Below are 115,343 nucleotides of genomic sequence, written 5' to 3' on the forward strand. Positions count from 1 at the left end.
AATACTTAACACTCATAACTCTTGTGACCCCCCATTTAGCGAACACATTAGGAGAAGCGAATGAACACTTGTATTTTGATGGCAGAAATTGTGCAAGCGCCACAACTGCGTTATACGTCTGACAACATGGCGTTAGCAGAAATGCTGGTTCAGTTTCCTGGTTTACGGGCAGAAGATTCCCCTGCAACACTAAAAGCTGTTGGGTGGGGTAACTTGGCGCAAGAGATTGAACAAAATTATCAGCAAGGCGATCGCGTCATTATTGAAGGTCGCTTGAGTATGAATACTTTTGAGCGTTCTGAGGGATTCAAAGAAAAACGTGCCGAGTTGACAGTACAGCGCATTCACGCGGTTGATAAAACTGTAGATACAACAGCTACAAAAGCCAACCCCAAAACTGCACCAGATTCTGTCAGTTCGCGTTCTGAAAAAGCCCCCAAAGCTAATTTAGACACGAGCACTTCAACTGCAACAACTTCTACAGCTACAGCTAGTAGAACGGACGTAATTGCTGACTTTGCGACTTACGAACCACCTGTAAGAACATCAGCGCCGTTACCACCCAGCGAAGACCAGGATATCGACGATATTCCGTTTTAAGAGGGTAAGGAGCGAGAGGGCTATTGGGAGAGTAGGAGCGTTGTAGAGTGGGAGTGTGGGAGGTGTGGGGAGTGTGGGAGCGATTTGATGATTATTGCTCTTTAATACTCAATAACACCAACTACCCAACTACTCTAGAACCCTACTACCCGCCTACCCTCTGAACCGTAGGTCTGCGCAAGCGCCCTCTAACCTCTTCCATCCCACTCAGCAGCAGCGTCGGTAACAGCTTGATCTACAGTTTTCTCGCCCAACATTGCGGCTTGAAGATTATCGTAAATTGTTCTTTGTAAGACGTTGAGATTTTCCATTGCTGGAACCAACACTTCAGCTTGCTGCAATTGACTTGCACTCACAACGCGTGCTTTTTCGACAGTTGGTGCATCTGCTGGTATTGCCTGAAAGTAGTCGTCTGAGAGCGCTGCTACAGTTGAGGGTAAGACATTTGCTGCTTTGGCAAAGGCAAGTTGATTTTGGTTGTTAGTGACGTATAAGGCAAATTTTAAAGCCGCATCAGGTTGGTCTGTGTTGTTAGGAATCACTAAGTTCATCACTGCAACGTTTTTCTTGCCTGTCGGACCTGTAATTTGTGGTGCAGTTGCCGAAACTTGGGCGATCGCTGGCGCATTTTTGGCGATCGTTCTTAAAAACTCTGGACCTGATGCTAATAAAGCCGTTTGTCCAGCTTGATACTGCTCTATACCATATCTGTGTCCTTGAGTCAACGCTTCTGGTGGAATCAGTTCATTGCGATACAAGTCCACCCAATATTGAAATACAGCTCTACCTTCAGGAGTATTAAACGCGGCTTTGCCTTGCGCGTCTACCAAATTAACTCCCATTTGCACAAAAGATTCTAAAACTTCAGCAGAATCTTCGGGAACAAAAGTGGTAAAAAAGGCGTACTTCCCAGTTTTTTCTTTAACTTGTCGAGCCACTGTTGCTAGTTCTGCATAGGTTGTTGGTGGTTGACTGACACCTGCTTGATTTAACAAATCAGTGTTATAAATTGTCAAGCGTGTTGTGAGATACCAAGGTAAACCAAAGCTTTTACCATTAATTGTGCTTGCTTTCCAAATATTGGGTAAATAAGTTTGGCGAACATCCGCACTCACCTTAGAATCTAAATCTAACCAAGCATTTCGAGTTGCTAGCTGAGAAGCAAAACTGGGGTTTAAATTCACCACATCTGGTGCTGTGCGTGCAGACATTGCAGTTAGGATTTTGCTCTCCATGGCTGACCAGGGCACATCTACCCAGTTCACTTTAATGTCAGGGTTTTCTGTTTCAAAAGTACCGATCAGATCTGTAAAGAACTCTGTAAATTGTGGCTGGAGTTGCATCGTCCAGAATTCTACATTGCTGTTACCTGATGCCGATTGCTGGGTACTATTATTGACGTTACCAGTACCACAACTAACAACCCAACTCAAGGTCAAACCTAACAAGGCAAAAATTCCGAGGCGTTTCCAACCTCTAATTTTGCTAAAAAATACTGGGGTTATTGACATTTTTCAAACGTAACTTGCTGACTTATACGAGCAAAGCAATTCTAAGCTAAAGTAGCAGACATTCACTTTTCAGTATCTCACTCTCAGTTTCTTTTTACCCTCTAAACAACCAGCAAAACTGTGTTTAACCGCTTCCAAATACCACCTAACCGCTTCCAGATACTACCTAAACGTAGCAAGGGAGTTGGCATTGAACTTGCTCCTGAACGAATTAATATAGCTCAGTTACGTAAACAAGGTCAGGGCATAAGACTGGTAGCGTTTTCTTCAGTTCCCGTACCTGAAGGAATTTTTCAAGATGGTCAGATTATTGATCCGCCAGCACTTGCAGAAATTATTCAATCAGCCTTAGCCCAGAGCAAAATTAAAGCCAAGCGAGTTGCTACCGCTGTTCCTGGAAGAGACTCACTAGTGCGTTTAATTCCCTTACCGGCTGAGTTAGATGACCAAGAATTACGTGAAATGGTCTTAAATCACGAAGCAGGTTTGTATTTGCCCTATCCTCGTGAAGAAGCGGATGTTGATTATCAAAAATTAGGGTACTTTGTTGATGAGGACGGCATTGAAAAAGTACAAGTCTTGCTCGTTGCTACCCGTAAAGAAGTCACAGACCTCTATATAGATACATTTCAACAAGCTGGGCTACAAGTTGATGTTTTAGAAATCAATAGTTTTGCCTTGTTGCGTACAATTCGTGAGAAATTACGCGAGTTTCCTTCACAGGAAGCTGTGGTTTTAGTTGATATTGAATTTGACAACACAGAAATTGCAATTATTGTAGATGGAATACCGCAGTTTTCGCGAACTGTCCCGATTGGTACATTTCATTTGCAAGGTGCGCTATTGCGGGCACTGCATTTACCAATGTCTAGAGACACGCAAGTCATGCTACAGTCTGTCGTTCTTCCCAGCGCAACAACAGATGAGATGGGAGCAGCGATCGGTACGAGTGTCGATCCTGGTACTGCAGCAATGCTGCGAGTGATGGGAGAGTTAATTGATGAATTACGGCGATCGCTCGACTTTTATCTTAGCCAAAGTGAAAATCTAGAAGTTGCACAAATACTCTTGGCAGGACCTGGTGGTGGATTAGTAAACTTAGATGAGTTTTTTCAACAACGAGTAAATATTCCCACCATACAAATCGATCCTGTGGCAGCTTTGTCTTTAGAAGTTGATGAGAAAAAAATCTCGCCTGGACAACGACCAGGACTAGGAATCGTTTTAGGTTTAGGAATGCGTGAAATTTAATTTAACCGAAGTCAGCGCTGGTATCTTGCCCACACATTACTTTCAATCATGATGAGTCCTTAAATTTTATGTACAGCTTAGACATTAACTTTATTCAGGATGCCCAGATTATCTACTAAAGACAGGAACAAGTGCTAGAAAACTAAAAATGCTGGGCGGTGAGACTGCACCACTTTATTTAGGAATCGCGATTGGAGTGATTTTACCAGCGATGATCGGCGGCGCATGGTTAGTTCTGCAAACTCGTAATGGACAACTAGAGAACGAAAATGCTCAACTTGATGCTGAATTAAGCCGCTTGGGACTTCAAGAACAAGAAATTCAAACAACACAAGCGCAAATCAATCAAGTCCGTACTGAAACTCAAGCTTTAGCGACAGTATTTAATCAAATTCGTCCTTGGTCAGCGATGTTACAGGATATGCGCGATCGCATTCCTCGTGCCGTACAAATTGAAACCCTCCGGCAAACTGCCGCTGCAACTCCCCAACAAGATCCGCAGGCTGCAAATAATACTAACAATCAACAGCAAGGTCAACAAAATACTGAACAAGATCAACAAAATGCTGAACAACAAAACCAGCAACCTACTCAAATTCCCGTAGGTAGTATCGAAATTACTGGAGTTGCTCGCTCTTTTAATGATGTCAACGATTTCTTGCTAACACTGCAACAATCTGCCTTTCTCAAGTCTACAGATACTAGAATTGTTACTGCTGAGTTAGTAAATATTGGTGAACCTGGTACCGTGGCTGTACCGCAAGCGAATGCTTCTGCCGTTGCGACTCCTCAAGCGGTCAGGTACACAATTCAATCAACATTGAGCGATGTTCCTGCCTCTGAGTTGTTAAGAGAACTAGAGCGCAAGGGTACATTAGGATTGGTAACTCGCATTCGCACACTGCAACAAAAAGGTGTGATTCAACAATGACGATCACTGAAGACTTTATTCCCGAAGAAACTATCGAGTTTCAACCTGTCGCACCAAGTTATCCTAAGGCATTTGGTGTCACTCTCACTCCTGGCGTAAGTGGCGTGCTGATTGCGCTGTTGGGGCTAGCAGGTGGTGTTTACTTGGTTGTTAATTTGTTGATGCCAACTTGGCAAAGACACCAAGAATTGCAAGCCAGTCGAGATGAGAAAAATGCCCTCGTAGCACAAAAACAACTCACAATCCAGCAAGCTGAACAAGTACGAGCCGAGTTAGCTCAAGTAAGACAGCAAAATGCTCAAGTTCTCACTTTATTTGCTGACGAGCGAACACTAGATACTTTGTTGTTAGATCTTAATCGTGTTGTTGAATCGGGTAATGCCCAACTACCACAGAATGCACCTAGAGCTAGACTCAAGCGTTTTGTCCCTATCAATCAGTCACCCGAAATTGTCTCTGATGGCAGTTTAGGGTCTGCCGTCAATGGTAAACTGAAACGTCAAGCTGTCAATATTGAGCTAGAAGGAACTTTTGAGCAAACTCAAGCAATCATCCGCAACATTGAGCGGTTACAGCCTTTATTAATTGTTAAAGATTATCAATCATCCTTGGCACAAAGTGGCGACCAGCAAGCTGGTGTTATCCAGCCAGGAGGACCAGTCATTACAACATCTTTTCAGTTAGAGGCATTAATGCCAGCTAGCCCTGCTGAAGCAGCATCAGCAGCAAGTAATCCAGAGCAACAGTAAACAGTAACTCGAAGACAGAAACAACACTTATTTTTATTTACGTTGTTGCGTAATTTTTGCACAACTGTTTGTTATAAAATTATCTACCGTATTTTTACGGAAATCCGAAATTTGAATGCATAAAATTGTTATTTACTGTCGGTAAAATTGCTCTTGGAGCTAAAGTACAAGTAGCGTTAATTTTTTTATATTTTGTGATATAAAATTAGCTGAAAATGATTAATACATTGGCAATTATTGATACTAGTTTAGCTATTGAAAGCTGCGTGAGAGAACTTTCAAAGTAATCTATCTATCACAATGATTAATCAGTTTAATATGATTTCTGTTTTTTCCAAGAAAGAATACATTACATTTTCTACACAAAATTGAAGTGCAAATAGTTGAGCCGCAAATGCTACAGTTTCAAAGGCTGAGGAGAGAACAGTGAAACAGCTTCCAGGTAGTGGAATGATATTAGCTGGAGCAACCATCACGTTGCTAGCAGCGCAACCAGTGTGGGCAGCAGCAACACAAGTCACAGCAGTACGCCTGAATCCGACAAATCAGGGGTTGAATGTCATTTTAGAAACTGCTGCAGGCGATCGCCCGCAAATATTCACCAGTAGCCGAGGTAACGCCTTGGTTGCGGATATCATCAATACGCAGTTACGCACGCCACAAGGTAACAATTTTCGGCAAGATAACCCAGCACCAGGAATTAGCTCAGTCAGCGTCACTCAGCTTGATCAAAATAGCGTCCGGCTAGTTGTTACAGGAACTACTAACGCTCCTAGTAGCCAGCCTGCGGCTAAAACTGCTCAAGGAATTACCTTCAACATCAGTCCTGTATCAGGTGCACCTGTCGCCCAGCAACCTCCTACAAATCAAACTCCCGCACCACAGCAACCACAACAAACACCTGCAAATCAAACTCCTGGAGTTCTTGTTCCTAATCCTGATGTCCAAATTCAAGGCGCACCTACACCACAGCCAGGAACACAAACGCCACCGCCTTTCTTACCACGAGCCGTTGCTCCACCTGTAGGCGATATTGCTGTTTCTAATGTAGATTCTTCTGCATCAACAATTGATTTAGAAACTACCGAACGCGTACCGCGCCTAGTACTGCGCGAAGCCCCTGTCAGAGAAGTCTTAGCCCTTCTTGCTCGTGCCGCTGGGCTTAACCTCGCGTTTAGTGCAGCCCCCGCACCTGGAACACAACAAGCACAAGCTGAGCCTACCCCTGGTGGTGAAGATGGACCAAGAATTTCTTTGGATATTGAAAACGAGTCAGTACAAGACGTTTTTAATTACGTCCTGCGCATCAGTGGACTACAAGCTAACCGCACTGGAAGGACAATTTTTGTTGCTCCCAGACTGACAAATGAAGCCCGTAACGTCATTGTTCGCAGCTTGCGCCTCAATCAAATCAATGTGAGCAGTGCTTTAAACTTTTTAGTTGCAATGGGCGCAGAAAGTGCTGTCAGCCGCGAAAGAGTTGTCACTAGCGTGAATGCTGTTCCTGTAGGTGGTTCGGCAACACCTGTCACCCAGACACAAACGAGTACAGAAACCAGAGTCGAAACTCAGCGGATTGACTTTCAAGATTCGATACCACTTTTACGCGGTTTACAGGTAGTAGGAGATGAACGCACAAACTCTGTGAGCTTAATCGGTACTCCTCGCCAAGTTGAAATTGCTACTGAACAGTTAGTTCAAGTTGATTCGCGTCGCCGTCAAGTGGCTGTCAACGTCAAGATTGTTGATGTCAACCTGTTAGACACTAATCAGTTCAATACTAGTTTTTCTTTTGGGCTTGGTGACAACTTCTTTCAATTCAATAATGCAGGAAACGCCATTATTAATTTTGGCAGAAATACTTCGCCAGCAGGCTTTAGTGGCAACCAGCTACGAAATTTCACTAGCAGATTTCTAGCTCAGCTGGAAACCTCTATCGAAAATGGTTACGCCAAAATCTTGACCGATCCAACTCTTACTGTACAGGAAGGACAAACAGCACAAGTAAACTTGACAACAGAAGTACCTGGAGGTATCCAAGTACAGTTTATTTCTCCTTCTGAAGGCGCTAATGCCATTCCTGTACGAACAGTAGATATCCGAGAGGCTGGTTTATCTCTTGCAATTCAAATTACTCGGATTGATGACAATGGTTTTGTGAACTTGTCTGTAGCACCTAGTGTATCTGCACCTACTCAGACATTAGACACCGGAGATGGTGGACTTGTTACTTTCTTGAGTACAAGAAGCTTTTCTTCAGGTCAAATTCGGCTACGCGATCGCCAAACTCTCGTTATTTCCGGCATCATTCAGGAATCTGATCGAGCCGAAGTTCGCAAAGTTCCTATTTTGGGTGATATTCCGCTGCTAGGGGCACTCTTTAGAAGAACCAATAAGGTGAATCAACGTCAAGAGGTGATTGTATTACTCACGCCTCAAGTTTTGGATGACTCACAGAATGCCACGGCAGGTTACAACTATACTCCAAGCCCAGAGGTACGACAGATGCTAGAACGTCAAGGGTTTCAGTCTCGATGAAATGGGATTTCAAGCAGAGGTCAGAGGACGCTTCGCAAACTTATGCTTCAACTGCTATACACCCAGAAAAAAATGCAGAAATTTCTGCTTGATGAGTCTAGTCAACTGGAGATTTTAAGAACGTAAAAATCACAAAAATGCGATCGCATTTTTGTGATTACTGGTTAATTTTTCCACTTTTTATGGGGAAAAATACCTAAAAAATGTTGAAATCTATATAACTTAAAGGTTTCACCGATCCAGATTGAGCTAGCACGCCTTAGAATAGGGCATTGAAATATCGAGCCTAGGAGGTTTCAGCGATTGTCTTTAAATGAAACCTCCTAGGCTACGAGCTGAGTATCCCAAAACCTGATACTTGGCAGTTTCGTTAAATCTCATATGTACTCTAAGGAGATCCACATGAACAAAGGTGAATTAGTAGATGCGATCGCAGACAAGGCGAGTGTCACCAAAAAGCAAGCCGATGCAGTCTTAACCGCAGCTTTAGAAACAATCATCGAAGCTGTTTCTTCTGGCGATAAAGTGACTCTGGTAGGTTTCGGTTCATTTGAGCCACGCGAGCGTAAAGCCCGTGAAGGTCGTAACCCAAAAACGGGTGATAAAATGGATATCCCAGCAACAAAAGTGCCTGCATTTTCGGCTGGGAAGCTTTTCAGAGAAAAAGTTTCACCGGACAAAGACTAGTAAGGCTACAACACACATATTTGATGCGACCTACTCACGGGGGAAATTTAGTCTGGGCAGCAGCCGTTGCTGGCTGTTCCCCTAGCGAGATTCTGGATTTTTCTGCAAGTATTAACCCTTTGGGACCACCAAAGAGTGCGATCGCTGCTATTCAAGCGCATCTAGGCGAACTAGGCGCTTATCCAGACCCCAATTATTGGGAACTCCGCACTGCGTTAGGTCAATGGCATCAATTACCACCCGAATGGATTCTGCCGGGGAATGGCTCGGCAGAATTGCTTACCTGGGCGGGCTGGGATTTGGCACAACTTACCAAAACTTTCTTATCTACCCCAGCCTTTGCTGATTACTACCGCGCTTTGAAGGCTTTTGGTGCGAAAGTACAGGAATGTCCTTTGGAGTTGGAGAAACTAGAGGACAGGCAAGATGCCTGCCCCACTTTTTCTAATTCTTTAGAGTGCGGTTTACTTTTGAATAATCCTCACAATCCTACGGGGCAGATGTTTTTACGAGAAAAAATTCTGCCTTATCTTGAGCAATTTGCTTTAGTTGTCGTGGATGAAGCATTTATGGATTTTCTGCCACCAGAACAAGAACAAAGCTTGATTTGTGTGGTACAAGAATATCCAAATTTGGTAATTTTGCGATCGCTGACTAAATTTTATAGTTTACCTGGGCTGCGGCTAGGATATGCGATCGCTCACCCAGATCGCTTACAAAGCTGGCAACAACGGCGCGATCCGTGGTCGATTAATACGCTTGCTGCGGCGGCGGCTGTTGCGGTAATTCAAGACCGCGAGTTTCAACAGCGAACCTGGAAATGGCTGCCATCTGCAAGAATAGAACTGTTTGAGGGTTTATCTCAAATATCAGGTTTGCGACCATATCAAAGTAGTGCTAATTTCTTACTCGTGCAGACTGAACACTTAAGTTCTACCTTGCAAGAAAAGTTACTACAGCATGACCAAATTTTAATTCGCGATTGTCTGAGTTTTCCCACATTAGGCGATCGCTTTTTCCGCGTAGCAGTACGTTCAGAGGTAGAGAATAAACGTTTATTACAGGCATTGAAGGAGAGGTCAGAGGACGCTGGCGCAGACCTTCGGTTCAGAGGTCAGAGGTCAGGGGGAGTTTAGCTTTGCTTTGAGTGTTCTTTGCAAACCGCGAAGCATTCTACCTGCTTCCTCCATTTTGAGTAGAAGCAGTTGCGAGTCATGACTACTTATATATTTAAATTTTTGTGCTAGGAGTAATTGTGTTTCCAATTCTGCTAGTGAACCTAACGCTATAGATAATAAAGTGTAAAAATTCCTTTGTAGAATCTCTTGTATGCCCTTCTGCTATGTTGGAAGGAATTGAAACAGCAGCTTTTTGTAATTGATTTGTTAAACCGTAAGTTTCTTGCTTAGGAAAACTTTGTGTCAAAAGATAAACTTGTTCAGCAATATCCATACTGTTCTGCCAAACCTTCAAATCTTTATAACTAAAACTACCCATAAAATAAGAATATTCATTTTTATTGTTATATATTATACCATACATTTCAGCATTAACCCTGACCTTTGACCCCCGACACCCGACCTCTTTTCCAATGACAATTGACTACGATGTCGTAATTATTGGCGGTAGCCTTGCAGGACGCTACGCAGCGATTCTCGCAACTCAATTTGAAGCTAAAGTGGCGCTAGTAGAATCTCCGCAGCAAGAGATTTTTGCTCATCTTTTGACACCGTATGCTTTAACCTGTTTAGGAAAATTGCGGCAGCAGTGTAGTGATATAGCATTGGGTGCAGTTAACACAAGTACTGTACAGTGGGCAGAAATAATGCAAGGAGTTAAGGGCGTTGTCGCTAATACCGAAGAACAATATTCCCCTGCTGTTTTAGCCGCATTGGGAGTTGATTTGATTTCTGGTATTGGGCAGTTTGAACACACTTCTACACTGACTTTTAATGTAAATCGGCGTCAATTGCGATCGCGTAATTTTTTACTTGCAACTAATTCTCGTCCTGTCATTCCCCATATTGAAGGATTAGAAGCAACAGGTTACTATACAACTTCAGATATTTTACCTGTTCTAAATTCTGCTAACCTGCCGACTCGATGGGTGATTATGGGCGGCGATCCATCTGGAATTCAAATGGCGCAAATCTTCACGCGCTTTGGTTTAGATGTGACTTTAATCGTCAGACATTCGCGCATTCTTCCTCAAGAAGATCCAGAAATTACGCAATTAATTCAAGCTGCATTGGAAGCTGAAGGTGTCCGCATCCTGACAGCAACACCTGTGAGTCAAATCAAGCAGATTCAAGGTAAAAAATGGGTGCAAGCCGGAAATCAAGCAATTGAAACTGATGAGATTTTATTGTGTGCTGGACAACAGCCAGATCTAGTGCATCTTAACTTGGAAGCAGTGGGCGTGCGCTCGCACCGTAATCGTCTGGTGTTAAACGCGAAACTGCAAACAACACACCCTCGAATCTATGCTTGTGGTGATGCAATTGGCGGTTATTCGTTTCCGAACATTGCTAATTATGAAGCGGCCATCGCCCTCAAAAATAGTTTGTTTTTCCCAAGACATCGAGTAGACTATAGCAGCATTCCTTGGGCAGTTTTTTGCGATCCTCAGTTAGCAAGAGTAGGATTGACAGAAAGACAAGCCCGACGTGGTTATGGTGATGTAGTGGTGTTGCGACAGTATTTCAAAAGCGTAACGGCGGCTCAATTGGAAATGGTAACAACTGGAGTCTGTCAAGTCGTACTTTTACCAACTGGAGAAATCGTCGGTGCTACTATTGTAGGTTCCTATGCCGCAGAATTGATTCACGTTTTTGGCTTGGCGATCGCCCAACGAATGAAAATTGATAAAATTGCTCAGCTTGCTCCGGTTTATCCGAGTTTTGCGGAAATTTTTGAGCAAGTCGCTATTTTGGCGTATCAATCACACCTAATTCGTCCTTCGATTTTGGATCGGTTTTTATCTTTGTGGCGTCGTTAAAATTTCTTTTTTCTGCCTACTGAAGCTGAACTCCCAATTCCTTGCAGAATACCACGACCAACTAAACCTATTGCACGACCAATAACTTGTGTGAGTACATAAACAACACCACTTCCTAAAAACGCAATGACTGCGCGGAATCGTGGTGCGATCGCATCGCGTAGTTCTAAGGCTAATGTTACTAATTGAGGAATACCAGAAAGTTGCTGCAATTCTTGACCTCGTGGTGCATAAACTGAAGTTTTGACAATTCCTCTATCAATGAAAAGAAATAATTCGTAACGACTTTCAAAGATTGCTTTAGGTTCTACATAATATTTTTGCCAGCGATATTTCCACGAAAGATTATTTCTGAAACGTTCGATTTCTCGTGTAGAAATTAATCGACTATCATAAAAATTTTGTTTAATGATTTCTACATCAGCAAGTCTATTTAATAGAGGTTGTGCTACGGCATTGGCGACATGAATTAAAAGGTTATGTAAGATAATTTCTGCTCTTGCTTTAGCTTCTGGTGTATCGGCTTTATAGGGAAAATTATCAATGACTAAAGGTGTTTGAAATAATAAATAAGAAAATAGCTCACTGACTAGAGGAATTTTATTCAAAATCTCAATTTGAACAGTTTCTACATCTTGTAGCAAAAGATTAACAATCTCTAAGTTACGATTTTCTACTTGTAAGACAGCGTATCTACCAAAAAAATCGACAGTTGTTCCTTGCCACAAGTCTCGGAGAATTAAATACTGCATTTCTCCTAATTGATGCGGTTGTATTTGAGCAAAACGTAAATCTTCTAAAACTTCTACTACTTTTTGGAGAATAATCTTAAATAGTTCTCGCTTTTTACCTTCCCGCAAAATATCAGTTTCTAAAGTTAAAGTTGTTAGGTTTTGCAAGCTCGACTCAAGTTTTGCTGCAACGATCTCTAAGATTTCGTACACTTCTACTTGGCGACTCAAGCTAGCATCTAATCGCACAAGCGCTCCAGAAGAGACATTGGTTTGAGATGACAACTCAGCCTCTTCTCTAGGTTGCGTCTCGGACAATTGAATGACATTCTCAACACCATTTCTAAGCCTTGATGTATCCTCTTTACCTGTAGGGCTTTTGCCTTTTGGTAGCGGTAACAAGTGAGTCACGAGCCAACGTGATGCGAGAAGTTCTCTACGCTGTCCGGCTAAAAATGCCCGATCTAGTAACGGTAAGCCAGGAACTTGTAATCGAGCATTTACTGCGGCTAAAGTTGTATCAATTTGCTGTAATCCTGTCCATCGCAGGTGATTTCGGACTAAGGCAAGAATACTAGGTGCAGCCAATGGATTTTGTAGTGATTCTGCTTCAATCCAGTAATTTCTTCCTAAAGCTACTTGGCGGATTGCTGCTACGACATTCAAAATAGAAGTCCCTTTGGGACAGTAGCCTTCGATTCCTACCACTTTTGCTGAGGCTAGTAGGGCTGGTTCCTGCAATGAACTGAGAATGAGTATCGGTAGGTCAGGATAATGAGATTTAAGCTGCTGGCAAAGCTCTAGCCCTAGCTGTAGCTCTAAAACAACTAAATTGACTGTATCTGATGGTAAACCACTTGAAAACGCTGTCGCATTTTCTCTAGCGAAGTCTGCCAAGATCTTCCTTGCAGATGCACCAGATTCAGCTTCTGCAACAATTTGGATGTCGGGATACGATTCATTGATGAGCCGTGAAAATCCTATCCGAAAAATCGGGTCAGGCTCAATTAACAATAGCTTGGTTGTGCGATCGCTCATTATGCTTGATCGTGCCTTCACATTCAGCGTACGCGCACATCTTACACTTCTGCCCGTCGATATCCGTAAAAGTTAATACTATAGTCAGTAATTTTGACTCCGGTTCTTCTTTCTACTTCCTCCAATAAATCTTTGGGGAGTTCTACCTCGACATCCAAAATTTGGTTTGTATCTAAGCAATTCACATGACTGTGTGAATCGCTGATATTTCCGTAGAGGCGTCCATCCGAGCGTTCAACGCACTCAATGATACCTTGAGTAGAAAGTGCTTCTAAGTTTTGATACACCGATGTATGTCCGATCTCTTTTCCTTGTTGATTAAGGCGATCGTAAATTTCTCTGGCTGATAGGTGTTCTTGAGCTTGCCAAAGTAGCTCTAAGATGAAGCGACGCTGGCGACTCAAGCGCATACCCAGTGCTTGACACTGAGCAACAGCATCTTCAAGTGAGCGAATTGGTTTTGTAGCTGCCGCTTCTTTTTGCATGGCTGAAACTTCTTTTGTGATTAGGTAGTCAATCTACCTCTTGTTTATTATTTTACCGAACTAACTATGACATTTGAGTTAATGAGAGTTGCACTATAGCTAGCACATTCAGTGATGCTTGCAAACCTCCTGGTGCTTTTTTGCTAGTTCAAGCAATTTAATGGGCACACCAGATTCTTTGGTAGATAAACTCATTACCACTTTAGCTTAAAACTGTACAGAATGTCTACAAGACTATACTGCGCAAGCTTCTAGTTGATTTTTGCTTGTAGCGATCGCGTTGTATGCACAACATTTCTCTAACATACTCGTTCATCTTAGATGGACTTTCAATCGATCTATTTTCCCAAAAATCATTCTTTTATCTATTAGTTATTAGCACATTTGAGTTAACACATTTTAGTTAACATGATTATGCGAATTGACACATAGTTAAAGAAACAATTAGATATAAATATAAAGCTTTTGTGATAGCTTAAGTAGCTTAAAACATAAAAAAACTAATTTTTTTAGGGAGATAGTATGAAAAAGATTGTGAGAACTACAAAGATTTTGTTGTGGTCAACTCCTATTTTAGGATTAGCCTCATTAAACCCAGCCTGGGCAGGACCAGCAGTTTTTGATAGTAGTAACACTTGTACAACTCTCAATTGTTCTGCTTCTATTATCAATGGGACTTACGTAACAAGTTCAAACAATAATGTAGATCCTTTTATCTTACAAGTTTTTAGTACTGGTAGTGAATGCGTGCGTTTAGCTGTAACTTCCCAAGGAACCGACCTAGAAGCAGTTTTAGTGTCACCCAGCGGTGCGGTTTGGAAAGATGATGATGGTGGTGGTAGTTTGCGTCCTTTGATCAAGGCTAATACAGATGTGCGTGGTTGGTACACGCTTCAAATTGCTCGTTATAATGGCACTGCTGCTAATGCCGATTTTACGTTGAATTATGGACGTTATCCTTCCGGTAATGTCAACTGCTCCGCACCTACGACACCTTTGACGGCATTTAGCCAACAATCAATCATCAAGCCTAGTACTGAATCGATCGGAACACCACCGAGAGAAGGTCCTAACAGTAGATAGCATCTTTAAAATTAGGTTGACTTTGGGTTAATTATTTGTGTTTGCTAACACATTAAAAAAATTACCTAATTGAAAGCTGAGTTGTCACTATAAATGGCAATTCGGTTTTTTATTAAACTTAGTAACAACCATTTTTTGAAAAATGAAGTTACTCAAAAAAAATGGCTATATTTTCCCCAAAAGCTTAAGTAAGGTATAAGTAAAGAAGAAGCACTATTACGTAATCTGGTAACTTCAATAAGAAGTTAATTATATAAGGCTGGTTCAAACTTATTAATTCTGATTAATTATGCAATCTGTACCCTCCTCTGCTTGGCAAAGACTCAAAAATCAAGAAATCAGCTGTACCCAAGCCCTGAAGCTGCTTGTAGACGAGCAAGGAAGAGTTAATACTGAACTACTCGATCGCGATGTGAACTCCAGATTTTTACGTCACTTTCCTGATAAGAGCAGTGTTCCTCCTGTGATTCCGTTATTATTGTGGCGTGGTTGTTACTATTTAGGAAGTCCAGTCAATGTTGATTCTGAAGCGATCGCTTTTTTAACTGAACGCACTGGTAGCAGCATCAAGATAATTCCCATATCCGACAACAGTTACCGTACCTGGTTTCATACACAAAATCTCAACACAAATCGGATCACTGCTACACCATTCGTCAATCCTATCACTGGTGAGCAAGAAGCCGAAAACATTACAGAAACAACCCAAATTTATTTATCACGCTCTGCTGACCAAATTGAACGCATTAAAACCCTGCTTTCTGGAGCGTTGCGAAATCGGGCGAGTGACATTCACCTCGAACCTACGACTGAAGGTTTGCGCGTGCGCTATCGCATTGATGGAGTGCTGCGTGATATCACAATGCTACCCCAAGAGTTAAGCCGTCGCGTGATTGTGGCAATCAAAGTTATGTCTAAAATGGACATCTCTGAAAGCCGCCGCCCCCAAGATGGAAGGATCGAAGAGAAATACACAACTGGTGAACATGCGGAAATGGGAATGGATATGCGTGTGAGTACCCTTCCTTGCGTTAACGGAGAGAAGGCAGTTATCCGCTTACTACCACGTGAAAATCCATTCTCACAACTTGAAAATTTGGGCTTTACGCAACAAACACTTCAAGTGTATAGATCTTGGCTGCAACAACCGCAGGGGATGATTATCTTGACAGGTCCCACAGGTTCAGGTAAGACAAGTACTCTTTATACAAGTTTGCAAGCTGTAGCGACTGAAAATGTCAACGTTGTTACCGTCGAAGATCCTGTAGAGTACATTTTGCCACGGATTACACAAACACAGGTTAATGAAGCAGCGGGAATGACCTTTGCTGCAGGCTTACGCGCCATTCTACGTCAAGACCCTGACATTATCATGGTAGGAGAAATCCGCGACCACGAAACCGCAGAAACAGCAGTACGTGCTGCACTAACAGGACACTTGGTATTTACAACACTGCACACCAATGACGCAGTAGGTGCGATTCCTCGATTGCGAGATATTGGTCCCGATCCTGGATTACTTAGCGATGCGTTATTAGGAATTGTGGCACAGCGACTCGTCCGCCGAGTGTGTCCCCACTGTAGTGAGCCTTACACCCCTGCTGAAGCAGATTTACGAGTACTTGGAATTGACTCGCAACATGTTCATTCTGAAAAATGGCGCAAAGGTAAAGGTTGTGGTATTTGTTTCAATTCTGGTTTCTTAGGACGTGAAGCAATTGTTGAGTTATTAGATGTTGATGATACTGTGCGGGAAATTATTTATGAAGGTACACTGACACAACTACATCGTCATCTTAGAGAAATTCATTTCGCTTCGTTCCGTACTGCTGCTGTTGAGAAAGTAACAAATGGCTTAACGACTGTGGAAGAAGTTCTACGAGTCTTGCCGCGTACAGCTCTATACAATAAGTTGGTAGATAAAGAATGGACACCTAAATTAAAGCCGATGAATGCTTATAGAAATGTAGGAAGTTGAGCATAATTAATAGGAATTGTTTAACCTTAAGAATTAAACTTGTAGTACACAATAAACTCGCGCCGGCGGGTTATTCTATTAATTCTACACGTCGTCTAAACTTTGTGTGCGTGTGCGTAATAGTGAATTCTATGTACCTAATTGCCTAATTCGTCACATTAAACATATGGCAATAGTTAATATGGTGAGGACGTTATAACAAATCTTGGGACAAAAGCTTAGCAATCATCGCAGTTCTTGAAGAGACACCTATTTTAATAAACAACCGACGTAGGTGAGTAGCAACTGTCCACTGACTAATTTGCAGTTGGCGGGCAATAACTTTATTAGGCAAACCTTCGGCTACTAGTTGAGCGATCGCTTGTTCTCGTGGACTAAGATGAATGTTGTTGTTCGACTTGGTTTTATGGTAGTCCACATAGTATACCTGCTCAACATTTGATTTTAAAATGATCTCATGGTTAATTGGATGATGCCTGTGCATAACCAAGTGAAGCTCAGTACTGTCAACTTGATTAATCAAATTGTCGAACTGTAGTGCTGCTTCAGATTTTGCTGGGGAATGAGATATACTAATTAGTCTTGCCAATTTTGGTGTTTTCATCACTGCTATGCACCTTGAAATTGTGTTCAAGATCACACTCAGTAGATTTATGCTAATTTCAGAAAAATATACATCTTTCTTAACAGAATCAAGGTGAGCAAAAAGTCAGTTCATGAGCAACCTACAACCTCATCGCCTTAGTGCAACAATAAATGTACCTTGATTTGATGATTCCATGACGTTGGCGATCGCACTTAATTTCAATCAACTCAATACCTTAGACTTGTCTTCGGTGCAAACGGCGATTGAAAACCTACTACAAGCAGGAACAATCACTGCCCATGAGCAACAGTTATGCTTTGACATACACTATCCTCGTGAACCTGACGACCCTCGGGAATTATCAGAAATCCCAGAGATTCGGCTATGGTTTATTCGTTTAGATGCTCAGTATCCTTGGTTGCCATTTTTACTCGATTGGAAAGCAGGGGAACTTGCCCGCTATACTGCTATGCTAGTGCCGCATCAATTTAGCTCAAAAGAAGGCATCCAATTTAACCCTGAAGCTTTGGAAATTTTCTTGATGCACAAAATTTTTATCTTGCACGATTGGATGCAACAACAAGGTATCCCCAGTCAATCACGCCTGAAGTCTATGGGACAAATGTTCGGCTATGACTTAGAGGATACATTCTTTGAAATGTTTTAAGGGGTGAGGAGTGTTAGCGCAGCGGGACGAAGTCCGGAGCGAGGGGCGAGGGAGTTTAAGAAAATTCTATATAACTCAAAATTCAAAACTCTTTTAGCCACGCCAAATTCGTTCCAAAACAGTCTGCGGAGGAATATCCGCAATTCGTCCACTAGGAGATTTAATCGCAATGTAGCGATCGCTTTTTGGCAATACTTTTGCTGGTTCTGTGAGTCCAAACAGGGCAATAGTATACGTTTGCACGGCAACTGCTAACTGTAGCGATACACCTCCAGTAGATAGCAACAAATCGGCTCCCGCAATCATAGCAGCTAACTTACCAACATCGGGTGGCGATGTGAGTTTAACATCAGCATCAGCATTAGATTGTAGTTGTGCTAACTGTCCGCTATCTGGATTTTGAAGTGCCACTAAAGGAAGTTCTGGCTGTTTTTGTTGAAAGTCCTGGATAATCTTTTGCCAACTATCAACTGGGTAGCTTTGATCTGGCATTAATTGCTCATAACCATCACACAGCAAAACATAGCCACTGCTTTGAATCCCCAATCGTTTCTTTTCCTCTTCTGCCCAGTGAAGATCCGAGGATGGTAAATTAACATTTAATTCTGGGCAGGAAGAACGAATTCCTAGCCCTTGTAATAAGTCATGGTACATTGCTGCAGCATATTGCTGTGACTTGATGGGCACAGAGTTAGTCAAAAACATATTACTTGCGCCTTTGTAGCCAATACGGGTAGGAATTCCGGTTAACCACAGCAATAAACCAACAAACCAACGTTGCCCTAAGGAAATCGCTACATCATACTCGCGATCGCGCAGAATACCGACTAAATTGACCCAATCTGCTGCGCTGTTCCGGTCTTGATAATCGAATAGCAGAACGTTGGTTACAGCCTTACAGATGCGATATGCTTCTTTGGCGCGTGGTTCTACTACGACATCAATCTGAGCATTAGGATAATTCTGCTTTAAGTCATCAAGGGTGGGAAAAAATAGGATTTGATCGCCGATGCCGCCAGGGACTAGGGCTACTACTCGCATAAATAATAATTCTTTACGCTTACTCGCTCCCTATTTTAGGGGAACATATACTTATTTGAGTGATTTATTTTAGGAATCAGTAAAGATATTCGGAGTTTTCTGGATTTCTGAGCAATCTCAGCGTCAGGAAATCACTATATTTTTTGGTGTGATTTTCTCTTTTAATGTGAGCTATTGCAAGAAAAAATCTATCTTTAGCGTTTCAGGGGCTATTATTTCATAAACTTAAGTTAAGTACGAAGGTGTTGAGCAAAGCACCGTTAGGGGAATATGTATGAAAAAGCTAATTCAGGGTATTCATTCGTTTCAAACCAATTATGTGAGTACCCATCGCGAGATGTTCGAGTTGCTGTCGCAAGGTCAGCATCCGCGAATTTTATTTATTACTTGCTCTGATTCTCGGATTGATCCAAACTTAATCACGCAAGCCGAGCCAGGAGAAATGTTCATCATTCGCAATGCTGGTAACATCATTCCGCCCTACGGTGCAACTAATGGAGGTGAGTGTGCTGCGGTTGAGTATGCAATTCACGCTTTAGGAATTAAAGAAGTCATTGTATGCGGTCACTCGCACTGCGGTGCAATGAAAGGATTACTCAAGCTAGACAAGTTAGAAGAAGAAATGCCATCAGTTTATCAATGGCTCCAACACGCAGAAGCAACTCGCCGGATGATGAAGGAAAATTATCAAGATTATGAAGGCGAAAAATTACTTCAAGCAACTGTTGAAGAAAATATTCTGACTCAATTAGAGAACTTACGCACTTATCCTGTAATTCATTCCCGATTGCACAGCGGTCAAGTACACCTGCATGGTTGGGTTTATCATATCGAAACAGGAGAAGTTTTGGAATATGACCCTGTACGACGTCAGTTTGTATCGCCAGAAAGTCGATTATCGCGCTCAGCGTGGTTAACTCCTGAGCAACAGCAGCGTATCTACAAAGGTTCAGCAGCCTCTCACGCTAAAGGTAATGGACAAGTATAGAGGTTTAGAAGAGTTACTCATTAAGAGTGTTGAGTGTTGAGTTAAGAAAATTCTCCAATTCAAAACTCAAAACTCAAAACTCAAAACTAATCACTATCCTCCCATGCCTGGAATCAAGCTACCACTGAGACGCTTGAGGGCACGACCAGCAACATCGCTATAACTCATTTCACCACACAGGATTTGACCCATACGCTGTGTCGCTGTAGGACGTTTGACGCCAACTTTGTAGCCAATACCAGGAACGCGGTAGAAAACTCCGGCTAGTTTTTGTGCCCATGCCATATCAGCACCCCACTCGTCACAGATTGCTTGCGAATACTGCTCCAGGGCATTAACATTACCTGCGATCGCTTGATCAATGGCTTCCGCAGCTTTGACACCACTAAAGATCGATGGGCGAATACCCTCAGCAGTTAGCGGATCGACAACACAAGCGGCTTCTCCTGCTAATACAGCGTTTTGAGTATGTAGCTTTTGATTGCCATTCCACAAGCACAGCGCGTGACCGTACTGCTTACAAGTTTTGATATCCAAGCCAAATAAATTACCATACTCGCTCAAAATTCCTTTGAAATCTTGAGGTTCGCCGCCAATAAACGTCCCAACACCGATTGAGTAGCCGTCAGCTTTAGGAAAGTTCCAAATGTAGCCATTTTTGACCAAGCCAAACTCGAAATGGGCAATGTGACCATCTTCTACCTTCGCAGGGGCTTCAGCTTCTAATGCTCCTGCCAAGCGGCGTTTGCGGTCTTTGAAGCCTAACCACTTTGCCATTGGTCCTTTAGCACCGTCTGCAGCAATGATATAGCGACCTGTAACCGGACCGTTAGCAGTGTCTACTTGCCAATGATCGCTTTTGAACTGAATTCCTTTCACTTCGGTGTTGTCGCGCAGTTCTGCTCCCTGTTTTTGTGCTTGTTGCACTAGGAAGTGGTCAAAGATATCGCGCCGTACCATCCACATCGGTTCGGGTGTTTGCAATTTTGCTTGCACTGGATCGCCCATTTTCCAGGTGTAGCGAATGGTATTGACCTTTGTGGATATTGCTGGAGAAAAATCAAAGTCAAACCATTTAGCGATCGCGGGTGACACTCCACCTCCGCAAGGTTTATAACGTGGAAGTGATTCTTTTTCCAACACTAATACAGAATGACCCCGTTTTGCTAAATGATAAGCTGCTGTACCGCCAGCAGGTCCAGCACCGACAATTATGCAATCATACATAAAGCTACAGTTTTGCTCCTAAATTCTACGATTGTAAGGGTACAAAGGCTTTAAACTATTTTGCACTCTTACTACTGAGATCAAAATGCCAATAAGGTATTTTTACAGAATCATATTTTGCGAAAAAACTAATAATTTGCTTTATAGCATACAACTGTAGTTACCTCAGGTGCTGAGGCTGGCATTGCGGCTCAAGTAAGAACTGTGTTGTGTTGTAGATGATAAAGCTGGGCAAAAAGCCCATTAAGTTGCAATAGAGACTGAATACTACCTTTTTCTCTAATTCGTCCTTTCTCCATCACGATAATTTGATCGGCTTGCTCAATAGTAGACAAACGATGCGCAATGACAATCACGGTACGGTTTTGACCAAAACTCTGCAATACTTCTTGAATGAGATGTTCTGAAATACTATCGAGTGCGTTAGTAGCTTCATCGAGAATTAAGATTTCAGGGTTGCAGATAATAGCACGCGCTAAAGCAAGACGCTGTCGCTGTCCTCCTGATAGCCGAACTCCTCTGTCGCCCACTTTTGTTTCGTAACCTTGAGGGAGTTCAAGAATAAAGTCGTGGGCATGGGCAAGCTTTGCTGCTGCTACAATCTCATCTGTTGTTGCATCTAATCGACCATAGGCGATATTTTCTTTGATTGTTGAGCTAAAAAGATAAGTATCTTGGCTCACAATTGCAATTCGGCTACGCCAGTCAGCAAGATTAAGCTGCTTTAGTGGTTCGCCATCTACATAAATGTCTCCTGTGGTTACATCATAAAAACGGCAAAGTAAACCAATAAGCGTTGATTTCCCCGCACCTGAAGGACCAACAATTGCTGTAGTTTTTCCGCATGGAATAGTAATTGAAATTTGTTGTAAGACAGGTTTTTCTAGAGGATCGTAGCGAAAGGTAACACAGTTGAAGGCGATCGCTTGTTTCAATCCTTTGAATGGCAACTTACCAGAAAAGATATACGTTTTATCAGCACGGTTTAAAAGCTCCATTACTTGCTCTACAGAACCCGTTAAACCTCCTAAATTGACACGCGCACTATCAAATAGCTTCATTTGAGGTTGTAGGCGATAGAGCATAAAAATGAATGTCAACAATGTTGGTAAGTTACTCTGGTCTTGCAATGCCACTATCAAAATACCTGTTAACAAGGCTGTAGAGAGTACTTCAGAGAAGGGATTAACAGCTCCAGAGATGACATCAAGCCTTCTAAAAGCCGTACAAACCTCCTGCGAGGCTTGCTCAAAGCGCTCTTGTTCGTATGATTCGCGTCCAAAAGCACGAATGACTTTCATCCCACTCAACCCTTCTAAGGCTCGACTAACAAAGGCTGCATTAGCGCGTGCAGCTTGTTTACCTACACTTTTGACTTGGCGAGTTACAGATTGGACACTCCATGAAATTAATAACATAGCGACAGCAACCAATATAGTCAGTTGCCAGGAAATTAAAAACAGGAGTATGACAAAAACAACAATTGTGCAAGCACTCGTAATTAAGCTAATGAATACTGATAAAGCTTGGCTAGTTTGCCATGTTTCTTTATCCAGAATGCTCAAAAATCTGCCAGACTGATTGCGTTCTAGATAACCAAAACTGACACTCAGAAGCTGTTTATAAATACCTCTTCTCAAGCGATCGCTGATCTGCCAGTTTAACCAAGAAAAAAGAACTGTGTTGCCATACACAAGACAATTCTTGAGCAGGACACTACCAAAAATGCATAAAGGTATGATAACAAGACGAGAATTAAATGATAAGTTCCCGAATATTTGATTGAGAGTTCCTACTAACAAGTTTTGACTGTGAGCCTGAGAAGTTGTATGAGATACACTTTGAAGAAAAGGGATAAATAAGCTAATTCCTAATCCTTCTGCCAAAGAAGATAAAGTACCTAAAATAATAATGACTGGAATTGCCCATGGATATAGTTTGAGTAAGGGGATTAGCGATTTTGTATCATTTATATCTTTCAATTTTTTATCCCTTGTATCAAAAATAAGGAATAGATTAATAAGCTTTTGCTTTTAATTGAAAATCTACTTCTTGACTAATTTTCAAAATTTTTAGCCATCTATGTAATAGAACAATGTCATATGGTTTCCAAACAAAATCTTTGTATTTGAAATTAACTTGTCTATTTTTGACGTCGTAGATTGTGATATTACTTCTTTTTCGCTTAATCTTTTCCTTTAACTGATTCCAAGTATATTTTTCCTGGAAAATTAAGTGAAATACGGATTTAAGTAGAATTTTTAGAGTCAATATTAAAGTAATTCTATATGTTGCAGGACGCAACAAAAGAAACAAATCTGATTCCAAAGCTTTATATAAGCAAAATAGAGCATTACAATAATCTCCAGATGCAGAGCTTTTTACTGATAGATAGTTGTAAAAAAAGTTTCTAGACCAGCGGTAGATAGTAGCAGGAATTTCTGGGTGTCGTTGCTGGACATCTTGTAAAACTAAATTATATGATTTAATCATTGTTTTACACTTGCTACCCATGCTACCGCTCACCTGCCGATACCCAATTAAAACTTCCGGTACTACTCGAAATTGATAAAATTCAGCAATACGTAAATAAATATCCCAGTCTTCACATCCTTGTGCATCTTGTTCTTTTAGTTGGCAGTTATATCCACCAATGTGTTCAAAGCAACTGCGGCGAATGAGGGGTGTGCTAGCATTACCAATAAAATTAGAACATACTAAATTCGTGTAAACATTTCCTTCTGGTTGATAACTACGATTGTAAATAGAGTACTTATCAATAATTAAATCTTCTTCATCAATTTCCATTGACACAGCATAAACTAATCCTACTGATGAAGGTGCATTTAACAAACACTGGACTTGTTTTTCGAGTTTTTCAGGATACCAAATATCATCAGCATCAAGAGGCGCTATATACTCTCCGCGTGATTTTTGAATTGCTAAATTACGAGCAGCCGCAACTCCTTGATTGGCTTGTTGCAACAAAATGACACGTCGATCCTTTTGAACATAGGATTGAACAATGTCAACAGTGCAATCTTGTGAACCATCATTAACGACTAAAACTTCAATATTTGTGTATGTTTGAGCTAATACAAAATCTAAAGTTCTGTTGATAAAAGCTGCTGCATTATATGCGGGAATAATAACTGAAACTAAAGGAAAATTCTCGTTTATGTTCATATGATATCTAAAAAAAATACAGTAAGTATGTTTATTCAAATGCAAACAGATAAATTTGCATTAACTAAATAAAGAAAGAGTTACAATGAATCTAAAGACCAAAGTGTTTTTCTGCTCACCTGGATGTAGCAATATGAAGATAAAATAGTTTAATACTCTCAGTAGTGCTAGCTCTTTATAAGATAGAAAAAAAATATGTTAGTGGCATCTATTTACATCTTTGTTTATTTGATCTTTAAGTAATAAAAGATGATTGATAAAGAGATAATGAAGTTGTAGTATAGATTGAAAAGATGTGACAACATATTATAAATCCTAATAAGAAAAAACCCGCTTCTGATTTGAAGACGGGCTTGTTATTGTTTTTATCCTTCTTAAGTAGGACTACCGATTTAGCGATACATTCCTACATAAAAAAGTCAACTAACTAGTCGTTAACTAAATCATTGCAGTAACAGAGTGCAGTTATGCTGCGAGTTTAGTCTATTGTGAACTATTCTTATACCAAATTGGTCAATTGAGTTGGTAGTCAAACAGTTGTAATGTCTTTCTCTTTTTCAGTTAGTAATTCATCTATCTTACTGGTATATTTGTTCGTTAATTTTTGCAGTTGATCTTGGAGATCTTGGGCTTCATCTTCAGAGATTTCGCTGTTCTTCTCTTGTTTGCGAATTGTATCAAGAGCATCGCGGCGAATATTACGAATTGAAACGCGCCCTTCCTCAGCATACTTAGCAGCAAGTTTCACCAATTCTTTACGGCGATCGCTTGTCAGCGGAGGAATATTGAGGCGAATCATTGAGCCGTCGTTGTTCGGAGTTAGTCCGACATCCGACATGGAAATCGCCTTTTCAATTAGATTTAAACTGCTCCGGTCATAAGGTTGAATGGTAATTGTTGTGGCATCAGGGGTACTGATATTTGCCAGTGATTTAAGCGATGTTGGCGTACCGTAGTATTCCACCATGACACGATCAAGTAAACTCGCATTAGCGCGACCAGTGCGGATTGTATTAAAAGCTCGTTGCGTTGCATCAACGGCTTTTTGCATCGTACTCTCAGCTTCAGCTAACTTCACAGAAACCTCCCACAAGGGTTCCGATTGATTCTCCTGTCACTGCTCGGCGGATGTTACCCCGTACCGAGAGATCAAAGACAAGAATCGGAATATTGTTTTCTTTACATAAAGCGATCGCAGTACTATCCATCACTCGCAAATCCTGAGTTAAAACGTGGACATAGTTTAGTGTTTGATAGCGTTTCGCATCAGGATTCTTATGAGGATCGGAATCGTAAACTCCGTCTACTTTGGTGGCTTTAAAAATCACCTCGGCATCAATTTCAGCGGCTCTTAAAGCTGCTGTGGTGTCAGTCGTAAAGAACGGATTGCCCGATCCCGCGCCGAAAATGACCACCCGTCTTTTTTCCAGATGGCGAATAGCACGACGCCGGATATAAGGCTCCGCAACTTCTTGCATAGCGATCGCAGTTTGCACGCGTGTTTGCACTTCTATTCGTTCCAAGGCATCTTGAAGCGTGAGTGCATTCATCACAGTTGCAATCATACCAATGTAGTCAGCAGTTGCCCGATCCATTCCAGCAGCTGACGCTTTAACGCCACGAAAGATGTTGCCACCACCTACTACAATAGCTACTTGTACGCCACTATTTACTACTTCTGCGACTTCTGCCGCAATTTCTTGAACGATGGTTGGGTCGATGCCATAGCCCAGATCGCCCATCAAAGCTTCACCGCTCAGTTTGAGTAAAATCCGCCGGTAAGGTTTTCCCATGTAGTTAGGATAAATGTTATTGCAATTGCCTCCAATTTAAGATAGCAGTAGAGGGGTTCTGTGTCTCTACCTACTTTAGGGATGAGGAGCGAGGAGCGAGGGGTTAGTAAAAGAGTGAAAGAGTGATTAGCGAATAGAGAAAGTTATCTTAATTGTCTTGCTCAGCGTAATTCTTGGCTCTTCGTACCGCGCTACTCCCTATCTTGTTACTCGCTCCCAGCTCCTAGCTCCTCGCCCCTTACCTTGATAGCCAATGAGTTTATAAACAAGTTTGGCAGCGGTAAATTCGGAAACAACAGAGTCTGTAACGGGGGCTAATTCCATCACATCGCAGCCGATGACTTGGTGCTTGTCAAATACACTACGCAGAAATGTTGTCAGTGCGTACCAATTTAAACCCCCAGGTTCAGGAGTTCCCACACCAGGAATCAGTGTAGGATCGATGCCATCCAAGTCAATCGTCAGAAATACCTTTTCTGTGGGAATTGCCGCGATCGCATTTTCAATCCAATCGGGCTGTGCTGCAATTTCCCGCGCGCGAAAGACAGTAAGATTTTTTTCTTTAATTAAATCAGCTTCTTCTTTGCAAATTGCTCGAATACCAATTTGAACTGTTGGTAATCCCATATCAACAATCCGCCGCATCACGCAAGCATGGTTATGAATTGAGCCTTCGTACTCGTGGCGTAAATCTCCGTGCGCATCAATTTGCACAACTGTAAACAATTCATCAGGATATGCCTGACGGTATGCTTCGACAATACCTGTTGTAATACTGTGTTCGCCTCCTAAAGCGATCGCAAACTTGCCATCTTGCACAAGTTTCAGAACAGTTTCTTTAGTAACTTGCAACATTTCCTCGGAGGTGACAGTTTTGCTACGGGTATCAGCAATTGAAGGATGGGTGTAGATACCAACATTTAGTCCTGTTTCCCAGTCAAGTTCCTCATCGTAGTATTCCACTTGATGCGATGCTGCAAGAATGGCATCAGGTCCAGTTTCACAGCCACGACGATAGGTTGTTGTTGCTTCGTAGGGAATTGGTAAAATAGCCACCTGCGCTGCATCATAACTCGCCGCGACGTCTGCGCCTAAAAAGGGTATAACCTCTATAGAATGTGCCAGCATGATAAATGAATTATTTAATAAAAATACAACACGAACAATCCTGGCATACAAAGAGCGATCGCTGCACGATTAATGAGATTTATTCAACTGTAAGATGCGCTGTTCTATGCTATGTAGGTTAACTCCTAAGTGTTCGAGTACTCGCACTGCCATGCCACCACGTTCGCGCAAAATTCCTAACAGTAAGTGCTCAGTACCAATATATTGATTGCCTAGTCGCTGCGACTGTTCAACGGAAAGCTCTAATACTCTTTTTGCTCTTGGGGTGAAAGGAATATCTAGCGGTGTTCCTTTACCATGTCCAATGTGCTTCTCAACTTCTACTCGCATATTTTCTAAGTTGAGTCCTTCTGCTGAAAGAACCTGTGCTGCGGTTCCCGTTCCTTCTCCAATTAATCCTAATAAAAGTTGTTCTGTTCCGACATATTGATGTCCTAAACGGCGCGACTCTTCTTGTGCCAGTGCAATGACTTGTGTTGCTTTTTGGCTAAATCTTTCAAATCCTCTGGGAAGAACCATTCGGTCAAATACATTACCAAATAGGCTTTCCATAGATCTTAGGAATCCTTCAAACATAAGTCCTGCCTCCGTGAATGGATTTTGAACAGGGTCTAACTTGTCTTCTCTACTATGGGGATTACTGAGTGTACAACTGTTGAAGAGAAAAGCTAATAAATCTTCTATTGTCTTGGTATTGACTGAGTACCAGATATATTGCTTCTCTTTTCTTGAACTAATGAGGTGCTCCTGTCGCAGTTTGTCTAAGTGATGAGACAGTGTTGAATTTGGGATTTGTAATTTTGCTTGAATATCACCAACGATCATTCCTTGCGGGTATGCGGCAAACAGCAATCGCATAATTTCTAATCGAGGCTCTGACCCAAGTGCTGCAAATAAATCTGCATATCTTATTGTGTTTGCTTTTTCCATAATTCTAGTTTAATGGAAATAAAATAAACTATCATTTTTTGTAAAGAATTGTCACAATACCAATGGAAGTATTTGTTTTACCCTGATCTCTGACCCCGACCCCCGACCTCTACTATGATTTCTACTGCATCATTCACCACAACTAAAACCTGGACTTGGAAAGGTTTTCCAATTTGCTATCAAACCCAAGGCACGACAGGACCAGCCATTGTGCTGATTCATGGCTTTGGTGCTTCTTGGTGGCATTGGCGCAAAAATATTCCTGTATTAGCAGAAACTTGCCGCGTGTATGCGATAGATTTAATTGGCTTTGGTGGTTCTGCCAAACCCGAACCAACCACAGAAATGCATTACACCTTTGAGACTTGGGGACAACAAATTGCCGATTTTTGCCAGGAAGTTGTAGGGGAGGAACCTGCTTATTTAGTGGGAAACTCAATTGGTTGTATTGCAGTGATGCAAGCTGTGGTAGATCGTCCAGAAATTGCGAGAAGTATTGCACTCCTAAACTGTTCGCTGCGACTGCTGCACGATCGCAAACGTGGGGCATTACCTTGGTATCGCCGCTTTGGTGCGCCAATGGTACAACGGCTACTCTCAGTTAAGCCAATAGGCAGCTTTTTCTTCAATCAAATTGCTAAACCAAAAACCGTACGCAAGATTCTGCTGCAAGCGTATGCTAATTCTGAGGTTGTGACTGACGAACTAGTGGATCTTTTAATGGCGCCGGCAAAAGATCCTGGTGCTGTTGCTGTATTTTTAGCATTTACCGCTTATTCTTCAGGACCGTTGCCAGAAGATTTACTACCGCAGCTACCATGTCCAGCAATTATGTTGTGGGGAACAGCCGATCCGTGGGAACCATTCGAGTTAGGTCAACAACTTGCTAATTACCCACAAGTGAAAGAGTTTATTCCCATTGAAGGCGTCGGACATTGTCCCCAAGATGAAGCACCGGACAAAGTCAATCCGATTTTACAAGCGTGGATTGCACAACAACTTTAGATTTAGTACTCTTGTGTTCGCAGCCAGTCTTGACCGAGTTGAATTGTGACGTCCGAACGAAGATTTCCGGTACTTTCGACACGGATTTCGCCAAATCCTAAGGTATCGCGAATTGCGCGAGCGTTGTCAATATCACCTTGTTGAGCCACAATCCGAGTCACATCGAGTGGTTCATTCCAAGGCGTAGCAACATAGACTCGACGATATCCCGATGTTTCAAGCATGTTAGCGAGCGATTGAATAGCGCGATCGCTGCCTGTACTATCTTGAATAGCGATTCTCAGCTTTGCCGGATTGAGGTCGCTAAAATGAGAATCTGTCGGAACATTAAAGTGCTTTGCCATCATCATGGCTATGCGATCGCGATCGGGCAGCCAGTAACTTGCTACATACTGGTCTGGCGTGCTAAAAGTACCAGGGACAAGCAACATTTCAACATCTGAGCGTTCTGTTTGGACGCCAAAACCTACTAGTGCCATTAATTCTTCAACTGTTAGGTTTGTGTCGATATGAGTTTGAATAACCGACATAATTTGCGGCACTCGTGCTAAAGTTGCTGGGTTTAGGGCTTGTTCCATCAAAGCCCGCATCAACATTTGCTGTCGTTGAATGCGACCAATATCACCGTATTCATCGTAGCGAAAGCGGAGTAATTGCAACGCTTGATCGCCATCTAAGTGATGTCTTCCTGCTTTCAAATTGATATACAAATGTTGACTATCATCTTGATATTTCATGTCTTTGGGGACATAAACAGTAACACCACCCAAAGCATCAACTAATTTTTCTACACCTTGAACGTTGATCCGGATGTAGCGGTCAATCGGAACACCGTTGAGAAGATCGCTAGTCGCTTTCGCACTCAGTGCTGGACCACCTTGAGCATTTGCCGCATTAATTTTTGTGGTTCCGAGTCCTTCAACTTCTGTACGAGTATCTCTAGGAATCGACAATACAGCTAGTTTTTCTGCTTCTGGGTCAAACCGCAGCAGCAGCATTGTATCAGAAAGACCTTCAAAGGAATTAACCAGTGCGTGGTAGCCCAAGTCTTCTGATCTGACATCAGGATCGTCTACATCAGAAGAAAGAACCTTGACACCTAAAACAAGAATATTGACAGGGCGAGTCAATTCAGACAGCCGTAAACCTGTTTTAGAAATGCGATCGCCGCGACCAAATACTGCTTCTTCTTCTGGGCTAAGCCGAGATTGCATCAAAGGAGTGCTTGACAAAGAAACAGCGAGTAGTGCTCCAGCTGTCGCAGACAACATCGCTATACCAGTCATTGCTACCCAGAACCATAGCCAACGACCTGATTTAGCTGAGGAATATTTGGTGTTGACTAATCTGGGAGTTCCAGGAACAGAGGGATTTTGAGTAGAAATTTTATGAAATGGCACAGACTTCCTCACACATACTCAATTACACTTCACTTAAGAACGAAACAAAAGACGAACCTAAATCAAGCTAGCCCTCAATTATCGGCTGTAGAGGGTCATAAATAGCAATAACTATGACACACATTGCAGGATATGAGAACTTTTACTCCAAATTTGATTTTTTGCTGTTTGGAGTTTAGCTGGATTTGTTGGAATTAACCACTAAATTCCTTCATAAATATGAAAAAATATTTTGTGTTAAGGATTTGCATAGCACCTATCAAAAGATGTGCTATATTTCTCAGATTACCTACTTATAATCTCTGGTCGTGTTTTACTTTTGAGTTGTTATGTAGAAGTAAGCTAAGGTTAGCTATCAAGCATAAAAGATAAGTGCGATTAAGTTAACAACTAATTGAGTTACTCTTCAAGCTAAATCTAACTATTGAGATGTGAGCTAGGCATCTTACCTGCCAATCTACCCCTACCGCAGATCCAAACGCTGTGCCCACTGGCTGAATCCTGGCAAGCGTGCAGGCTTACCTTTAACAATTAAAAACATCAGCCAAAGACTGACTAAAAAATAACCAGAAGTTAAAAAGCTGTTCAGTATCAATAAGCGCAGTGCTAAAAACTCAAAAGTTTCTGCCCCACAACCCATTAACAGATAACCTAATAACCAAGTTCCTGCTAAAGTGACTGCTAAGCGGCAAACTGCTTTTTCTTCTTTGCTGCACTGACGACGATACAAAGTCCAAAGGGCTGGGAAAAAGCCAATAATAGGAATGAAATATACAAATAGAGATAGACGATTAGTAGGATTGAGACTGGCATCAGACATTAGGTCAGTACTACAAATAAAATCAGGAGAACGATCATTTGGCGAGAAGTTGTGGTTATTCGTCTTTATGAGACGATTTAGCGGATGATTCATATTAGTTTCCAGAATCCTGAAGTAGATGGATGAGGTAAAGCGATAGAGTTAGAGATAATATCCTGCATGGAAATTGAGTTTGTTCTATCTGGCAGTTGGTAAATGCAAACACGCAAACTCCTAAATTGGTGGCAGGTGATGACGCCTTCTGGGCGGATACTCGCGATCGCGCTGTTCGCTCCCCTGCTAGTCTTGAATGGTTTGGCGATTTCAACGATTTTTGATTACTTCCACTCGTTGATTGTGATTTTAGTTGGAGCATCGCTGTTAGCCTTTTTGTTGAATTATCCAGTCAGTTGGATGGAACGCCAAGGAGCAAAACGACAACAAGTTGCCATTTTGGTCTTTTTGCTGACGTTATCGATTTTGCTGGCTGTGGGGGTAACTTTAGTACCTCTAGTATTGATGCAAGCACAGCAACTCGTGGCGCGGTTGCCAGAGTTGATCGATTCTGGACGACATCAACTGATGTTGTTAAATGAGTGGGCAGAAAATCAAGGTTTACCATTGAATCTTGATGCTTTAGTTGTCCAAATCAACGATCGCGTCAAAGGACAGTTGCAAGCGATCGCAGTACAAGTGTTAAACCTCGCGGTTGTTACACTGACTAGCCTTTTGGATTTCTTACTCACGATGGTGCTAGCCTTTTACTTGTTGCAGCATGGCGACGATCTCTGGCAAAGTTTAGTTCAGTGGCTACCAACGAAACTTCGCAGTCCTTTTTCTCAAACTTTACGCCTCAGCTTCCAAAATTTCTTTATTGGACAGCTCATTTTTGGGTTGTGCATGGGTTCCTCGCTGACTGCAATCTTCTTATGGTTAAAAGTACCCTTTGGCTTGCTGTTTGGTATCACTATTGGCATCATGGCATTAGTTCCCTTTGGGGGAACTGTAGGTATTGCTGGTACTACCTTGCTTGTTGCATTGCAAGATTTTTGGCTAGGCTCTCGCGTACTGATTGCGGCTGTCATTGTGCAGCAAATTCTGGATAATTTAGTTGCACCGCGCATTTTAGGAAGCGTTACTGGTTTAAATCCCGTTTGGGTGCTAGTTTCCGTCTTAACCGGAGCAAGAATTGGTGGATTATTAGGCGTAATTGTTGCAGTACCAACTGCAGTTGTGATTAAAACGGCTTTAAGTGCAGTACGTTCCTCTGCCCAAGAAGCAGCACACGAAATTGCTGCCGGTCAAGATAGAGATCCTAGCCGCACTGATGCGTCGCAAACAACTGTAGAAGTTACCCAGAAAAAAGTTACGGAAGATATTCCCTCCAAAGGTTCTTATCAGGTTTAAAGTAATAGTTTTAACTCAACCTGAATGAGCAGATAATTAAGTGCCAGTTGTTTTCTGGTCATGACGCAACTGGCTATAGCAACAAATAATAAATTTACCTCAGGACAAATATTTATCTTGCTCTACCAATAGTAGTGATATAAATAACTGCTTCATCTGTAGGAATCCCTAATACTTCATTAACTTGGTCATCGAAAAAGCCAGCGATGCCACTAACACCCAAATTAAGATAAATTGCTGCTAAGTTGAGTCTGTGAGCTAAATGTCCGGCATCCATATGTAAATAACGATAAACGCGATCGCCATATCGAGCGATTGCTGACTTTAAATCTGCTGTATGAAATAACACGGCTGATGCATCTCTACCCAGTTCTTGACCTAGACAGAGATAGTGCAACTCGCGGCGAAAGTTTTTAAAGCGAATTTGCCGCAATTCTTGAGCAAGAGGTGCGTAGTAGTAACAGCCTTCCTCTAAGCCAGTTACTCCTGATACAGCAATAAAAGTTTCAATCAAATTCAAGTCAAAATAATCGGGAGCATCGTCTAAGCCTTGTTCGATGTAATGTTGTGGTTGGTAAGTAAAATCGAGTAATGCTTTGAGTTCATCTAAATTTAAATCTGCACCACTGTAAGCACGAGTGGAACGTCGCCGCAGCACAGTTCTCTCTAGTCCTTCTAGATTTAAGCCCCAATCGATTGGTGCTGTTGCCGTAGGAACTTTAAGACAGAAGGGAAAGTTGTACTTATCTTCTAGTGAGGTATTTGACGTTGTGGTCGGAACCTCGTGAATATCAGCACCAGGTTCAATTTGTGTTGCGCGGTGACAGAAACTTAAAAGTTCACCATCAGGGATATAGGGGTAATTTGTCTGAGTAGTAGAAGGTAAAACAGCAATTCCTATAGGAAAATTTTGTTGGACATCAAGCAAGTCAGCCAAGGCGACAATTGCGATCGCACCTTCAAGTTCTGCATCAAGGTAGAGTAATTGATTTACCGTTTCATCGGCAAAACCACCGATCAAATGTGCCCGATATTCATTTAAAGCACAGGCTAACTCAATATTGCCTAACAAGTGACCTGTATCAAGGAAAATACGACGATAGGCACGATCTTGATATCGCCATGCAGAACGATAAAAAACTGCTGTCGTCACAATTGCCAAGTCTGTCTTTGCTAGTGCTGAGTGTCCAAAACAGGCACTTTGCAAAGAGTGCCAAACATCATTTTCCCAAAAATGAACTAAAGAATGTGTTTGCGGTTGATAGTTATACAATCCTGCAGGAAGTAGCGGTGTGCCACGGGAAACTAAATAAACTTCTGCTGGATATAAACCACCTGCTGAAGGTGAAGCCCGAAGATAAATTGGATTCATCATACTAGGCACTTTCGCTGTTAGCCCATAGCTGCAAAATAATAGCCGCGATAACCGTCGCCACCATAAGGCAACAGGTTCATCCGAAAAAGCAAGATTTTCTTCTTGGATATATGGTTTTAAATCGTAGCTTGTGCCAATTTTGTATTCTTTAAACGGTACTGGTTGCTTACTCCAATCCAGTCCTTGACTTTTAGCAGCGATCGTCTCAGGGTGATATTTTGTGCGATCGTGGTAATGCTGAGCAATTGAATCGTGATGTTCCGGCATAGAAGTTTAACGTCAGTTCGACGGAAAATAGCAGTTGAAGCCGCAGCTACATAGGCAAAACCTGTCTTTACAGGTTCTCCGAAGCTTATTTTGGGATCAGTCCACGCACTATCTGGGCGTTGTTTGTTAAGCCGCGACTTTAGTCGCTAAGCTTTTTGATCTTGCCATTCTTCAGCCGGAAAGTGTGATTTTTATTTTGCTTTGTATCAATCGAGTTAAACAACTCCTGAATAAATCAACCCCCGATGGACATCTAACGTCAAAATTGCCCCGTCGCGAATCACTTCTGTAGCTTGTTTAACACCAACAATCACCGGTACGTTTAAGCATTGACCAATCACGGCAGCATGACAGGTTGAGCTTTCTTCCTCAATAATGATCGCTGCTGCTTTGCGAATTGCTTCGACATAATCAGCATTAGTATTGGATGCAACTAGAATCTCTCCATGATTAAACTTGCCAACATCCATGGGATCGTAAGCTACTCTTGCTCGTCCGCTGACAGAACCTTGTCCAATTCCATAACCGCGACCAAGAATTGCTTTAACCACCTCAACTTTGATGAGATCTGTAGAACCCGAAACACCTTGCAGAGTACCAGCCGTCATGACAACTAGATCGCCCTGTTTGAGTAACTGTTTTTCTTGAGCGACATTCAATGCAGCTTGAAATGTCTGAGTTGTGGAAGCTAAATCTAGCAATAACAAGGGTTTGACGCCCCATACAAGTTGTAATTGTCGAGCGATATCAACGTGCGGGGTAATCGCCAATATTGGTATTGTTGGACGAAACTTAGAAACGTTACGCGCTGTTGAACCTGTTTTTGTCAGCGTCATAATTGCTGCTGCTGCTAATTGTTCTGCAATCTGACCGACAGCTTGGCTAATTGCATTCGGAATTGAATGGTAGGTATCTCTAACTGTGTGAGGATTGGCTGCTAGAGCTTGTTCTTGCTCAATTCGCACTGCAATTCGTGCCATTGTGGCTACGGCTTCCACTGGATACTTACCTACTGCAGTTTCATTAGAAAGCATGACGGCATCTGTTCCGTCCAAAATAGCATTGGCGACATCAGAAACTTCTGCACGAGTGGGACGCGGACTGTGTACCATGCTGTCTAACATCTGCGTCGCTGTAATGATTGGAATACCTAAGCGGTTTGCGGTTGTAATTAAGCGCTTCTGTAAGATCGGAACATCTTCCGCTGGAAGTTCTACACCAAGATCTCCTCTTGCTACCATTACACCATCACACAAAGCAAGAATTGCTTCCATTTGTTCAATTGCTTCGTGTTTCTCAATTTTGGCAATAACTGGTACTTGCTTTCCCGCACTAGAAATCAAATCTTTGATTTCCAAGACATCTTGGGGGTTGCGCACAAAGGAGAGTGCTACCCAGTCTACTCCTTGATCGAGACCGAAAATTAAGTCCTCACGGTCTTTTTCCGTTAGTGCTTTGATTGATAAATAAACTCCTGGAAAATTGACTCCTTTATTGTTGGAAAGCACCCCACCTACAACAACCTGACAATGTAACTCTTGGGCAGCCCGATCGACTTCTTTGACGACCATCTCAACTCGACCATCGTCAAGTAGAATTGTTGCTCCTACAGGAACTTCTTGTGCCAAATTATCGTAAGTCACGCAGCTAAGATGCTGAGTCCCAACTACTGGTTTGCTAGTCAGCGTGAAAACATCACCTTTACATACAACAACAGAGCCAGTTTCAAACCTTCCTAAACGAATTTTTGGTCCTTGTAGATCTTGAAGAATGGCTACCGGTTGATCGAGTTCAAAAGCGATTTGGCGTATTAGACGAACGCTACGTTGGTGATCGGCATGACTCCCATGAGAAAAATTAAGTCGCAGTGTTGTTGCGCCTGCTTCAATCAAGGCACGTAGCACTTCGGGTTGGCTAGTGGCTGGACCAATGGTGGCGACAATTTTCGTCCGACGTGGGAAGGAACCTGGTAGTTGCATTGAGCCTATTCCTGATTAGTTAGAAGAGCGCTTTCCGTTATGAGCTGAGAAATTAATTTAACGCTAAAAAGTACTTTGGAATGACACAGTTAATTTAGATAATCAAATCTTATCTTGCCCCTGTTACTGCTGTAAAAGCTGCAACTAGATTTTCAGCAATTTTGCTGAGTGGACAACCAAGATGCCTATCCTGCAATCTCTACAATGTTTAAGTCAATCTCGTTGAGCATTATCCTAATGCTTGTTGCCCGCGATCGCCTAGCAGCTTTAATAATTAGCTTTTTTCATTCCAAACTCTAAAATTCTATGACTTCTGCTATACAAAACTTTAATATTGAGATAGCCGTATCATACAATACTCAATCCCTTCTGCAAAAGGAGTTAACAGATGCTCATGTCAGAGGCAAAAAAGCCAATGACAGTCCCCAAGGAGTTTTTAATTGCCCCAGGGGGTCTAAATATTACAGTAACAATGTTTCTAGCCGCAGTCGTCATGCTGGTGCTGTCTAACTTGGGCTACTGGCTGTGGGAATGGCCGCACTGGTGCTGCTTTACAACGAATGTGCTGGCTTTACATATTGCCGGTACAGTAATTCACGATGCCTGTCATCAATCTGCCCATCGCAATCGCATAATTAACGCGATTTTAGGGCATGGTAGTGCGTTGATGTTAGCGTTTTCCTTTCCTGTTTTTACGCGGGTGCATTTGCAGCATCACGCCCATGTCAACGATCCCGACAACGATCCTGATTATGTTGTTTCTACCGCAGGTCCACTATGGTTGATTAATGCTCGATTTTTTTATCACGAGGTATTTTTCTTCAAACGGCAACTGTGGCGCAATTATGAATTATTAGAATGGTTTATTGGTCGTTTAATTGTTGTCGCCATTTTTTGGGTTTCGATTCAGTACCATTTCTTAGGTTATGTACTGAATTTTTGGTTTATTCCTTCCGCGATTGTGGGACTTGCTTTAGGATTATTCTTTGATTATTTTCCCCACCGTCCTCATCAAGCACGCGATCGCTGGAAAAATGCCCGTGTTTATCCTAGTCGCATCTTGAATTTACTCATCATGGGGCAAAATTATCACTTAATTCACCATCTATGGCCTTCAATTCCTTGGTATAACTATCAACCCGCTTACTACGCTACTAAACCTCTACTTGATGAGAAGGGTTCTCCGCAAACTTTAGGAATTCTACAAGGAAAAAAGGATTTCTGGAACTTTATTTATGACGTGTTTGTGGGTATTCGCTTGCACCATCATAAAACTGAGCCACCAGAGGTAATTAGTAAGTAGACATTCTTGTTGGGTAATAGGTAATAGGTAATGGGGAACGCGAAAAGCTTTTAGTACTTGGCAACTAGCATTTAGCCACACAAACGCTAACAACTAAGCGAAGAGGGCTAATTGCTACCAATTACCAATCACCAGTTACCAATTACCTGCCTTTGAGTTACGTTAGTTTTCACTCACTACCAGCTGCATAGCTACTTTTAATCTGTGGTGGATTTTTGGCAATACGCCAGCATCGGTGCGATCGCCTTAACCTACTTAGGCTTAGGCTTAGGGTATTTTCCTGGATTACGCATGAATCGGGCGACGATTGCGCTTGTCGGTTCTGCTATTTTGATTGCCCTAGGGGTATTGAGTCTTTCAGAAGCATGGCAGGCGATTGACCCGAAAACGATTATTTTCCTGCTAAGTATGATGGTGGTTAACGCTAATCTTGCTTATGCTGGTTTCTTTCAAGTCGCGCTGGCGTTTCTCTTACATCTGACGCGCAGTCCCTTTGGTTTATTGATTGTACTGACGTTTGGTAGCGGATTTCTGTCGGCTTTTCTCCTCAACGATACGTTAGCCCTGGTGTTTACACCATTAACACTTTCACTAACACAAACTTTAAAACTCAATCCAATTCCCTATCTTTTAGCTTTAGCAGCTGCAACAAATATTGGTTCTGTTGCCACCATTAGCGGTAATCCCCAAAATATTTTAATCGGTTCATTTTCTGGAATCGCCTATGTCGAATTTGCCCGCGTTCTTGCACCTGTAGCGGTGGTAGGGTTATGTTTACAAATCGCGTTGTTATGGTTGTATTACCCTGAAGTACGCTCGCTGCAAGCAGTTTCTGAAGAAGCAACGCCAGTTAGTTACCGCATCTATCGACCGTTGTTTATTAAAAGCGTTGTTGTTACCTTAGTCCTACTAACCAGTTTTGTCTTAGGTGTTCCCCTTGCTGAGGCTGCATTGGTTGCTGCTGCTTTATTGTTGATTACGCGCCGGTTAAAACCTGAACGTATTCTCAGCGAAATTGACTGGAATTTACTTGTGATGTTTTCCGGTTTATTTATTTTGACACGGGGTACGCAAAAACTTAATTTGTTAGCTCCGTTTACCGCTTGGGTAGGCGATCCCGCAGGACTAATTGGAGTTACCGCAATTTTATCTAATCTAATTTCTAATGTCCCTGCCGTACTTTTGATTGAACCATTAATTTCTCAACAAGACACGCGATCGTGGTTGATGCTAGCAGCAGGTGCAACTTTAGCTGGAAATTTATCGTTATTTGGTGCTGTCGCTAATTTGATTACAGCAGAAGCAGCCGCAAGATTAGGTTATAAACTCACCTTTTGGGAACATTTACGTTTTGGCTTACCCCTAACTGCTTTAACGCTATCTATCGTTTACTTCTGGGTACATTAAATATTTGGTATTTTGCCATAGGCAAGATGTCCGCGCTACGATAAATTAAACATTCAAAATTCCCTCACCTCTCAACGCCACTTGCTACAACGGGGGACACCCCCGCAACGCAGTGGCTCCCCCTCGCCCCTCGCCCCTCTTCTGCGGTAAGTTCCAGTCAGGACGTAGAGTTTTAGCACCACGAAGATAAGTGTGATAAATCTGGGTACGCGAAACAGGGAGATTAACGTGAAGTAACAAACGGATGCATCGTTGTAAACTGCGCTCGACATGCATTTGCTGTACATCTAGCATGGGAACATTATCCCAACACGGACGTTCGCGGGCGATCGCTGCGGGAAAGACAACATCGAGATCTCGTGTCACTGAGAACGTGGCACTAATAATTGCAGTAGGTTCGAGTTGATTTCGTGCCTCAATTTCTGCTAGTAGTTCTAATACGGCTTCTCGGATTGCTTCGTAAGAATTTTCTGAAACCGTTGTTGCACCGCGAATTGCTCGAACTTGCCACTCCACGCTTTATCTCCTTTTACACTAGCTTGTCGCTGCTGTAGCGCGATCGTCATTGCCCAATATTATGGTCTATACAACCATAAAGGTAGACCATTAGTAGAAAGATCAAATTCTACCCAATCGATTCCAGACGATAAGCAGGACGAAATCTGACTATCTCCTGAAATTAGCCGCGCGAGCAATGGTTTGCGTTCTTCCAAGGTGTAACACAAAGTTTTCTCTGGATCTAGCCCTACAAGTTCTGCTGCCCAACGACGGGCGTCTTCCTCAGTACCAAGACGGTCTACCACGCCTAATTCTAATGCCTGCTGTCCCGTAAAGATCCGACCATCAGCAAAACTTTTCACTGTCTCTACTGGCAAATTTCGCCCTTCGGCAACGGTTTGCACGAATTGGATGTAACTTGTATCGATTAATTCTTGTAAGATGTTTTCTTCCGGTTGAGTTAATTCGCGGTCAAACGCCAAAATGTCTTTATAAGGACCTGACTTAACAACTTTAAAAGATACACCAACTTTTTGTAGTAGACGTTCGAGGTTATTACCTCGAAGAATGACGCCAATACTTCCGGTAATTGTGCCAGGGTTTGCCATGATATGTTGCGCACCCATGCCAATGTAAACACCACCAGAAGCTGAAATATTGCCAAAGCTGGCAACTATCTTCACTTTGTCGCGCAGTCGCTTTAAGGCACTATAAATTTCTTGGGAATCTCCAACTGTTCCCCCAGGGCTATCGATGCGTAGAAGTAAAGCAGGAAAACGTTTCTCTTCTACTGTTTTGAGGGCGTCGAGGACTCGCTTACGAGTTGCACTTGCGATCGCACCTGTAATTTCAATTCGCGCGATTTGTTTCCGAAACGACGGCTTAAAAGGCCACACCATGAGCAGTCTAAACTGATTTGAGTAAATTAAAGAAGGTGGTAATGGGTAATTGGTAATTGGAAATGTCCATTACCTATTAATGCATACCGAGAAATCTACACTCATCTTAATTTTTTTTACCCGTGTCTGGGGTGTCTTCATGAAAATACATAATTGATTACAATCAGAAGTATTGTTTTATTCCAGCGGTTAGCAATTGCATGCACAAACTAACTGAATCTCGACTTCCCTTCGCGTCGCTTTTATTAATTGCGCCATTTTTCTTGTGGGGAACTGCAATGGTGGCAATGAAAGGAGTTATACCGCATACGACACCGCTGTTTATGGCAGGGGTGCGTTTAGTTCCGGCAGGAGTTTTAGTTTTGGCAGCTGGTGTAATCTTGCGTAAGCCGCAGCCTCACAGTTGGCAAGCGTGGTTGTGGATTAGCATTTTTGCCCTGATAGATGGCACGCTGTTTCAAGGTTTCCTGGCTGAAGGATTAGTGCGAACTGGTGCGGGTTTGGGTTCAGTGATGATTGATTCGCAGCCTATTGCAGTGGCTTTGCTATCTTGTTGGCTATTTGGTGAAAGAATTGGGTTGTGGGGCTGGCTAGGGTTGTGTATTGGTATTGTGGGAATCAGTTTGATTGGTTTGCCAGATGAATGGTTTTTGGGGACAGCAAGTCATGTTGATTTCACTTTCACTGCTTTATTTGAAAGTGGTGAGTGGTTGATGCTACTAGCTGCGCTTTCAATGGCAGTGGGAACGGTGATTATCCGCTATGTTTGTCGCTATGCTGATCCCGTTGTTGCAACGGGATGGCATATGATTTTGGGAGGATTGCCGTTATTTGCGTTGAGTGCGAGTGTAGAGTCGCAGCAGTGGGTAAATATTGATTTATCTGGCTGGATGGCACTAACATACTCCACAATCTTTGGTAGTGCGATCGCTTATGGTTTATTCTTTTACTTCGCCTCTAGCGGAAATCTCACCAGCTTGAGTTCATTAACTTTTCTGACTCCCGTTTTTGCTTTATTGTTTGGCAATCTCTTACTTGCTGAAGTCCTTAGTCCTCTACAATGGGCAGGTGTTAGCTTAACTTTGATTAGCATTTACCTGATTAATCAGCGGGAAGCGTTGGGAATTGGTGGTAAAATTTCTGCTGTGAAAGAGTTAGAAACTAGTAGAATACCTGTTTCTTTATCAATTCAAGACTCTGAATCTGATCTCTGACATTAATTTGATATTGGGTAATGGGTAATAGGTAATTGTTGATAATATTCTTGTCAATGACCAATGACCAGTTACCAATTTAAATTGCTAAAACTATTATTTGTTTCTACTTCGGTGGGACCACTAGGTACTGGACTTGGTGGCGGAGTGGAATTAAGTTTATACAATATTGCCCAGGAAATGCGGCGGCGCGGACATAAGGTGCAAATTGTTGCGCCGAATGGTTCGTATTTTGAATCATTACCTGATATTGTGCAGATTCCTGGCGAGTTACAAATTATTGCCCAAAGTCAGGAACGCAACGCTTCGATTGTGATGCCTGGTGACTCGGTTTTGGCGAATATGTGGGAGTATGCACGGCAAGTACAAGCTGAGTATGACTTAATTGTAAATTTTGCTTACGATTGGTTGCCTTTTTATCTCACACCATTTTTTAAACGCCCGATTGCTCATTTCGTCAGTATGGGATCGCTTTCTGAGGCAATGGATCGCATTGTCAAACAGACAGCAGATCATTTTCTAGGAACGATTGGTTTTTACACCGCATCGCAAGCAAGAACGTTTGCACTTGATTATGAATGTCCGTGCTTAGGAAGTGGTATTGATTTATCACTATATAAATTTTGCGCTCAACCACAAAATTGTCTAGCATGGTTAGGCAGAATTGCTTCAGAAAAAGGGTTAGAAGATGCTGTCGCTGCGGCAAAAATTACGCAAATTCCCTTAAAGATTATGGGAAAAATGCAGGATGAAACCTACTGGAAACAAATTTGTGCAGCTTATCCTGGTGCGCCGATTGAATATTTAGGCTTTCTCTCAACGTCAGAAATGCAGCAGCAGGTTCGTCAATGCCAGGCGTTATTGATGACTCCACGTTGGGTAGAAGCCTTTGGCAATGTTGCGATTGAAGCGCTAGCGTGTGGCGTACCTGTCATATCTTACCGTCGTGGTGGTCCAGCAGAAATTGTGCAAGATGGGAAAACAGGGTTTTTGATAGAACCCGATAGTGTCACGGGGTTAGTAAATGCGATCGCCCGTCTTGATGAAATTGACCGTGACACTTGTCGTCAACAAGCTGAGACAGAATTTTCACTAGAAGCATTAGGCGATCGCTTTGAAAAGTGGTTTAGAGATATCTTGAACTAGGAGTGAGGAGTGAGGGGCGAGGGCGAGTGATTAGTTTTGAATTTTGAGTTGTTCGCGCAGCGTGCCGGAGGCAGAGAAGACTTAACTCAACACTCAACACTTACCATTCATAACTCCCCTGACCTCTCTTTAAATACTAATCGGTTGCATATTCTCCTTAGCTTGAATACATTCTCCTAATTCAATAGGTACAGGTTTGATATTCCAGATATCTTGACAGTAGTCGCGGATCGAACGATCGGAGGAAAACTTGCCCATCCGCGCAGCGTTTAAAATTGACATCCGCGTCCACCGATCGCGATCGCGGTACACTTGACTGACACGATCCTGGCAATCAATATAGGCTTGATAGTCAGCAAACAATAAGTATTCGTCGCGATACAAGAGTGAATCTAACAAGGGTTTGAACAGCTTAGTATCACCATGCGAAAAATGACCTGATGCAATGCGATCAATCACAGCTTTGAGTTCGCGATTGCTATGGTAGTAATCTAGCGGACGGTAGCCTCTGGCTTTGAGTGCGTAAACTTCAGGTGCGGTGAGTCCAAAGATGAAGAAGTTGTCTTCTCCGACTTCTTCGCGGATTTCTACATTTGCTCCATCAAGTGTACCAATTGTCAAGGCTCCATTCAAGGCAAATTTCATGTTACCTGTACCAGAAGCCTCTTTACCCGCCATCGAAATTTGTTCGGATAAATCCGCAGCCGGATAAACGCGCTGGGCAAATTTAACGCTGTAATCTTTCAAGAAGACAACTTTGAGGCGATCGCGTACATCAGGATCGTTATTGACAACATCGCCAATTGAGTTGAGTAACTTAATAATCAACTTTGCCATGTAGTAGCCAGGGGCGGCTTTACCACCAAAGATAAACGTACGTGGCGTAATGTCGATATCAGGATTTGCTTTGATCCGGTTATACAGCGTGATGATATGCAGTGCGTTGAGATGCTGGCGCTTGTATTCGTGGAAGCGTTTTGCTTGGATATCAAAGATCGAGTCAGGATTGACAGTAATGCCATTTTGTTGTGCTATGTATGCCACTAAGTCGTGCTTAATAGCAGACTTGATCGATCTCCACTGACTACAAAACTCAGGATCGTCTACAAACGCTTCTAATTTCTTGAGATCTTCTAAGTGCTTAATCCAGTTATCACCAATTTTGCTAGAAATTAAGTTGGTCAGTCGTGGATTACTCAATACTATAAACCGTCGGGGAGTAACGCCGTTGGTTTTGTTATTGAACTTCTCAGGGTACATTTGATAGAAGTCGCGTAACACATCCTGTTGCAACAGTTTGGTGTGTAAAGCCGCAACACCATTAATTGAATGGCTACCAACACAAGCTAGATGTGCCATGCGCACGTATTTTTCTCCTGATTCGTCGATCAACGACATCCGGCGCAAGCGATCGCTATCTCCAGGGAACTTGGCTTTGACTTCCTCTAAAAAGTGATAGTTGATTTCATAGATAATTTCTAAGTGCCGAGGTAGTAATTCTCTAAACAAGCTGATGGGCCAGCGTTCGAGTGCTTCTGGTAATAATGTATGGTTGGTATAGGCAAGCGATTTTTGGGTGATCTGCCATGCTTGATCCCAGCCCATATCATGTTCATCGATGAGGAGTCGCATCAACTCAGCAACAGCGATCGCTGGGTGAGTATCGTTAAGTTGCACAACAAACTTTTCGTGGAACTTTTCTAACGGGACATTTTGGCGAAAGACAATGCGAATCATATCTTGCAGCGAACAAGATACAAAGAAAATTTGCTGTGCGAGTCGCAGGCGTTTACCCTGTGAAGAGTCATCGTTGGGATAAAGTACCTTTGAGAGGTTTTCCGAAACCATTTTCTCTTGTACTGCACCCAAGTAGTCGCCAGAGTTAAAAGCACCAAAGTCAAACGATTCTGGGGCTTCGGCTGTCCAGAGACGCAAAGTATTTGCAGTATTTGTTTTATAACCAAGAATTGGCGTATCGTGCGGAACACCCTTAACAACTTGATAAGGAATCCATCGGACTCGATAGCGTCCATGTTCATCGGTGTATGCTTCAGTATGTCCGCCTAGTTTGACATAAACTTCCCACTCAGGACGCGCAATTTCCCAGGGATTACCGCAGTGTAGCCATTTGTCAGTAATTTCAACTTGCCAGCCATCGCGAATATCTTGGTCAAAAATACCAAATTCGTAGCGAATCCCGTATCCTAACGAAGGAATCTCTAGAGTTGCCATCGAATCGAGATAGCAAGCTGCTAAGCGTCCCAAGCCACCGTTACCAAGTCCTGGTTCTTCTTCTTGTTCGAGTAAATCTTCTAAGTCTAGTCCTAATTCACTAACAGCTTGCTTTACTTGGTCATAGATTCCCAAATTGACTAGGTTATTACCAAGATGTGGTCCCATCAGAAACTCAGCCGAAAGATATGATACTGTCCGCGAAGCTCTTTCGGTATAAATTACCGCAGTATTAATCCAACGTTGTAGTAAGCGATCGCGTACTGTATACGCTAACGCCATATAATAATCGTTTTTTGTCGCAATTTTAGGAAACTTGCCTTGAACGTAGAATAAATTATCTAGAAAGGCTCGCTTTAGGCATTCAACACTTAATCCTGTCCGGTCGTCTTCTATCTGTAGGTTATCTACCTGATGATTCGGCACAGTTTGCATTATTTGTTCCTTTTTTCCTTAAATTTCAAGCATAGATGTAGTGTCTTCTTGCCTTGCTACCATTCTTCTGAGGTAATTATTGCTGTATTTGTTACCATCACAAGCATAAGCAGGGTTGAGAAGTTGGGAATTGAGAAGTCAGACATTCATTGTGTTTCAGACACTTGAGGACATACAGCCACTTGTCCGAACGATCAGGAATTCATATTCTATCTGTGTTTATGCTTACATCCTTTTTATGATTCAAAACGCGCACAAGGGTTGTTATAGCGTTAAATCCATTTACAAATCAACATGAAACATCAACTATAGTACTCACGCTTTGTTTGCGAAAAAATATAGTTCATTACAGAAAAATAAAAATAACAAACAAAACCTTAGCCCACTTAGTAGGCTGAGGTATCATTACATACTTTCTACTCTCTAGTAATGCCAAGTCCAATCGCATACTTCCGGCAGATCGTCGCCGTACTTGTTGATATATTGCTTATGTTCGATCAGTTTATTGCGAATCATTTGTTTAACGTGCGCACCAACGTTCTGTAGCCCAGGAACGCGGTCAATGACGTCTCCTACAAGATAAAAGCCATCTAAATCATTCATTACTAACATATCAAAAGGTGTTGTTCCTTCTTCTTGGTATCCCCGTACATGGAGATTTTTATGATTGGTACGGCGGTAAGTCAAACGATGAATTAGCCAAGGATAGCTGTGGAAAGCAAAGATAATCGGCTTATCTGTGGTAAAAATTGAGTCAAAATCTTTATCTGATCAACTATTAGGTTCTTTCTAAGTACGTATTTACAACTAATCCAATAACTTTAAAAACTTGAAGTAAATAACTTGATTTTTTTTAATGAAACACAAAGAACGCAAAAAAAGAGATGGAGAGGATTTTTTATAAATTCTAGATTCATCATTTATCTATGAGATAAGTGTAATAGCTTTAACCAAAAAATATGTCATGAGTAAGCTTTATGATTAAAACACAAACTATTATTAAAAATAAATTGCGAATAAAAGCATTTCCTTTAAGAATGGCTAATTTAGTTCCAATTATAGCTCCGACAATATTACACGCAGCCATTGGTAAAGCAAAGGAGTAAATAACATTATGAGTAGGGATGAAATACACTAAAGCAGCTAGATTAGTGCAAAAATTTACGACTTTAGCAGAGGCAGAAGCTCTTAAGAAATCAAAGCCAATCATTCCAACAAAGGCAAATATTAAAAAACTGCCAGTTCCAGGCCCTAGAAAGCCATCATAAAAACCGATTACACATCCAATAATTAGAGCAAGAATAATTTGTCTTGCACGCGCTGTATAAAACAAGTATTGCGAGCCAAGATCTTTCTTAAGAAAAGTGTAGATAGCAACAATAGTCAATAATCCAAGAATTAAAGGACGTAAAATATCAGGGTTAATAATACTAACAGTGCTAGCGCCAACAAAAGAGAAAATAAAAGCAGCGATCGCCGCCATAATCACAATTAAAAAATGTAATTTTAGATACAGAGAAAAGCGAATTGCCGCTACAGATGTTCCAGCAATTGAAGCAAGTTTATTTGTTCCTAATAATAATGGTAAATTTGTATTAGGTAAAACAATTAAAAGTGCCGGAAGCTGAATTAAACCTCCTCCACCAACAATTGAGTCAATTAAACCAGCAAAAAAAGAAAATAAACAAAGAATTACTAATTCTGACATCATAAAACAAATTGATAGAAATACGCGCTCGCATATAAGATATGAAATAAAATAAGGTAAAACTTAAAGTTTTTGTTGAATTTTTAGAACAAATACTGATAAGCAAAGAATAACTATTATATCGTTTGATTGATTACTAAATACTGATTAATCAAAGATTTTGTCAAACTTACTCAATATCTTGAATATGAAAAATTGCCAACTCCCACCATTATTAAAACCAGGAGACTTGCTACGAGTCATTGCACCTAGTGGGGCATTAAGAGAATTAGAAGCATTTCATCAAGGAGTAGAAATTTGGCGAAAGCGTGGCTATCGTATAGAAATCAGTGCTGACATTGATAACCGCTGGGGTTACTTAGCAGGTAAAGATGGCGATCGCCGTATTCAGTTACTCAACGCCTGGAAAGATCCTGCATGTCGGGGTATCCTCTGTGCTAGAGGTGGTTACGGTAGTGCCAGAATTTTGGAAGATTGGACGTGGCAAGTATACGAGTTAGCAAAAAATCAAAAGAAACCCTCATCCCTCACCCCTCATCCCAGACTTCGTCCCGCTGGGCTTCGCCTCGCTTCGCTAACGCTAACACCCCTCACTAAATGGTTAATTGGGTTTTCAGACATTACTGCATTACTGTGGAGTCTTAGTACAGTTGGGATTTCTGGCGTTCATGCGCCTGTACTCACTACCCTAGCTAAAGAACCCGATTGGTCAGTTCAGCGTTTGTTTGATTTAGTTGAAAGTCACACAATAACTTCGCTTACAGGAACAGGCTGGGGAGGTGGTAGTGCGAGTGGTATTTTGTTACCAGCAAATCTTACTGTTGCTACACATTTACTGGGGACACCAATACAACCAAATTTAGATAGTGTCATTCTTGCGATAGAAGATGTTACAGAAGCGCCTTACCGCATCGATCGACTACTCACACAATGGCGCTTAAGCGGTGCGTTTAACAAAGTACGCGGTATTGCATTAGGACGTTTCAGCCGCTGCGAACCACCACCAAATATTCCTAGCTTAACCATCGAAGAAGTATTGCGCGATCGTCTTGGCGATCTTAATATCCCAATTGTTTCCGATCTTCCTTTTGGTCACGATGGTACTAACGCCGCCTTACCTGTAGGAATCCCAGTCCAGCTGAATGCAGACAAAGGGATCTTAAGCTTTGAGCCATCAATAACTTAACTCTAAGCCCCCGATCTGCTTGTTTTGCGTCTAAACACGTTAAGCGTTAATGTGTGCAAACTTTTTGAGTAGTTCCTGCGTAATGTATTCCCACTCCTGGCTCAAAGATGCTGTAAACTCTCGTTGCCTGCTATGACGATACCAATAACGTGCATTACTTAAATCTCCCTCTTGACGATGTAAGTAGGCATGAACCCAAGCACTATCAATATCATCTGCCTCTTGGACAATTTCATGCGCTTTATGCCAATCACCTTTTTTGGCATACCACAATGCTTGTAACGCTGGGAAAAGCGACGTAGGGCATTTTTCTTGCTGTGCAAATTCGTTTAACTGCATAAACAACACCCCAAAAATCTCCTTCTCTACATTCATAGTGCCAAGACTACTTAATACTTTTTCTCTGCAAAGCGGAGGGTTTTGTCTAAATCAGGTAACAACAACATGTATTAGCATTCAGTTTCGCACCATTGCACTGTTAATTTAACTAATTAGTCAAAGATTGAGTTAAGTTACCACTGATACAATGAACAATGGATAAAAAACATTGTTTAGGTGAAAAGATAAATGACCGTTGCTACCCAAGTTCCTTATCTACTAAGAGCAGCATATGGTGAAACGCTCTTACGTCCACCAGTGTGGATGATGCGGCAAGCAGGTCGCTATATGAAAGCTTATCGGGAACTACGGGAGAAATATCCTTCATTTCGCGAACGTTCTGAAATCCCTGAAGTTGCTATTGAAGTTTCCTTGCAACCCTGGAGGGCGTTTCAACCCGATGGAGTGATTTTATTTTCCGATATTGTGACACCCTTACCAGGCTTGGGTGTAGACATGGATATCGCTGAGGGGAAAGGTCCAATTATTGCCTCGCCAATTCGTTCTTCTGCACAAGTCGATCAGTTACGTCCTCTCGAACCTGAAGAATCATTACCATTTATTAAAACAATTTTACAAGCGTTACGCCAAGAAGTTGGTAATAAAGCTGCGGTTTTAGGTTTTGTAGGTGCGCCGTGGACACTCGCTGCATACATGGTAGAAGGTAAAGGTTCTAAAACTTACTCCAAAATTAAAGGAATGGCGTTTGCCGATCCAACAGTGTTGCATCAACTGTTGACTAAATTAGCTGATGCGATCGCAACTTACGTCCGCTATCAAATCGATTGTGGGGCGCAAGTTGTCCAAATGTTTGATTCGTGGGCGGGTGAACTGAGTCCCCAAGACTACGAAACATTCGCTTTACCCTATCAACAGCGCGTCTTCCAACAAGTCAAGCAAACACATCCTGACACGCCCTTAATTTTATTAGTCAGCGGAAGTGCAGGCTTACTAGAGCGCATGGCAAGATCAGGCGCGGATATGATCTCTGTAGATTGGACTGTCGATATGGCAGATGCTAGGGCACGGCTTGGTAACATGAAAGTGCAGGGCAATCTTGACCCTGGTGTTTTATTCGGTTCTAAAGAATTCATTCGCGATCGCATTTACGATACTGTACGCAAAGCCGGAAACCGAGGACATATTCTTAATCTCGGTCACGGTGTCTTACCCGAAACACCCGAAGAAAACGTCGCGTTCTTTTTTGAGACTGCTAAAAATCTCAATTTGAGGAGTGAGGAGCGTTAGCGCAGCGGGACGAAGTTCGGAGCGAGGAGCGAGGAAAAGAGTTAAAGTTTGGCTTTGAGAGCTTTTTGTAAGCCTCTAATCATGCGACTAATTTCATCAGTTTTTGAAAGGACAGTTTGCAAATCTTGTATATCTAGATAAGATAATCTTTCTGCTAGGATTAACTGTGTCTCTAATTCAGCTAGTGACCCCAAAGCTACTGAAAGAAATTGCAGATATTCTTTTGTCGAATCTCTTGTATGTCCTTCAGCTATATTTGATGGAACCGACACAGCAGCACGTTGGATTTGGCTGGATAATCCATAAGTCTCTTGCTTGGGAAATTGGTAGGTTAAATGGTAAACCTTTTCAGCCAAATTCATACTAAATTGCCAAACTTTAAGGTCTTGATAGCTATTAATACTCATTTGTAATTTAAATATGTTTTGCTAAATATATGTATAATTTAGCACAGAGCAATTCCTCGCTCCTCACTCCTCGCTCCTCACCCCTAGCCAAGCGGATTCTAGTTACAGGTGCGAGTGGGTGCATTGGTCATTACATTAGTGAGGCGTTGATTCAGGAAACTAATCACGAGTTGTACTTGTTGGTGAGGAATCCGCAAAAACTGCAAGTTGATACAAACTATCGCCCTGGAATTCATGTATTGCAGGGCGATATGCAAAACATTCGTACCTTTGCTAGTTTACTAGAAACAATTGATACTGCAGTGCTTGCCGCGACCGCTTGGGGGGGTGCAGACACCTACGACATTAATGTAGTTAAAACCCAAGAAGTACTAAGTTTATTGTCTCCAGAATGCCAACAAGTTATTTACTTCTCTACTGCAAGTCTTCTCGATAATAACGGTAAAATACTTCCACAAGCCGGCGAAATTGGTACTGATTATATTCGTTCTAAATACGACTGTCATCATCAATTGAGTCAAAGAGAAATTGCATCCAAAACCACAATCCTTTTTCCAACCTTAGTGATTGGAGGCGATGCTAATAAACCGTATTCTCACCTTACAAGTGGCTTACCAGAAGTCACAAAATGGGTAGATTTAATTCGCTTCTTCCAGGCTGACGGTAGTTTTCACTTCATCCACGGACGCGACATTGCCCAAGTCGTGCGATATTTAGTTGACCATCCGCCTACTGAAAATAAATCACGTTCTCTTGTACTCGGTCAAGCACCACTAACTGTCAACCAAGCCGTCGAAGAAGTGTGTTCTTATTTCAATAAAAAGATTTATTTTCGTATTCCCTTAACTTTATCTTTAGCCAACGCAATTATTGCGTTATTTCGCATTCAAATGGCAGACTGGGATCGCTTTTGTTTAGACTATCGCCACTTCACCTATCGCAATGCCGTAAATCCAGCAACATTTGGTCTACCAAATTACTGTGCAACCCTCAGTGATGTTTTAAAAATCAGTGGTATTCCTCCCCGCAAAAAACTTTAGAGGAACATTAATATCCAACATCAAGTCATCAGTGACGAGAAGATACTTAAACCAAAAGCTTTTAGCGTAACCCAATCAATAGAAAAGATGATAACCTTTGAGTCCTTTGTGCCTTTGTGGTTCATTAAATCTATAGCCCTCCAACCAACACATAAGCTCTAAAAGAAAACTTTCCTAAACACGATCGCCCCTTTGTTAAGAATTTAAAAATCATAATTGTAAAATCAGTAGATAAACTATAGAAAAACCTATTATCATGCAAACAGGTTTAGCTTATTAACCAACAGCTAAGCAGAAAATAAAAATAACAATAATTTGTGTGGGGATAGAGATTTTATGCGAGTTTTACTAGTTTATCCTCGGTTTCCCAAAACGTTTTGGTCATACGAAAAAATTTTAGAATTAGTTAATCGTAAAGTTTTGCTGCCACCTTTAGGTTTAGTTACCGTAGCAGCAATTTTGCCGCAAGAATGGGAGTTTAAACTAGTAGATCGTAATATCCGTCCAGTTACCGAAGCTGAATGGCAATGGGCAGATGTTGTTATTCTTTCGGCGATGATTGTGCAAAAAGACGACCTTCTCGACCAAATTCGCGAAGCAAAACAGCGAGGAAAAAGAGTTGCTGTAGGTGGTCCCTATCCAACTTCGGTTCCTCAAGAAGCCGAAAAAGCTGGTGCAGATTATCTCATATTAGATGAAGGTGAGATCACCTTACCGATGTTTGTCGAAGCGATCGCCCAGGGTAAAACGAGTGGAACTTTTCGTTCAAATGACGAGAAACCTGATGTCACCACAACACCGATTCCCCGTTACGACTTATTAGAATTCGATGAGTATGATTCGATGTCAATTCAATTCTCGCGTGGGTGTCCATTTCAGTGCGAGTTTTGTGACATTATTGTACTTTATGGACGTAAACCACGCACAAAATCCCCAAAACAACTCTTAGCCGAGTTGGAGTATCTCTACAGTTTGGGATGGCGGCGTGGTGTATTTATGGTAGACGACAACTTCATTGGTAATAAACGTAATGTCAAGCTGTTGTTACAAGAATTAAAAGTTTGGCAAGCAGAACATCAGTATCCCTTCCGCTTTAACACCGAAGCATCTGTCGATCTCGCACAAGATCAAGAATTAATGGACTTGATGGTTGAATGCAATTTTGATGCAGTTTTCCTGGGAATTGAAACACCCGATGAAGATAGCTTGCAGCTTACGAAGAAATTTCAAAACACGCGCAGTTCGTTAATCGAGTCGGTACAAAATATCACTCGTGCTGGTTTAAGACCGATCGCCGGATTTATTATTGGTTTTGATGGTGAAAAAGCAGGTGCAGGCGATCGCATTGTCCGTTTTGCCGAAAAAACTGCAATTCCGACGACGACGTTTGCGATGCTACAAGCATTACCAAATACTGCACTATGGCATCGATTAGATAAAGAAGGACGCTTGCGCGGCAAAGATGGCAATATTAACCAGACAACTTTGATGAATTTCATCCCGACGCGATCGCTCGAACAAATCACTAGAGAGTATATCGAGTCATTCTGGCAATTATATGATCCAGTTAAGTATCTAGATCGAACTTATCGCTGTTTTTTAATACTAGGTGCGCCCAAATGCAAAGCCCCAGCTAAAATGCCAAGTTGGGTAGATATCCGTGCATTGCTAATCGTTTGTTGGCGACAAGGTATCAAGCGTAATACGCGTTGGAAGTTCTGGCATCATTTATTCAGCATTATCAAGAATAATCCCGAAGTTTGGGATCATTACCTTGCTGTATGCGCGCATAACGAACATTTTCTCGAATATCGTCAAATCGTCCGCGACGAACTCGAAGCGCAACTTGCTGAGTTTCTCGCTAGAGAAGCAGAAATCCAAGCCGAAACAAAAATTCAACAAACGGCATTAGCGAGTTAAATTTGTAGCAAAGCTGTAGAGGTTAGAGACTTAATTTTAATGTCTCACCTCTGGCTTGTTGCTAGATCAACTTGACTGCACGTAAACCAAAAAGTAAACCAACAGCAAGGGCAAAAAAAGCACCCAACATGACGATGTAAGCGATAACTCCAAGCATTTTTCTGTTCCCGTTCAAGAGTTTTCCCAGCTCACTGGGTATTAAAAAATATTAAAGCATATGCTGCATGACAAGTGGCATCATCCACAAGAGACTTACTTACCGCTGTGAATAAGATAAAATAACAACGCAGCGCTGCTGGGAAATGGGTTTTCGTAATGCACACGATTCGGCTAAATTTACCGCAAGAGGCTTACGACATCGCGATCGCACCTGGAGGACTCGCCAAGCTAGGTGAACTGATGTCGCATCTGCATCTAGGAAAGCAGGTTTTACTAGTCTCTAATTCTGTCATTTTCCAGTATTATGGCGAACAGGCGATCGCGTCTTTAGAAGATGCCGGATTTAATGTTAGTAGTTACAACCTACCCGACGGCGAACAATACAAAACACTTGCCTCAGTAGAAAAACTCTACAACACAGCCTTAGAGAACCACCTAGAACGCGCTGCAACAATGGTTGCTTTAGGTGGTGGTGTAATTGGCGATATGACGGGTTTTGCAGCGGCTACGTGGCTGCGCGGTATCAATTTCGTGCAAGTACCTACTACGTTGTTAGCAATGGTTGATGCAGCAATTGGTGGGAAAACTGGGGTAAATCATCCCCAAGGCAAAAATTTAATTGGTGCATTTCATCAACCCAAGTTAGTTTTAATCGATCCGCAGGTACTGCAGACACTACCCGAACGCGAGTTTCGTGCAGGAATGGCGGAAGTTATTAAGTATGGCGTGATTTGGGATGCAGAGTTATTTGCACAGATGGAAAAATGCGATCGCTTGGATCAATTTCGGTATTTAAGCGAAAACTTGTTACAAGAAATTCTCGTGCGATCGTGTCAAGCTAAAGCGGATGTCGTCAGTAAAGATGAAAAAGAAGCTGGGTTACGTGCAATCCTCAATTATGGACACACGATCGGTCATGCAGTAGAAAGTTTAACTGGGTATCGTGTTGTCAATCATGGCGAAGCTGTCGCAATTGGCATGGTAGCTGCTGGACAATTAGCCGTTAATCTAGGTTTGTGGGAACAAGAATCGCAAAATCGTCAGTCATCATTAATTCAAAAAGCAGGGCTACCGACAAAGTTACCTGATGGAATCGATCTTGATGCGATCGTTGATGCGTTGCAAACTGATAAAAAAGTCAAAGCGGGGAAAGTTCGATTTGTATTGCCTACTATGATTGGTGTTGTGAAAGTTACGGATCAAGTATCTTCAGCACAAATTTACCAAGTGTTGCAGCAGTAACATCAGTAAATCCTCTAAATCTTAAGTGCTGTAATACTGTCAGTTACTGTTCTTTTCCTTTTACTCTTTAAAATTAGTGAATTTCTCACTGTTATAGTGAATCATCTTGTTGTAGCTGTCTGCGAAATGGTCTAGTCACTCTTTTAAGAGAATAAATCGGCTCGATTTGTATTGCCTGTAAAACTGCAGCAATTGCTGCACCTGTTTGACCCATTTGATAAGATCTTTGAGCGTGATCGATCACAAACTTAGCAAACATTCTAGGGTGAGCTTGAAAGAGAGATTTGTGCTTACTTACCAAACGCTGAAAGCTTTCTTGACGCAACACAAGATTTCGCGATACGCGATCGCTTTGGTGGTTGTACAGTTGATATGTTACAATGGGTACACCAAGTAATGAACAAACAGGATTAAGCCGCAAAAAGAGTTCCGAGTGAACGCGCGAGCGGAACGACTTATCCCAACCACCAATCTGGAGAATAACTTCACGCTCTACAACTAAGGTTTGCTTGGTGTTATACGAATAACCAGGTTCTAGTACTTCTAGTGCAAAGTGCGCGCCACGCGGGCGAGCAGGTGGTGGTAATCGCGTACTTATAACTTGACCTTCGGTATTTACTATCTCTAATCCTGAAATTACACCTACAGGAGTTGGCAACTGAGTTTGAGATAATGCCTCTAGTGAAGTAGCTAACATATGGGGAAGTAGGCGATCGTCGTCATCAAGGTAAGTAATCCATCGCCCTTTTGCGGCTTCTGTACCTACGTTACGCGCACCTGCACCTCCATGTGACTGATCGAGACGAATTAATCGCAAGCGAGGATGTTCTGGTAGTTGCACTGGCTCTGTAGAAGCATCATCAACAACTACCACCTCAAAATCATCTATCGTTTGTGCTAAAGCACTTTCAACAGCGCGTGGTAGCAAGTCGGGTCTGTTGTGCGTAGGAATAATTATACTGATAAGCGGATTGCTCATAGTTGCAAGTACCTACTTACTGATGACTTTCCATGTTCGTGGTTGATAGAATAAACTTCTACTGATAGTTTTGTCTGCTTGGACTGTAAATCTGAAAGATTCAACGACATCAAAGGAACATACGCCGCTTTTGATGTAGATTTTTGCGCTGTATACACCAGGTATTAAGCCACAGTACGGCATTTGTATTTGTAACTCAGTATTTCCTGGAGTAATTTTTAAAGACTCATTGTCGCTTGCAGAGGTAAAATACAGTACTCGATCATTTTCTCCAGATAGAGATTTAACGACAACCCCCAAGTTTGCGCTATCAATATACTTGTGTGCAAAGCATTCTACACATAAATTAACAGGTTCTCCAGACATTGGAGTCTCCAAGATATTTCCTTGTGCGTCTTTAAAACCAACCAAGGTAATATCCAAACCAAAACTTTCATCTGGAGACTTCTTAGGCAATATCAGTGGTCCTGTCGCTTTTTCCATACCACTGAGACAGAGATCTTCTTCATATTTGCGTACTACCGCTTCAGTTTCTCCTACAGTAATTAATTGACCTTTTGCTAAATATATTGCCGTGTTACAAATATTAAGAATGCTATGCGAGTTGTGAGAAACTAAGACAAAAGCTGTGCCATTCTCGCGCAATTTTGCGAGCCTGCGGTGGCATTTCATTTTAAATTTAACATCCCCTACAGACAGCACTTCATCGATCAGGAAAATATCTGGTTCTGTGTGAACTGCACAAGCAAAACCTAGTCGTGCTGCCATACCAGAACTGTAGTTTTGTACTGGCGTATCAATTGCTTCCCAGATTTCGGCAAAGTCTACCACTTCCTCAAATTTAGCTTTAATTTCTTTTGTAGACAAACCCAAAATTGACATATTCGCATAGATATTTTCTCTTCCTGTCAGGATAGGATTAAAGCCTGCACCTAATGCGATTAGTGGTGCTAATCTTCCTCTAATTTTTACTGCTCCTGTGTCTGGGTTAATTAAACCACTAATAATACGTAAAAGTGTACTTTTTCCCGCTCCATTTGAACCGACTAAACCAACAGCTTCACCGCGCCGTAGTTGAAAACTCACATCTCTTAATGCCCAAAATTCTTGCGATCGCAACTTAGTACTTGTTCTCTTTCCTCCTGATAACTCTGTAGCAATATCTTGCACGCCATAGAATAGAGATCGTCTCAAGTTTCTACAAAACTTTTTAGAAATCCCCTCTACACTCAGCACTACTTCGCTATCTTCAGGCTGAATTGCAATTTCTTGATGCCTCAATTCAGTTGTCATTAAGAACTTATCCTTTCAATCACAAAAGGCATAGATACACGGAATGCTACCCATGCTAACAGTAATCCTATAAAAGCAAAAAGACTCGCTACCCAAAATCCATAAGGATCTGAAACAACTCCTGTTGTTGCTAATTCTCGCGTTGTCACCAATAGTGGAGTGACAGGATTAAGATTGACAAGGAATCCAAAGGTTCCCTCTCTAGGCACTGGAAACACCACTGGTGTTAGAAATAGCCAAAACCCTGTAATCATCGTTATTCCTTTGGCAACATCTTGATACAAAGCACCTAGTGGAGCTAATAGTAGACCAAAGAATGTTCCCAGCATCACTAAATGAATCAGTGCTACAAACGCTAAAACTACTGTCCATCCGACTGCAATCTGAAACCAAAGAAACAAGGCTACAATCAATAACAGTTTAATAGCAAAGTTGAAGAATACTTCCCCTACCTTCGCTAAAACGATTGCTTCGCGTGGAAAATTGACTCTCGCCAACATTGGCTTTGCTACTGTCACTGCTTGCACAGGACCACTTAAGGCTTCTACAAACGTTTGCCATAGCGCAGTGCTAAACATTACATAAGCTGGATAAGGTAGATCTGTCGCACCTACGTTGATCACATTAGCGTCACTTGCTATTGTGAAGCCTGCTGCCATGACAATTGGTGGCAAAAAAGCCCAAGCAATGCCAAGAAAAGATTGACGGTACTGTGCAGTTATATTGCGTACCATCAATCGCCAAGCTAATTCCCGCGAAGCTAATAAGTCTCGCCCCATTTGCTTAAACAACTGAATTGGATGTCTCAGTTTACTGTGGGGCGTATAAAGCACTTCTGGCGGTATTCGCCTCGGACTGGAATTTTTCAAAATCTGTCCTTTGAATCGTGGCTTCAAACTGTTGTTGGAGATTGCTGTAGTTGTGGCGTTTGGCTGGGTTGCATTTGTAACTGTTTACGAGCGTAGCGATTAGTAAGATATTTATTGAGTGCTTTATCCACACTCACTAGCAAATCCTCAACTTTCTTGCTTTGACGCCTTAAGATTGTTTTGCTAATCTTGCGACTCAAAGGTTTGATAATAGTCGTTTTTCTCCGCCAGCCTAAACCGTTATACCGATTTTTGAAATACTCATCTTCAGTAAGGTTCCATTTATCACGCAAGCGATGTAGGCTAGTAAGTTCCCAAGCATCGCTCCAACGTAACATATAGAAAGGCATATCAGTCAATTCTAGTGGCGGTCCTGGTACGTAGGTAACAATGGATTCTGGTTCTAGATAAACGCTACCGCCAGTTTCCATAACTGTCATGCAGAAATCTACGTGTTCCTTAGTATTTAAAATAGCTTCATCGAGCATCCCAATCTGTTCAAAAATTTCTGTACGAACCATCATGCAATGGAACTCTGCAAGTCCTGTTTGATGTCTTTGGAGTTGCGGTAGGACATCTGCAACTTTGCGCCCTTGCTTGTAGATTTTTTCCACTATTCGGCGACGAGTGCGATCGCATGAAGTTTCTATTTTGACTCTCGATTCACCACCAGCGCAGTGTACTTCTTCATGCACTGGCTCACCTTGACAAATCAGCGGACTTACGACGGTGGCTTTTGTTTCTTCAGCACACTTTACCAATTGTTGCAACCAACCTGGGGTAACAACAACATCGTTATCAATAAAAACCACGTATTCACTGTTCACCTGCGCTAGTCCCAAGTTTCTTGCTTTATTTGGGGAGAGATAGTGTTCAGTGCGAATCAGTTGAAATTGCTTTTCAATTGCTTGTTTTTCTAGATAACGCTTGATTTTTGCTGGCGAACCTCCATCAACGTATATCAAATTGAATGGTGTTCGCGTGTGTTCGTAAATGCTTTCTAATGATGCTTGCGCGCAGCTAAAACGCTCTCGCGGTGAGACAACAATTGTGACTTGTGGTTTTGACATTGCTGATAGCTCCCTTCTTTACTTGTCGTTTCAGATGATTGTATATATTTGTAAAGTTTAGCGCAGTCTCTGTAAAAAAAGATACTGGCATGAGTGAACTGTACTGTGTAACTTAGTAAGTCACAGATGCATTCTTAACCACTTTTTGAGAACTCATACGCACGGAACCTTGCGTCAGTAATTGTTGATAAATATCTACAAGCTCATCATTAAGTTTATGCAAATCATAATTTTCTTCTACCTGAAGGCGAGCTGTTTGTGTAATAGGAACCCAAATTTGGGGATTGTTCAAAAGATAGCTTATTTTTTCGGCGATCGCATCCGCATCACGTTCTGGGACTAAAAACCCCGATACATTATCTTGAATGAGTTCAGGAATTCCGCCATGATATGTTGATATCACAGGTAGCCCAATTGCCATTGCTTCTTTGAGAACATTTACTGGAGCATCTTGATCGCCACTTTTAGCAGTCACACTTGGAGCGATAAAAATATGAGATTTTTTCAAGATCCCAATAATTTCTTGTTGATCTTTCCATCCCAATAACCGTATTGTGTCACTTACATTTAATTCTTCAATTAGTTGCTGTAATGCTTGCTTGAGAGGTCCATCACCAATAATTTTATATTCAATACGTGGCTGATTTTTTGCAACTTTTGCTACAGCGCGAATAGCGTATTCAATACCTTTTTTTTCAACTAGGCGTCCACTTGTCACGATCTGAATTACAGGCTGAGAGTCTACTTTAGCAGGATTAAAAATAAATCGCTGACAGTCTAAGCCTGAGCGATGCACGATAACTTTATCTTCTGCACAACCAAGTTTCAGTAAACGCTGTCGGAAATAATCGCAGTTTGTTAAGAAAAAATCACCCTCTGTAAATAATTCGTGATAGACTCCATCGCCATGCTGCTGAATAAATTCACTAATATCAAACCCTCGAAAAGCAACAACTAATTTACCTTGCAGCAAGCCAAATTTTCGTAGCGACATTGCTTGCAGCCCACACAAACCAAATTGGCAATGGATAATATCGTAGTGATTAGGTTTTTCTAGAAGCGGGATAACTTTATATAACGGTCGCAAGGACATTGCATTACTGTGCTGAAAAATGTTGAGCGATCGCAACCAAATCTGAGGATTTTTGTATAGCTTAGCCGAGAGTAACCAAAATCCCTTCGCAAATCGCCACAAGATATTTTTAGGTAAATTGGGAACAGAGTAGTAACACGTTCTTGCTAAAAGTTGATATTTTTCGACATCTGGGTGGACTTTAGAAGTTTCTACTTCTGAACCTTTGAGGGCATAGATATCAACTGAATGACCGCGATCAATCAACCCAGTGATTTGATTAAGGATAAATGTTTGTGATAACTCAGGAAAGCCTAAGACAACGAAGGCTATTTTCATATCGACTTGCTCATTTGAATCTGTATGAGTACCGTCGCACGCATTTATTTCCCAGCAAATATAATCTAACTATACCCAAACTAACACGTAGAGTTTAACAGTTTTTTTCTCAAAAATTATGAGACTTTTCTTACTTTCACAAGCTTTTATACTCTCTGAATAGTTTGACAAACAAAAGCAACATTGTTGCTTTTGTTACATAGCAACAAACAATATTGTTATAGTATAGAGTTATATTTTTCGTCAAGTAAAAATTGGGTTATTGATACTTAAGTTACAACGTAGGTTCTTCTGCAACCCAACCAAGTGAGGAGTTATAACGAACTTCAAAATGCAAATGAGGCTCCGTGGATGTAGGCTCCCCTGTTATTCCAACAGTTCCCAGCACTTGCCCAGGTGGCACTGTTTGACCTGTCGTTACGCTGACTTTTTGTAGGTGGGCGTAGCGAGTTTGGCGTCCTTCTTGGTGATTAATGACGACGAGATTACCATAACTACCTTGTTCTCCGGCAAAAGCTACAGTTCCGGCGCCAACAGCTTGTACTGATGTTCCGGTGGGTGCTAACAAATCTACCCCACTGTGAAAGAAAACTTGACCTGTATTCGGGTTAATCTGCCAACCATACCCGATTGCTACTGTAGCTTTGGCAGGCAAAGGATACTTTGTAAATTGACTACTTGCACTAGTGCTAGGAGCCTCAGGCGACCAATTGACACCAGGAATAAATACAAATTGCGATACTGGTTGACAACCATTAGCCTCAAACAAAACATCAGCTCGAACTTTGTATTTTGTAGCAATTTGCTGCCAGGATTGGCTGGGTGGAACTTCTACCCGAATACCATTGAAAGGAGGAACTAGAACTTCACTACCAACGGTAACTTGTGCTGCGCGAAGTGCAGGGTTCATCCCCAGCAGAGTAGCGGGAATAACATTATATTTTTGTGCAATAGATTCCAAGGTTTCACCTGGAGCGACTTTATGACGAGTGAGCCGCGATAGCGCTGGTGCAGGACATCCTTGATCTGTAACTAAGTCATCATTACCAAGTGCAGAATTTACTTGCATGCTCAAGAGCAATAAGCCTAGAGGTAGTGCCGAAAAAAATGTCCAATAGCGTAAAGTCATGATATGGCAGGGGGCAAGGGTCAGAGGTCAGAGTTAGGGTTAGCAAGATTGAGGCAGCGGAAAGTTGCGTGCGGAGTCCTCCGTTGTAGGAAGTAGCATGCCGATGAGCGCAAACTTGACAAGACAATGGCTCTAAGCATTTGGAGTGACTTAATCATATGGACTATTGCCATACTAGGTGCAAGGTCAGTGCGCTGATTGCAGCGTGCGCTCGTACAGAATAAAGTTGTAGTGCATAAAAGTACATTACTTAGTATCTATCATCTTTTTACTAGTTGCCGACAGCTGATCTTGCCTCTCATCTTGACTAAACTTAGAAGTTAGCATCTACTTGCTGTGTATAGGCGGAAGGAGTATGAGTTTATCGTTAAAGAGTTTGACCACTGCGCTGATCTTGTTGGCGATTGGAGGTGGTGCTGGTTGGTGGGGTAGTCAGTATTTCTCAATGTACAGTCGTTCGTCAAAAGAGTTAAGTACAGTACCTGTGATTGTGCCACCCTTATCAGAGCAACTTCTGATGCCTGAAACCTCAACAGGCACGAGTGGAAACAGCGATCGCAACTTTATCGCCTCAGCAGTAGAAAAAGTAGGACCTGCCGTTGTACGGATTAATGCCACGCGCACGGTGACTAACCGACTTCCCCAAGCGTTCAATAATCCCTTGTTACGGAGATTTTTCGGCTCAGAACAAGAAATGCCGGAAGAAAGAATAGAACGCGGTACTGGTTCGGGATTTATTCTGAGTCAAGATGGACGCGTGTTAACCAATGCTCATGTGGTTGCGGAAACGAACACAGTACAAGTGACCCTCAAAGATGGTCGCAGTTTCGAGGGTAAAGTTGTAGGAACGGATGCGATCACAGATGTTGCTGTTGTCAAAATTCAAGCTAACAACTTACCAGCAGTCAAATTGGGAAATTCGCGTAACTTATCTCCAGGACAATGGGCGATCGCCATTGGCAATCCCTTAGGATTAGATAACACCGTGACTGTTGGTATCATTAGTGCGACAGACCGCTCTAGCGCTCAAGTAGGCGTACCTGATAAACGAGTTAACTTTATTCAAACTGACGCAGCAATTAATCCTGGTAACTCTGGGGGTCCGCTATTAAACGCCGAGGGTGAAGTAATTGGTGTAAACACTGCGATTCGCTCGGATGCTCAAGGACTAGGTTTTGCCATCCCTATTGATACGGCGGCAAGAATTGCTAACAAACTTTTTACAAAAGGTAGCGTCGATCATCCTTTTTTGGGAATTCAAATGGTTGACCTTACCCCTGCAACAAAGGAAGATATCAATCAAGAAACAAGCCTAAACATCCAGCAAGAGCAGGGTGTATTGATTGTGCGCGTCATTAGAAGATCTCCCTCACACCGTGCTGGTTTACGCGAAGGCGATATCATTCAAAGAATCGATGGTAGACGCATTCGCAAAGCATCTGAGGTTCAAGAACGCGTTGAATCTAGTGAGGTTGGTGCTCTACTTAACATAGAAGTTAACCGTAATGGCAAAGTTGAAACTTTTCGGGTAGCCCCAGAAGCTTTTCCTGTCGAGGAACTAGGTTAACTGTAAGTTCAAGCCACCGCAGTATTTGCCATCACCTAACAACTTTTGCTGCCTACTGTCCTCCTGTGGAATCGCCTGGTAAAGGCACAGAGTCAGCTAAATCATCAAGATGCATGCGCTGTTCCATTTGGCGGAGAAAATAGCCTGTCATCATTGCTGATGCCAAAAGACCGGCTAGATTGTCCCGATCTGTAGAGATTTTCACGTTAAAATTTTCAGAAGGAAGCATTCCGACTAGCCCTTGAACATTTTGAGAAATGATCTCCTTAATCTCGGGACTAACAGAACGAGCTACATGAGCTAACATCTCCGGTGATTGACGCTGCAGGTAGTTTAGTAGTGGATTTGCTTGCGACTCTTCTTGAGGATCATCACTGAGAAAGTCAGGATCAAATACCATGGGCAGTTCAGTTTAGCTGTGCTGATTCTAATTTAACTCATTGTAATAGATGGCACCTCTTGCCTTAGAGTAGTTTTGAGCAGCGAGTGATATTACATCATTGAGAGAGACCATGATTACCCAAGTGCTGCACTACGAACGATTTGCTTTTCCAAGGCAGAGAGGATGCACGATATTGTAGATTGGATTATTTGTTAATCGCTACGAGCTTGAGTTGTCAATATTAATACAAAATCAGCAAGTCTGAAACACATTCTAAACTTGATAGTTTTAATATAGTTTCAATCTTGTCTTGATCCGGCTCAAAATCACTGTAATACTTGCTAATACTACATTCTATTGCTAAATTTGTAAGACTTTCGAGGTCTGGAGCAGATGTTGACCGAGGCGGCGCGCAAGTGCCAAGATTGTGAAGGTAGGTGAGTACGACGGACCAGTCGGAAACACTGCCGAACTAGCCACATAGAGATTATCGGTACCGAACACTCGACAATCTGTGTCAACGACACCCTCTTCGGGGCGACTGGCCATACGAGTGGTACCCATTTGATGGGCTGCGTCGGTCATAGTCTCCAAACTCGGCGGATCGTCTCCGAAGTCAAAGGTTCCAAGTCCAACTTCCGCAAACCGTTGCGTCAAAAGTTGCAGCGTTTTCGCCATCGAACGCTGATCCTGGTCGGTGAAGCACCAATCGACCTCCAGCTTTCGTTGACCTAGTGCGTCGCATTCCGTTCCCAGCTTAATGCGACTGCTCTCATGGGGAACCTGCTCAGTCACAAACTTAACTCGGTAGGTGGCGACAGAGCCATTACCGTCTCGGCAAGCAGGACGGAACCGCAAAGTTCGCCACAGGCGTTTTGACTTCTCGTAGATTGGTTTCAGGTACAAGACATGCTCAAGCAGCTCTTGCTCTCGCTGGGTTGCGTCGTCAAGCGCAAAGCATATACAGAAACGTGGTTTTGGGGCGTATTGCAGCTCGTAGGCATATTGTCGAGTTAAAGGACCTGGCTGTAGTGTTCCGGTGTGGTGCTTAGGATGGTCAGTATAAAAGCGACCAACGAGGTCATGTGCATTGCCGATTCCACTAGGAATTTGACGGTTTGAGGCTAGTAGGAGACGTGCGGCTTCAAACGCCCCAGTTGCAATAATGATTACGTCGCCTTCGACAATGAGTTCTCGACCTTCGAGTGAGCGGCAAACGACTGCGGTTACGCGTTGACAGGAATCGTTGAGTCTTAATTCTGTTGCGGTTGCGCCCAACACGACGTGCAAGTTTTTTGAGCGGCGCATCTCGTCACCAAAGCGGATCGCCGTGCGCGTGGGGGTCTGCTCCCAATAAAAGCTGCTCATTTTCAAACCACCTGCGGCGAGCTTGGCTCGAAGTTCCATAATTTCGGGTCGTACAGCTTCTGCTTCTAAATCACCGAAGCCGTAATCTTTTGCCGCCGAACGGTAGTGTTCCAAGAGATCAGCAAAATGTATTGGCCAGCCACTATTAGTAACCCAGGGTCTACCCTCAAAATCTAAGGGCTGCAAGTATTTCCACTTACCTGTCCAGACGTTACTCGTGCCACCAAACTGACGTACGCGACTGACTCCACGTAGCTCAGGTGGCAAGTATCGATGGTAGTAAGAGTCTGGATCCAGTTCGCGATGGCGTTTACCAAGAAAGATGACATCATTCAATGCCTGGATCGATGGATCAAATTGCTCGCGCCCACTTTCCACGAGCACCACCTCTTGACCATGACGCGCAAGGTGCGTTGCTACTTCGGCACCCGCGATCCCAGAGCCGAGTACAACTACCTGTCCCCGCAGCTTCGTTTGGTCCATCTCGACAATATCGGTAATCATATGACCTCCACCTAATCTATAAAGTGTTCAATAGAATTTGTCCGTACACATCCTAGTTAAGAGTATTAAAAGGAATCTTTATGTATATCTGCATAGTATAAGTTGCAGACAGCGTTCCAAAAAGCGGTTGTATTGCGTCCGCTGCTACCAGAATAGGAATCAGTAGCAAGTGGTGATATTTGATGAGTTTATGTTATTTAACCTGATTGTTAAGGGGGAATAAAACTTTGTTGGTGAATTCATGATAAATAGTCTGAATCACCTTCCAAATTCAGTTTAATTTACTTGTTCTTGCACGTCCGCTTCCTGCTCATTATCGCTGTTACTGAGTAGCTGAGGAAGTTGCTCTAATTGAAAATATTGATAAAACTTATCAGTCACATCCAGCAAGAATGAGCGACTGTCTAAGGGACGGCGTTTGCGGACAAAGCCCTGTTCTACAAGTTCTTGGACGTGTTGATATGCTCCAGAACCACGGAGGTTGACAAGTTCAGTTTGTGTCATTGGACTACGCAGGGCGATCGCCGCTAAAGTTCGTAAAGCCCCTACCCCAAGTTCTACCGGAATAAGTGTTTGCACCAATTCTTGAAAATTTGACTTGAGTTGTAGGCTATAAGTACCTGATACAGTTTCTACAACTTCTAAAGCGCTATTACGATGTGCATAGTCATCAATAAGTTCAATCAGTCCTTCCTCAAGAGTGTGGCGATCGCATCCTGCATATTCTGCCAGTTGGGCGATCGATAGTGGCTGACCTTTGAGATACAAAATCGCTTCAATCTTGTTGGATAAACGTAATTCCATTAACCAGGGGTGAGGGTTTAGCCGATAGAAGGATTATTGCGGTTGAACTAAATGTTCTACACCGCTAACCACTTTGGCAGAAACAATTTTATCTCCTTCTTTAAGCTGTTCTAGCACTTCTTTTCCTTCCGTTAAGTAACCAAACACAGCATAACGACCGTCTAATAGATTACGACCTGCTGGAGTCAGTTCAGGCTCAAACAAAAAGAAGAAAAATTGTGAAGAACCTCCATTATTATCAAACTCTGGACGCGCCATCGCAACTGCACCATAGGCTGAAAATGGTAGTACTGGTTCGTCACGATAGCGACCAGCTTGCTCTAATGTAATGCCATAGGTAGGAACAAGATCGCCTTTCACAAGAACTTCCAAAGGAATACTACGATATTTTCCTGTACCTGGATCAATAAATCCTTGCTCTGAACCAGGTGGATCGCCGGTTTGTAGTACATACGAGTCTTCTGCTCGAATAAACTCTAAACCGTTATAAAAGCCTCGTTCTACCAAATCGACAAAGTTTCCTGCGGTGACAGGAGCGCTATAGCCGTCTACAACAATAGTCAAATTGCCTTTGTTGGTTTCCATCTCCACTGTGGCACGACCTTTGAGCTGGGGTAAATTACTATACTCATCTGGAACGTCATAGGGAAATCCTTGCACCATCAATTCTTCAAGAGTACTGACCAAATTGAGAACTTTAGCCCGCCCTATCCAAATCTGCTCTTTATCCTTTGACTCAGTGGCTTGTCGCAAATCGTTGATACCAGCTTGCAGCTCATCAATGAGGGCTTCTGCCTGTGGCTGTTGCTCATCGGGAATGCTTTTGAGTAGTTCATCTTTCTGTGAGTTAACGATGCGAGAAGCTTGAGAAACGTCTTTGGAAATAGCGCCCCAGCGTCGATTTGCTCGTAGTTGAGTAGCAATGTCTTCTAAGTCGGCTTGCAAATCCCGAACAGCTTGATTATCAATCGGAAGCGAGTAACGCAGTAAAGCTTTACCATCAGTAATGGCATTTCCAGCTGGCAACGCCGCATTGCTGGGGGAAGTCCACCAGACAACACTTGTTCCAAAAAACATCGCGACCAGCAATAGTACGGTGAGAATTTTTTTCCACCAGCAGTTCAAATTTGTCATGAGATAGCTCAAATGCGGCATGGGTATAAGTTAGGCAATTAGGCTATTAAGGATGTGTTGCAACCTTTCACCCATTGCTTGTCTGCCTGATAGTTGCAATTGACTGGGTATCAACTCATTCATAATCTTGCCATAGTGTAGTTCACTTCAGAATTCAAATTTTATAAAAGGGACGAGTGATTAGTTTTGAGTTTTGTTAGCGTAGCGGTGCCTTAGCACGTTTTGAATTGTTCGCTTTCCAAAGGTGCCGGAGGCATTTATTAAAAAAATTTTCATAGCTCACCCCTCACCCCTCATAACTCCTAGCCTCCCAGCTTTATTTTCCTCCATACTTTATTTAACCCCTTCTATAGCACCACGTTGTAGAGGTACAATGAAATGCCGATTGTCTTGCGCAAATATACACATTGCTTCATGATTTCTAGTAATGATTTTCGACCTGGTGTCACGATTGTGTTAGATGGGTCTGTTTGGCGAGTAGTGGAATTTCTTCACGTCAAACCAGGAAAAGGATCTGCCTTTGTCCGAACCAAGCTAAAGAATGTTCAAAGTGGCAGCGTTGTAGAGCGAACCTTCCGTGCTGGGGAAACAGTACCCCAAGCCAATTTAGAAAAAAGCACGATGCAGCATACCTATAAAGACGGTGATGAATTCGTTTTTATGGATATGGAAACATATGAAGAAAGCAGATTAAGTGCTAATCAAATTGGCGATCGCGTCAAGTACATAAAAGATGGCATGGAAGTCAATGTCGTTCGTTGGGGCGATCAGGTACTTGAAGTAGAATTACCTAATTCTGTCACTTTAGAAATTGTCCAAACTGATCCAGGAGTACGGGGAGACACTGCTACTGGCGGTACTAAACCAGCAACACTAGAAACAGGTGCAACGGTGATGGTGCCTTTGTTTATCTCTCAAGGCGAACGCATCCGAATTGATACGCGTAACGATACTTATTTAGGTCGGGAATAAACAACGAGCAACACGTACTGCTCGCAGCGAATAGCTTAAAGCTCGTAAATGGGGTCAGATACACTGTGCCACTTGATTTTAATGAACTCCGGCAACTTCTGCTAACAATCGCTCAAACAGATATTGCGGAACTAACTCTCAAAAGCGACGATTTTGAACTAACGGTACGTAAGGCTGTTGGTATGAGCAATGCATCACTGCTTGGTGCAATACCAAGTGGCGTAGTAGGTTTAGAATCAACGCCGACTACGCCGCCAACATCTACCACGGCAGTCAATGGATTAGATACTCCATCACGAGGGGCAGAAACTACCTCAAGTGGATTTGTGGCTGGACAAGCTTCTACACCTGCAGCAAAGGATCAGAAATTAGTTGAAGTGGTGTCTCCAATGGTGGGAACATTTTATCGTTCTCCTGCTCCTGGTGAACCTTCATTTGTGGAAGTTGGCGATCGCGTTAGAAGTGGTCAAACTGTCTGCATTATTGAGGCAATGAAGCTTATGAATGAAATTGAAACTGAAGTTTCTGGACAAGTAGTAGAAATCTTAGTGCAAAATGGCGAGCCGGTTGAATACGGACAGCCTTTACTGCGTCTCAACCCAGATTAATTGGGCGCTCTATTGCTAATTGAGTGATTATTGCTAAAATTTAGCAGTTCCTTCAGGTTAATTTTGATGAAGTCAGCGAAGCCTGTGCCGCCAGAAGTTGTGCAACAAGTAGCTGATTACTTCAGCCTTCTCAGTGAACCGATGCGCCTGCGTCTACTGCATTTGCTGAGTGACGGTGAAAAATGCGTGCAAGAATTGGTAGAAGCAACACAAACAAGTCAAGCCAATGTTTCTAAACATTTAAAAATTATGTGGCAAGCTGGAATCCTCAGCCGCCGTAGTTGTGGAACCTCTGCTTATTACCGAGTAGAAGACGATACAATCTTTGAATTGTGCAATGTAGTCTACAATCGCCTTGCCACTCGCATTCAACAACAAGCTAATTCATTTCAAGTGTTAAACCGCAATCGGTAGTAGTTGGCAATAGAACAATTATTTGCCAGATGTACTAAGTATTTCTTTGAAAATCTTTACAAATTAAGCTTTTGCATTGAAAAGCCTCATACTAGTTCGCAATAGTTGAGGGAGTTAGTCACCTGATTAGTATTATAAATTTAAATTTAGATGTGGGGTAGCCATCTTGCCTGCCCACGCTTGCTAGCAGCTATCCCAGAATTAATTCAGTTGACTTACTTGAGTGTAATTTAGAGTTGAAAATTCTCTTTGAAGCTTTGTCTAGTAAGAGGTTGATTTAACATGACGCCTTCACCACCCAGATACTCTAATTTTTGACCTTCTACGTCGATCCACACTTGAGCATTCGGATCTATGGTTGTTGCGGTGTAAACGACTTGCGCTAGGCGACCGCTCATAGAAGCGCTACCACCGCCACTTGTAAACTCTGAAGACAAATCGACGTGTACCCCATCGTTTTGAACTCTAACGTTACGTAGCTTGGTTCCTTGGGGAATTGTGCTACTAACAGAATTGTTTGTTGGTCCTGCCAAGAGTTGTTCAAATGCGGTCTGGACTACTACATTAGGCTCATCACTATTAACGGTAAATGCACTTGGCACAACTTCTAGACTTGTTCCTGTGTCTCTCAACCAATAAACTTGTGCAGTTTGATTGATACCAGGCTGAACAGATGGATTTGTTGCTGGTGAGTTGGGTGTTGTAATCGCCTGCTGTGAATTGGGAGTTTGCGCTGAACGAAACGCCCACCAAGCGCCAGTTCCGCCTGCTGCTAAAACGCCGATTATGACACTAGCAATTACACCAGTAGGAACACGTTTAGCTCTTTCTTGTGTCATGGGGAAAACCCTCCAGAAAATTAGGATAGTTGTGGTGTAAGGAGAACAACGAACAATTCAAATTCAAAGTGGATGGTATGGGGTCAAGGATGAACACTGTGACTGCATTAAAGCTGTAGCTGTTTCAATAAACGAGAAGATGTTTCTAGGTGGAGAAAAGCCGCAATTTCTAATTTTTGCGGACTTATATTCAATTGTAAAATTCTGGCTTGGATTCCGGCACTTTGTAAACTGCGCAGATCGAACTGCTGCGAAAAATTTGTAGCGATCGCATTTAAGATTGGTTCAGGGACTTGCTCTTCATTCACCAATATCGTAGGCGCAATCAGTTGAAGCTGTCTTCCAGAGACGATACCCAGCCCTGACTCTACAGTAATTCGTAATGGTTCGACGCTATCTTGTGTGAGTTCTACATAAAAACGTAACCGCTGGTTTGCTAAGAATTGTATCTTGGGCTGTGAAAAGTTAAATTGTTGTCTTTGTCCCGTGCGTCTCCCTATTTTGCCAACGGTCACGTTTAGTAATCGACTTGTCAAAACATCAGATTGTAATGCTTGGTTAACATCTTGCTCTGTTAACACTACTCGCACCCCAGCTTGCAAAGGTTGCTGTAGTTCGATTCTATTTAAACTATCAGTATCAAAATCAACTTTGTCTGTTTCTACTTCTAAAACAGCAATCGTCATGTTTTGTTTTAGCTGGAGTGAACGCCCAGCAATTCTGACTCGTTGTACTTTACCTTGGAGCAACTGGTGTGTAGGAACGTTGTCAACTCGGACTCGCAGTTGTTCTACCTGTTGAAATTGAGAACGAATGATATTTTCAGCAATACGCTCGACGACACCTCCTACAGGTGACAGTAACCCCAGTAACCCAGATAGAAGAATCGTTAGCAGTTCCATAACAGGAGTAGTTTCCTGGACTCAACTTATGCATGACACTCTTTGTCGTGACATAGGCATTGCTCACCTTACATCAAATTGAGTCAATTGGGTAGTGATACTAATTCTCCAAATTTTGGCAACAGATTAAAAAGCCAAAATCAAAAACTTGTCTAACTTCAATTACAATTTAGGAAATAGCATGAATGGTGAAATCTTTAATAAAAGTTGAACTGCACCGCGTGCTTGTTCAATTTGTTCAAAGTTTAGCTAAGTTTAACTAACTGCTTGCTTCCTGAACTGCATCATTAATCCACTGCTGGAGCGTTGAGACAACTGCATCAATGGCAATTTCTTGTGAATTGCGGCTTTTGCGTTCGACAACTTCCACTTTGCTTTGTTCAAGCGATCGCCCTGTAACAATGCGGTAAGGAATACCGACAAGATCGGCATCTTTAAACTTGACTCCGGCGCGTTCGTTGCGATCGTCAAGCAGCGTTTCGATGCCTGCGTTGTTTAATTGTTGATACAATTTTTCGGCAACTTCTACTTGTTGTGCATTGTTGATATTAGGAATAGTCACAATTGCGTGATAAGGAGCGATCGCCACAGGCCAAATAATACCGTCTTTGTCGTAAGATTGCTCAACAGCAGCTTGGGCAAGCCGTGAAACTCCTACACCGTAGCAACCCATTACTAAAGGAACTTCTTCGCCTTGTTCGTTTGTATAAGTAGCCCCCATCGCTACTGAGTATTTTGTCCCTAATTGAAAAATATGTCCAATTTCAATACCTCTCGCGCTTTGTAGCGTTTGTTCGGGGTTATGAATCGCGCGATCGCCGATTCTAGCTTTACGAACATCGACAATATTCTCTGGTAATTTAAACTGCTGCTGCCAATTTGCCCCAACGACGTGATATCCTGATTCGTTGGCTCCGGTAGCAAAATTTTGTAAATCTACCGCAGTTTTATCAACTAATCGCAGAAACTTTGGATGTACCTGTTTTTCAGCACGGATGTAATCATCTGCAATATCTGGAGCAATATATCCTAGCGGTAAAGGTTTCGCTGCCCATTTTTGTTGCGCTGTTGCATCTGGTATTGTTAAAGCGATCGCGGTTTTTCCGCCGTACTGCGGTGCTAGGCGGGTTATCTCATTTTGCAACTTCACTTCATTAACATCTTGATCGCCTCGAATACTGACTATTACAAGTAGTGTCAAACCATGATCAAACACAACTTGATATAAAACATTTTTGACGACTTGTGTAGGAGAACATCCCACAAAGTTACACATTGTTTCAATCGTTGGTGTTCCTGGTGTTTCGCGTTTTTCGTAAGTTGTAAACGGTGAACTTTGAGCATCCGGTGGTAATGAAACAGCTTTTTCTACGTTAGCGGCGTACTTTCCATCTTCTGTATAAAGAACCTCATCTTCACCTGCTTCTGCTAAAACCATAAATTCTTGCGAAGCAGAACCACCAATTGCGCCAGAATCTGCTTCCACCGCCCGAAAAGCTAACCCACTCCGCCGCAGAATATTGCTATAAGCGCGGTGCATATCGTAATAAGTTTGTCGCAATTCTTCTTCATTGGCGTTGAAAGAATAGGCATCTTTCATAATAAATTCGCGTCCGCGCATCAAGCCAAAACGGGGACGAATTTCATCGCGAAACTTAGTTTGAATTTGATAAAGCGTCTGCGGTAACTGGCGATATGAGCGAATCATATCGCGAGCGATATGTGTAATAACTTCTTCATGTGTTGGTCCTAAACCTAGTTCGCGCTCTTGTCGATCTTTAAGCGCAAACATGATACCCTCAGCTTGCGTGTAAGTATCCCAACGTCCAGATTCGCGCCACAATTCCGCAGGTTGTACTTGTGGTAATAGACATTCTTGTGCGCCGATCGCATTCATTTCTTCGCGCACGATTTGGGAAACTTTTTGCAGTACTCGCCACATTAAAGGTAAATAAGCGTAGATACCGCTACCGATGCGACGAATATAACCTGCACGCAGTAAAAGTTTATGGCTAGGAATTTCCGCTTCAGCTGGATCTTCCCGTAATGTAACAAAAAGCATCTGAGACAGTCGCATCGCTTGTTCCCTTCATTGTGACCAGATATGCGTCGATCTCAGTCTAAAACATCATGAGCGTTACATGAGTTTTGAGTTAACTTCATTGACACAAATAACTGAGGGCTTGAAATATTTATTGCTCGTGTGTTTTTATAGATCAGGTGGTAGGCGATCGCATTGATTGTAACCAACATCACAAAAAGCAGTTAGCCGATGAAAACGCCACACAAAAATTACTCCAGCGAGTGCAACTCCAATTGATTGTCCTGTCCACAATCCAACACCTCCCAACCCTAAGGGAAACCCTAGTAAATAACCACTGGTTAATCCCACACCCCAAAATGCTAATCCACTCAATAGCATTGGGATACGAGTATCTTGCAGTCCATATAATGCACCCATAGCAACCCGTTGTACGCCATCCAAAAGTTGAGCCACGGCTGAAATGATCAGCATGGGTACGGCTAAAGTTAGCACGTTAACATTTGCTGGATTATCAATATCCAAATAAATCCCAATCACTTGCTGACGATATATCACTAATGCGATCGCTGTCACAATCATGAATATTGCCGCAACAGTAATACTGACATATCCTGCTCGTCGCGCACTTTTAAAGTCTTGTTGCCCCAACCACTGACCAACACGCGCAGTAACAGCATAAGACATTCCTAATGGAACCATGAAAATTAAGTACATCGTTTGGTAAACCGTTTGATGTGCTGCTAATACTTCAGTTCCCAAAATGCCCATCAAAAATGTGACAACCGCAAATAACCCGTACTCTAAGGCAATCGTGACTGCGATCGCAGTTCCAATTTCTATTAATCGCTTTAAGATTTGTGGTTTCAGGCGATGTAGCTTTCGTAAGAACTGGTACTCTTTTAGTTGCGGGTGATTGAGGGTATATACCAAGAACATCAGAAACATCAACCAAAAACTCAATCCACTTGCCAACCCCAAGCCTGCCAACTCCATGCGGGGAAAACCAAACTTCCCAAATCCCAGAATGTAATTGCCTATTATGTTGAATAGCGTTCCGATAATAACAATTACTGTCACTATTTGAGCTTGAGAAAGTGCTGAAACATATCCTCTAAGCATCGCAAAGCCTAAAGCCGGAAAAAATCCCCACAGGATGAAATCGAAATATTGCACTGTAAGTGTAACAATTGCTACCCGTTGTCCAAGTAAGAGCATGACAGTATCTAACTGTGCGATCGCAAACATCATGGGGATACTGAGAAACAGCGATAACCAGAGTCCTTGACGTGCGATTTGCGTGATTTGCGTTTTTCGATCTGATCCGTAAGCTTCAGCAACAAGAGGACTTACTGCCATAACAATACCACTTGTTGTATTGAGCAAAAGCTGGAAAGTTGTCGATGCTAAGCCACCTGCTGCCAAGCTTTCTGCTCCTAAATGCCCCATCATGATGGTATCTACAAAACCAACAGAGGCGATCGCTACTTGAGCACTAGCTAACGGAACGGCGAGTTTGAGAAATTCTCGGATTTCTATTGTCACATTCGATTTCCACACTTGACTATCCATTGCTGTGTCTCTTTGCGTCACGCTGGTTCACGGCTTAAATTTAAGAAAAATTAATTGTTCTGAACTACTCAAACCTTGCGTAACTATTAGATTCTTGCGGTAATTTTTGCATCTCAAGCAGTTGTCACTCTAAAATTTTCTTAACTCAAGTGTGTAGAGTGGGTTCTTTAATGCAACCATCCGTGACAAATCCACAAAAAAACGGGCTACAGCCTCCAATTTATTCGAGTAGAGCGTATGGTTGGCAGAATATTTTGGTTGAAGAGTTTCACCAACCTCCAGGCGAAGAGAGCTATCAAAGTTTAACCGAACATACGCTTTGTATATCAATGAATTGTCGTCCGTCGCGTTTATCGCAAGCAATTGGCGATCGCCGTTATACTAGTCTCTGCATTAAAGGAGATATTGCGATCGCTCCTGCTGGATCTTTACTTGTGTATCAATGGAACGAGGAAGATCGTTACTTACGAATTCGACTCAAGGCTGAGTTCCTGCAACAAGTTGCACAAACTACGTTCGACAAACAGGTAAAAATCTTGTCAGAATTCCGAGTTCGCAATCCACAAATTGAACAAATTGGGATGATGCTTCTGAGTGAACTGCGCACTGGAGGGATAGCAGGACTTTACGTCGAATCGCTAACGAATGTATTAAGCGTGCATTTGCTCAGAAATTATGCAGCAAGACAACCACATATTGCGGTTTGCGATTGGATGAGCAATTCTATCAAGCATTTAAGCGATCGCCAGCTTTTTCAAGTCACAGATTACATCAGCGATCGTTTAGCAGACAATATTCAACTATCTGATTTAGCTGAGTTATTAGGACTTAGCCAGTTTCATTTTAGTCGGTGCTTTAAGCAATCAACAGGAGTGTCACCCTATCAATACGTCCTTCAGCAACGTATAGAACACGCCAAGCACTTACTCAAAACTACAGACTTACCAATTATGCAGATTGCTTTGAGATGCGGCTTTAGTAGCCATAGCCATTTAGGAAAATGGTTTCGACAGTATGTAGGAGTCTCTCCCAAAACCTTCCGAATAAGCTAGGTTGAGCTTTAATTAAGCTTAGCACCAGTATCTAATTCACGCTGTAATTCGGCAACTGCGTCCAAAATATTGACAAAGCGTTGTCCGAAGTTGGTTAACTTGTAGTGAACGCGCGGCGGTACTTCTGGATAAGAAATCTTTTCTAAAATACCAAAGCTGACCATTTTGTTCAGGCAATCATTCTGTACCTTGGTTGTGAGTCCATCAAGAGAGCGTGTGATGGCTCCAGGACGATCTATTCCTTGATGAATCAAGGTCAAGATGCGGATTGACCACTTACAGCCAATAATATACTCTACCATCGCTGCTACTGAAGCCGTTTTCCCAAATTGAGCTTTAGCCATCGCAGACAATCCAAGTTTCCCTATGTCTTGCCTCAATTGTTACTGAAAAGTAACTACTTCACCAGAAAGTACTTACTTCCCTGCTCTGTTTGAGTTGCTTAATATGCTTGCATAGTTGCATTCACTTAACAATCTTAGGTAAGCTACCCATGTATCAAGAGTTTAAGCATAAACAAGCACTGGTTATTGGCGGAAGTAGTGGTATCGGACAGGCTGTTGCCAAAATTCTTTTAGCTCAGGGTTCAACCGTAACTATCGTAGGGCGTAATTCTGATAAACTCCAGGCAACAGCATCTGAACTACAGCAGATTGGCGATGTGCAGGTGTGGCAGGCAGATATCAGCGATCGCCGCGATACATCTCGATTAGTTGAACATATTGCTCGTAAATTGCCTCATCTACGTTATCTTGTAAATTCTGCGGGTGTTTTTCAGCCAAAATCCTTTCTCGATCATTCCGAAGCAGAATACGATCGCTACCTCGACATCAATCACGGAACCTTCTTTGCTACACAGCAGGTTGTTCGCAATATGGTTCAACAAGGGCAAGGTGGTGCAATTGTCAATATTGGTTCTATGTGGGCATACCAGGCTGTACGAGCTACTCCCTCATCTGCTTACTCAATGGCAAAAGCGGGTTTACACGCACTCACGCAACACTTAGCTATGGAACTTGCTCAAAACCAAGTTCGTGTCAATGCGGTTGCTCCCGCAGTCGTCGAAACTCCAATCTATGGCTCATTTATTGAGTCAGAAGCAATTCACACTACACTACAGGGCTTCAACAACTTTCATCCGATTGGGCGTATCGGGCAACCAACCGACGTTGCGGAAGTTGTGACTTTCTTGCTTAGCGATCGAGCCTCTTGGGTAACTGGTGCTACTTGGAATATTGACGGTGGGGTAATGGCAGGGCGTAATTACTAAAGGAAGCTACTTGCGCGTTTGTGCAGTTTGCCTGTTCATACTTTTGCATACGCCCTAACAAAAAAGCCAAAAGCTCGTTTTGATATCAAAACTTGAGCTTTGGCTAATCCTATCTAATGAGCAGGATAGGTATATACTTTGAATCTAGTTGTAGTAGCTTTTTTCTGCTTCCAACTGCCGAATTAGCTTTTCGTCACCGTTAGTACGAGCAACTTGCAGACGATGCTCTAAACTTTTTTGGATATTAACACGATGAGCTTCCGCTGCATTTTGAAAGCGCTGCAATGCATTTTTCATTACAACACACCTCTCGACTATGATTTACTATTGAAATTACGCGTCGGTGATTTCTTCAATTCCCGCACGTTGTAGCATAGATTGCTGACGGTTTTGCTGTCTATGACGACGTTCGCTCATCAAGAGACGGGCTTGAGCAGCAACGCGTGGGTCTTGATTTTGAATACCAGTAGATTTATTGTTCATTTTTCGCCTCTTCCATGTGTTTGTGGTGTCGAATGAGGCGCGTTCCTTCGGGAAACCCTACTTCCGTCTTTCACAGTGAAAGATGAACGATTTATCCTTCTCTATTTATATCTATTGTAACTCTTGTTGTGCTTCTGTCATTAGGTAGAAAGCCGTAATTTTTCGTCTAGATTTGCACTTAGCAAGCAGAATAAATGAATATATTAATTAAGCGCCACCACGCCTTAAGTTGTTCTCGCTCCAAAGAACGTAGGCGATCGCTAATCCCATTGCCCCTACAACCAGCAAAAAAGCCAGCATATGTTAGATAGCTCCTTAGCTTTTATTTGTATTTAGCTTAGTTACAGTGTAGCTAATCTAATAATTCTCTGTAGTTTACTAAATTACATACTACGATTTTAATAATTAGTCTTCGCAAACTGCTTCGACTTCAACTTCTACTAACATTGCAGGATCAACGAGTGCTTGAATTTCTATCATAGTATTTGCCGGTGGATGTTCTCCAAAGCATTCTTGATGAGCTTGCGCATATTCAGTCCAGCGTTTTATGTCAGTAACATATACGCGAGTACGGACAACGGTTTGTAAACCTGCGCCTAAATTTTGTAAAGCTTTCTGAATAATATCTAAACAGCGCTTAGTTTGGGCATAAGCATCATTGGGGGCAAATACACCACCTTGCTCATCGACTGGCGCAGTACCTGATACATAAATGTGATTACCGACGCGGATAGCTCGACAGTAGCCAGCTTTTGTTTCCCATGTAGTTCCTGAAAATGTTCTTTGTCGCTGCATTTGCTTTATATCTATGCGATCGCCTAATATTCTAAGTTGAATTTTAGAGGATACTTGAGGATGGCATAAATTTTCTTGAGAAAAGCTTTTTATCGAGCTTAATGTATTGCTGTAAACAATAACGTAAAGGTTAGCCTGATGAGTACGGATTTAGCAGCTACTGAAATACCTGATTTCATGACTACTTTGACTGATGCTGTGAGGAAAAAACGCGATCGCCCCTCAGCATCATCTGTAATTTTAGCGCTGTTGCAAGCAGAAACAACAGCTAAACAGCAACGTATTACATATCCATTAGAGTCGCTCATAGGTGATTGGAGACTTTGGTTTACGGCTCCTCGTACACACCTTCAAAATGGTAAAGCTTTAGGTAAAGGCTTGTATGTACCTCAATTTGCGCCTGCACAAATTTCTTTTTCTCGTGAGGATAAACTATTGATCAGCAACCAGATTCAATTAGGTTCACTACGATTTAAACTAACAGGTTCTGCTAAGTATTTTAGTAAGAAAAATTTGCTTGCATTTGATTTCAATCGGATGCAAGTGTGCTTATTTAATCGAGCTATTTATGATGGTAAATTTCGGAGTAAAACTATGGCAAGTAGTTTTAATGAACAACCAATCGCTAAGCTTCCTTTTTTTGCTTTTTTCTTAGTGAATGAAGATTTTATTGCTGCTCGTGGTCGTGGTGGCGGAATAGCTCTTTGGGTTAGAAATTAAGTCAATTCTTTTAATTAGGAAAAATTTTAGATAAATCAAGTGCTAAATCTGAAAAATGGGGTAGTTTAACAGACTCATTTGGCAAGAAAATGAGTTTTTGTCGATACCCAAATTTATTTTGTAAATCTTGATATGGTTCGCTATAGCATTCTAAGCAATTAGCTGGTAAATTAAATATCCAGTAATCAGATATATTTGCTTCTGCATAAAGTGGCAACTTAACTTCTTGGTCATATTTCAAAGTAGAATCAGCAACTTCAATCACAAGCAAGATATCAATTGAAGTCGGATGACCAGACAAGTAGTCATCAGAACGATTGCGCGCAATTGTTAAATCTGGCTCAGGTTCGCTATCTCTCAGTAAAATAATCGGTTCTTGTCCTCTTAAAGTAGCGTTGTCTCCTACTAACTTGAATAACTCTCGATATAAGCGAGTGCTACAAACGGAGTGAGATGTACCTTTAGCCGACATTTGAAAAATTTCTCCTCTAATGAGTTCAACTCGGTTGTCTTGAAAGAATCCAAGTTCGGCGAGGCGATGATATTCTTCTAGCGTGAAGCGTTTAGCTGCGATCGCACTCATAAAAACTCCTATAAGTATTTATCAGGTACACTCAAATCGTAACTTGCAGCGAAATAGTGTTTAGATCTGCATTAACGTCTTGTCAATACTTTTGGTGCGTCAACTGTTAACCGCATCTGTGTTGCAGAAATTGCTAACCAAGGTTGCCCTGTAATTAAATCAGTAAAGGGACTAGCGGTAGGTACTGATAATTGCGCATTAACTAACCCAAATTGTGCCTCTACCTCAAATGCAAAGCTTAATAGTTCAGAATTCTTATGACTGAAACTGGAAGCACCTAAGCGCGGTTTCCAGCCGATGCTGAATAAGGGATTGTAGTTCAAAGAACATAGAGGGCGGTTGCTTTGTCGCACACTGACACTATTATGACTCCAGGTAAACTCTGCTAGTTTTTTTGGTAATGCCCAAATTTCGCGCCCACCAGCAACAGAATCAGGATTATCGACATAGATATGCGAAACCCAACCACCAACTCTACCTGAGTGAGTCACAGCAGCAGCAACGACGATTAATTCGCTGTATTGAAGTACTGAACCAGAAGTGTAATTAGACAAGTACACACCACCAATTGTTTTGCCAGGAAACACAGAAATAATATCTAGTTCTTGAGGAATTAAAGAACGAACGCGTTCAATATCTATCAAATGCAGTGTTGCGACTGCAAAACCTTGAAGTGTCCAGGGTGCTTGAGGATAGAGTGTCATGTTTGATATTCTTTAGCAATTACCTATTACCTATTACCTATTACCTATTACCCAAATATAAAAAAAATCCCCACTCAGGAGAATTCTGAATGAGGAAAGACCAAGTTATTGATTCACTAAATTATTTGGTTTCAGTGAAATCTGCATCAATAACATCATCACCACTAGGAGTAGCGCCTGCATCGCTACCATCTGGAGTAGGACCACCACCAGCTGCAGCACCAGGACCACCTTGTTGTTGATACAAGTTAGTACCGATAGTGTAAAGTGTCTGTTGTAACTCTGGCATCAAAGTCTTAATGCGATCGTCATCTTCCTTAGAAACTGCATCGCGTAAGTCTTTGACTAAACCTTCTACCTTGGTTTTGTCATCAGCGGGGACTTTATCACCCAAGTCTTGCAGTTGCTTCTCTGCTTGATAAGCTAACGAGTCGGCTTGATTCTTGCGATCAACTTTCTCGCGACGATCTTTGTCAGTAGAAGCGTTTCTTTCAGCTTCAGTTACCATGCGCTCAACTTCAGTCTTGTCTAGAGTAGAAGCACCAGTGATGCTGATCGATTGCTCTTTACCACTACCTTTATCTTTAGCAGTGACGTTGAGAATACCGTTAGCGTCGATGTCAAATGTCACTTCGATTTGAGGAACGCCACGGGGTGCGGGAGGAATACCATCTAAGCGGAATGTACCTAAGCTCTTATTATCACTCGACATTTCACGCTCACCTTGGAGAACGTGAATTTCTACGTTGGTTTGTCCGTCAACTGCTGTTGAGAAGACTTCAGACTTCTTAGTAGGAATTGTAGTGTTACGAGGAATAATCCGAGTCATCACACCGCCCAAGGTTTCTACGCCTAAGGATAATGGTGAGACGTCTAGTAATAAGATACCTGTGACATCGCCAGCCAATACACCAGCTTGAATTGCTGCACCAACTGCAACAACTTCATCAGGGTTAACAGTTTGGTTGGGTTCTTTACCCAATACTCGCTTAACAACGTCCTGGACAGCGGGAATTCGAGTAGAACCACCAACTAATACAACTTCGTTGATCGCGCTCTTGTCAACTTTGGCATCACGTAATGCATTTTCTACCGGAATGCGACAGCGATCAATTAAATCAGAACACAGTTCTTCAAACTTGGCGCGAGTTAGTGTTGTATCGAGGTGCTTAGGACCGTCTTGGGTAGCGGTAATAAATGGTAAGTTGATTTCCGCTTGGGTAACACTCGAAAGCTCAATTTTGGCTTTTTCTGCTGCTTCAGTTAAGCGTTGTAGCGCTTGTCTATCCTTGCGCAGATCGATACCTTCGCTTCTGCGGAATTCTTCTGCTAAGTAATCAACGATTTTCTTATCGAAGTCATCACCACCAAGGTGTGTGTCACCTGATGTTGCCATAACTTCAAAGACACCATCACCCACTTCAAGGATGGATACGTCGAAAGTACCGCCACCAAGGTCGAATACTAGGATAGTTTCGTTACTCTTCTTATCAAAACCGTAAGCAAGAGAAGCAGCGGTAGGTTCGTTGATAATCCGCAGTACTTCAATACCAGCAATTTTGCCAGCATCTTTGGTTGCTTGACGCTGTGAGTCGTTGAAGTAAGCAGGAACAGTAATTACTGCTTGGGTAACAGTTTCACCTAAATATTTACTGGCGTCTTCGACTAACTTACGCAGTACTTGCGCAGAGATTTCTTCTGGGGCAAACTGCTTACCAGCACCAGGGCAATCTAACTTGACGTTGCCACTGCTATCGCGCAACACTTTATAAGCAACTTCGGTAGCTTCATTTGTGACTTCATCATATCGACGTCCGATGAAGCGCTTTACCGAATAAAATGTGTTTTCGGGGTTCATCACTGCTTGGCGCTTAGCAATTTGACCTACCAAGCGATCGCCATTCTTCGCAAAGGCAACGACGGATGGCGTTGTCCGAAAACCTTCTGCATTAGCAATAACAGTGGGTTTACCACCTTCCATTACTGCAACACAGGAGTTAGTCGTACCTAAGTCTATTCCAACTACTTTTGCCATTGGGAATCTTGGCTCCGTATAACTACTAAAATGAGGACAAAACTAGAAATTGAACAACTAATTTCTAATCAGCAGTACTTTCCAGTTTCAATACTGATGAATTTATGTACTGATCTATATACTGAGCGTGGCTTGCTACTCTATGAAGGAGGGTTTTCCGAACATATCCAGGACGGTTAAGCCCAAGTGTGTTCATCAACCTCCACGTTTTTAACTGCTGACTGCACTGTGTCTAATGTACGCAAATCAAATCCTTAAAGAATTGGGGCGAACCGTAATTCAGTAGTTGTGTTTGCCGTCAATTATCGCAGGGATATAGGAGCGAGGGACAAGCGAGGGGTATTTTCTGGCGATCGCTTCCCTTGCGTTAGCATCCTCTAATACTAAATTTTCTAAATTCCGGCGGATATGAGCAGACGCAGCAGAAGGGCAGAGTAGACTACACACGAGCTACGAACCAACATTAACTTCTATCCACACTCAATTGAGGTTCTCAAGAATGTGGTTTTAAAGTAATTGAATATTAGTTAATGACTTGCCTCATGAGGATTACAGTTAGTCATTTTTTTGTTTTCTTTTCATTGATTTTTATAATTCAATTTATTTTATGCTTGGCATTTTATGTGAAGTATTTTTCAATAATACTCATCATACCTTTTAATATTTAATAGGACTATTTCTACTGTTAAAATGACACCATTTATCTAGAGAGTGCAAGGGCTTCACTAACTACTCATTGCACTTGTTACTGCTATATGAAATCAACTCAACCCTATCAACCACTACTGTTTCGTATTCTGCATGGACTTACAGGTCTGTTCGTAATTGCTGCAATACTGACGGCTTTCTGGACTTATGATACTTACGATGGACGTTGGGGAAGAATTCCACTTCCCTCCTACAAAGAAATAGAAGGTATACATGGAACTTTTGGGTTATACACCTTACTGATATTTCCTGCATTTGTCTTGTATGCATTTCATCGGGGGCAAAAGCGACTGGTTCAAGCTGATTCGTTTGCTAAATTAACTCAAGTGGGTAAACCAATTTGGTGGTACACTTTGAACCGTTTTACCAATACATTTGCGCTTGTAGCGTTAACATTTGCGCTTTTTAGTGGCAAGATGATGGATTCAGGATGGCTGCCAAGGGGGGAATTAAATCACAGTTGGTACTATGCGCACTTAATTGCGTGGATCGTTATGGTTGTTGCGATCGCACTCCACTTATTGATGAATGCCAGGGTGGGCGGAGTACCTTTGCTACTATCGATGCTAAATTGGCGATTTCGTGACAAAGATAGTCCTACGTTTTGGTCTGCGCATCTTGCGCAATGGTGGTCAAGTTTTCAACAGGGTTCTTGGTCAAACTGGTTTCAATCCGCCTCTGTTTTGACAGTACTGGAATTGGCAATTTTAATAAGTATCGCTGCTGCCTGGATCATTCCATTATTTAAATAACCGCCTACAAAAAATTGGCTTTGGTTTAAGAACAGGAACGAAAGCAGGAGAACTCATTAACCTAGGGATGCGATTGGGAAGTCAAACAGTAGCGATGCTGATAACTATCACTCATCAAATCTTTTGAGGGCGAACCAGAGAAACATTTTAGTATTGAAATCAGCCTAAGCGATGCCAGTGTCATGGAGAAAGCGATCTTACTAATGATTATGACAGAATTGTTTAAAAGGTGAAAAAATGCGATCGCTTTTTAAAATGATTTTCAAAATTTACTAAAAATCCAAATCTAAAATACAGAGAAAATCTTCAATCAAGGTTATTCCTAGGTGCATTGGGTATGGATGAATAATATTTCCTTTCGTAAAGGATGGAGAAATTCTTAAAAAATGTGGTACTCGACAAAGTGCTTTAAGACTATCTTCTGATTGAAGCTATTTGGTATTTAGATCTATCAATTGCGCTCTATCTTGACTTGCTCAGTAACTATCCCGAAAAGTATAACTATCAACCCAGATCAATATCACCTAAACTTTGAATCTGTTCCTCTTCATAACCAGCGGCACGCAAAGGTGCAACAACATCTTGTTGCAAGTCAGGAACGTAACCAGCAATCAAAGTCGCACTTTTGTCAGGAATAATACGGACTTCTCCAATAGACGCAGGTAAAATGCACGACTCTGCACGTTCTAACTTTTCTGTTCCTCCCGTAAACTCTAAGCGTACCGGATTGCCTACATTTGTTAACGTGATACAGCGATGCGAGTGCGATGGTTCGGTCAACGGTTCGCTAAGTAACAAGCGTTCTAAAGCAAAGTATGGTCCTGCACAACAAAAAATACGACGATTTGCGCCTTGTTGTATCTCTAATCCTGAACTGGGATAGGGTTGGTAATGCGATCGCAGTTCATCTAACACCGTATTGATATTCTCATACCACTTTTCCTGACTCAGTGGCTTACCGTACAAATCGGTAGGCATTACTGAATTACCTAAATCGGATGTTTGTTGTACTTCAAATACGAGTGCATCAGGACCAAATGAGTGGATAATTCCTGCGGGGACGTAAACTGTATCTCCAGTTTGAATGGGATGTCGCACCATCACCGAGTCGTAATCTTGCGCAATGAATGCATCAAAGAGTTGTTCGCGAGAAAAATCGGCTTTGAGTCCAGCTAAAACAGTTGCACCAGGTGCAGCCCAGACAATATGCCAAGCTTCAGTTTTACCATTAGGTTCGTTATATACGCGCTTTGCTGTTTCATCATCTGCATGAAGATGCACAGGTAGCATATGCGAAGCATCAAGAAACTTTTCGAGGATGGGAAAGTGCGGGCCACGCCAACCACTACCGACAAGTTCCTCAGGATATTCTAGTACCAGATCGTGTAATGTGCGACCTGCAAAAGCACCATTGGTAACAGTTCCAGTTGTATCTTGATAGTCGCTAATTTCCCAGGTTTCGGCAATGACACCTTCTGGTGGTAAGCAAGGCTTGCCAAGTTTATCAGCGATCGCTCTTTCTCCAAACGCATACTTGCGAATGTGCGTTGTTAATTTAATGGGATACCAATTCATCTCAATCTCCTAAATGATGCCATTGATGTAACGATGGATACAGTAATTGATAGCGTTGCCAAGCTGCTTCTAGAGAGGAATCTGGATTATTTGGTGTTGTGTTCTGTCCAGATGTTTGTGTGGCGATCGCATCTTGCAAGACTCCAATACCCATCCCTGCTAAAATTGCTGCACCGCGTGCGGAAGCGGCTGCGACTGTTGTGGTGTAGAGGGGAACTTGTAAAACATCAGCGAGTAATTGTTGCCACACAGGTTCGAGAGTTCCACCACCAGCTAAGCGTAATTGAGAAACTGTGACGCCTGTGGCTGTAATTGCCTCTAAACCTTGCTTCAAACTAAAAGCAACTCCTTCTAAAGCAGCCCGCATTAGGTGTGCGCGAGTGTGATGTAGCCCTAATCCTACCCAAGCGCCGCGTGCGTGTGGATCGAGGTGCGGAGTGCGATCGCCAGTCAGATACGGTAAAAACGTCAAACCTTCACACCCTGGAGACACTACAAACGCCTCAGCATACACTTGTTCCCAACTGTAATCTAAGATGCCTTTTACCCACTCTAACGCGAGTCCCGCATTTTGAATTGCTGCTAATGTATACCATTGCTGAGGTAGCGCAGCACGATACAGATGTGTACGACCGTGAGGATCGATGATTGGTTGAGAACGTGGTGTAATAATTTGTGCCGCAGAACCTACGGTAAGTTGCACGGTTCCTGGTTGAACTAAATCATTACCTAACGCAGCAGCCGCAGTATCAGCTGCACCTGCAATTACCGAAGTATTGACAATTAGCCCAAGATGTGTAGCAGCTTTTGGTGTTAAATTTCCCGCAAGGCTACTACTTGATGGTAAAAGTTCAGGTAGCCAATCGGAACGTAATTTTAAGGTGGCAATAACATCAAGCGCCCAGCAATCGGAGACAACATCATAAAGCAACGTTCCTGAAGCATCTGAAGGTTCAGCGGCGACTTTCCGTGTTAGGCGCAAGCGTAACCAATCTTTCGGTTGTAGTACCCACCGCGCCTTTGCATAAGTTTCGGGTTCGTATTGACGTAACCATAATAAACTGGCTCCTGCCATACCTGTAGCAATGGGGTTAGCAAGTTTACTGCGAAGATCAGCAGCGAGTCCATCATATTTTGGCAGCATTTCACTCGATCGCGTATCTGCCCAGAGAATCGCCGGACGTAACGGCGTACCTTCACTATCAATTAAAACAACGCCGTGCATTTGCCCAGAAAGTGCGATCGCTTGTATATCTTTGGGATTTTTCACGGCATTTTTAACAGCAATTGCAACCGATTTCCACCAGGCTTCAGGATCAGTTTCCGCCCATCCTGGATATGGTGCATTCACATCGTAAGCACTCGAAGCTTCACCAACTACTGTTCCATCTGTGTCTAAAAGTAATGCTTTAACAGAACTAGTACCTAAATCAATCCCCAGGAGCATGAGATTTGCCTTAGATTGTGGACTACTCGCTACAGGTAATGGGTAACGGGTAACTGGTCATTGGCAAGAATCATCCGTGACCTATTACCCGTCCTCAAAAGGTGTAATCTTAATTATGCATATCTCAAAAGATTCAATTTATCTTGCCAGCTGCACTATCAAAGTGTTAGCGCTTTCTAGAACGTCTCCGCAGACGATCGATTGTGACCGCAAAGATAATGACTAAACCTTTGACGACGAGTTGCCAGAAAAACGACATATTCAGCAGCGTCAAACCGTTGTTAAGAACAGCGATGATCAACGCGCCTACCAAAGTGCCGAAAATCGTACCAATACCGCCAGAGAAACTCGTACCGCCTAAAATAACAGCCGCGATCGCATCGAGTTCATAGCCATTTCCCAGCATTCCCGTGGCACTGTAAAGACGGCTAGCACTCATAACGCCTGCTAAGCCTGCGAGCAAGCCGCTGACACCATAGACAAATAACAATACTCGATTGACCTTAATACCTGTCAGCCTAGCCGCTTGCTGATTACCGCCCACAGCATAAATTTGTACGCCTAAGACTGTACGGCGGAGGATAAACCAGCTAACAAACACTGCTAGCAGGGCAATCACAACTAACCAGGGTAATGGTCCTAAATAGTTGTTACCGATCCACGCAAAATTGAGATTGCGATTGATAACTGTTGTGCCATTTGCTACCAAGTAGGCAACACCTCGTAGAGCCGTCAATGCACCTAAAGTGACAATAAACGGCGGTAAATCCAAAAAGGCAATTAATGCACCGTTTAATAAACCTAAACCTAAGCCTGTCAAAAGTGCCGCTGGAACTGCAAACCATCCGATTCCTGGTAGAAGTGATGCCAAGACTCCGACTACGGCAGAAACTCCTAAAATCGAGCCAATCGATAAGTCAATCCCGCCCGTTAAAATGACGAACGTCATCCCCGTTGCTAGCACGATATTGATTGATGCTTGCCGGAGAATGTTAACAATATTACCAGGGGTGAGAAAGTTAGGAGTAAGGAAAGTAAATAGAATGCCAATCAGTAACAGAATTGGCAGAATTCCTGCTACTTGAAGTAAATTATTTGTCGATCTGCGTCCACCGACTGGAGAGCGATCGCGTGTCTTTGTTCTAACAGGTCTTGCTGTTTGACTCATATTCCTACCTCGGTTGCTCCGGTGGCGTAAGCCATAATGTTTTCTTGAGTAATGTCTGTACCAGTAAGTTCACCTTCTAAGCGCCCTTCGCGCATGACTAAGACGCGATCGCTTAATCCAATAATTTCGAGCAATTCACTCGAAACCATCAAAATAGCCATGCCTTGCGCGGCTAAATCGCTAATAATTCGGTAAATTTCGCTTTTTGCCCCAATATCTACACCCCGCGTCGGCTCATCGAGTAGCAAAACTTTAGGATTAATCGCTAGCCAGCGCGCTAGCAACAACTTTTGCTGATTTCCACCCGATAAATCGAGCGCTCGATTTTCTAAACTAGCTAAGCGGATATTAAAGTCATCTACGGCTTTTGAGGCAACTGTCCCTAGTTTTTTAAAGTTAAGTAAGCCGGAATTAGCATTGCGCTTGAGGATATTGAGCACAATATTCTGACGACAACTCATCTCTAAAAATAAACCTTGGTCTTTGCGGTCTTCTGGTACATAGGCAATTCCCGCTGCGATCGCATCACTCGGTTTATCGATTCTCAGCGGTACGCCGTTCAAAAACACTTCACCACTTGCTTTAGGGTCAGCACCAAAAATCAACCGCGATAGTTCAGTCCGACCTGCACCCACCAATCCTGCTAGCCCGATAATTTCACCAGCATGAAGTTTAAGACTTGTTGGCTGTATCTTTCGTCCGTCACTTAAATTTTTGACCTCCAAGACGACAGAACCAAGTTGTTTTTCTGGACGTCGTTCAAACAAGTCTTTAACAGGTCTACCCACCATCATCTGTACTAATCGCTCGGAAGAGATTTCCTCGCGCGTTAGACTACCAACGTACTCACCATCGCGTAGCACGCTGATTCGATCAGCCAAAGCGTAGATTTCTTCCATGCATGGCTAATGTAGATAATGGCAATGCCATCAGCACGCAGTTTGCGAATCAATTCAAACAAACGTTCAGTTTCGCGGTCTGATAAGGCTGCTGTTGGTTCATCCATAACAAGGATGCGGCTATTATCTTTCAGCGCCCGCGCAATTTCAACTTGCTGTTGTTCTGCAATCGAGAGACTAGAAACAACATCATTTGGTCCAAAACTTGCTCCCAAGCTGTTAAGTACCTGTGCGGCTTCTTGGTTCATGCGATCGCGATCGAGTAAATATCCCTTGGTAAACTCGCTACCCATGAAAATGTTTTCAGCCACAGTTAAATTGGGTGCAACGTTGAGTTCTTGGTAAATCAACGCAATACCTGCTTGTCTTGCGGCTTTGGGGTCAGAAATTTTAACCGTTTCGCCGTTGATCCGAATCTCGCCTTCATCGTTTTCGTAAGCCCCCGCGAGAATCTTCATCAGCGTACTTTTACCCGCGCCATTTTCACCCATCAGCGCATGAACTTCGCCTGGATACACACTCAAGTCAACGTTGCTTAGTGCTGATACACCATGAAACTTCTTTGAAATGCCGCGCATTTCGAGTCTGGGAATTGTGGAAGATTGAGTTGCTGTCATGGCAGTAATTTTTTAGTATGTAGCAGATGCCCTACGACTGAAGTCGGGGCTATCTAAGCGAGTGTAACTTCGTACACTAAAATGAGACTTTTGTCAGTAAGTTCACGGAGGTGGACTTTGTTTATTCGCTCAGACCAAACAAGATTTTTATGAGTAATTACACGGAGGTAGACAAAGTTCATTTAGGTGCGAATTTATTCGCTCAGCATTCACGCAAGAGGTCTATTGTGTCCAACCTGCGTAATCTTTCACGTTCTCTCGCGTAATCAATCTGACTGGAATCAAGATGTTAGGATCTTTAGGCTTTTTCCCGTTGAGGATATCGTTGCCTACCTGAACTGCTGTTTGGGTCATGCCCAAAGGATCTTGAGCAGCTGTCGCCACAAATATACTACTAGGGTCTTCGATCGCATCTTTGGCTTCAGGCGCGCCGTCTACGCCAACAATGAAAAATTCGTTACGTTTGGCTTGCCTTGCGGCTAACTCTGCACCTACTCCGGTCGGATCGTTAATCGCAAACACGGCATCGATTTGTTTAAACGAAGTTAGTAGGTCGGTCATTACCCTCAAACCACCATCTCTGCTACCTTCAGCGTTTTGGTCTTGAGAAAGTATTTTGATGTTAGGGTAATTAGCAAAGCTTTGTTCGCAACCCTGAACGCGGTCAATAACTGATTTAACAGGTGGACCATTGATAATAACAACATTACCTTGCCCATTCAGGCGATCTGCAATGTATTGACAGCTAATTTGTCCTGCTTGCAAATTGTTTGAGGTGACGGTAGCATCTACACCACCTTCCGCGCCTGTATCAACTGCAATCACGGTAATGCCAGCTTCTTTTGCTTTTGTCACCGCAGGCGCAATCCCTGCACTATCACCAGCATTTAGTAAGATTAAGCTTGTGTTAGCAGCGATAAAGTTTTCCATCTGGTTAAACTGCAAGTTCAGATCGTACCCGCTAGAAACAATTGTGGTGCGCACGCCTTCTCCACCAATTCTTCTTGCTTCCGACTCAGCGCCTCGCCCCATAAGTACAAAGAATGGATTACCAAGATCGCCTACTGTTAAAGCTACTGATTGCAGTTTTGAATTTGGATTCGTTTGCGACTGGGTTGTATTATTTTGCGAAGGTGAGCAAGCAACAAGTACGGTACTTGCCACACTTAGAAATCCTAAGCTAAGCGCAATTTGCTTCACTGCAATATCTCCTTATTCGTTAAGGACACTCCTTTTTCTAAGGCGCTAATCATTAAACTCAATTCAAATGCGATCGCTACTTTTTTCACTTCTGTCTCCACCAAATCATGTATGGATGAGTCAGAATATTGACCTGCGGTTGCTGCCACTGTTGATAAAATTGCCTATCAAACTCATAGCTCGATATTGTCAAAAAGTGTTACTATTTCCACTTTTCAGATTGCCTTTTGTCTTGCTTTAGTGTTCAAACTTTACTTTTTCTTAAGTTGCTGCTCTTTGAAAGTGCCACATCACTTAAGACAATATTGTTTCTTTTTTCAAAATTAATTTTTATGGCTAAAGTAGACAAATGGATGATAAAGAGTGTAATTAGTTCACTACTTTGATCATTATTGCAGGCTTTTCTTTGATTAACTCTCCATCTTTTAATTATGATCCCTGAGATAATTACTGTATATCTATCTGACAGCTTATATCCTAGGGATCAACAAATTTAGCACAAAAAGTAGTATAATAATCTATTAAATTATATTAACTAATTACAGGTAATTAGTGTTAACAAACCGCAACAAAAACCAATTTTTAAACTAGAGTAATTCTACTCAATTAATACTTTTAAGTGCAGTATAAATTGCTGTAAAACGCTGAAATGCGTCAGTGTAAACTGGATAAGAATTGGGCTGAGTGTATTCTTCAATTGCAGGTAAAAGCTGAAAAACTGTTTCTAAATTCGGGTAAACATCACAGCCAACCAAAGCTAATAACGCCGCGCCATATGCCGCACCTTCTGTTAATACCGGTTTGGCAAGATTAATACCAAGCACATCCGTAATAATTTGTAACCAAAGCGCCGATCGCGAACCACCACCCGTGGCGACAAGTTCATGAATTGGTGCGATCGCCTTTGGCGCTGCGCTGCGCGCAATCGCCTCTATCACCTCTAACGCCGCACGTAAACTGTACGCAACGCCTTCGAGTACCGCCCGCGTCATTTCTGCTTTGCTATGCGCTAAAGAGAGATTCAGCCAAGCACCACGCGCCTCAGAATCAAGAAAAGGACTGCGTTCGCCTGCCAAATGCGGTAAAAATATCACACCACCTGAACCAGGAGGCGCACTACTCGCCCACTCCGTCAACTCGTCATAGCTAAAATCAGGGAAAAAAGTATCGCGATACCAGCGTAACGAACCACTTGCTGCTAATGTGACACCTAACAAGTGATAACTACCATCAGCATGACAAAATAAATGGACTCGTCCTTCGGGTTCAGGAATAGGTTGCGACAAGGGAACAAAAATAACTCCTGAAGTGCCAATACTGAGACTACCGCGATCGCAATTTGTACTAGAAATTCCTAAACCAATCGCCGCAGCTGCGTTGTCACCACCACCAGCAATAATCGGTAAACCTGCGGGTAAACCAGTCATACTCGCAATTTCCGGTGTTAATTTTCCGACAACCGCAGTCGAGGTAATAACTTGAGGAAACAACTGCGGATTAAGATCGAGGGCAGTGAGAATGTCTAAATCCCAAGTGCGATCGCCTAAATTTAAACATCCCACCCCCGAAGCATCTGATGGTTCCGTGGCGATTTCCCCTGTTAATACGTATCCCAAATAGTCTTTCGGTAAGAGTACATGATGCATCTGACTAAACGCCTGCGGTTCCGATTCACGCAACCACACAATCTTGGGTAATTGAAAGCCTGTAATTGCGGGATTTCCTGTGCGTTGAATCAATTCTTGTCGGGGAACTATCGTTTCAATCGTCGTAACCGCTTTACCAGTACGTTGATCGTTCCACAAAATTGCTGGTCGAAGCACATTTCCTCCTGCATCAAGAGGAACCATCCCATGCATTTGCCCCGATAATCCTAAACCAACAATCTGGTAATCTTTCAATTGCTGAACTACCTCAGTCAAAGCCTGAAAAGTTGCTGCAATCCAATCATCGGGGTTTTGCTCTGTCCACCCAGGATGCGGTGTGAGTAATCGATAGCTACGCGTTGCTTGGACGGCGATCGCACCTTGAAGATTCACTGCAACAACTCCCACACCACTAGTACCAAGGTCGATTCCTATCACAACATAATTACTGTTAACCAAATTTAAAGTCATTTGTTCTTCACTTGCGTTATTTGATAAATAGAGCAGCAACCTCAACCCTAGCAATCCTCATTGTGCGTGAAGAATCTCTCTTAATTTCCCTTCCTCTGTGTTCTGTGCGCCCCTGCGGTAGACTGCGGCAAATCGCTACGCGTTTACGTTACAAATGTTACAACGCAGATAGAATTGCTATAAGCATTCATAACTCACAATTAACAATTAAAGATTAATCTTCAAATAAGTAACCCTCTACCCCTATGAATCCTCGTGTCCTCGTCTTCGGTAGTATAAATATGGACTTAGTTACCAAAGTTCCGCACTTACCTATTCCTGGCGAAACTTTATTAGGTCATAGTTTTGCGACTGTGCCTGGAGGAAAAGGCGCGAATCAAGCGGTAGCAGTGGCGCGCTTAGGAGTACCTACAGCAATTGTGGGACGCGTGGGAAAAGATCAATTCGGGCAAGAGTTACTGCGAAATCTGCAAAGCGATCGCGTTCAAACTGATGGTGTATACATTGATCCGTCAAATACTTCAGGAGTTGCAGTCATTGCAGTAGACGACAATGCCGAAAATCATATTATCGTGATTCCTGGTGCCAACGGCAATGTTGGTGAGGAAGATATCAAACGTCTCACACAGCAGCTATCAGCAGCAGTCTTGCTATTACAACTAGAAGTTCCACTTTTCGCGGTACAAAAAGCAGCACAAGCAGCACAACAAACAGGTGTTAAAGTCATTTTAGACCCAGCGCCAGCACCTACTGAGCTACCATCAGAACTTTATCCGGTAGTTGATATCATTACACCGAATGCAGTAGAAGCAGGACAATTAGTAAATTTTCGAGTCGATAGTCTTGAAAGCGCCGAAAAAGCGGCATTAGTACTACAGCAACGTGGTGTCAAAACAGCAATTATCAAGTTAGGTGCTAAGGGCGTTTTCTGTGCCACCCCAGATGAAACCTTTTTTGTTCCTGCTTTCTCTGTAAAAGCTGTAGATACCGTTGCAGCAGGAGACGCATTTAATGGTGGACTAGCAGCCGCGTTATCTCAAGGATACTCGCTTCGCGAAGCCGTTGTATGGGGCGCGGCAACTGGTGCGCTGGCAACGACCAAGTCAGGCGCACAATCCTCATTACCTACACGCGAGACAGTTGAAGCTTTTCTCCAAGAACACGAACGAAATTAACAAGTCACAACAAGATCGCTCCACAACTGCGATCAAACAACACAGAGGTTGCTTGTTTTAAACTTTAAAATTTAGGTAGTAGTTCACGCTTTTTACAAACTTCTTCAATATAAACATCTTTGTATTGATTTTTAATCATCTAAAGAATAGAAGGTAACTACAATAAATATTTCACCAAAGAAAACATTTGAGGAATGATTAGCTTTTATGAGACACCATTAATTCAAAAAACATTGGTGTGTTATTTCAACTATTACAAGAATCTTCAAAAGCAGGTCAGCAATATGGAATAGAAGCTGTTACACGAGCTATCAAGATAGAAGCAGCAGGCTATATACGTTAATATAACCGTCTCAAATTGTTCGCGATATAATCTTTTTTCTTGGTGTGCTTTATGTACTACTCTAATGGAAAGCTACGCCCATGTGGTTCGTTTCAAAACAGATTTTTAAAAGACAACAACTGTCAAAAAAATCAGAGTAACTTTATGCAATCTGCAAGCTAGATTCAATTTCTTCAGATTTAGCTTCATAATCTACTAGCTGCACGATCGCTTGATCAATGACTTCTAACCCTTGATCGACAGTTTCAATTACACTCAACAATCCACGTAACTCCGCCGCACCTGTAAAGCCTTTCGCGTACCATGTCATATGCTTGCGGGCTTGTCGGACACCGCGATCGCCTTTATATTCCCATAAAGCTTGGAGATGTTCTCGCGCACATTGCAACCGTTCTACAGGCGTTGGTGGTGGTAACTCTTGCCCAGTTTTGAGAAAGTAATCAATTTCCCCAACTAAAAACGGATAACCTAGCGTTCCTCGCGAACACATAACCCCATCCGCACCTGTTTGTTCCAAGCAGCGTACTGCAGCTTCTACTGAGAAAATATCACCGTTGGCAATGACTGGAATCGACAAAACTTCCTTAACACGCGCAATCCATTCCCAACGTGCGGAACCATTGTAACCTTGAGCGCGGGTGCGACCGTGGACTGTAATCATCTGCGCCCCAGCGTCTTCCATGCGCTTAGCAAAGTCGAGAATTGTAATTTCTTTATCAGTCCAACCAATGCGAGTTTTTACTGTCACAGGGACATCCACCGCCTTAACGACAGATCGCACAATTTCTTCTGCAACTTCCGGTTGACGCAACAATGAAGAACCACCACCGTTTTTGGTGATTTTATTCACTGGACAACCCATATTAATATCTACAGTGTCTGCGCCTTCCTCTACTGCCATCACCGCTGCTTCTGCCAAGAAATCTGGGCGACAATCGAATAGCTGAATACTAATCGGTCGTTCGTTCGGATCGACTTCCATAATTATGGGCAACTCTTTAACGTAATGCAGCCCTGTCGCGTTTACCATCTCGGTGTACATCATTGATTCGGGTGCATAACGCCGCACCAACCGCCGAAATACCAAATCAGTGACACCAGATAAAGGCGACTGCAAAACACGGCTTTTAACTGCGAGTGAACCGATTTGCAGTGGTGTGGCAAGTCGAACTTGTAAGTTGGGAGACAGCGCGATCATAAATACAAAAAACTATTGCGATGAGCACTGAGTAGAACTTCACTATCTTAACGATAATTACAAAGCGATTAACTACTAGCTGTTAATACTAATTGAGATGGGTTTATTCTTACACCGATCCTACTCCTGTTTTTACTCTTAAGGTGAGTTCAGCTGTTTAAAGGCGACGTGTTCTTCAAAGTTTCCGACTACTAAAAGGCGATCGCCTGCTTCTAAAGTCATTTCACCTGTAGGATAGCGATAAAGTTGCTTATGACGTTCAATTGCCATAATCGTCACTCCTGTTAAGCGCCGAATGTTAGCTTTAGCAAGGCTTTGCCCTAACAATGGAGAATTTTCGTCCAGGACATACCAGTGTCTTTTTAGTCCTTCAATAACGGTTTCTAAATCTGCTGCTCCCCAATACTCCGACCGTTCTGGTAGAATATCGCGATATCGTCCGTTCCGATAGCGCGTGACAACCTGCTGTACTGCGTACGGTGAATCTCCGAGTTTTAAAAGCAGATGTGCGCCCATCTCCAAAGAAGCTTCAAATTCAGGCTGCACAACTTCCTGCGCACCTAACTGGTAGAGTACATCTATTTCGTCCTTAACGTGGGCGCGGACAGTGATATCTAAATCAGGTGCAATACTTAAGGCTCGTTTCAAGGTTAATCGCGTTGCCATCGGATCGGGAAGTGCGATCGCCATTGCCTTTGCTTGACGGAGATTGGCTTTTTCTAAAACTAATGTACTCGCAGCATCACCATACAAATAGACTATTTCGCGTCCTCGTAAAGTTTGCAGTGTTGCTTCGTTATTATCGATGACTAAAATCTGATGACCTTGAAAATACAACATTCGCACGAGCGTTTGTCCAACTCTGCCATATCCTGCCACGACGATATGATCGATAAGTTTTTCTTCAATATCAATAAAATGCGGCGGGTGATTCAACCGCAGACGCGAATTCATCTTTACAAAACGCTCTAACCAGATTAAGAAATATGGTGTTGCTTTTAATAAGAAAGGTGCAAGTAACAAGGTGGCTGCTGTTGTGCCTACTGTTAAACCATAAAGTCTTGCCGTGAAAAGTCCTGCACTTTTTGCAACACCTGCCAACACAAAAGAGAATTCACCAATTTGGTTAATCCCAATACCAACCGTTAACGCAGTTTTCAGCGGATAGCCGAATAGCATGACGATGAGGGTTGCGATCGCGGCTTTCCCTAACATTGTCACCGCAACCAGTCCCAACAAAACCCAAATATTCGCAAGTAGAAAACCTGGATCGATTAAAAGTCCAATCGATGCAAAAAACAACGTAGCGAAAATATCCCGCATTGGGATCACGCGATCAAGTGCATGATCGGCATACTCCACATTAGAAATCATTAACCCAGCAACAAATGCTCCCATCGCAATCCCCAAGCCGATCGCAGAGGTAAATAACGCAATTCCCAAGCAGAGCAAGACAATGCCTAGTATAAATAAATCTTGAGAACCACTTTGAGCAAGCAGCCGAACTGAGAACGGGATAAACCATTTTCCGGCAATAATTGCCCCGCCAACAAACAGTAAAGCTTTGAACAGCGCGGCGATTAATGCAAAACCGACGACATCTGGAGGTTGAGTTAGCGCTGGAAGAACTGCTAGCATCAAGCCTAAGCTAAGATCTTGCACGATCAAAATTGCTAGCATGACTTGTCCGTGAGCAGTTTGAACTTCGTTGCGTTCAATCAGACTTTTGAAGACAACCGCCGTTGAGGATAGCGAAATAACAGCCCCTAAAAAAACTGCTTTGGGAAGTGTACTCACCCACCCCGTCAAGTAAGCAAGTCCGCCTCCGAGGAGAATTGTCAAGATGATTTGCAGCGTCCCACCGCCCAGGGCGATCGCACGAACTCGCAACAAGTCTTTAAGCGAAAACTCTACACCTAAAGCAAACAGCAGCAGCGCCACTCCTACTTCAGATAACACCTCAATATCACCTTCTAAGGTGACTAAATTGAATCCCGCAGGACCTACGACCACGCCACCGATGAGGTATCCTAACAACACAGGTTGTCGCAGCCGATTTGCGAGATATCCTCCTGTTGCAGCAGCACCCAACACCGTCACCATTTCGACAAGCAGCGTTAAGTTAGCCATTGACTCGCTTTCCTCATTATTTCCTACAGCGTATAGTTGCAGCGGTACAAATAGCTTAAGGTTAGAAAATTTCTTAGGAATCTAGAAGTTGCGTACTGTTTCTACGGGAGACAATTTATACAAGTTGAGCAGGTAGAAAAATTTAGCAGCGATCGCCGATAAGAACAGGAATTGGTACCAAATTTCTTACGAAATGCAGCACTAAATGATGTTGTACTTGTGTAGCCAACGGCTTTAGCTGCTTTAACTTGCTTACAACAATTGTTGCGTTTGATTGACAAAGACTTTACGCTGTAGTTTGTTCATTCTTAATAGGTGCATACCTAACTAACCAACGATGCAGCGCCAACACGATAAGAGCAAGCGGTATCATCAACATAGGAATAATTTCTAAACCCGCCTGATCTGCAATCCAACCAAGAACAGTTGGTATAGTCGCTGCACCCAAACTAGCAACGCTAGTGACAAATCCGATCGCAGCTGGCACCATAGTAGTAGCAACACGTCGCGGAATCAACCAAATTGTTGCTGGAAAAATTGCAGCAAGGGCAAAACCAATCAGCGGTAAGCTCAATAATTGATTTGGCAGTAACCACCAAGCAAATAACCCTGCCAATAGTAACCCAATAGAAAAATCCATTGTGCGGATTGCGCCTAGACGTGCCACAAAACGCCCCATCACCAAACGTCCAATCGTGAGTCCTAACCAATAAGCAGTGACGCTATAACCAGCAATGACTTCCGGTGTTCCGCGACTTAAACTTTGGACACTGTAAGCCCAGTTACCTAAAGATGCTTCTGTGCCAACATAGACTAGCAACAATATCCCTGCAACTAATACTGCAGGTGTCCGCAGTGCCAGTTTTAGACTTGTCTTAGCATCAGCATCCTGCGTGGTGACACGTGTATTCATTGATTTATAGTCGAATACTACTGCCCACAACATGCCAAGAATAGTAATTCCGACAATTCCAGCAATGTGCAAATAAATCCGTCGCCAGTCCATTCCAAACGCAAGGAGTGTTGTTGCTAAAGCAGGACCAAGTAATGCACCAACACCATAAAATGCATGTAACACACCCATCACATTCGCATTGCCTTGATTAGCAATGTATGTATTAATTCCCGCGTCAATCAGTCCAATTCCTAATCCGAGCAGCGTTCCTGCTGCAACCATAATATGCCAACGTGGAGCGATCGCATAAATTACCAAAGCACTCGTCAACGTCATCGATGCTATAAGTAACATCCGCGCCAATCCGATGCGACTAGCCAGCAAACTACTTGAAATTGCTGCAACTACGTAGCCACTCACTTGGCTAAGAAACAATAGCGTTACCGTCGCTGGAGTTAAGTTATAAGCTGCCAAAATAGAGGGCAATAAAACTCCTAACCCTCCTTCTGCAATACCAATAGCAATAAAAGCGTAAAATGCAAGCGCAATACCTATCCAAGCTGAAGCAATCATACAATTTTAGATTTTAGATTTTGGATTGAAGCGCTATACAACAAGCTTCACGAGTCAATATTGAGATATCATGGACACAATTCAAGCTCACTACATATCTATTCACTAGCCACTAGCCGCTAGCCTCACTAGCCACTAGTCACTCAATTCACCAAATTTTCTTCAAGTTCAATTCAAATCCTGGTAAAACATCCTCACCAGACACTGTTGTGGGTGAGTGCAATACCTCTACATCAGTAGTTGGACGATAAATTTCTACTTGCTTAGTTTTAGGGTCTATTAACCAACCTAAGCGAACGCCATTATCAATATACTCCTGCATTTTTGCTTGTAACTTGTCTAGCAAGTCACTACTTGAACGTAATTCCACGACAAAATCAGGTGCTAGGGGCGAAAATTCTTCTTGTTGCTGAAAGTCAGTTAAAGTTTCCCAGCGTTCATTACTTACCCAAGAAACATCTGGAGATTTCACCGCACCATTAGGTAAAGTAAAGCCAGTGGAGGAATCGAAAACAATACCCAAACCTGTGCGATCGCTCCAATTCCATAGTTGAGCATTAATTCCAGCATTTTGTCTACCTGTCCAAGGGTATGTTGGCGGCATAACAACAACTTCTCCAGTCGCAGTACGTTCCAGCTGCAAATGTTCATTAGCTTGGCAAAGTTCTACAAATTCTTTTGCTGTCAAACGGGGAATTTTCAGCGTAATAGTATTCATAACGATTAGGATAAGGTTGCCTTTGCTACCTTCTATAACTTAGTGTAGAAGCGAAAGTTACCGAGTGACAGAACTGACTTTTCACGCCTGTAGAACTAGATCAACTACGGCAGCAAGAACGCCAGGAAAAAGAAGCCCCACTTTTATAACCCGAATACGAATCACAGCGGTATCAAGTGCTAGCAAGATTATGAGAAAGGCGTATCAATCAAGAACAGGTGTAATGTCATTAGCTAAACAAATTGATACTTAGAAAAAACAGCAGCTTGCCCCCAGCTTTGGTTTTCGTCATCAATAACATTCCAAATAATGCCGTCTTCGATCCGAAATCGCTTGCCAGTTTTTGAAATGCGGACACCAGAATAATGACAAAAGCCCTTATTGGTTGTTTCTGCGAGTAAGCGATCGCGTTCCTGCTGTACCATCTGTTCCGCAGATTTGCGCGAAGGCATTTGCGTAAACTCTTCCCAAGAAAACTCCCACAGTATCAACGCCTGCTGATTGCCATAGTTAAAAATTGGATCGGATTCTGTACCATGCGAAACCAAAACAAACGGTGCAGTAAACAAAGCCTGAGCAATTTCTACTGGCGTTCCGATTGTATCTAGCAATGCATTGCCCATCCAGTACTCAAAGCTGTACAGTAAACGCTGACTTTGACAGATAACTTCTTTGTGCTGCCAAACAAACATAAGTGCGTGGGTAAAAATAAATGTAACTAAAAGGCTGGTAATTATTAGCAATTAGCAATTAGCCATTAGCTTTTATTGAGCTAACTGCTTTGCGATTACCATTACCTATTACCTATTACCGAATTTTCCTCAATGTCCCAATAATTTATCACGCAAATGCTTAATGCGATCGCGATACTTTGCTGCTTCCTCAAACTCTAAATTCTTCGCTGCTTCTTTCATTTGGGCTTCTAGTTGCGTAATCAATTCGGGAATATTTGCTAGCGGTAAATCATCTGCTTGTTCGTAAGCTTCTTCAAGTTGTTGCGAGTTCAAGCGTCGCGATACTTCCAAAAACGACAAAATGGCATTATTCGTGCGTTTAACAATCGGTTGTGGTGTAATTCCGTGTTTCTCGTTGTATTCTAACTGAATTGCCCGTCGGCGTTCGGTTTCATCAATTGCCTTAATCATGCTATCTGTAAGATTATCCGCATACAGAATTGCTTGTCCTCTAACGTGACGTGCTGCTCTACCAATAGTTTGAATCAGCGATCGCTCTGCACGCAAGAAACCTTCTTTATCTGCATCTAAAATCGCCACTAAGGAAACTTCAGGTAAATCCAATCCTTCCCGTAATAAGTTCACTCCGACTAAAACATCAAAATTGCCTTGACGCAACTCTTGCAAAATCTCGATCCGCTCAATTGAGTTAATTTCTGAATGCAGATACCTGATCCGAATTCCTTGATCTTGCATATATTCAGTTAAGTCTTCTGCCATGCGCTTCGTCAAGGTTGTGATCAAAACCCGTTCGCGGCGATCGATGCGTTCTTTCACTTCTGCTAAAAGATCGTCAATTTGCCCTTCAGTAGGACGCACATAAATTTCCGGATCGACAACACCTGTAGGACGAATCACCTGTTCAACAACTCTACCTTCTGATAGTGCTAATTCCCAATCGCCTGGTGTTGCAGAAACAAAAATACACTGATTCACTTTTGACCAAAACTCGTCCGCTTTCAACGGGCGGTTATCTGCTGCGCTTGGTAAGCGAAAACCATGCTCAACAAGTACCTTTTTCCGCGCTTGGTCGCCATTATACATGCCACGAATTTGCGGAACTGTGACGTGCGATTCATCTACTACGAGTAACCAATCATCCGGAAAGTAATCGATCAAACATTCTGGTGGTTCTCCTGGTTGACGCCCTGCTAAGTGACGCGAATAGTTTTCGACACCATTACAGTAACCAACTTCGCGCAACATTTCTAAGTCGTAGCGCGTCCGCTGATCTAATCGTTGGGCTTCTAGTAGTTTACTGGCTTGCTCTAATTCAGCTTTTTGCTGTTTCAGTTCAGCTTCAATAGCATCACACGCGGCTTCTAAACGTTCTTCTGGAGTCACAAAGTGTCGCGCTGGGTAGATATTAACCGCAGACAAACTTTGAATAATTTCGCCTGTTACCGGATCGACGTAGCGAATTGCATCAATTTCATCACCAAAAAACTCGACGCGAATAATCCGATCTTCGTACGCCGGACCAATTTCTAAAACATCCCCCCGCACTCGAAAGCGTCCTCGCCCCATTTCAACATCGTTGCGGCTGTATTGTACCGTTGCCAAATCGCGGAGAATCTGTCTTTGGTCAACTTCCATCCCCATTTTCAAGGGAATTGCCGCTTTGAGATACTCCGAAGGAATTCCTAAACCGTAAATACAGCTAATTGAGGCGACGACAATCACATCGCGGCGTTCAAATAGCGATCGCGTTGCGGAGTGCCGTAACATATCAATTTCATCGTTGATTGAAGCACTCTTTTCAATGTAAGTATCTGTAACGGGAATATAAGCTTCTGGTTGATAGTAATCGTAGTAACTGACAAAATACTCTACTGCATTGTCAGGAAAGAACTCGCGTAGCTCATTACACAGTTGGGCGGCGAGAGTTTTATTGTGTGCAAGTACTAGTGTTGGTTTCCCAATGTTTTCAATAACTGATGCAACAGTGAATGTCTTTCCGGTTCCTGTTGCGCCGAGTAAGGTTTGATGGTGGTGTCTCTGTTTGATTTGTTGAGTGAGTTGTGCGATCGCGCGGGGTTGATCGCCGGTTGGTTGAAATGGTGCTTGGAGAGAAAATTGCATGATCGTACACTGCGACTCCCTTTACTTATCTTTACATATTTAGATTTATTTATGCATACCATGTGAACTTATTTAGACCTAAAAAATGCTTTTTCCAGTAAACTCAAAAGCAATCACAAAAAACAATTTTTCTATTTAACTTAAAATGTCATCTCAAGGATAAAACTATGAGCGTTAGCAGCATTGGTAAAGTAGATGCAATCAATAAATCAACTGATTCTACTCCAGAAAACACGTCACAAGTTGTCACACTAGCGGTTTCAACATCTTCTAGCGTTCAGACAAGCCCATTGCCTGGCGATCGCCCTATCACTGCTAGCACCTTTGAAATTAGTGATACTGTCAATCTACTAGGGATACGTCCAATTGCTGCCAGTGAAATACAAGTTTCTGATACTATAAATTTGCATGGTATTCGTCCAATTGCTGCCAGCGAATTACAAGTTTCTAAAACAGTAACAACATTTGGTATTCGTCCGATTGCTAGCAATAAAATAGAAAAAATTGATGAGCTGATAGGGTATCTAGATTAGCACAAAAGTATTTAATTTAATTGTGGTTTTGATAGCTGGTTGTTTTTAAACACTAGTTTTTTTGTATCTCAATTGTGATTCTCTTCATTTAGACATAGTAGTAAACACACTTTAGTTTTTATCTTTCTTTATAGTGAGAAGCTTAATATGTCTTCTGACAGAAGTCTGTAGTGTAGCGTTTCGGATAAGTTGTAAACGTAAGCACAAACAAACTTCAAGGTTGCTGGACAACACGGTAAGTTTGTTTAGGAACAAGGAGAAGAAAAATGAGTTTAGAAGATAGAGCTAAAGCTACAGGTAAAAATATCGAAGGTAAAGCTCAAGAAGCCTGGGGTAACGTTACAGGAGATCCCGAAGATAAAGCAGAAGGTAAAGCAAAGCAAGCAGAAAGTGAAGTCCGTCACGGTGTAGAAGACGTAAAAGATAACGTCAAAGAAAAGCTTGACTAGTTGCTAATTAATTCAGTTAAAAGGTCTAGTTATTCTAGACCTTCATCATTTATAAAGCTTTATAAATTCGGAACAAAATAAGCAATTGAGTTTTGCAATGTAGTCAACGGGAGGAAAGTTAAAGTGGATTTTATGCAGAGATTTCGTAAAGTTCTGACGGCGTTAACTTTAGTGTTAGTTCTTACGATGTCTGTCGCTTGTAGTAGTGCTGTTAATGCTAAAGCACCAACCACAAGTTTACCACCAGCCGCAGACACAACTGGTAACTATGCTTTACTAGAGCGTGGCAACACAACTGCCGGACAAGACTTTGGCAATTGGGTTATCCAGACAGCGAGAGGTTTAGTTCAGGATGCGTATGTACGCGATCAAAATAAACTGGGCGTTGTCATTACTCCACAAGTACGTCCTAATGAAGTCAGACCTTTAGCTAAGTCATTGCTTCAAGGATTCCATCGGACTTTTCCCAATCAAGACTTAAAGGTTTTGATGTATGCTCCTGACAAAAAGCTCATTCTGACTGCTGATTACGATATTCAGTCGAATCAAATTAAATATCAGTAACAAGTTAGACAAGCAAGACTCAGCTTGAAAATATGAGCAAAACTAGCTGAGTTCACTAAGTTGACAGCACAACGCTACAACGATCAAGCAAGGAGAGGAAAAATGTATAACAACGAACAATATAAGCGCCAAATTATGAACGACTTGGCGCAAGGTGATACGGAAACAATGGAAGACGTATCAAGTGATGAGCGTCAATACGAAAACTTTGATGATTTTGCTCAGCGTTCATCTCAAGCAGAGCGTCGCCAATTATTTGGTAAATCATTGCATCCAGAGCGGATTCCTCCCAGCCAAATGGAACCAGAGTTGAAACAAGCGATCGCCCAAATTAAGCCTAATGAGAGAGACGACGTTGCTCGTGCCTTCTTTAAGCACCTCAAAGAAAGAGGATTAAGCGATCGCCAACTCGAACAACAGCTAGCACTAGGGACTCACAATCCCAATAAGATGAGCGCAGATGATGTAAGTAAGCTGGCATCTTTTGTTTACCACAATCATCCTGATATCTTCCAGGAAGTTATGGCAGAGCAACCAGGTATCATTAAATTCCTGAGTAATCCTGTTGTTGCTGCTGTTTTGGGAATTGCCGCAGCTAAGTGGTTAGGAAGCCGCAAGAAGTAGTATTTGTAAGTCTACCTACGTGGACTTTGTTTATCCAACAGCGAGTTTATTCGCGCTCGCATTCATACTAAAAAACCAAAAAGAGTAGATTGTGTTGCGATCTACTCTCTTTTTTATCAAAATACTTAACTTTTAGACTGTTGCCAATTCTGGGGTGGGGCGCTTGCTGTTACGAATACCACTAATTGCTTCAGCATAGTCCTTGGCATTAAATACTGCTGAACCAGCTACAATCGCATTAGCACCAGCTTCAATGACTTGCCAAGTATTATTTGCCTTGAGTCCGCCATCAACTTCAATCCAAGGATCGAGTCCGCGATCGTCGAGCATTTGACGTAGTTTCCGAATTTTAGGCAAGACACCAGGAATAAAACTTTGACCGCCAAAGCCAGGGTTAACGCTCATGATCAAAATCAGGTCGCATAATTCTAAGACGTATTCAATTAACTCTAGTGGAGAACCAGGATTAAGAACAACACCTGCTTTTTTGCCCAACTCTCTAATTTGACCTAGAGTACGATGCAAGTGTGGTGAAGCATTATGTTCAGCATGGACATAAATATGATCTGCTCCCGCCTTGGCAAAATCTTCTACATATTTTTCTGGCTCCACAATCATCAAGTGGACATCCAGTGGCTTTTGAGTCACAGGGCGAATCGCTTCAACGATTAATGGACCAATCGTAATATTGGGAACAAACCTCCCATCCATGACATCAACATGAATCCAATCTGCCCCTGCTGCATCTACCGCCCGAATTTCTTCTCCTAGGCGAGAAAAATCAGCTGATAGTATGGATGGAGCAATTACAATCGGCTTTTTGCTGGCTTGGGTCATGTTAATGATTCTCCTGCTTCCTCAGTTGTATGCATTTTAACAAAATCTTTAGCATTAAAAGCGCGATCGCAATTGCTTACTTTAACAAAATTTTTGCTAGATATTAGTTTAGCTACTGAAACAACTCACGAGAAAATAAAAAAGGTGAGGAGCAATTCATTATTCGTTAGTAAAGATAGTTAGTAACGCTTGTGCCAATTGAGTAGATTTTTAAGTCAATGCTAAGAAAGTATATTTGGATATTAGGGGGGCTAAGCGCTTCCTGCGTAAGTATTCCTGTCCTTGCCCTAGAAACAACTTCAGTAGGAAATGCCGGAATTGATGCCTTGCGGTTACACGATGCACCTTACAACCTAATTGGCCGCAAAATTGGTATTGGTCAAGTAGAAATTGGACGTCCTGGACAATTTGGTTTAGATAAAGCAGTTACTCATAAACAACAAGTTAGTTTAGCTGGTGTATTTTTACGCAATCAGCCCGCAAAACCTAATACAAATATTGACCCACATGCACAAAATGTTGCCAGTGTCATGGTGAGTACAGATAAAGCTGTGCGTGGTGTCGCACCAGGAGCGCGACTGTATTCTACTGCAGTTGGTTCGCTGAAAACTGGCGGTCAGCCAGAAGAATGTTTATCTGCACAACACGTTGCGCTACAAAATGGTGGTGATGTCCGAGCGATTAACTTTAGCTTTGGAGAAACTCTTGAGCGCGATCCGCGCCCAAATGCACTGTTAGATGGTCAAGCATTGCTGACACAATGTATTGATTGGTCTGCCCGCGTTCATAATGTGATGTATGCGATCGCAGGTAATCAAGGTAAGGGTGGAATTCCGATCCCGACAGATAATTTTAATGGCATTAACGTTGCATTTACGACTCGCAGACAAGGGTTTTTTACAAGAATTGATGTTTCTAATTTAAGCGATGCCATTTCTGGAGCAGTTGGTGGTAGGCTCAATGGTCGTGAAGTGAATTTAGGTCCGCGTCGTACTGTTGGAATAGTTGCGCCTGGAAATAAAATTACTCTACTAAACCCCAACGGTAAAACGACACGCGTCACAGGCACAAGTTTTGCTGCACCTCATGTGACTGCAACTGTGGCATTACTTCAAGAATTTGGCGACAAACAACTGCGATCGCTTCGGGCGCTGCGCGATGCGCAATCGCCACGCCAACGTAACTGGACTTTAGATTCTCGCCGTCAAGAAGTGATGAAAGCCGTAATGCTTAATTCTGCGGATAAATTTCAAGATCCAGGAAATGGTTTGTTGCTAGGAATGACAAAAACAATTCTAGATAAGCAAAACCAACACTGGTTAAATTCAGATGCTTACCGCAATCCTAAAATTCCTTTGCAAGCCCAAATGGGAACAGGACAATTAAACGCTTACCGCGCATATCAACAATTTAGTGCTGGTCAATGGCATCCAGCAAGACCTGTACCTGCAATTGGCTGGGACTATCGCACACTTAACGTCGCCTCGCATCATGATTACGTATTAGCCCAACCATTACAGCAAGATAGTTTTGTCTCAGTGACATTAAATTGGAATCGATTGGTAGAGTTGACTGATGCTAACAACAATCGAAAATTTGACATCGGAGAAACTTTTCGCGATCGCGGTTTAAATAACTTGGATCTTTATCTACTTAATGCTGATACCAACACTATTGTTGATACAACTTGCACATCAACGAGTGAAGTTGATAGTGTTGAACATATTTTTTGTCGAGTTCCAACTTCTGGGAAATACAAAGTTCGCGTCCAGTTTCAGCAACAAGTTAATCACGCCGTACAACCTTATGCACTAGCTTGGTGGACAGTACCGGCAAAATAATAGCTTCCTACATCTATCGTTACAAAAAACGTAACCGCGCTGCGATCGCATTTGAAAAAATGGCATAGTCTCCATAATAGAACTATGGTGACAGTAGCATGCAGCGGAGTTTCCTGCTAAGACGCTATGCAATTTGCCTGGGAAGACGTTATGTCCTTGCGGCAACAGGTATCCTGTTTGTCGGAATGATGGGATGCTCCAGAATAGATCATATCGATTCTGTTGTTGCCCAACCCCGCCCATTTAATCGGCAAGATCCAGATAAGCAAATGACAACATCCGCTGTTGATGAAGTAGTATCTGCTAACACGCGGTTTGGCTTCAAGCTGTTTTCCCAGTTGCTGAGTCAAGACAGCAGTAATGTTTTTATCTCGCCAACAAGTATCGCGATCGCACTTGCTATGCTATACAACGGTGCAAGCGGTGAAACGCAACAAGCAATGGCGCAAACCTTAGAGTTACAAGGAATCAAACTGCCAGAAATCAACACCGCCAATGCTGCACTGCTAAGCGCACTCACCAACCCTGATCCAGATGTCCAAGTTGCCATTGCAAACTCACTGTGGGCAAGACAAGAGTATCCTTTTCGCAAAGACTTTTTGCAGAAACAAACCTTCTACAAAGCACAGGTGACAACTTTGGATTTTCAGTCTCCTGATGCGACAAATACAATTAATGCATGGGTTAACCAAAATACGAATGGCAGAATTAAGCAAATTGTAGAACAAATCAATCCTCAAGATGTGTTGTTTCTCATCAATGCGATTTACTTTAAAGGTAGATGGACAGATGAATTTGATCCTAATCAAACAACAAATGAGCCATTTTTTACGAAAGGTGGATCGATACAACACCCGATGATGTCTCAAACAGGGAGATATCGGTATTATGAAAACGAGCAATTTCAAGCAGTGAGCTTGCCCTATGGCAAAGGTAGACTCAGTTTATACGTTTTTCTACCTAGCGAAAACTCTAATTTAACAAGTTTTTACCAACAACTCACTTCTGCTAATTGGGAAAAATGGCTAACGCAGTTTAATCAACGTGAAGGTTCAATTCGCCTTCCGCGTTTTCAAATGGAATATGACTTAACCCTTAACGATACACTGAAAGCTTTGGGGATGGAAGTTGCTTTTGAAGATAGTGCTGATTTTTCGGCAATGGGTGACAACCTTACCTTAAGTGAAGTTAAGCATAAAACTTTTGTTGAAGTTAACGAAGAAGGAACCGAGGCTGCTGCTGTGACTTCTGGTAGAGTCATGGCTGTATCTGCACCAATTGATCCGCCATTTCAGATGGTTGTAAATCGTCCTTTCTTTTGTGCCATCCGAGATAACCAAACAGGAACAATTCTGTTTATGGGTTCTATTGTTGAACCATAATCATATTTTGATTAAGAGTAGCGATCGCTATTCTTGTTATCTAGATGCAGATGTTGGCTATCTAAAGTATGAAATCTATTGAAAATTTTGAACTGCGTAGACTTTACCAGTCATAGGATCTGATACAATACCGTAACCAACTCGTGTATAGTGAGGATTTAGTAAATTAGCACGATGTCCATTACTATACATCCAGCTTTTTTGAAAGTTTTCAACCAATCCCCAACTTAATCTAGAACTAATGACAATACTCTGAGACTGAAGCATAATGTTCTCACCAACACCGCCTTGCCCGCCGATACTAGCAAAGCGATCGGTAGGTGTTCTTCCTTCAGGAGTGAGATGAGCATAATAGTTTCGAGCTTTCATATCCTCAGCATGACTTTGAGCAGATTGCGCTAGTAACGAATCTTCAACTAAGGGTGGTAGCCTATTGAGTTGGCGATCGCGATTAATTAACTCTAGAGCAAATACTCTTAACTCAGTGAGAGAACGAGTATTATGAGCATTCCATAGATTTACTTTTGGTTTACCAATACTCCAATCGACAGCACCAAGACCGTTATTAAAGTAAAAAGTATCTTTATAGGAATAAACCAAACATACTAAGAGTAGTATATAACCTAGAATATATTTGCTACAGCACGGTTTTGCACGGTTATAAAAGCTTTTTGAAGGTTGTACTACTCTTCTCATTGTTAATCATATCAAATAGTGAATGAGTACTTTCTAAACAGCATCAAAAAGAGGAGTTATAAGTCATCTGCACTGTTTAATATAAAAAGCATTTTCTTGCTTTAACCTCTTTTATGATTAGTTAAATTTTACACAAAAAAATTATGATGATTATATAAAAATACTGTTACCAATCACCTAAAAGAGTTTCAATAAAAGTCGTCCAGGCATGTCCTTTTCCTCGAATTGCTTTTCCTTTTTCTTTCTCATTTTCTTGAAGTTGATTAAAAAAATCAGTCTCTTTTGTGTCTTTAGGATCTGTCTTATCAACTTTATCTCGATTCATATGAATTTAAACTTCCCGTTGCATAACCACAAAGTAAGTATAGACACCTTCTTGTTCCATACCTAAGGGACGGATTTCCCAGCCTTGTTGCCCCATTGCATTATAAAATGCATCAATTGTTGGAAAATTTTTAACTTGTTGTCCATTTACGTATAAAGTTGAAATTTCTCCTGTAATTCCTCGACTCACTAATTGATACCGAACATTCATAAATTGAAATTTACGTTGCTTTGATTCAACAACGTTTTGTTGAATTGAATTATGCATAACTATTTGTTTATAAAAGTTTTCATAATAGTACTTTTCACCTCAGTATAAGCTAAATTTAGAAAAGAGAGATTAGCACTACTGTATAAAATTATGTTTCTGGTCTCATCTAAGCACAATAGAGAAAATACGGACTTTAGTGATTATGAAAATTTGTCTTTCTAGAAAATGCAAACAGTGTCGTCTTAATAGTCGCTAAAAATAAACGTGAAGCGATCGCCTAAATTAAATCAGTAGCTTAGAGCATTGGAAGTAAAAATACCATGACACAAGCACTACAACGTACATATACTGACGAAGAATACTTGGAATTTGAACTGACCTCAGAGGAACGTCATGAATATGCAAATGGAGAGATTAGGTTGATGACTGGAGGAACGCCTAATCATAATGATATTGCTGGTAATCTTTATGTTCTTTTAAAACTCGCGCTCAAAGGAAAAAGCTATCGAACTTTTTATGCCGATCAGCGTCTTTGGATTCCCGATCGCAATCTCTACACCTATCCTGATGTTATGGTTGTTGAAAAGCCTTTGCAAGTGCAATCAGGGCGCACTGATACCATTATCAATCCTGTCATGATTGCTGAAGTTCTATCTAAATCAACGCAAGATTACGATCGCGGCGAAAAGTTTGTTTCTTACCGTACTATTGATAGCTTTCGTGAATATTTATTGATCGATCAATATAACGTTCATGTCGAACACTATATCAAGACTGCTGCACATCAATGGCTACTGACAGAGTACGAAGATCCTACAATTACAATATCTTTTCAAGCTTTTGAATTCCAAATTCAAATTGCCGAACTCTACGAAAATATAGATCTTTCTAGCGTCTAGTGAGGCTGCTGACGTTTATATTAATAAAAACTGCTCATCTACTCCTATTACCGATTACCAACCCACATAAATATTATTAGAATTCAGTAAAACAATACTAAACTACTTCCCAATACAGAACCGACTAAAGATGCGATCGAGAACCGACTCAGTAACTTCCTCTCCAGTAATTTCTCCTAAAGCTTGAATTGCACCTCTCAAATCAATCGTCCAAAAATCTAAAGGTAATTGTTGAGCAATTGTGTTGTGTACCTGTTCTAAAGAAGCTTTGGCACGAGTAAGCGCGGCGGCTTGGCGCTGATTAATTGCTAAGTCGGTATCGGCTGAATGAACCTTTCCTGTTTTTATAGTTGTTAAAATAGCGTGTTCTAAATCTTCAATGCCTTGATTCTTAGCAGCAGCGGTTGTTACTACGTTACTTATGCTATCTGGATACTTCACTGCTTCTGCTAAAGCTAAGTCGATTTTATTAATAACTAATATCAACGGACGATGTTGCACTTGTTGGTAAATCTCAGCATCCGCAGCAGTCCATCCCGCAGCTGCATCAATCGTCAGTAAGACTAAATCAGCCGCAGCAGCACTAGTGAGCGATCGCTCTACACCAATTTTCTCAACTTGATCTTCAGTCGCTCGAATTCCAGCAGTGTCTAACACTTGGATGGGAATACCACCAACGACTAACTGCGACTCCACAACATCGCGAGTCGTTCCAGGTAAATTAGTCACGATCGCGCGATCGCTGCGACTCCAAGCATTAAGTAAACTTGATTTTCCCACATTCGGACGCCCGACAATGGCAACTTTTAAACCGCTGCGCAAGAGTTCACCCTGATCTGCAGTTGCTAATATTTGCGTAACTTGTGCTAAAACTTCTGCAAGTTGTGATATTATCTCATTACAATCCAGCGGCGGCAAATCTTCCTCAAAATCGATACGAGCTTCAATTTCTGCGAGAATATCTAAACATTTAGCACGCAAGTAACGAATTGGATGTGCTAACTTGCCTTGTACTCCAGCTAACGCAGTTTGAGCAGCTTGAGGCGATCGCGCTCCTACTAAATCGGCAATGCTTTCAGCTTGAGTCAGATCAAGTCTGCCATTCAAAAAGGCTCTTAGAGTAAATTCTCCAGGTTGCGCGAGTTTTGCACCCTGCATTAAACACAACTGCAACACCTGTTGCACTGCCATAATGCCCCCATGACAGTGAAACTCCACAACATCTTCGCGCGTGTAAGAACGCGGTGCTTGCATAATCAGTAAGAGTGCTTCATCTACGACTTGTTTTGTCTGGGGATGACGGATATAACCATAAAGAATGCGGTGAGAATCCCAAACTTGCTTTCCTGGGGCGTAAAATAAAGCTTGGGCAATAGCAAGGCTTTCCCTACCAGATACCCGCACAATACCGACACTGCCTTGTTGTGGCACAATAGCAGTTGCGATCGCTGCGATCGTTGTTCCTAATCCCTCGTATGTCACGCTTTTATTGAACCTAAGTTCCTTTCCTATGCTAAACAATATAGGAGAGGTCGGAGGTTAGAGAATTACTTTAACACCTGATTTGGAACAGGTTACGGGCTGACTTGAAATGGTGACTTTTAAGATCTCTTTATAGAGTAATTCATTATCACTTATTGCTAATTGCCGATCGTCATCTCCTTATTTGGTCAATCTGCTATCAAAATTACATGCCTGATGTTAAATATTCCGCAAGTTCTAGCACAAGAATTGTCTCTCAAACCTTTTCAGGTTCAAAATGCGCTTGATTTGTTTGCCGAAGGTGCGACGATTCCTTTTATTGCGCGTTACCGCAAAGAACGTACAGGAGAAATGAATGAGGTACAACTGCGGGATTTAGCCGAAAGATACACTTATTTAACCGAATTAGAAGCAAGAAAGACAACAATTCTAGATGCGATCGCCGCCTCAGGTAAACTTACAGATGAACTTAAATACAAAATAGAAACGTGTCTGCAAAAAACTGAATTAGAAGATCTCTATCTTCCTTATCGACCAAAACGACGCACTAAGGCAACTATTGCGAGAGAAAAAGGGTTAGAACCACTAGCAGAGTTGATTAAATCTTTAAATACTAAAAACGCACCACTAGTGTCCCTCGAAAAGGAAGCAACAAAGTATTTATCCGAAGAAGTCAAAACCATAGCAGAAGCACTGAGTAGTGCTGGAGACATTCTTGCAGAAGAAGTTTCAGAAAAAGCGAATTTACGCGCTTATGTGCGAGATTACCTCATTCAGAATGGAGTATTTAAATCTCAAATTAAAAAAGAGTATTCTGAAGGTACAACTAAGTTTGAAACTTACCGAAATTTTAGTGTCTGCGTTCAAGATATTGCCCCGCACAACCTGCTAGCCTTACTACGAGGTGAGAATGAAAAAATCTTAGCTTTAGAATTAGCTTTTGATGAAACAGAGGTTTTATTTAACATAGCAGCACAAGAAATCAAAACTAAAGTTCCAGACATTCGGGAATTTTATCGCGAAATGCTCAAGGACGCCTTCAACCGCTTGATGAAAAATTCATTAATTGGTGAAGTTATTACTCAAAAGAAAGCTGAAGCAGATATTGAGTCAATTAAAACCTTTGAAACAAATTTAAGAGAATTATTGTTGTCTCCACCCGCTGGAATGAAACCGACACTAGCAATCGATCCAGGATTTCGCACAGGTTGTAAAGTTGCTGTACTAGATGAAACAGGAAAATTTTTAGATTATCACGCAGTATTTCCTCATGCTTCTACAAATGAGCGATCGCAAGCTGCAAAAACAATTCAAAAATTGATTGAAGAGTATAAAATTGAACTGATTGCGATCGGTAATGGGACAGCTAGCCGCGAAACTGATGAATTTGTTTCAGAAGTTTTAAAAACAGTAGAGCAAAAGCCAATTAAAGTAATTGTAAACGAGTCGGGTGCATCAATTTATTCAGCCAGTCAAGTTGCACTTACTGAATTTCCCGATCTTGATATTACAGTACGCGGTGCAATTAGTATTGGTCGTCGGTTGCAAGACCCTTTAGCAGAATTAGTAAAAATCGATCCTAAATCAATCGGTGTTGGGCAATATCAACACGATGTTGACCAAAAATTGCTCAAAAAAAAGCTGGATGAAGTTGTAGAAAGCTGTGTGAATTACGTTGGTGTAGATTTGAATACTGCTTCTAAAGAATTACTAAATTTTGTGTCTGGAATTAGCCCTACAGTCGCAAATAATGTTGTTGCTTATCGCAATCAGAACGGTGCTTTCAAGAGTCGCCAGGAGCTACTTAAAGTCGCTAAACTAGGACCAAAAGCTTTTGAACAAGCCGCAGGTTTTTTACGTATTCGTGGAGGAAAAAACCCTTTAGATAACACTGCAGTACATCCTGAAAGTTATAGCGTTGTAGAGGCGATCGCTGCGGACTTAAGTATATCTCCAGTACAAATTACCCAAGCTGCCCAAAAACTCAAATCAATTTCTCTGAAAAAATATGTGACAGCGATGATTGGCGAACCAACATTACGCGATATCCTCAACGAATTAGAAAAACCTGGAAGAGATCCTCGCGCAGAGTTTAAGTATGCCACCTTCAAAGAAGGAATTAAAGAAATAACTGACCTTCAAATTGGCATGGAATTAGAAGGTATTGTGACAAACGTTGCTAACTTTGGTGCATTCGTAGATATTGGAATTCACGAAAATGGCTTAATTCACATATCACAATTATCACATCGTTTTGTGAGCGATCCTAAACAAATTGTTAAGGTAGGACAAATTGTGCGAGTTAAAGTATTAGATATTAATGAAAAGCAAAAACGGATTAGCTTGTCAATAAAGGCAGTTAGTCATATTAAATCTAGTTAATTACGATTAAAGTGGCTAATGGCTAGTCACTAGTAACCAACCACTAATCACTAGCAACTCAATAATAATGTAGTTATTCAACCGAAGTCAAAAGTAACTAGTTTAAACAAAAACATTTTGTTGAATTAAGGCAGTTGCAGCTTCTTTGTGTAATGGTTGAGAAAAGAAGTAACCTTGCCCATATTCACACTCTAAATCCTGAATTTGTGTAAGTTGTTCTGAAGTTTCAATTCCTTCAGCAACTACATTCATATTTAAGTTATGTGCCATTCTTGTAATTGTCTTTACAAGTTCTGGATTCTCATTATCTCTACCCATTCGTTTCACAAAAGAACGGTCAATTTTTAAGGCATCAATAGGAAAACTATGCAAATAACTGAGCGATGAATAACCAGTACCAAAGTCATCAATGTACACTTGAATACCCAGCTTTTTGAGCTGTGCGAGCATATTTGCTGCTAGATCTGCATTTTCGATTAAAACACTTTCTGTAATTTCTATCTTCAAA

Annotated in this window: 102 protein-coding genes, 5 pseudogenes and 1 riboswitch (1 of these 108 cut by a window edge); of the genes and pseudogenes, 40 read left to right on the top strand and 67 right to left on the bottom strand. The window is 42.1% G+C overall.

The annotated features are described in order from the left end of the window. The first annotated feature begins 60 nt into the window (after positions 1-60). Entirely contained in the window at positions 61-600 is a 540-nt protein-coding gene (locus tag CSQ79_RS17720) for a single-stranded DNA-binding protein (protein WP_099702489.1), read from the top strand. Between the two features lie 188 nt (positions 601-788). Here CSQ79_RS17720 and CSQ79_RS17725 read toward each other — a convergent pair whose 3' ends face one another. Continuing rightward, positions 789-2,111 (bottom strand): ABC transporter substrate-binding protein, encoded by a 1,323-nt coding sequence (locus tag CSQ79_RS17725; RefSeq protein ID WP_099702490.1) that lies wholly within the window; start codon positions 2,109-2,111, stop codon positions 789-791. 120 nt (positions 2,112-2,231) lie between these two features. Between CSQ79_RS17725 and pilM the strand changes: the two genes are divergently transcribed. From pilM to cobD, 6 genes and pseudogenes are all read left to right on the top strand, one after another. Then, positions 2,232-3,362: a type IV pilus assembly protein PilM gene (gene pilM, locus CSQ79_RS17730; RefSeq protein WP_289501267.1), complete on the top strand. Its 1,131-nt coding sequence runs from the start codon at positions 2,232-2,234 to the stop codon at positions 3,360-3,362. Between the two features lie 68 nt (positions 3,363-3,430). Beyond that, positions 3,431-4,293 (top strand): annotated as a pseudogene (locus CSQ79_RS17735) (PilN domain-containing protein). Further along, on the top strand, positions 4,290-5,042 hold the full coding sequence (locus CSQ79_RS17740; protein ID WP_099702491.1) for a pilus assembly protein PilO: 753 nt from the start codon (positions 4,290-4,292) through the stop codon (positions 5,040-5,042). Before CSQ79_RS17735 ends, CSQ79_RS17740 begins: the two are co-directional and overlap by 4 nt. A gap of 426 nt (positions 5,043-5,468) precedes the next feature. After that, positions 5,469-7,580 carry a type IV pilus secretin family protein gene (locus CSQ79_RS17745; RefSeq protein ID WP_099702492.1) on the top strand — a complete coding sequence of 704 codons (2,112 nt, stop codon included), beginning with the start codon at positions 5,469-5,471 and terminating at the stop codon, positions 7,578-7,580. Between the two features lie 402 nt (positions 7,581-7,982). After that, the gene (hbs, locus tag CSQ79_RS17750; RefSeq protein WP_099702493.1) at positions 7,983-8,267 is read left to right on the top strand and encodes a non-specific DNA-binding protein Hbs; all 285 of its coding nucleotides are present in this window, start codon (positions 7,983-7,985) and stop codon (positions 8,265-8,267) included. A 23-nt stretch (positions 8,268-8,290) separates the two neighbouring features. Next, complete coding sequence (cobD, locus tag CSQ79_RS17755; RefSeq protein WP_099702494.1) at positions 8,291-9,403, top strand: threonine-phosphate decarboxylase CobD; 1,113 nt, start codon at positions 8,291-8,293, stop codon at positions 9,401-9,403. Here cobD and CSQ79_RS28015 read toward each other — a convergent pair. Then, positions 9,389-9,532, bottom strand: a complete 144-nt coding sequence (locus tag CSQ79_RS28015) for a four helix bundle protein (protein ID WP_354000917.1) — start codon at positions 9,530-9,532, stop codon at positions 9,389-9,391. The two genes, cobD and CSQ79_RS28015, sit on opposite strands and share 15 nt — an antisense overlap. Further along, positions 9,498-9,719, bottom strand: a complete 222-nt coding sequence (locus CSQ79_RS28020; RefSeq protein WP_289501270.1) for a four helix bundle protein — start codon at positions 9,717-9,719, stop codon at positions 9,498-9,500. The genes CSQ79_RS28015 and CSQ79_RS28020 overlap by 35 nt, the downstream gene beginning before the upstream one ends. A gap of 139 nt (positions 9,720-9,858) precedes the next feature. Between CSQ79_RS28020 and CSQ79_RS17765 the strand changes: the two genes are divergently transcribed. Further along, entirely contained in the window at positions 9,859-11,265 is a 1,407-nt protein-coding gene (locus CSQ79_RS17765) for a dihydrolipoyl dehydrogenase family protein (protein ID WP_099702495.1), read from the top strand. On the opposite strand, the gene CSQ79_RS17770 is transcribed toward CSQ79_RS17765, so the two are convergent. Both CSQ79_RS17770 and CSQ79_RS17775 read right to left on the bottom strand, forming a co-directional pair. Then, positions 11,262-13,034, bottom strand: a complete 1,773-nt coding sequence (locus CSQ79_RS17770; RefSeq protein WP_099702496.1) for a DUF3685 domain-containing protein — start codon at positions 13,032-13,034, stop codon at positions 11,262-11,264. The genes CSQ79_RS17765 and CSQ79_RS17770 overlap by 4 nt on opposite strands. A 41-nt stretch (positions 13,035-13,075) precedes the next feature. Continuing rightward, positions 13,076-13,519: a Fur family transcriptional regulator gene (locus tag CSQ79_RS17775; RefSeq protein WP_099702497.1), complete on the bottom strand. Its 444-nt coding sequence runs from the start codon at positions 13,517-13,519 to the stop codon at positions 13,076-13,078. A gap of 522 nt (positions 13,520-14,041) precedes the next feature. Here CSQ79_RS17775 and CSQ79_RS17780 point away from each other — a divergent pair. Beyond that, on the top strand, positions 14,042-14,602 hold the full coding sequence (locus tag CSQ79_RS17780) for a hypothetical protein (RefSeq protein ID WP_099702498.1): 561 nt from the start codon (positions 14,042-14,044) through the stop codon (positions 14,600-14,602). A gap of 289 nt (positions 14,603-14,891) precedes the next feature. Beyond that, entirely contained in the window at positions 14,892-16,580 is a 1,689-nt protein-coding gene (locus tag CSQ79_RS17785; protein WP_099702499.1) for a GspE/PulE family protein, read from the top strand. A 193-nt stretch (positions 16,581-16,773) separates the two neighbouring features. On the opposite strand, the gene CSQ79_RS17790 is transcribed toward CSQ79_RS17785, so the two are convergent. After that, positions 16,774-17,184 (bottom strand): response regulator transcription factor, encoded by a 411-nt coding sequence (locus tag CSQ79_RS17790; protein WP_289501271.1) that lies wholly within the window; start codon positions 17,182-17,184, stop codon positions 16,774-16,776. Positions 17,185-17,359: 175 nt separating this feature from the next. Between CSQ79_RS17790 and CSQ79_RS17795 the strand changes: the two genes are divergently transcribed. Continuing rightward, positions 17,360-17,833 (top strand): CRR6 family NdhI maturation factor, encoded by a 474-nt coding sequence (locus tag CSQ79_RS17795; RefSeq protein WP_099702500.1) that lies wholly within the window; start codon positions 17,360-17,362, stop codon positions 17,831-17,833. Between the two features lie 93 nt (positions 17,834-17,926). On the opposite strand, the gene CSQ79_RS17800 is transcribed toward CSQ79_RS17795, so the two are convergent. Further along, on the bottom strand, positions 17,927-18,874 hold the full coding sequence (locus CSQ79_RS17800; protein ID WP_099702501.1) for a glycosyltransferase family 9 protein: 948 nt from the start codon (positions 18,872-18,874) through the stop codon (positions 17,927-17,929). Between the two features lie 274 nt (positions 18,875-19,148). Between CSQ79_RS17800 and CSQ79_RS17805 the strand changes: the two genes are divergently transcribed. Then, complete coding sequence (locus CSQ79_RS17805) at positions 19,149-19,862, top strand: carbonic anhydrase (RefSeq protein ID WP_099702502.1); 714 nt, start codon at positions 19,149-19,151, stop codon at positions 19,860-19,862. Positions 19,863-19,955: 93 nt separating this feature from the next. Here the strand turns inward: CSQ79_RS17805 and CSQ79_RS17810 are convergent, their stop codons facing one another. The 8 genes and pseudogenes from CSQ79_RS17810 to CSQ79_RS28030 all read right to left on the bottom strand — a co-directional run. Then, positions 19,956-21,089 carry a geranylgeranyl reductase family protein gene (locus CSQ79_RS17810; protein ID WP_099702503.1) on the bottom strand — a complete coding sequence of 378 codons (1,134 nt, stop codon included), beginning with the start codon at positions 21,087-21,089 and terminating at the stop codon, positions 19,956-19,958. Positions 21,090-21,280: 191 nt separating this feature from the next. Continuing rightward, entirely contained in the window at positions 21,281-23,071 is a 1,791-nt protein-coding gene (locus tag CSQ79_RS17815; protein WP_099702504.1) for an ABC transporter ATP-binding protein, read from the bottom strand. A 34-nt stretch (positions 23,072-23,105) separates the two neighbouring features. After that, positions 23,106-24,314 carry a glycosyltransferase family 2 protein gene (locus CSQ79_RS17820; protein ID WP_289501272.1) on the bottom strand — a complete coding sequence of 403 codons (1,209 nt, stop codon included), beginning with the start codon at positions 24,312-24,314 and terminating at the stop codon, positions 23,106-23,108. Positions 24,315-24,804: 490 nt separating this feature from the next. Next, positions 24,805-25,353 (bottom strand): ribosome recycling factor, encoded by a 549-nt coding sequence (gene frr / locus CSQ79_RS17825; protein ID WP_099702506.1) that lies wholly within the window; start codon positions 25,351-25,353, stop codon positions 24,805-24,807. After that, positions 25,340-26,068 carry a UMP kinase gene (gene pyrH / locus CSQ79_RS17830; RefSeq protein ID WP_099702507.1) on the bottom strand — a complete coding sequence of 243 codons (729 nt, stop codon included), beginning with the start codon at positions 26,066-26,068 and terminating at the stop codon, positions 25,340-25,342. The genes frr and pyrH overlap by 14 nt, the downstream gene beginning before the upstream one ends. A gap of 198 nt (positions 26,069-26,266) precedes the next feature. Next, positions 26,267-27,196: an agmatinase gene (gene speB / locus CSQ79_RS17835; RefSeq protein ID WP_099702508.1), complete on the bottom strand. Its 930-nt coding sequence runs from the start codon at positions 27,194-27,196 to the stop codon at positions 26,267-26,269. A gap of 84 nt (positions 27,197-27,280) precedes the next feature. Continuing rightward, positions 27,281-27,715 (bottom strand): annotated as a pseudogene (locus CSQ79_RS28025) (Clp protease N-terminal domain-containing protein); the annotation flags it as partial. A 210-nt stretch (positions 27,716-27,925) separates the two neighbouring features. Then, positions 27,926-28,126 (bottom strand): annotated as a pseudogene (locus CSQ79_RS28030) (ArsR/SmtB family transcription factor); the annotation flags it as partial. Between the two features lie 114 nt (positions 28,127-28,240). On the opposite strand from CSQ79_RS28030, the gene CSQ79_RS17845 reads away from it, so the two are divergent. Further along, positions 28,241-29,131 carry an alpha/beta fold hydrolase gene (locus CSQ79_RS17845; RefSeq protein ID WP_099702510.1) on the top strand — a complete coding sequence of 297 codons (891 nt, stop codon included), beginning with the start codon at positions 28,241-28,243 and terminating at the stop codon, positions 29,129-29,131. A 2-nt stretch (positions 29,132-29,133) separates the two neighbouring features. Here CSQ79_RS17845 and CSQ79_RS17850 read toward each other — a convergent pair whose 3' ends face one another. Together CSQ79_RS17850 and CSQ79_RS17855 are read right to left on the bottom strand one after the other, a co-directional pair. Further along, positions 29,134-30,531, bottom strand: coding sequence for an LCP family protein (locus tag CSQ79_RS17850; RefSeq protein ID WP_289501273.1), 1,398 nt, complete (start codon positions 30,529-30,531; stop codon positions 29,134-29,136). 463 nt (positions 30,532-30,994) lie between these two features. Further along, positions 30,995-31,351 carry a hypothetical protein gene (locus tag CSQ79_RS17855; protein ID WP_099702512.1) on the bottom strand — a complete coding sequence of 119 codons (357 nt, stop codon included), beginning with the start codon at positions 31,349-31,351 and terminating at the stop codon, positions 30,995-30,997. Between the two features lie 195 nt (positions 31,352-31,546). Between CSQ79_RS17855 and CSQ79_RS17860 the strand changes: the two genes are divergently transcribed. After that, positions 31,547-32,737, top strand: a complete 1,191-nt coding sequence (locus CSQ79_RS17860; protein WP_099702513.1) for an AI-2E family transporter — start codon at positions 31,547-31,549, stop codon at positions 32,735-32,737. Between the two features lie 112 nt (positions 32,738-32,849). On the opposite strand, the gene CSQ79_RS17865 is transcribed toward CSQ79_RS17860, so the two are convergent. Then, entirely contained in the window at positions 32,850-34,379 is a 1,530-nt protein-coding gene (locus tag CSQ79_RS17865; protein WP_099702514.1) for a SagB/ThcOx family dehydrogenase, read from the bottom strand. Between the two features lie 215 nt (positions 34,380-34,594). Continuing rightward, on the bottom strand, positions 34,595-36,358 hold the full coding sequence (pyk, locus tag CSQ79_RS17870; RefSeq protein WP_099702515.1) for a pyruvate kinase: 1,764 nt from the start codon (positions 36,356-36,358) through the stop codon (positions 34,595-34,597). Between the two features lie 388 nt (positions 36,359-36,746). Here pyk and crtR point away from each other — a divergent pair, with 388 nt between their 5' ends. After that, positions 36,747-37,661: a beta-carotene hydroxylase gene (crtR, locus tag CSQ79_RS17875; RefSeq protein WP_099702516.1), complete on the top strand. Its 915-nt coding sequence runs from the start codon at positions 36,747-36,749 to the stop codon at positions 37,659-37,661. Between the two features lie 207 nt (positions 37,662-37,868). Next, positions 37,869-39,068: an anion transporter gene (locus CSQ79_RS17880; protein WP_289501275.1), complete on the top strand. Its 1,200-nt coding sequence runs from the start codon at positions 37,869-37,871 to the stop codon at positions 39,066-39,068. Between the two features lie 84 nt (positions 39,069-39,152). Here CSQ79_RS17880 and aroH read toward each other — a convergent pair whose 3' ends face one another. Both aroH and sppA read right to left on the bottom strand, forming a co-directional pair. Then, a complete protein-coding gene (aroH, locus tag CSQ79_RS17885) occupies positions 39,153-39,584 on the bottom strand; it encodes a chorismate mutase (protein ID WP_099702518.1) in 432 nt (143 codons plus the stop codon). Between the two features lie 59 nt (positions 39,585-39,643). Next, a complete protein-coding gene (gene sppA, locus CSQ79_RS17890; protein WP_099702519.1) occupies positions 39,644-40,465 on the bottom strand; it encodes a signal peptide peptidase SppA in 822 nt (273 codons plus the stop codon). Positions 40,466-40,665: 200 nt separating this feature from the next. Between sppA and CSQ79_RS17895 the strand changes: the two genes are divergently transcribed. Further along, positions 40,666-41,679, top strand: a complete 1,014-nt coding sequence (locus CSQ79_RS17895) for a DMT family transporter (protein ID WP_099702520.1) — start codon at positions 40,666-40,668, stop codon at positions 41,677-41,679. Between the two features lie 63 nt (positions 41,680-41,742). Then, positions 41,743-42,825: a glycosyltransferase family 4 protein gene (locus CSQ79_RS17900; RefSeq protein ID WP_099702521.1), complete on the top strand. Its 1,083-nt coding sequence runs from the start codon at positions 41,743-41,745 to the stop codon at positions 42,823-42,825. 129 nt (positions 42,826-42,954) lie between these two features. Here CSQ79_RS17900 and CSQ79_RS17905 read toward each other — a convergent pair whose 3' ends face one another. The 3 genes and pseudogenes from CSQ79_RS17905 to CSQ79_RS17915 all read right to left on the bottom strand — a co-directional run bounded on the left by CSQ79_RS17905 (position 42,955) and on the right by CSQ79_RS17915 (position 47,200). After that, entirely contained in the window at positions 42,955-45,492 is a 2,538-nt protein-coding gene (locus CSQ79_RS17905; RefSeq protein ID WP_099702522.1) for a glycogen/starch/alpha-glucan phosphorylase, read from the bottom strand. Between the two features lie 423 nt (positions 45,493-45,915). After that, a pseudogene (locus CSQ79_RS17910) lies at positions 45,916-46,263 on the bottom strand (phosphoketolase family protein); the annotation flags it as partial. Between the two features lie 175 nt (positions 46,264-46,438). Continuing rightward, positions 46,439-47,200, bottom strand: a complete 762-nt coding sequence (locus tag CSQ79_RS17915; protein WP_099702524.1) for a TSUP family transporter — start codon at positions 47,198-47,200, stop codon at positions 46,439-46,441. Between the two features lie 187 nt (positions 47,201-47,387). Between CSQ79_RS17915 and CSQ79_RS17920 the strand changes: the two genes are divergently transcribed. Further along, positions 47,388-48,386 (top strand): S66 peptidase family protein, encoded by a 999-nt coding sequence (locus CSQ79_RS17920; protein WP_099702525.1) that lies wholly within the window; start codon positions 47,388-47,390, stop codon positions 48,384-48,386. Positions 48,387-48,425: 39 nt separating this feature from the next. Here the strand turns inward: CSQ79_RS17920 and CSQ79_RS17925 are convergent, their stop codons facing one another. Next, positions 48,426-48,725 carry a hypothetical protein gene (locus tag CSQ79_RS17925; RefSeq protein ID WP_099702624.1) on the bottom strand — a complete coding sequence of 100 codons (300 nt, stop codon included), beginning with the start codon at positions 48,723-48,725 and terminating at the stop codon, positions 48,426-48,428. Between the two features lie 228 nt (positions 48,726-48,953). Between CSQ79_RS17925 and hemE the strand changes: the two genes are divergently transcribed. Then, positions 48,954-50,012 (top strand): uroporphyrinogen decarboxylase, encoded by a 1,059-nt coding sequence (hemE, locus tag CSQ79_RS17930; protein ID WP_099702526.1) that lies wholly within the window; start codon positions 48,954-48,956, stop codon positions 50,010-50,012. Between the two features lie 41 nt (positions 50,013-50,053). Here the strand turns inward: hemE and CSQ79_RS17935 are convergent, their stop codons facing one another. Beyond that, positions 50,054-50,419: a four helix bundle protein gene (locus CSQ79_RS17935; RefSeq protein ID WP_099702527.1), complete on the bottom strand. Its 366-nt coding sequence runs from the start codon at positions 50,417-50,419 to the stop codon at positions 50,054-50,056. Between the two features lie 29 nt (positions 50,420-50,448). On the opposite strand from CSQ79_RS17935, the gene CSQ79_RS17940 reads away from it, so the two are divergent. Both CSQ79_RS17940 and CSQ79_RS17945 read left to right on the top strand, forming a co-directional pair. Continuing rightward, positions 50,449-51,459 (top strand): NAD-dependent epimerase/dehydratase family protein, encoded by a 1,011-nt coding sequence (locus tag CSQ79_RS17940; protein ID WP_099702528.1) that lies wholly within the window; start codon positions 50,449-50,451, stop codon positions 51,457-51,459. A 336-nt stretch (positions 51,460-51,795) separates the two neighbouring features. After that, positions 51,796-53,379 (top strand): B12-binding domain-containing radical SAM protein, encoded by a 1,584-nt coding sequence (locus CSQ79_RS17945; protein WP_099702529.1) that lies wholly within the window; start codon positions 51,796-51,798, stop codon positions 53,377-53,379. 61 nt (positions 53,380-53,440) lie between these two features. Here CSQ79_RS17945 and petL read toward each other — a convergent pair whose 3' ends face one another. Then, positions 53,441-53,536: a cytochrome b6-f complex subunit PetL gene (petL, locus tag CSQ79_RS17950; protein ID WP_073548502.1), complete on the bottom strand. Its 96-nt coding sequence runs from the start codon at positions 53,534-53,536 to the stop codon at positions 53,441-53,443. A 158-nt stretch (positions 53,537-53,694) separates the two neighbouring features. On the opposite strand from petL, the gene aroB reads away from it, so the two are divergent. Then, entirely contained in the window at positions 53,695-54,780 is a 1,086-nt protein-coding gene (gene aroB, locus CSQ79_RS17955) for a 3-dehydroquinate synthase (RefSeq protein ID WP_099702530.1), read from the top strand. Between the two features lie 91 nt (positions 54,781-54,871). On the opposite strand, the gene CSQ79_RS17960 is transcribed toward aroB, so the two are convergent. The 6 genes from CSQ79_RS17960 to CSQ79_RS17985 all read right to left on the bottom strand — a co-directional run bounded on the left by CSQ79_RS17960 (position 54,872) and on the right by CSQ79_RS17985 (position 61,531). Next, entirely contained in the window at positions 54,872-55,759 is an 888-nt protein-coding gene (locus CSQ79_RS17960) for a glycosyltransferase (protein ID WP_289501279.1), read from the bottom strand. A gap of 12 nt (positions 55,760-55,771) precedes the next feature. Further along, the gene (locus CSQ79_RS17965; protein ID WP_099702531.1) at positions 55,772-57,052 is read right to left on the bottom strand and encodes an ABC transporter ATP-binding protein; all 1,281 of its coding nucleotides are present in this window, start codon (positions 57,050-57,052) and stop codon (positions 55,772-55,774) included. Beyond that, entirely contained in the window at positions 57,052-57,897 is an 846-nt protein-coding gene (locus CSQ79_RS17970; protein ID WP_502693939.1) for an ABC transporter permease, read from the bottom strand. Before CSQ79_RS17970 ends, CSQ79_RS17965 begins: the two co-directional genes overlap by 1 nt. Before the next feature lie 47 nt (positions 57,898-57,944). Continuing rightward, entirely contained in the window at positions 57,945-58,991 is a 1,047-nt protein-coding gene (locus CSQ79_RS17975) for a glycosyltransferase family 2 protein (protein ID WP_099702533.1), read from the bottom strand. A 112-nt stretch (positions 58,992-59,103) separates the two neighbouring features. After that, a complete protein-coding gene (locus CSQ79_RS17980; RefSeq protein WP_099702534.1) occupies positions 59,104-60,402 on the bottom strand; it encodes a glycosyltransferase in 1,299 nt (432 codons plus the stop codon). A 274-nt stretch (positions 60,403-60,676) separates the two neighbouring features. Beyond that, on the bottom strand, positions 60,677-61,531 hold the full coding sequence (locus CSQ79_RS17985) for a peptidoglycan DD-metalloendopeptidase family protein (protein ID WP_289501281.1): 855 nt from the start codon (positions 61,529-61,531) through the stop codon (positions 60,677-60,679). 355 nt (positions 61,532-61,886) lie between these two features. On the opposite strand from CSQ79_RS17985, the gene CSQ79_RS17990 reads away from it, so the two are divergent. After that, entirely contained in the window at positions 61,887-63,098 is a 1,212-nt protein-coding gene (locus tag CSQ79_RS17990; protein ID WP_099702535.1) for an HhoA/HhoB/HtrA family serine endopeptidase, read from the top strand. Between the two features lie 52 nt (positions 63,099-63,150). Here CSQ79_RS17990 and CSQ79_RS17995 read toward each other — a convergent pair whose 3' ends face one another. The 4 genes from CSQ79_RS17995 to CSQ79_RS18010 form a co-directional block, all read right to left on the bottom strand. Beyond that, the gene (locus CSQ79_RS17995) at positions 63,151-63,498 is read right to left on the bottom strand and encodes a DUF760 domain-containing protein (RefSeq protein WP_099702536.1); all 348 of its coding nucleotides are present in this window, start codon (positions 63,496-63,498) and stop codon (positions 63,151-63,153) included. A 342-nt stretch (positions 63,499-63,840) separates the two neighbouring features. Beyond that, entirely contained in the window at positions 63,841-65,352 is a 1,512-nt protein-coding gene (locus tag CSQ79_RS18000) for a GMC oxidoreductase (RefSeq protein ID WP_099702537.1), read from the bottom strand. 276 nt (positions 65,353-65,628) lie between these two features. After that, a complete protein-coding gene (scpB, locus tag CSQ79_RS18005; RefSeq protein ID WP_099702538.1) occupies positions 65,629-66,156 on the bottom strand; it encodes an SMC-Scp complex subunit ScpB in 528 nt (175 codons plus the stop codon). 33 nt (positions 66,157-66,189) lie between these two features. Then, the gene (locus tag CSQ79_RS18010; RefSeq protein WP_289501282.1) at positions 66,190-67,290 is read right to left on the bottom strand and encodes a peptidylprolyl isomerase; all 1,101 of its coding nucleotides are present in this window, start codon (positions 67,288-67,290) and stop codon (positions 66,190-66,192) included. A gap of 414 nt (positions 67,291-67,704) precedes the next feature. On the opposite strand from CSQ79_RS18010, the gene efp reads away from it, so the two are divergent. The 3 genes from efp to CSQ79_RS18025 all read left to right on the top strand — a co-directional run bounded on the left by efp (position 67,705) and on the right by CSQ79_RS18025 (position 69,284). After that, positions 67,705-68,262 carry an elongation factor P gene (gene efp, locus CSQ79_RS18015; RefSeq protein WP_099702540.1) on the top strand — a complete coding sequence of 186 codons (558 nt, stop codon included), beginning with the start codon at positions 67,705-67,707 and terminating at the stop codon, positions 68,260-68,262. 65 nt (positions 68,263-68,327) lie between these two features. Next, positions 68,328-68,870, top strand: coding sequence for an acetyl-CoA carboxylase biotin carboxyl carrier protein (gene accB / locus CSQ79_RS18020; RefSeq protein WP_099702541.1), 543 nt, complete (start codon positions 68,328-68,330; stop codon positions 68,868-68,870). Positions 68,871-68,936: 66 nt separating this feature from the next. After that, positions 68,937-69,284 (top strand): ArsR/SmtB family transcription factor, encoded by a 348-nt coding sequence (locus tag CSQ79_RS18025; protein ID WP_099702542.1) that lies wholly within the window; start codon positions 68,937-68,939, stop codon positions 69,282-69,284. A gap of 230 nt (positions 69,285-69,514) precedes the next feature. On the opposite strand, the gene CSQ79_RS18030 is transcribed toward CSQ79_RS18025, so the two are convergent. The 4 genes from CSQ79_RS18030 to CSQ79_RS18045 form a co-directional block, all read right to left on the bottom strand. Next, complete coding sequence (locus tag CSQ79_RS18030) at positions 69,515-70,123, bottom strand: GerMN domain-containing protein (RefSeq protein ID WP_099702543.1); 609 nt, start codon at positions 70,121-70,123, stop codon at positions 69,515-69,517. Between the two features lie 107 nt (positions 70,124-70,230). Continuing rightward, a complete protein-coding gene (locus tag CSQ79_RS18035) occupies positions 70,231-71,025 on the bottom strand; it encodes an LmeA family phospholipid-binding protein (RefSeq protein WP_099702544.1) in 795 nt (264 codons plus the stop codon). A 259-nt stretch (positions 71,026-71,284) separates the two neighbouring features. Continuing rightward, the gene (locus CSQ79_RS18040) at positions 71,285-73,102 is read right to left on the bottom strand and encodes a proline--tRNA ligase (RefSeq protein WP_099702545.1); all 1,818 of its coding nucleotides are present in this window, start codon (positions 73,100-73,102) and stop codon (positions 71,285-71,287) included. A 132-nt stretch (positions 73,103-73,234) separates the two neighbouring features. Further along, positions 73,235-74,638: an MATE family efflux transporter gene (locus CSQ79_RS18045; protein WP_099702546.1), complete on the bottom strand. Its 1,404-nt coding sequence runs from the start codon at positions 74,636-74,638 to the stop codon at positions 73,235-73,237. A 170-nt stretch (positions 74,639-74,808) separates the two neighbouring features. Here CSQ79_RS18045 and CSQ79_RS18050 point away from each other — a divergent pair, with 170 nt between their 5' ends. Next, entirely contained in the window at positions 74,809-75,690 is an 882-nt protein-coding gene (locus CSQ79_RS18050) for an AraC family transcriptional regulator (protein ID WP_099702547.1), read from the top strand. Between the two features lie 8 nt (positions 75,691-75,698). Here CSQ79_RS18050 and CSQ79_RS18055 read toward each other — a convergent pair whose 3' ends face one another. Further along, positions 75,699-76,034 carry a winged helix-turn-helix transcriptional regulator gene (locus tag CSQ79_RS18055; RefSeq protein ID WP_289501283.1) on the bottom strand — a complete coding sequence of 112 codons (336 nt, stop codon included), beginning with the start codon at positions 76,032-76,034 and terminating at the stop codon, positions 75,699-75,701. Between the two features lie 149 nt (positions 76,035-76,183). On the opposite strand from CSQ79_RS18055, the gene CSQ79_RS18060 reads away from it, so the two are divergent. Next, the gene (locus CSQ79_RS18060; RefSeq protein ID WP_099702548.1) at positions 76,184-76,960 is read left to right on the top strand and encodes an SDR family NAD(P)-dependent oxidoreductase; all 777 of its coding nucleotides are present in this window, start codon (positions 76,184-76,186) and stop codon (positions 76,958-76,960) included. Positions 76,961-77,104: 144 nt separating this feature from the next. Here the strand turns inward: CSQ79_RS18060 and pirA are convergent, their stop codons facing one another. From pirA to CSQ79_RS18065, 3 genes are all read right to left on the bottom strand, one after another. Then, positions 77,105-77,257: an arginine synthesis PII-interacting regulator PirA gene (gene pirA / locus CSQ79_RS28035; RefSeq protein WP_289501284.1), complete on the bottom strand. Its 153-nt coding sequence runs from the start codon at positions 77,255-77,257 to the stop codon at positions 77,105-77,107. A gap of 36 nt (positions 77,258-77,293) precedes the next feature. Beyond that, positions 77,294-77,443 carry a hypothetical protein gene (locus CSQ79_RS28040; protein WP_289501285.1) on the bottom strand — a complete coding sequence of 50 codons (150 nt, stop codon included), beginning with the start codon at positions 77,441-77,443 and terminating at the stop codon, positions 77,294-77,296. A gap of 36 nt (positions 77,444-77,479) precedes the next feature. After that, a riboswitch (Glutamine riboswitch) is annotated at positions 77,480-77,534 on the bottom strand. A 314-nt stretch (positions 77,535-77,848) separates the two neighbouring features. Next, positions 77,849-78,238 carry a RidA family protein gene (locus tag CSQ79_RS18065; protein WP_099702549.1) on the bottom strand — a complete coding sequence of 130 codons (390 nt, stop codon included), beginning with the start codon at positions 78,236-78,238 and terminating at the stop codon, positions 77,849-77,851. A gap of 138 nt (positions 78,239-78,376) precedes the next feature. Between CSQ79_RS18065 and CSQ79_RS18070 the strand changes: the two genes are divergently transcribed. Beyond that, the gene (locus tag CSQ79_RS18070; protein WP_099702550.1) at positions 78,377-78,958 is read left to right on the top strand and encodes a hypothetical protein; all 582 of its coding nucleotides are present in this window, start codon (positions 78,377-78,379) and stop codon (positions 78,956-78,958) included. Positions 78,959-78,968: 10 nt separating this feature from the next. Here the strand turns inward: CSQ79_RS18070 and CSQ79_RS18075 are convergent, their stop codons facing one another. The 4 genes from CSQ79_RS18075 to CSQ79_RS28045 all read right to left on the bottom strand — a co-directional run bounded on the left by CSQ79_RS18075 (position 78,969) and on the right by CSQ79_RS28045 (position 82,727). Continuing rightward, positions 78,969-79,541 (bottom strand): Uma2 family endonuclease, encoded by a 573-nt coding sequence (locus CSQ79_RS18075; protein WP_099702551.1) that lies wholly within the window; start codon positions 79,539-79,541, stop codon positions 78,969-78,971. A 71-nt stretch (positions 79,542-79,612) separates the two neighbouring features. Next, positions 79,613-80,245 carry an acetoacetate decarboxylase family protein gene (locus CSQ79_RS18080; RefSeq protein ID WP_099702552.1) on the bottom strand — a complete coding sequence of 211 codons (633 nt, stop codon included), beginning with the start codon at positions 80,243-80,245 and terminating at the stop codon, positions 79,613-79,615. A gap of 121 nt (positions 80,246-80,366) precedes the next feature. Next, entirely contained in the window at positions 80,367-82,280 is a 1,914-nt protein-coding gene (gene dnaK, locus CSQ79_RS18085; protein ID WP_099702553.1) for a molecular chaperone DnaK, read from the bottom strand. A 279-nt stretch (positions 82,281-82,559) separates the two neighbouring features. Continuing rightward, complete coding sequence (locus CSQ79_RS28045; protein WP_289501286.1) at positions 82,560-82,727, bottom strand: hypothetical protein; 168 nt, start codon at positions 82,725-82,727, stop codon at positions 82,560-82,562. A gap of 308 nt (positions 82,728-83,035) precedes the next feature. Between CSQ79_RS28045 and CSQ79_RS18090 the strand changes: the two genes are divergently transcribed. Further along, the gene (locus CSQ79_RS18090) at positions 83,036-83,740 is read left to right on the top strand and encodes a cytochrome b/b6 domain-containing protein (protein WP_099702554.1); all 705 of its coding nucleotides are present in this window, start codon (positions 83,036-83,038) and stop codon (positions 83,738-83,740) included. 504 nt (positions 83,741-84,244) lie between these two features. On the opposite strand, the gene CSQ79_RS18100 is transcribed toward CSQ79_RS18090, so the two are convergent. The 6 genes and pseudogenes from CSQ79_RS18100 to xylB (CSQ79_RS18125) form a co-directional block, all read right to left on the bottom strand. Further along, positions 84,245-85,315: a type I phosphomannose isomerase catalytic subunit gene (locus CSQ79_RS18100; RefSeq protein WP_099702555.1), complete on the bottom strand. Its 1,071-nt coding sequence runs from the start codon at positions 85,313-85,315 to the stop codon at positions 84,245-84,247. 1 nt (position 85,316) lies between these two features. After that, positions 85,317-86,762, bottom strand: a complete 1,446-nt coding sequence (xylB, locus tag CSQ79_RS18105) for a xylulokinase (RefSeq protein WP_099702556.1) — start codon at positions 86,760-86,762, stop codon at positions 85,317-85,319. A 166-nt stretch (positions 86,763-86,928) separates the two neighbouring features. Beyond that, positions 86,929-87,930: an ABC transporter permease subunit gene (locus tag CSQ79_RS18110; protein ID WP_099702557.1), complete on the bottom strand. Its 1,002-nt coding sequence runs from the start codon at positions 87,928-87,930 to the stop codon at positions 86,929-86,931. Next, positions 87,927-89,446: pseudogene (locus CSQ79_RS28960) on the bottom strand (sugar ABC transporter ATP-binding protein). Before CSQ79_RS28960 ends, CSQ79_RS18110 begins: the two are co-directional and overlap by 4 nt. 222 nt (positions 89,447-89,668) lie before the next feature. Continuing rightward, a complete protein-coding gene (locus CSQ79_RS18120) occupies positions 89,669-90,646 on the bottom strand; it encodes an ABC transporter substrate-binding protein (RefSeq protein WP_099702558.1) in 978 nt (325 codons plus the stop codon). 602 nt (positions 90,647-91,248) lie between these two features. Then, positions 91,249-92,763: a xylulokinase gene (gene xylB / locus CSQ79_RS18125; protein ID WP_099702559.1), complete on the bottom strand. Its 1,515-nt coding sequence runs from the start codon at positions 92,761-92,763 to the stop codon at positions 91,249-91,251. Positions 92,764-93,008: 245 nt separating this feature from the next. Here xylB (CSQ79_RS18125) and rbsK point away from each other — a divergent pair, with 245 nt between their 5' ends. After that, entirely contained in the window at positions 93,009-93,938 is a 930-nt protein-coding gene (gene rbsK, locus CSQ79_RS18130) for a ribokinase (protein ID WP_099702560.1), read from the top strand. A 485-nt stretch (positions 93,939-94,423) separates the two neighbouring features. Here the strand turns inward: rbsK and dusB are convergent, their stop codons facing one another. The 6 genes from dusB to uvrB all read right to left on the bottom strand — a co-directional run bounded on the left by dusB (position 94,424) and on the right by uvrB (position 102,614). Beyond that, entirely contained in the window at positions 94,424-95,479 is a 1,056-nt protein-coding gene (gene dusB, locus CSQ79_RS18135; RefSeq protein WP_099702561.1) for a tRNA dihydrouridine synthase DusB, read from the bottom strand. A gap of 138 nt (positions 95,480-95,617) precedes the next feature. Continuing rightward, positions 95,618-97,609, bottom strand: coding sequence for a monovalent cation:proton antiporter family protein (locus tag CSQ79_RS18140; protein WP_099702562.1), 1,992 nt, complete (start codon positions 97,607-97,609; stop codon positions 95,618-95,620). Positions 97,610-97,895: 286 nt separating this feature from the next. Then, positions 97,896-99,077: an MFS transporter gene (locus CSQ79_RS18145; RefSeq protein WP_099702563.1), complete on the bottom strand. Its 1,182-nt coding sequence runs from the start codon at positions 99,075-99,077 to the stop codon at positions 97,896-97,898. Between the two features lie 148 nt (positions 99,078-99,225). Continuing rightward, positions 99,226-99,795: a Uma2 family endonuclease gene (locus CSQ79_RS18150; protein WP_099702564.1), complete on the bottom strand. Its 570-nt coding sequence runs from the start codon at positions 99,793-99,795 to the stop codon at positions 99,226-99,228. 233 nt (positions 99,796-100,028) lie between these two features. Then, a complete protein-coding gene (locus CSQ79_RS18155; RefSeq protein WP_099702565.1) occupies positions 100,029-100,487 on the bottom strand; it encodes an MEKHLA domain-containing protein in 459 nt (152 codons plus the stop codon). A gap of 129 nt (positions 100,488-100,616) precedes the next feature. Then, the gene (gene uvrB / locus CSQ79_RS18160; protein ID WP_099702566.1) at positions 100,617-102,614 is read right to left on the bottom strand and encodes an excinuclease ABC subunit UvrB; all 1,998 of its coding nucleotides are present in this window, start codon (positions 102,612-102,614) and stop codon (positions 100,617-100,619) included. A gap of 164 nt (positions 102,615-102,778) precedes the next feature. On the opposite strand from uvrB, the gene CSQ79_RS18165 reads away from it, so the two are divergent. The 4 genes from CSQ79_RS18165 to CSQ79_RS18180 all read left to right on the top strand — a co-directional run bounded on the left by CSQ79_RS18165 (position 102,779) and on the right by CSQ79_RS18180 (position 104,781). Beyond that, a complete protein-coding gene (locus CSQ79_RS18165; RefSeq protein ID WP_099702567.1) occupies positions 102,779-103,144 on the top strand; it encodes a hypothetical protein in 366 nt (121 codons plus the stop codon). A 266-nt stretch (positions 103,145-103,410) separates the two neighbouring features. Continuing rightward, the gene (locus tag CSQ79_RS18170) at positions 103,411-103,593 is read left to right on the top strand and encodes a CsbD family protein (RefSeq protein ID WP_099702568.1); all 183 of its coding nucleotides are present in this window, start codon (positions 103,411-103,413) and stop codon (positions 103,591-103,593) included. A gap of 132 nt (positions 103,594-103,725) precedes the next feature. Further along, positions 103,726-104,157 carry a hypothetical protein gene (locus CSQ79_RS18175; RefSeq protein ID WP_228054488.1) on the top strand — a complete coding sequence of 144 codons (432 nt, stop codon included), beginning with the start codon at positions 103,726-103,728 and terminating at the stop codon, positions 104,155-104,157. Between the two features lie 102 nt (positions 104,158-104,259). Next, on the top strand, positions 104,260-104,781 hold the full coding sequence (locus CSQ79_RS18180; RefSeq protein WP_099702627.1) for a hypothetical protein: 522 nt from the start codon (positions 104,260-104,262) through the stop codon (positions 104,779-104,781). Positions 104,782-104,913: 132 nt separating this feature from the next. Here CSQ79_RS18180 and rpe read toward each other — a convergent pair whose 3' ends face one another. After that, complete coding sequence (gene rpe, locus CSQ79_RS18185) at positions 104,914-105,618, bottom strand: ribulose-phosphate 3-epimerase (RefSeq protein ID WP_099702570.1); 705 nt, start codon at positions 105,616-105,618, stop codon at positions 104,914-104,916. A 218-nt stretch (positions 105,619-105,836) separates the two neighbouring features. Here rpe and CSQ79_RS18190 point away from each other — a divergent pair, with 218 nt between their 5' ends. Next, positions 105,837-107,459 carry a S8 family serine peptidase gene (locus CSQ79_RS18190; protein WP_099702571.1) on the top strand — a complete coding sequence of 541 codons (1,623 nt, stop codon included), beginning with the start codon at positions 105,837-105,839 and terminating at the stop codon, positions 107,457-107,459. Between the two features lie 98 nt (positions 107,460-107,557). Next, positions 107,558-108,841 carry a serpin family protein gene (locus tag CSQ79_RS18195; protein ID WP_099702572.1) on the top strand — a complete coding sequence of 428 codons (1,284 nt, stop codon included), beginning with the start codon at positions 107,558-107,560 and terminating at the stop codon, positions 108,839-108,841. A 75-nt stretch (positions 108,842-108,916) separates the two neighbouring features. Here the strand turns inward: CSQ79_RS18195 and CSQ79_RS18200 are convergent, their stop codons facing one another. From CSQ79_RS18200 to CSQ79_RS18205, 3 genes are all read right to left on the bottom strand, one after another. Then, a complete protein-coding gene (locus tag CSQ79_RS18200; protein ID WP_289501289.1) occupies positions 108,917-109,441 on the bottom strand; it encodes a CAP domain-containing protein in 525 nt (174 codons plus the stop codon). Between the two features lie 262 nt (positions 109,442-109,703). Next, positions 109,704-109,862: a hypothetical protein gene (locus tag CSQ79_RS28060; protein WP_289501290.1), complete on the bottom strand. Its 159-nt coding sequence runs from the start codon at positions 109,860-109,862 to the stop codon at positions 109,704-109,706. 6 nt (positions 109,863-109,868) lie between these two features. Continuing rightward, complete coding sequence (locus tag CSQ79_RS18205; protein ID WP_099702574.1) at positions 109,869-110,129, bottom strand: hypothetical protein; 261 nt, start codon at positions 110,127-110,129, stop codon at positions 109,869-109,871. 263 nt (positions 110,130-110,392) lie between these two features. Between CSQ79_RS18205 and CSQ79_RS18210 the strand changes: the two genes are divergently transcribed. Then, on the top strand, positions 110,393-110,971 hold the full coding sequence (locus CSQ79_RS18210) for a Uma2 family endonuclease (protein WP_099702575.1): 579 nt from the start codon (positions 110,393-110,395) through the stop codon (positions 110,969-110,971). A 102-nt stretch (positions 110,972-111,073) separates the two neighbouring features. Here CSQ79_RS18210 and mnmE read toward each other — a convergent pair whose 3' ends face one another. Next, entirely contained in the window at positions 111,074-112,453 is a 1,380-nt protein-coding gene (gene mnmE, locus CSQ79_RS18215; RefSeq protein WP_099702576.1) for a tRNA uridine-5-carboxymethylaminomethyl(34) synthesis GTPase MnmE, read from the bottom strand. Between the two features lie 216 nt (positions 112,454-112,669). On the opposite strand from mnmE, the gene CSQ79_RS18220 reads away from it, so the two are divergent. Further along, on the top strand, positions 112,670-114,835 hold the full coding sequence (locus CSQ79_RS18220; protein ID WP_099702577.1) for a Tex family protein: 2,166 nt from the start codon (positions 112,670-112,672) through the stop codon (positions 114,833-114,835). A 102-nt stretch (positions 114,836-114,937) separates the two neighbouring features. On the opposite strand, the gene CSQ79_RS18225 is transcribed toward CSQ79_RS18220, so the two are convergent. Next, a protein-coding gene (locus tag CSQ79_RS18225; protein ID WP_099702578.1) for an EAL domain-containing protein crosses the window boundary here: on the bottom strand, positions 114,938-115,343 show its 3' end. It continues 2,624 nt past the right edge of the window; the window shows 406 of its 3,030 coding nt (coding positions 2,625-3,030); its start codon lies beyond the right edge, outside the window; the stop codon is at positions 114,938-114,940.

Source organism: Gloeocapsopsis sp. IPPAS B-1203 (genome assembly GCF_002749975.1).
Taxonomy (GTDB): Bacteria; Cyanobacteriota; Cyanobacteriia; order Cyanobacteriales; family Chroococcidiopsidaceae; genus Gloeocapsopsis.

Excerpts from the sequence above, each read along its gene's own strand:
- CSQ79_RS17720 (WP_099702489.1), top strand. The coding sequence starts at position 61 with ATGAACACTTGTATTTTGATGGCAGAAATTGTGCAAGCGCCACAACTG.
- CSQ79_RS17725 (WP_099702490.1), bottom strand. The coding sequence starts at position 2,111 with ATGTCAATAACCCCAGTATTTTTTAGCAAAATTAGAGGTTGGAAACGC.
- CSQ79_RS17740 (WP_099702491.1), top strand. The coding sequence starts at position 4,290 with ATGACGATCACTGAAGACTTTATTCCCGAAGAAACTATCGAGTTTCAA.
- hbs (WP_099702493.1), top strand. The coding sequence starts at position 7,983 with ATGAACAAAGGTGAATTAGTAGATGCGATCGCAGACAAGGCGAGTGTC.
- cobD (WP_099702494.1), top strand. The coding sequence starts at position 8,291 with ATGCGACCTACTCACGGGGGAAATTTAGTCTGGGCAGCAGCCGTTGCT.
- CSQ79_RS28020 (WP_289501270.1), bottom strand. The coding sequence starts at position 9,719 with ATGGATATTGCTGAACAAGTTTATCTTTTGACACAAAGTTTTCCTAAG.
- CSQ79_RS17765 (WP_099702495.1), top strand. The coding sequence starts at position 9,859 with ATGACAATTGACTACGATGTCGTAATTATTGGCGGTAGCCTTGCAGGA.
- CSQ79_RS17770 (WP_099702496.1), bottom strand. The coding sequence starts at position 13,034 with ATGAGCGATCGCACAACCAAGCTATTGTTAATTGAGCCTGACCCGATT.
- CSQ79_RS17775 (WP_099702497.1), bottom strand. The coding sequence starts at position 13,519 with ATGCAAAAAGAAGCGGCAGCTACAAAACCAATTCGCTCACTTGAAGAT.
- CSQ79_RS17780 (WP_099702498.1), top strand. The coding sequence starts at position 14,042 with ATGAAAAAGATTGTGAGAACTACAAAGATTTTGTTGTGGTCAACTCCT.
- CSQ79_RS17785 (WP_099702499.1), top strand. The coding sequence starts at position 14,892 with ATGCAATCTGTACCCTCCTCTGCTTGGCAAAGACTCAAAAATCAAGAA.
- CSQ79_RS17790 (WP_289501271.1), bottom strand. The coding sequence starts at position 17,184 with ATGAAAACACCAAAATTGGCAAGACTAATTAGTATATCTCATTCCCCA.
- CSQ79_RS17795 (WP_099702500.1), top strand. The coding sequence starts at position 17,360 with ATGACGTTGGCGATCGCACTTAATTTCAATCAACTCAATACCTTAGAC.
- CSQ79_RS17800 (WP_099702501.1), bottom strand. The coding sequence starts at position 18,874 with ATGCGAGTAGTAGCCCTAGTCCCTGGCGGCATCGGCGATCAAATCCTA.
- CSQ79_RS17805 (WP_099702502.1), top strand. The coding sequence starts at position 19,149 with ATGAAAAAGCTAATTCAGGGTATTCATTCGTTTCAAACCAATTATGTG.
- CSQ79_RS17810 (WP_099702503.1), bottom strand. The coding sequence starts at position 21,089 with ATGTATGATTGCATAATTGTCGGTGCTGGACCTGCTGGCGGTACAGCA.
- pyrH (WP_099702507.1), bottom strand. The coding sequence starts at position 26,068 with ATGGGAAAACCTTACCGGCGGATTTTACTCAAACTGAGCGGTGAAGCT.
- speB (WP_099702508.1), bottom strand. The coding sequence starts at position 27,196 with ATGCTGGCACATTCTATAGAGGTTATACCCTTTTTAGGCGCAGACGTC.
- CSQ79_RS17845 (WP_099702510.1), top strand. The coding sequence starts at position 28,241 with ATGATTTCTACTGCATCATTCACCACAACTAAAACCTGGACTTGGAAA.
- CSQ79_RS17855 (WP_099702512.1), bottom strand. The coding sequence starts at position 31,351 with ATGTCTGATGCCAGTCTCAATCCTACTAATCGTCTATCTCTATTTGTA.
- CSQ79_RS17860 (WP_099702513.1), top strand. The coding sequence starts at position 31,547 with ATGCAAACACGCAAACTCCTAAATTGGTGGCAGGTGATGACGCCTTCT.
- CSQ79_RS17865 (WP_099702514.1), bottom strand. The coding sequence starts at position 34,379 with ATGCCGGAACATCACGATTCAATTGCTCAGCATTACCACGATCGCACA.
- pyk (WP_099702515.1), bottom strand. The coding sequence starts at position 36,358 with ATGCAACTACCAGGTTCCTTCCCACGTCGGACGAAAATTGTCGCCACC.
- crtR (WP_099702516.1), top strand. The coding sequence starts at position 36,747 with ATGCTCATGTCAGAGGCAAAAAAGCCAATGACAGTCCCCAAGGAGTTT.
- sppA (WP_099702519.1), bottom strand. The coding sequence starts at position 40,465 with ATGGTGTGGCCTTTTAAGCCGTCGTTTCGGAAACAAATCGCGCGAATT.
- CSQ79_RS17895 (WP_099702520.1), top strand. The coding sequence starts at position 40,666 with ATGCACAAACTAACTGAATCTCGACTTCCCTTCGCGTCGCTTTTATTA.
- CSQ79_RS17900 (WP_099702521.1), top strand. The coding sequence starts at position 41,743 with ATGACCAGTTACCAATTTAAATTGCTAAAACTATTATTTGTTTCTACT.
- CSQ79_RS17905 (WP_099702522.1), bottom strand. The coding sequence starts at position 45,492 with ATGCAAACTGTGCCGAATCATCAGGTAGATAACCTACAGATAGAAGAC.
- CSQ79_RS17915 (WP_099702524.1), bottom strand. The coding sequence starts at position 47,200 with ATGTCAGAATTAGTAATTCTTTGTTTATTTTCTTTTTTTGCTGGTTTA.
- CSQ79_RS17920 (WP_099702525.1), top strand. The coding sequence starts at position 47,388 with ATGAAAAATTGCCAACTCCCACCATTATTAAAACCAGGAGACTTGCTA.
- CSQ79_RS17925 (WP_099702624.1), bottom strand. The coding sequence starts at position 48,725 with ATGCAGTTAAACGAATTTGCACAGCAAGAAAAATGCCCTACGTCGCTT.
- hemE (WP_099702526.1), top strand. The coding sequence starts at position 48,954 with ATGACCGTTGCTACCCAAGTTCCTTATCTACTAAGAGCAGCATATGGT.
- CSQ79_RS17935 (WP_099702527.1), bottom strand. The coding sequence starts at position 50,419 with ATGAGTATTAATAGCTATCAAGACCTTAAAGTTTGGCAATTTAGTATG.
- CSQ79_RS17940 (WP_099702528.1), top strand. The coding sequence starts at position 50,449 with ATGTATAATTTAGCACAGAGCAATTCCTCGCTCCTCACTCCTCGCTCC.
- CSQ79_RS17945 (WP_099702529.1), top strand. The coding sequence starts at position 51,796 with ATGCGAGTTTTACTAGTTTATCCTCGGTTTCCCAAAACGTTTTGGTCA.
- petL (WP_073548502.1), bottom strand. The coding sequence starts at position 53,536 with ATGCTTGGAGTTATCGCTTACATCGTCATGTTGGGTGCTTTTTTTGCC.
- aroB (WP_099702530.1), top strand. The coding sequence starts at position 53,695 with ATGCACACGATTCGGCTAAATTTACCGCAAGAGGCTTACGACATCGCG.
- CSQ79_RS17960 (WP_289501279.1), bottom strand. The coding sequence starts at position 55,759 with ATGAGCAATCCGCTTATCAGTATAATTATTCCTACGCACAACAGACCC.
- CSQ79_RS17965 (WP_099702531.1), bottom strand. The coding sequence starts at position 57,052 with ATGACAACTGAATTGAGGCATCAAGAAATTGCAATTCAGCCTGAAGAT.
- CSQ79_RS17975 (WP_099702533.1), bottom strand. The coding sequence starts at position 58,991 with ATGTCAAAACCACAAGTCACAATTGTTGTCTCACCGCGAGAGCGTTTT.
- CSQ79_RS17980 (WP_099702534.1), bottom strand. The coding sequence starts at position 60,402 with ATGAAAATAGCCTTCGTTGTCTTAGGCTTTCCTGAGTTATCACAAACA.
- CSQ79_RS17985 (WP_289501281.1), bottom strand. The coding sequence starts at position 61,531 with ATGACTTTACGCTATTGGACATTTTTTTCGGCACTACCTCTAGGCTTA.
- CSQ79_RS17990 (WP_099702535.1), top strand. The coding sequence starts at position 61,887 with ATGAGTTTATCGTTAAAGAGTTTGACCACTGCGCTGATCTTGTTGGCG.
- CSQ79_RS17995 (WP_099702536.1), bottom strand. The coding sequence starts at position 63,498 with ATGGTATTTGATCCTGACTTTCTCAGTGATGATCCTCAAGAAGAGTCG.
- CSQ79_RS18000 (WP_099702537.1), bottom strand. The coding sequence starts at position 65,352 with ATGATTACCGATATTGTCGAGATGGACCAAACGAAGCTGCGGGGACAG.
- scpB (WP_099702538.1), bottom strand. The coding sequence starts at position 66,156 with ATGGAATTACGTTTATCCAACAAGATTGAAGCGATTTTGTATCTCAAA.
- CSQ79_RS18010 (WP_289501282.1), bottom strand. The coding sequence starts at position 67,290 with ATGACAAATTTGAACTGCTGGTGGAAAAAAATTCTCACCGTACTATTG.
- efp (WP_099702540.1), top strand. The coding sequence starts at position 67,705 with ATGATTTCTAGTAATGATTTTCGACCTGGTGTCACGATTGTGTTAGAT.
- CSQ79_RS18025 (WP_099702542.1), top strand. The coding sequence starts at position 68,937 with ATGAAGTCAGCGAAGCCTGTGCCGCCAGAAGTTGTGCAACAAGTAGCT.
- CSQ79_RS18030 (WP_099702543.1), bottom strand. The coding sequence starts at position 70,123 with ATGACACAAGAAAGAGCTAAACGTGTTCCTACTGGTGTAATTGCTAGT.
- CSQ79_RS18035 (WP_099702544.1), bottom strand. The coding sequence starts at position 71,025 with ATGGAACTGCTAACGATTCTTCTATCTGGGTTACTGGGGTTACTGTCA.
- CSQ79_RS18040 (WP_099702545.1), bottom strand. The coding sequence starts at position 73,102 with ATGCGACTGTCTCAGATGCTTTTTGTTACATTACGGGAAGATCCAGCT.
- CSQ79_RS18045 (WP_099702546.1), bottom strand. The coding sequence starts at position 74,638 with ATGGATAGTCAAGTGTGGAAATCGAATGTGACAATAGAAATCCGAGAA.
- CSQ79_RS18050 (WP_099702547.1), top strand. The coding sequence starts at position 74,809 with ATGCAACCATCCGTGACAAATCCACAAAAAAACGGGCTACAGCCTCCA.
- CSQ79_RS18055 (WP_289501283.1), bottom strand. The coding sequence starts at position 76,034 with ATGGCTAAAGCTCAATTTGGGAAAACGGCTTCAGTAGCAGCGATGGTA.
- CSQ79_RS18060 (WP_099702548.1), top strand. The coding sequence starts at position 76,184 with ATGTATCAAGAGTTTAAGCATAAACAAGCACTGGTTATTGGCGGAAGT.
- pirA (WP_289501284.1), bottom strand. The coding sequence starts at position 77,257 with ATGAAAAATGCATTGCAGCGCTTTCAAAATGCAGCGGAAGCTCATCGT.
- CSQ79_RS28040 (WP_289501285.1), bottom strand. The coding sequence starts at position 77,443 with ATGAACAATAAATCTACTGGTATTCAAAATCAAGACCCACGCGTTGCT.
- CSQ79_RS18065 (WP_099702549.1), bottom strand. The coding sequence starts at position 78,238 with ATGCAGCGACAAAGAACATTTTCAGGAACTACATGGGAAACAAAAGCT.
- CSQ79_RS18070 (WP_099702550.1), top strand. The coding sequence starts at position 78,377 with ATGAGTACGGATTTAGCAGCTACTGAAATACCTGATTTCATGACTACT.
- CSQ79_RS18075 (WP_099702551.1), bottom strand. The coding sequence starts at position 79,541 with ATGAGTGCGATCGCAGCTAAACGCTTCACGCTAGAAGAATATCATCGC.
- CSQ79_RS18080 (WP_099702552.1), bottom strand. The coding sequence starts at position 80,245 with ATGACACTCTATCCTCAAGCACCCTGGACACTTCAAGGTTTTGCAGTC.
- dnaK (WP_099702553.1), bottom strand. The coding sequence starts at position 82,280 with ATGGCAAAAGTAGTTGGAATAGACTTAGGTACGACTAACTCCTGTGTT.
- CSQ79_RS18090 (WP_099702554.1), top strand. The coding sequence starts at position 83,036 with ATGAAATCAACTCAACCCTATCAACCACTACTGTTTCGTATTCTGCAT.
- CSQ79_RS18100 (WP_099702555.1), bottom strand. The coding sequence starts at position 85,315 with ATGAATTGGTATCCCATTAAATTAACAACGCACATTCGCAAGTATGCG.
- xylB (WP_099702556.1), bottom strand. The coding sequence starts at position 86,762 with ATGCTCCTGGGGATTGATTTAGGTACTAGTTCTGTTAAAGCATTACTT.
- CSQ79_RS18110 (WP_099702557.1), bottom strand. The coding sequence starts at position 87,930 with ATGAGTCAAACAGCAAGACCTGTTAGAACAAAGACACGCGATCGCTCT.
- xylB (WP_099702559.1), bottom strand. The coding sequence starts at position 92,763 with ATGACTTTAAATTTGGTTAACAGTAATTATGTTGTGATAGGAATCGAC.
- rbsK (WP_099702560.1), top strand. The coding sequence starts at position 93,009 with ATGAATCCTCGTGTCCTCGTCTTCGGTAGTATAAATATGGACTTAGTT.
- dusB (WP_099702561.1), bottom strand. The coding sequence starts at position 95,479 with ATGATCGCGCTGTCTCCCAACTTACAAGTTCGACTTGCCACACCACTG.
- CSQ79_RS18140 (WP_099702562.1), bottom strand. The coding sequence starts at position 97,609 with ATGGCTAACTTAACGCTGCTTGTCGAAATGGTGACGGTGTTGGGTGCT.
- CSQ79_RS18145 (WP_099702563.1), bottom strand. The coding sequence starts at position 99,077 with ATGATTGCTTCAGCTTGGATAGGTATTGCGCTTGCATTTTACGCTTTT.
- CSQ79_RS18150 (WP_099702564.1), bottom strand. The coding sequence starts at position 99,795 with ATGAATACTATTACGCTGAAAATTCCCCGTTTGACAGCAAAAGAATTT.
- CSQ79_RS18155 (WP_099702565.1), bottom strand. The coding sequence starts at position 100,487 with ATGTTTGTTTGGCAGCACAAAGAAGTTATCTGTCAAAGTCAGCGTTTA.
- CSQ79_RS18165 (WP_099702567.1), top strand. The coding sequence starts at position 102,779 with ATGAGCGTTAGCAGCATTGGTAAAGTAGATGCAATCAATAAATCAACT.
- CSQ79_RS18170 (WP_099702568.1), top strand. The coding sequence starts at position 103,411 with ATGAGTTTAGAAGATAGAGCTAAAGCTACAGGTAAAAATATCGAAGGT.
- CSQ79_RS18175 (WP_228054488.1), top strand. The coding sequence starts at position 103,726 with ATGCAGAGATTTCGTAAAGTTCTGACGGCGTTAACTTTAGTGTTAGTT.
- CSQ79_RS18180 (WP_099702627.1), top strand. The coding sequence starts at position 104,260 with ATGTATAACAACGAACAATATAAGCGCCAAATTATGAACGACTTGGCG.
- rpe (WP_099702570.1), bottom strand. The coding sequence starts at position 105,618 with ATGACCCAAGCCAGCAAAAAGCCGATTGTAATTGCTCCATCCATACTA.
- CSQ79_RS18190 (WP_099702571.1), top strand. The coding sequence starts at position 105,837 with ATGCTAAGAAAGTATATTTGGATATTAGGGGGGCTAAGCGCTTCCTGC.
- CSQ79_RS18195 (WP_099702572.1), top strand. The coding sequence starts at position 107,558 with ATGCAGCGGAGTTTCCTGCTAAGACGCTATGCAATTTGCCTGGGAAGA.
- CSQ79_RS28060 (WP_289501290.1), bottom strand. The coding sequence starts at position 109,862 with ATGAATCGAGATAAAGTTGATAAGACAGATCCTAAAGACACAAAAGAG.
- CSQ79_RS18205 (WP_099702574.1), bottom strand. The coding sequence starts at position 110,129 with ATGCATAATTCAATTCAACAAAACGTTGTTGAATCAAAGCAACGTAAA.
- CSQ79_RS18210 (WP_099702575.1), top strand. The coding sequence starts at position 110,393 with ATGACACAAGCACTACAACGTACATATACTGACGAAGAATACTTGGAA.
- CSQ79_RS18220 (WP_099702577.1), top strand. The coding sequence starts at position 112,670 with ATGTTAAATATTCCGCAAGTTCTAGCACAAGAATTGTCTCTCAAACCT.